Genomic DNA, 114715 nt, shown 5'->3' with positions numbered 1-114715 from the left:
CTCTACGTGCCGGCCTCGCTCGTCGCGGGCATGACCTTCGCCGACTCCTACGCGTTCCTCGACGACTGGGTGCTGCAGGCGCTCCGTTCGCTCGGCATCGACGCCGTCTACCAGCCGCTCAACGACATCGCGAGCCCGACCGGCAAGATCGGCGGCGCCGCGCAGAAGCGCCTCGCGAACGGAGGTGTGCTGCACCACGCCACCCTCTCCTACGACATCGACGGCCAGATGATGACCGAGGTGCTGCGGATCGGCCGCGAGAAGCTCAGCGACAAGGGCACGACCTCGGCCGCCAAGCGCGTCGACCCGCTGCGCAGCCAGACCGGACTGGAACGCGCCGAGATCATCGAGCGCTTCAAGGACACGTTCCGCTCGCTCACCTCCGCCGAGGAGGGCGGCATCACGCCGGACGAGTACGCCGATGCGCAGGCTCTGGTGGAGTCGAAGTTCTCGACCGACGCGTGGCTGCATCGGGTTCCGTGAGCCCTTCGACAGGCTCAGGCCCTTCGACAGGCGCAGGCCCTTCGACAGGCTCAGGCCCTTCGACAGGCTCAGGGACCCAGGAGGACGGCTCAGGGGTCCAGGTCCCGGGGCGGGTGTCGGTGATCGAGGGGGACAACCTCGCCGTCGCGGCGACCCTGCCGTCCCGGTCCTTCACGCTCGTCTACCTCGACCCGCCGTTCAACACCGGAAGAGTGCGGGAGCGGCAGGTGGTCACCGCCCGCCGCACGTTCACAACTCCGGAAGAATCGGCGGATCCCGACGGGGGCAGCCCCCAACCGGCCGAAACCGCGTCGGATCTCCTGAGTTCTGAACACGCGGTCGGCGGGCCGGAGGTGCGGCACGGCTTCCACGGACACCGGTACGAGCGGGTGCGCGGCATGCTGCGCGCGTACGACGACAGCTTCGACGACTACGGCGCCTTCCTCATGCCGCGGCTGGAGGAGGCCTGGCGGCTGCTCGCCGACGACGGCACCCTCTACCTGCACCTCGACTACCGCGAGGCGCACTACGCGAAGGTCATGCTCGACGCGGTGTTCGGCCGGGACTGCTTCCTCAACGAGCTCATCTGGGCGTACGACTACGGCGCGAAATCCCGGCGGCGGTGGCCGACCAAGCACGACACGATCCTGGTGTACGTGAAGGACCCGCGGACGTACGTGTTCAACTCCGACGACGTCGACCGGGAGCCGTACATGGCTCCGGGGCTGGTGACCGCGGAGAAGGCGGCGCGAGGCAAGCTCCCGACCGACGTCTGGTGGCACACGATCGTCCCGACGACCGGACGGGAGAAGACGGGGTATCCGACGCAGAAGCCCGAGGGCATCCTCCGGCGCATCGTGACCGCGTCCAGCCGACCGGGCGATCGGGTGCTCGACCTCTTCGCCGGCAGCGGCACGACCGGAGCGGTGGCCTCCGCACTCGGTCGGGAGGCGGTGCTCGTGGACGACAACCCGGAAGCGGTGCGGGTCATGGCCGCACGCATCCCGCACGCGGAGGTCCGCCGGGCCTGAGTGGGACGCGCTCGGCACGAGCCGTCAGATCCCGATCGAGACCTTCCGCAGGGTCGCGTTCACGGTCCAGACCGTCCGCATGCCGGCCGTGAGCCGCATCACTGACCCTGGGCCGAGTCCCACGGGCGGGAGCGCGGGTGCGGTGAACGCCACGGTCGCGCGACCGGAGAGCACGACGAACACCTCGTCCTCCTCGACGTCCACCGCCGTGCCCGGCGTCATCTCCCAGACGCCGATCTCGATCCCGCCGGCATCGTCGAGCACCGTGTAGGCCGTGGTCGGTGCGCCGTCGCGGACGTCCTCGTCGGGCAGCGGGGCGTGCGTCAGCGCGAGGTTCCCCGCGTCGACGACGGCTCCTGGGGTGAGCGTGGTCACGAGTCGAAGCCCATGCCGAGGGCGTCGAGCGTCTTCAGGAACAGGTTGCGGCGCCCCTCGTTGTGGTCGGCCCTGTCCATCGCGGCGCGGACGAGGTTGATGCCGACGGACGCGGCGGGCTCCGGCGGGAACGGGATCGGCTTCTCGCGCACCATCCGCAGCTGCGTGCGTTCGGTCTCCTCGCCGTCGAGCTTGTCGAGCATGACATCGGCCGCGAACCGGGCGGCCCCGACCCCGAGTCCGGTGAACCCCGTGGCGTAGGCGACCCGACCGCCGCGGGCGGTGCCGAAGAATGCGCAGAATCGGCTGGAGGAGTCGATGGCTCCGGCCCAGCGGTGCGTGAAGCGGAGGCCGGCGAGCTGCGGGAAGGTGGTGAAGAAGTGCGAGGCCAGGTGCCGGTGGCTCTCCATCCGGTCCTCGTACGCGGGGCGCACCTTGCCGCCGAAGTGGTACACCGCGTCGTAGCCGCCGAACAGGATCCGGTCGTCGGCGGTGAGCCGGTAGTAGTGGAACTGGTTGGCGCTGTCGGCGAGCCCCTGACGGTTCCGCCAGCCGATGGACGCGAGCTGCTCGGCCGAGAGCGGCTCCGTCATCAGCACGTAGTCGTACACCGGGACCGTCATGAGGCGGTTGCGCTTCAGGAGCGAGGGGAACACGTTCGTCGCGAGCGCCACCGCGTCGGCGGTCACCCGGCCGTGCTCCGTGACGAGGGTCACCGGACCGGAGTCCGCGCCCTCGATCCGCCGGACGAGGCTGTGCTCGTGGATCTCCACGCCGAGCTCGACGGCCACCCGTGCGAGCTCCAGGCCCAGCTTCGCCGGGTGCACGAGAGCGCTGCCCTCCCGATCCCAGGCGCCGGCGAGGAACGTGGGGGAATGCACTTCCGCCTGCACCGCCTCGCGGTCGAGGAAGCCCTCCTCCTCGCGCAGCCACTCGACCTGATGCGGCTCCACGGCGACCGCGAGCTGGCCCGTCCGCTCGAACTCGGCATCCATGTCGTACCGCCGCACGGTCTCGGCGATGCCGTCGAGGTTCTCGTGGCCCAGCTCCTCGAGGCGGTCGATCTCCTCGGGCCAGCGGTTCACGCCGTTCTCGTGGCCGTGCGTGAGGCTGGACTCGCAGAAGCCGCCGTTGCGCCCGGATGCCGCCCAGGCCACGCGGGATGCCTCCAGGAGGACCACCTTCCGCTCCGGATCCCGCTCCTTCGCGCGCACGGCCGTCCAGAGCCCGGTGTAGCCGCCGCCGACGACCACGAGGTCCGTGTGCACGGTGCCGCGCAGCGGCGGATGCGCGGGCCGCTCGACGTCGTCGAGCCAGAAGACCGACAGGGCCGTGTCGCGCAGGGCGTCGTCGACGACGGACTGCGAAGGACGACGGCGTTCGAAGACCGTGGTGCCCATGTTCACTCCGATGTGAGGGGAGCGCGTCAGCGCGTTCCCCAGTTGTAGAGGTCTTTGTAGAGGCCGGCGTAGAGCAGGCTCTCCGTCTGGATGATGCCGGGGATGGTGCGGATGCGGGTGGCGATGAGGTCGAGCAGATGGTCGTCGTCCTCGCACACCGCCTCGACGAGGATGTCGAACGTCCCGAGGGTGACGACGACGTACGCCAGCTCGGGGATCGCCGTGAGCTCCTCAGCGATCGCGCGGGGGTCGCCGGACACCCGGATCCCGATCATCGACATGCGGTGGAAGCCGAGCTGCAGCGGGTCGGTCACGGCGACGATCTGGATCAGACCCGATTCGGTCAGGCGCTGCACGCGCTGGCGGGCCGCGGCCTCGCTGAGCCCTACTTCGCGGGCGATCTCCGCATAGGGACGCCGCCCGTCCTCCTGCAGCAGCTCGACGATGCGCTTCGAGATGTCGTCGAGGGCGGGGGGAGGCGTCTTCGGACTCATGTACCGATCGTGACATTCTGACCCGCCCTTCGCAACTGATTCCGTCGATCTGTGGACGAAAAGCTACAGATTCCGCGCTCGGATGGCTACCATGGCGCTATGTCCTCACCGTCGACGATGACCGTGCCCCTGCAGAACTTCATCGGCGGTCGCGCCGTCACCGCATCGGGGAGCGGGCGCCTGCCGCTCATCGATCCGGTGACGGAGGAAGCCTACGGCGAGATCCCGATCTCCGACCGCACCGACGCGGATGCCGCGTATGCCGCGGCCGCGGCGGCGTTCCCGACCTGGCGGGACACCCCGCCGTCTGCGCGCCAGCTCGCCCTGTTCCGCATCGCCGAGGACATGGCCGCGCGGGCCGAGGAGTTCGCCGACCTCGAGTCGAAGGACACCGGCAAGCCGCGGGCGACGCTCGTCGCCGACGAGATCCTGCAGTCGGTGGACCAGCTGCGGTTCTTCGCCGGGGCCGCGCGGAGCCTCGAGGGTCGAGCCGCCGCGGAGTACCTCCCCGGGCACACCTCCTTCGTGCGCCGGGAGCCGATCGGCGTGATCGGGCAGGTGACGCCGTGGAACTACCCCCTGAACATGGCGGTGTGGAAGATCGCTCCCGCGCTCGCCGCCGGCAACACCGTCGTGCTGAAGCCGGCCGAGTCCACGCCGCTCACCACGCTGCTGCTCGCGGAGATCGTCGCCGCGCACACCCCCGCGGGCACCCTCAACGTCGTGCTCGGCGACCGCGAGACCGGAGCGGCCCTCGTCGAGCATCCGACACCGCAGATGGTGGCGATCACCGGCTCGGTGCGGGCGGGGATGGCCGTGGCCCGCTCCGCGGCCGACGACGTCAAGCGCGTGCACCTGGAGCTCGGCGGCAAGGCGCCCGCGATCGTCTTCCCGGACGCGTCGATCGAGAAGGCGGTCGAGGGCATCGTCACCGGGGCCTTCTTCAACGCGGGTCAGGACTGCACCGCGGCGACCCGGGTGCTCGTGCACGCGTCGATGCACGACGAGCTCGTCGCCGCACTGGTGGAGCGGACCCGCACGCACGCGCGGACCGGGGTGCCGGACGAAGAGGGCGTGCTGTACGGACCGCTGAGCAGCGCGGCCCAACTCGCTCAGGTGCAGGGCTTCATCGACCGGCTTGCGGCGCACGCGACCATCGCCACCGGTGGGAGGCGGCAGGGCGACCGCGGTTACTTCTGGGAGGCGACCATCGTGACCGGCGTGCAGCAGGACGACGAGGTCGTGCAGGGCGAGATCTTCGGACCCGTGCTCACCGTGCAGCCCTTCGATACCGAGGAGGAGGCGCTCACGATGGCGAACGACGTGCCGTACGCGCTCGCCGCCTCGGTGTGGACGCGGGAGCACACCAGGGCCATGCGCTTCTCCCGGGACATGGACTTCGGCTGCGTCTGGATCAACACCCACATCCCGTTCGTGTCGGACATGCCGCACGGCGGCTTCAAGCACTCCGGATACGGGAAGGACCTGTCGCAGTACGGCTTCGACGACTACACCCGGATCAAGCACGTGATGAGCGCGCTCGACTGACGCGGCGGTCGTTCAGCGCGGGGCGAGGAGCTTGACGCGGCGGTGCTCCCGGAGCGTGAACTGCGGGCGTTGATCGATCTTCGTGGCCCCGTCGAGCTCCCACCCGTGCCGGGCGTAGAAGCCGTCGGCGCGGTCGTTGCCGTCGAGGACCCAGAGGTAGGCGCGGGTGTGGCCGGCATCGATCATGCGCTGCTCGGCCGCGTCGAGGAGGGCATGCCCCGCCCCCGTCGACCACGCGGTCGGGTCGGCGTAGATGCCGTACAACTCGGCGTCGTCCAGGCCGTCGGGGTCGCGACCGGAGCCGAACGAGGCCCAGCCGACGACGGTGCCGTCGCGCTCGGCTACCAGGGTCCCGAGGCTCGTGGGCAGCGGATCGGCGAAGATGCGGCGCCACCCGTCGGCCCGTTCCGAGACGGACAGCCCGTCCAGCACCTCCTGGTCGATGAGGCCCTCGTAGGCCGCCTGCCACGACCGCACGTGCACTCCGGCCACGGCCTCGGCATCGTCGGCGACGGCGTCTCGGATCACCAGGGGCGTCATCCCTCCACCCTATGCGGGCCCGCCGACGTCCTTCCGTCCCCTCCCGGTACTCGGTCACCCGGTCACACCTGCACGACCCGGGTACGTCTGGGGGACCGGAACCCGGGTTCTGTCGTGCGGCCGTGCCCGGGTCGTGCAGGTGTCACGGGCGTGAACGAGACCCCGGTTTCACAACAGTCTCCGGCCCCGTCCCACCGGCCGGTCCCTTCGGCCCGTCCTTCCGGACACCCGGTCACATCTGCACGACACGGATACGTCTAGGGGACCGGAACCGGAGTTCTGTCGTGCGACCGTGCCCGGGTCGTGCAGGCGACGCAGCCGGGAAGGACGGGTCGACGGGTGCGACGCGATGTGGCAGGCTGGCGGGCACCGACTCCGCACGAGAATCGACCCCCCAGAGGTTCCGCCGCATGTCACGACCCCTCGCAGGACCGCAGACCCTGCTCCGCACGCTCAACGGCCGCGCGATCCTCGAGCGTCTCGCCCGGAGCGGACCGCAGACCCGGGCCGAGCTCATGGCGGCGACCGGCCTCTCCCGCACGGCCGTGACCCAGGTACTGCGGATGCTCGACGCCGCGGGAGCCGTCACTGCGGCCGGGGTCGACCGCGACACCCGCGGACCGGCGGCGGGCCGGGTCGCTCTGCACCCCGCCCTCGGGGTCGCGGCGGCCGTGCACGTGGACCATCACGCCGCCCACGTCGTCCTCGTCGACGCGACCGGCACCATCAGAGCCGAACGGCACGGCGCCTTCCCCGCGGGCGAAGACCGGGTCGCGCACATCGCCGCCCTCGTCGCGGCCTGCCGCCGATCCGTGAAGGGCGCACTCCACCTCGCCGTCGTCGGAGTGCCCGGCATCGTCGCGTCGGACGGCGCGATCCGCGACGACCAGGGGCCGGACGGCGGCGCCTTCCGCTCGGCTCTCGCGGCAGCCCTCGACTGCCCGGTCCGCGTCGAGAACGACGTCAACCTCGCCGCGCTCGCCGAGTCGACCACCGGCGTCGGCATCGACCTCGCGAGTTTCGCGCTCCTGCTGCTCGACGACGACCTCGGCGCCGGCATCGTGATCGACGGGGCGCTGCATCGCGGGTTCTCGGGAGTGGCGGGCGAGGTGATGTACCTCCCGCAGACGCCGGTGCCCATCGGCGCCCCGGTCGCGGGCGCCGCGGTGGTGCGCGACCTCGCCCTCGGGCTCGGACTGGATGTCGACGCGCCTTTCCTCGCCCACCTGGAGGCGGCGCAACGCGGAGACGAGGCGGCGCAGGCCCTCGTCGCGGAGATCGGACGACGGCTCTTCCTCGCGGCGGGCAGCGTCGCCCTCGTGCTCGATCCCGAGGCCTTCATCCTCGGCGGGGAGGCGGTGCACCCGGCGCTCCTGGATGCGATCGAGCGGGTCGCGGACGAGTTCGCCGCGCAGCTGCCGCTCCGTTTCCTCGCCTCGGCGTTCGGTCCGGAGGCGCCGCTCGTCGGAGCTGTGGGTGAGGCGGCCTCCGCGCTCCGCGCCGACGTCTTCACCCGGATCCTCACACCCTCCCGCGCACCCGCCACCGGCCGCTGACCGCCCGACAGGACACGCCATGACCGCCTCCTCCGCTCTCGCCGACCGACTCGGGCTGCCGTCCGGTGCCAGGGCGGTCATCCTCAACGCCGACGACTTCGGGATGTGCCATGCCGCGAACGCGGCGATCTCCGGACTCCTGGCGCGTGACCGGATCGACTCGGCGACGGTGATGGTGCCCTGTGCCTGGTCCCCGGAAGCACTCGCCTTCGCCGCCGCGCACCCGGACCTCGACGTGGGCGTGCACCTCGTCCTCACGAGCGAGTGGCGCCGATACCGGTGGCGTCCGCTCACCGCGGGCTCGTCGACCCTCGTCGACGCCGACGGCTTCTTCCCCGCCGACGTCGCGACCGTGGAGCAGCACGCGTCGGAGGAGGATGTCGCCGCCGAGATCGCCGCGCAGTTGCAGGCGGCGCTCGATGCCGGCGTCGACGTGACCCACCTCGACAACCACATGGGCTCCGTCTACGGGCTGCTGACCGGCCGGGACTTCCTGCGCGCCGTCTTCGAGCTCGCCGCCCGGCACGGGCTCCCGTTCCGCCTGCCCCGCGAGATGGAGGGAGCGGACGCCGATCCGATGCTGCAGGCGAAGCTCACCGAGGCGGCGGCGGTGGCGGATGCGTTCGGCGTGGAGATCGTCGATCGGCTCTGGACGCATCCGTTCGAGCTGCGCGGCGAGGGCACCGCCGATGAGGAGTCGTACGAGCAGGTCCGAGACGGGTTCCTCGCGGTGCTGCGCGCCGTCCCGCCCGGGGTCACCGAGATCTACCTGCACCCGATGGCCGACGGTGAGGAGCTGCGCGCCGCGGTGGACTTCGCGGCGGCCAAGCGCGGCTACGAGCTGCGGCTGCTCGACGATCCCCTCGTGCAGCAGACGATCGCCGAGGAGGGCCTGGTCCGCGTCGGCTGGCGCGCGCTGCGGGAGCTGCAGCGCGGAGACGCCCGGTGACGGCGCTCGGCGAACGGCTGCGCGACCGCCGTCTCGACGCCGCTCCCACCCGCTCCCAGACCATCGCCTTCGGGGCCTCGGGGTTCCCGACGCAGCTGATGACGCAGACGTTCTCGGCGTTCGTCGTCTACTTCTACGTCTCGCACCTCGCCGTCCCCGCGGGGTGGGTGGCGGCGGCGATGATCGCCCACGGCATCCTCAACGCGGCGCTCAACCCTGTCGTCGGGGCGCTCTCCGACCGGATCCGCACGCCGTGGGGCCGCCGCATCCCGTGGATCGGGCTCGGCATCGTGCCGCTCGTCGTCGCGTTCGCCCTCGTCTGGATGCCGCCCGCGCTCCCGGCGGCCGGGCTCATCGTGTGGTTCCTCGTGGTCGTCGCGGTCTACGACATCGCCTTCATCGTGGTGGTGCTGAACATCTCGGCGCTGTTCCCGGAGATCTTCCGCACCACGGAGGAGCGCGCCCGCGGGAACGTGCCGCGGCAGATCTTCGCGATCCTCGGCATGGTGCTCGGCACGGCAGGAGCCCCCGCGCTCTACGACGCGATCGGCTGGCCCGGGATGGCGCTCGTGCTGAGCGGTGTCTGTCTCGTGCTGCTCGCCTGGTCGTTCCTCGGCGGGATGATCGAGCGCCGGGTGCCCGAGGCCGCCTCCGAGGCCATGCGCTGGCGGGACCAGCTCGTCTACACGTTCCGCAACCGCGCCTTCGTGCCGTACGTGCTGGGCTCGCTCTGCGTGCAGACCTCGATCGCCGTGATCCTCGCCGCCGTCCCGTTCTACGTCCGCTACTCGCTGGGGGCGGCCGAGGGCGGGGGCAGCCTCCTGCTCGGCGCCATCTTCCTCACGGCCATCCCGTCGATCGTGCTGTGGAGCGCGGTAGTCCGGCGCACCTCCCCGCGCACGGCGCTGCTGTGGAGCGTCGCGGTGTTCGGGGTCGCGGTGCTCGGCTACCTGGTCCCGACGTCGGTGGGGGCGGCGGCTCTCGTCGGGGTGGCGGTCGGCGTCGGCGTCGGCGGGCTGCTGCAGCTCCTCGAGGTCGTGCTCGCCCAGATCATCGACGACGACGCGCATCGCACGGGCCACCGTCGCGAGGGTGCGTACTTCGGCGTGAACGGGTTCGTCGTGCGCGGCTCCGTTGTCCTCCAGGCGATCGTCGCCGCGGCTGTGCTGACCGCGACGGGCTTCGACGCCGGGCTCGGCGACGCGCAGCCGGAGGCCGTCGACGGCGGCATCCGGCTGATGCTGGCGGTTATCCCCCTGGCGTTCACCGCCGTCGGGTGGCTGTGCTTCTGGCTCTACCCCATCCGCACGCGCGACCTCTGAGATCAGCCGGCGGCGCGGCGGGCCTCCCAGCCCGTGCGCACCATCTCGTCGACGGTGTAGCGCATGGTCCAGTCGAGGTCGCGGGCCGCGAGCTCACCGGTCGCCACGATCCGATCCGGGTCGCCGGGGCGGCGAGGGCCGACCTCGGGGGTGAAGTCGATGCCGGTGACGCGGGCGACCGCATCCATGATCTGCTTCACGCTGAGGCCGTCGCCGGAGCCGAGGTTGTACGCGGGCTCGATCGGGGCGCCGGAGGCCAGGCGCTGCGCTGCGGCGACGTGGGCGGCGGCGATGTCGCCGACGTGCACGTAATCGCGCACGTTCGTGCCGTCAGGGGTGTCGTAGTCGTCGCCGAAGATCTTCGGGGTGCGGCCCTCGATCAGCGCCTCGAAGACGATGGGGAAGAGGTTGTGCGGGCTGACGTCGTAGACCGTCGGGTCGGCCGAGCCGACGACGTTGAAGTACCGCAGCGAGGTGTGACGCAGCGGGCGGTCGGCGTGGGCGGTGGCGACGGCCTGGTCGCGGAGCAGCCATTCGCCGATGAGCTTCGACTCGCCGTAGGGGCTCGCGGGCCTCTTGGCGGTGTCTTCGACGACGAGGGAGACGTCCGGCGTGCCGAACACGGCCGCCGAAGAGGAGAAGACGATGTTCGCGACGCCCGCCGCCGCCATCGCCTCGAGGATGATCCGCGTCCCCTCGACGTTCTGGGCGTAGGTGTGCAGCGGGCGCTGGACCGAGACGCCGGCGTACTTGTAGCCCGCGACGTGGATCACGCCCTCCGCCTCGTGCGTGCGCAGGGTCTCCTCGACGAGGGCGCGGTCGAGGATGCTGCCCTGCACGAAGGGCACGCCCTCCGGCACGAAGGAGGCGACGCCGCTGGAGAGGTCGTCCAGGACGAAGGGGGAGAGACCGGCCTCTGCGAGAGCGCGGACGACGTGGGCACCGATGTAGCCGGCGCCGCCGGTGACGATCCAGGACATGCGTTCCTCTCCTGCCGCGGCGGTGGCGGCTCGACCCTTCATTGTGTCAGGCGTCGCGGCGCGGACCTGCGGACGGACTGACCTCGAACAGGTGCGGGGCGACGAAGCCTTCGGCGGCGAACCGCCCCCGCACCGCGTCGGCGAGGTGAGGCATGGCACCGCGGTCGACGAGGGCGATCGCGGCACCGCCGAAGCCGCCGCCGGTCATGCGCGCACCCACCGCCCCCGAGGTGAGGGCGGTCTCCACCGCGGCGTCGAGCTCCGGCGTCGAGATCTCGAAGTCGTCGCGCATCGACGCGTGGGACGCGACGAGGAGGTCGCCGATGCCGCGTGCGCCCGCGGTGCGCAGCGTCGCCACCGTGTCCTGCACGCGCTGGTTCTCCGTGACGATGTGGCGCACGCGGCGGAAGGTCATGTCGTCCATCAGGCTCTCGGCGCGGGCGAGGTCGGCCACGGCGACGTCGCGCAGCGCGGGCACTCCGAGGATCGCGGCTCCGCGTTCGCATGCGGCGCGGCGTTCCCGGTAGCCGCCGGTGGAGTGCGCGTGCGTGACGCGGGTGTCCATCACGAGCACCGCGAGGCCGGCGTCGGCCATGCCCAGCGGCACGACGTCGGCGGCGAGAGAGCGGCAGTCGAGGAAGATCGCGGCGTCGGGCTCCCCGAGCATCGAGGCCATCTGGTCCATGATGCCGGTGGGCGCGCCGACGGCCTCGTTCTCCGCCGTGCGTCCGATCCGGGCGAGGGCGACCGCGTCGAGGCCGGCGTCCCAGAGCTCGTTCAGTGCCGTGGCCGTCGCGCCCTCGATCGCGGCGGACGACGAGAGCCCGGCCCCGACCGGGACGTCGGAGGCGATCGCGATGTCCAGGCCGGAGACCGTGGCCGCGGGGGCGGTCGCGCGGAGCGCCCAGGCGACGCCGAGCGGGTACGCCGCCCACTCCGGCACCGCGGGCGCCGTGCCGGGCGGGGTGGGGAAGAGGCGGTCGAGGTCGTCGAGAGCGATCTCGACCGGCTCGTCCGCGAAGGTCGAGGCGACGCGGAGCCGTCGGTCGGCACGGTGGCGGACGGCGGCGACCGTGCGCTGCGGGATCGCGAACGGCAGCACGAAGCCGTCGTTGTAGTCGGTGTGCTCGCCGATGAGGTTCACGCGCCCCGGGGCGGACCAGACGCCGTCCGGCGTGCGCCCGGCGAGGGCGGCGAAGAGGTCGACGGCGGCGTCGTGTGCGGAGGTCATGCGGAGGCTTCCTGGTCGGCGCGAGCGAGGGCCTCGCGGAGTCGGGCGGCCCCCTGCTCGGGGGCGACCTCGGCGGCCCAGGCCCACATCGCGGCCTCGGAGCCCGCGAGGAACTTGAGCTTGTCGGCGGCGCGGCGGGGGCTCGTGAGCTGCAAGTGCAGGCGCACGCTCTCGCGGCCGACGTGGACCGGAGCCTGGTGCCACGCGGCGATGTACGGGGTGGGGCTGTCGTAGAGCGCGTCGACGCCGCGGAGGAGACGGAGGTAGAGCGGGGCGAGCTCGTCGCGCTCCTCCGCCGTGGTCTCGGCGAGGTCGGGCACGTGCCGATGCGGCATGAGGTGCACCTCGAGCGGCCACCGCGCCGCGAAGGGCACGAACGCGGTCCAGTGCTCGCCGCGGAACACCACCCGCTCGGAGGCCTGCTCCTCGGCGAGGATGCGGGCGAAGAGGTCGGGTGCGGTGCGGTCGACGGCGTCCAGCACCCGGGCGGTGCGCGGGGTCACGTAGGGATACGCGTAGATCTGCCCGTGCGGGTGGGGGAGGGTCACGCCGATCGCCTCGCCGCGGTTCTCGAACGGGAAGACCTGCTGGATCCCGGGCAGGGAGGACAGAGCGGCGGTGCGGTCGGCCCAGGCCTCGATCACGGTGCGGGCGCGGGTCGCGGTCTGGGTGCCGAAGGAGCCGGAGTGCTCGGGGCTGAAGCACACGACCTCGCAGCGGCCGACGGCGGTGCGGGTGCGCCCGAGTCCGAGGGCCGCGAGGTCGTCGAGGCCGCGCGGGGGGTTCGTCGCCCCCGGGACGGTGCCGACGGGCTCGGCGAGAGCGGGGCCGAATGCGGGGGAGCGGTTCTCGAACACGGCCACGTCGTACCGGGACGGCACCTCGGACGGATTCCCCGGCGTCTGCGGCGCGAGCGGGTCGGCGTCGGCTCCCGGCATCATCACGCGGTTCTGGCGGTTGGCGGCGACGGTGATCCAGTCGCCCGTGAGAACGTCGAGCCGCATGGTCGCGGTGTCGGGTCGAGGGGCAAGGGTGCGGGCGTCGACCGACCGTTCCGCGCCGAGGGTCGTCTCCGGGTCGTCGTAGTAGATGAGCTCACGGCCGTCGGCGAGGGTGGTCGGGCGCTTGACGACACCGGCGCCGAGACGCTCCGTGCGCAACTCAGGAGATTCGGGCGTGTTCACGTCAACATGGTAGATCGAGCCGCGTGCTAACGTCAACATGACGGAGTTGTGAACGGAGGATCCCGTGGCCCGGAAGCTGTCGGCGTCGGTGTCCGCTCGCGTGTCCATGGCGACCGTGGCGGCGCGAGCCGGTGTCTCCGGACAGACCGTCTCCCGCGTCGTCAACGGCAGTCCGCGCGTGGACCCGCAGACGCGGGCGCGGGTCGAGGCCGCGATGACCGAACTGGGGTACCGGCCGCATCGGGCCGCGCGTGCCCTGCGCACCGGTCGCAGTCACACCCTCGGTCTCGTCGTGACCACCCTGGCCACGGTCGGCAACTCCCGGATGCTGCAGGCCACGGCCGAGGCGGCGGCGGAACGCGGCTATGCGCTCACGGTCGTCACGGCTGCGGACGGCGTGGACGCGGCGTTCGCCCGGCTCGCCGACCAGGGCGTCGACGGTGCCCTCGTGCTGAACGAGGCTTCGGCGCTGGTCCCTGCCGCCACTCTGCCGCCGGAGCTGCATCTTGTCGTCGTGGACGCTCCCGCAGGAGCCGGAGCGATCGTGGTGCACAGCGATCACGCCGCGGGAGCAGAGGCTGCCACGCGCCACCTGCTCGCCGCGGGGCACGAGACCGTCCACCACCTCGCGGGACCGGCGGACTCGTTCGCCGCCGCCGAGCGCGAGCGCGGGTGGCGCGAGGCTCTGACGGCTGCCGGTCTCACGCCTCCGGCGGTCGTGCACGGGGACTGGAGCGCGGAGTCCGGCTTCGCCGCGGGGGCGGCCCTGGCCCAGGCGACGGCGGTGTTCTGCGCCAACGACCAGATGGCGCTCGGGGTGCTGCGCGCGGTGGCGGAATCCGGACGCACGGTCCCCGGCGACGTCAGCGTGGTCGGCTTCGACGACATCCCGGAAGCGGCGAACTTCCTCCCGCCGCTCACGACGATCCGCCAGGATTTCCCGGCGCTCGCGCAGCGGGCGGTCACAGCGCTCATCGCCGCCGTGGAGGGCGACGCGGCGGCGACCGATCCCGCCGCGCCCGTGGTGGTGCCGACTCGGCTCGTCGAGCGCGCGAGTACGGCACGCCGCTGACGCTCACCCCCGCGGAAGGAACTCCTCGGGGCGGAAGCGCGTCCTGGCACCGTCCGGCCAGGACACCGCCGCGTCGCCTGCCCGCAGGTCGAGCTGCGGCACGCCGGGGGAACTCCCGAGAAGCACGCCGACGGCCATCCAGACGTCCGGCCGCACCGCCGCCGAGAACCACGGGGTGGCGGTCTCCGGGCCGAGCGGGGTCGCGTCCCGCTCCCGTCGGACCCCCGCGGTCGCACCGTCGACTCCGAGGAGTCCGATGACCCGGCTCTGCGTCTCGCCGCCGAGGGCGAGGGCGGCGGTGACAGCCGCGGGGCCGGTCTCGACGACCGTCGGGGAGGACAGCGCCCAGCCGCCGATGCGGAGGACGTCGCCGTCGCGGATCACCCCGTCCGTCCCCGCGCCCTCCCGGACCCGCACGAGCCGCACCTCCCACGGTCCGCGGAGCGCCGACACCACGTCGACCATGGGGCCGACCGTGGTCTCGGCGGCCGCGCCGCCTCCGCCGACATCGAACTCCGCGCGGAAGCCGTCGTGCCAGTGCACGAGGCCGGAGGAGCTGCCGAGCACGGCGTAGTCGACCTTCCGCAGCGGTCCGGTCGCGAAGCCGGAGCGGTGGCTCGCCCGCCCCTCGCGCACCACGGCGACCGTGCCGTCGAGCGGATCACGGACTCCGGGGCCGGCGAGCACGGGCGCGGTCGCGGTCGAGTATCCGAGCTTCGCGTACAACGGCGCATCCGGCTGGTGAGCACCCGGCATCCGGTGGTCGGTGCCGTGGTTGACCACACGCACGATCCCGTCCGCGGTACCCGTCGCGAGCCACCCCGGGGCGATGAGGACGCGGGTGAACGGACCCCGATCGATCGGCAGGGGCTGTTCGACGGCCGTCCAGAACGGATGCGCCGCGGGCAGGGCGAGCGGCAGGAGACCCTTCGCCGCCCAGTACGGAGAGCCGGGGCCGGAGTAGTCCTGGGCGAGCGGATGCCAGGCGCCGTGCCAGCCGAGTGGCAGCACTCCGGTCGCATCCGGCGCACCGCGGTCGGTGAAGTGCCGGACCTGACCGCTCACCGCCCGGCGCAGGAGGCCGGGGTCGTGCCGCGAGGTGCCGGAGAACGCCGCGACCCCGGCCGCGGCGGCCGTCGCGAAACGGTAGGTGAGGCTGCGGCCCTGGATGAGTGGTCCTCCGTCGGCGCCGACGAGGTGCAGCGCGTCGTCGAGGAACGCGTCCAGCCGCCGGCGATACCGGGCGATGCGATCCGCGTGGCGCGGCTCCTCGCCGACCATGTCCGCCCAGAGCAGCGGGTAGAAGGACAGCGCCCAGCCGGCGTAGTGGTCGAACGATCGCGCGGCGCCGTCCGCGCTCCATCCGCCGTCCCGCTCGAAGCCGTCGAGCAGCGCGAAGTCGGCTGCGCGGTCCGCGTCGGAGGACGGCCCGCGGACGCTCTCCAGGAACTGCTCGACGAGCACCCGGAACCAGGCCCAGTTGTTCGGCGGATAGCTCCCACCGACGACGGCCGCCAGGTAGTCCACGGTGCGGGTCCGGGCGCTGTCGTCCAGGCGCGCCCACACCGTGTCGCGGGTGAGGTGCAGACCCAGGGCGAGCGCCGCGGCCTCGACTTTCGCCTGGTCGACCTCGTCGGGGCGCGGCCACCGTTCGGCACCGGCCGGATCGACACCTGCCGCCAGCCCTCTGGCATACCGCTCGGCCAACGGCTCTGTGCCGCGTGGGTCGCCGGCGATGCGGAACGCGGCCAGCAGGAACGTGCGGCTGAAACCCTCGAGCGCGTCGACCGCGGCGCCGAAGCCGCCAGGCGCGCCGGGGTACCGGATGCCCGCGCCCGCCGGGCTCGCATGACGGGCGGCCCCGTCGAGGATGGCATCGGCCACCGTCATCAGGTGCGCGCGCGTCCATCCCGTGTGCGGGGAGAGCGCCCGGTCTTCCGGAGGCAGCGCGAGGATCGTCATGCGCTGTGCGCGAGGTCGGCGCGGTGCACGGGGTGTCGAGGCGGACGGCCGGCCACCCACGCCTCGAGCTCGTCGAGGGCGGCGTCGGCCAGCCGGTGCGCCTCGGTGCCGAGCGAGCCGGCGAGGTGCGGGGTGACCGCGACGTTCGGCAGGTGCAGCAGCGGGTGGTCGGGCGGAAGCGGCTCCGGATCGGTGACGTCGAGGATCGCGTCGAGGCGACCGGAGGCGCACTCCGCGAGCAGCGCGTCGTGATCGAGGAGGGCACCGCGCGCGGTGTTGAGCACGGTGGCGCCGTCGTGCAGGGCCGCGAGCTGCGCGCGGCCGATCATCCCCCGCGTCGCGGGCAGCGCCGGTGCGTGCAGGGAGAGCAGGTCGACGGCGGGGAGCAGGGCGTGGAGTGGGACGAGCCGTGCGCCCGCCGCGGCCACCTCTTCGGCGTCCGCGTACGGGTCGGCGACGAGCACCTGCAGTCCGGGGAAGGGCCGCAGCAGGTCGACGACGCGGCGCCCGATGCGGGAGAACCCGACGATGCCCACCGTGCGGTCGAGGTTGCCGATGCGGCCGGTGACGCGGGGCCCGATGCGCAGGTCGCGCTGTGCGTCGTCCCCGCGGAGCGGGAGGAGGGCGCGTTTGCCGGAGAGCAGGATCATCGCGAGTGTGTACTCGGCGACGGGGGCCGCGTTGGCCTCGGCGGCGGACGTGAGCAGGATGTCGCGCTCCCAGAAGGCGTCGGACACGACGCCGCGCACGCTCCCCGCCGCATGGAACACCGCGCGGAGTCGGGGGAGCCGGTCGAGCAGGGCCGCGTCCAGGAGGGGGGCGCCCCAGCCCGTCACCAGCACCTCGATCCCTGACACGCGGTCGGCCGCGGCCGCCGCGTCGAGCGTGGGCGTGTGCAGCGGGGTGCCGGTGGCCACGAGCGTCCGCAGACGGGCGCGCCGAGCGTCGTCGAACACGAGGTCCCACGCCTCCGTGGAGAGGGCGGCGATGGTGAACGGTCGGTGGGCCATGAGTCTCCGCGGGTCTCGGGTATGCGCTTGCCGAAGCGTGCCGTTCCAGTGAAGACTGTGCGTTCGAGCCCAGGCAACGTGATCGAACAGGAACCATCCAGATCGAACACACTCGTACACGGAAGGCAGCCGGATGCTGATCCCCCGCATCACCCTCGAAGATGTGCGGCACGTCGGGAGGATCGTGTGACCGAAGAGCGTCCCACCCCGCGTTTCGGCCTCTCCCGCCGCGAGCGCATCCTGGACGAGCTGCGCCGTACCGGCGCCGTGCGCGTCGCCGAGCTCGCCCGTGACTTCGGGGTGGCCGAGCTCACCATCCGTCGCGACATCACCGCGCTGGCGGACCGCGGACTGCTGACCAGGGTGCACGGGGGAGCAGTGCTGCGGAGCGCGCTGGACACGACCGTCGCCCGCGCTGCCCTTCCCGGGCCGCAGTTCCGCATCGGCATGGTGGTGCCGTCGCTGAGCTACTACTGGCCGCAGGTCGTCGTCGGCGCCCGGAGCGCCGGGGTGGAGACCGGGGTGCAGCTCGTGCTCCGCGGAGCCAGTTACGCCGCGCAGGACCAGCGTCGCCAGATCGCGGCGCTCCTGGAATCCGGAACCGTGCACGGCCTCATCGTGGCCCCCGAGACGCAGGGCGCCGACGGACACGCGCTGCTCTCGTGGCTGGACACGCTCCCGGTTCCCGTCGTGCTGGTCGAGCGCCGGACCCCGCCCGCGCTCGCCCTCACCCGGATGCAGACCGTGGCGACGGACCACGCGTTCGGGGGTGCGCTCGCCGCCGGGCACCTCGCCGCGCTCGGACACCGGCGGGTCGGGATCCTCACGTCGCCGCAGTCGCCGACCTCCGCCGGGCTCCGGCAGGGCTGGTCGCGGGCAGTCGCGGAGCTCGGTCTCGCGGTGGGCGTGGATCGCGATGCGGCGCTGGACCGGATGGAGGGGCCCGCGCAGGCGGACGTCGTGTCCTCGGTGTTCGCCGAGATCCGTGACACGGGCACGACCGCGCTGCTCGTGCACTCGGACCCGCAGGCGCTCCTGCTCCAGCAACATCTGCAGGATGCGGGCTGGCGGCTGCCCGACGACCTCTCCCTGATCGCCTACGACGACGAGGTCGCGGAGCACGGCTCCCCTCCGCTCACCGCGCTGCGGCCGCCCAAGCAGCACGTCGGACGCCGCGCGGTGGAGCTTCTCCGGGATCGGCTGCGCGAGGGGACCACCCGGCCCGCCGAGCGCGTGGAGGTCGCCCCGGCGCTGCACGTGCGGGCGAGCACGGCCCCTCCGCGTTAGGCGCGGTTGCGAGGTCGAGCGTCTCATGCCATGATCTCGGAAAGCGCTTACCAACATTCTCCTGTCAGCGCCGACAGCTTCCACCGAGAGGAACGGACCGAGATGGCACAGGCCCCCACCCGCGAGATCGGGATCATCATGAACGGCGTCTCCGGGCGCATGGGATACCGGCAGCACCTGGTGCGGTCGATCCTCGCGATCCGTGACGACGGCGGGATCGAGCTCCCCGACGGCAGCCGCGTGACCGTGCGGCCGATCCTCGTCGGACGCAGCGAGGCCAAGCTGGCCGAACTGGCGGCGAAGCACGGCATCGAGGACTGGACGACCGATCTGGACGCGGCCCTCGCCGACCCGCAGTGGGAGATCTACGCCGACTTCCTCGTCACGAAGGCCCGGGCATCCGCGATCCGGAAGGCCATCGCCGCCGGCAAGGCGATCTACACCGAGAAGCCCACGGCCGAGTCGCTCGACGAGGCTCTGGAGCTCGCCCGCCTCGCCCGCGACGCCGGTGTGAAGACCGGCGTCGTCCACGACAAGCTCTACCTCCCGGGGCTGCAGAAGCTCAAGCGCCTCATCGACTCGGGCTTCTTCGGCCGCATCCTCTCCGTCCGGGGCGAGTTCGGCTACTGGGTGTTCGAGGGCGACTGGCAGCCCGCGCAGCGTCCGAGCTGGAACTACCGCACCGAGGACGGCGGCGGCATCATCACCGACATGTTCCCGCACTGGAACTACGTCCTGGAGAACCTGTTCGGCGAGGTCAAGAGCGTCTATGCACAGGCCGCGGTGCACATCGCCGACCGCTGGGACGAGAAGGGCGAGCACTACACGGCCACGGCCGAGGACGCCGCCTACGGCATCTTCGAGCTCGACGGCGGGGCGATCGCCGAGATCAACTCCTCGTGGACCGTGCGGGTGAACCGCGACGAGCTCGTGGAGTTCCAGGTCGACGGCACGCACGGCTCCGCGGTCGTCGGACTGTTCGGTGCGAAGATCCAGCCCCGCAACGCCACGCCCAAGCCCGTGTGGAACCCCGACCTGGAGGACAGCCACGACTACGACGCCGACTGGCAGCAGGTGCCGACGAACGACGTGTTCCAGAACGGCTTCCGGCAGCAGTGGGAGGAGTACCTCACCTCGTTCGCCCTCGGGACGGACTACCCGTTCGACATGCTCGCCGGCGCGCGCGGGGTCCAGTTCGCCGAGGCCGGACTCGCGTCCAGCGCCGAGGGACGCAAGATCGTGCTCGAGCCCCTGACCCTGGACGAGGCATGACCACCCTCCGCCTGCTCGCCGCCGACGGCCGCACCGCCGACACGGAGCTCCGCGAGGTCGCCGGTGTCACGCGGCCGGAGGGCCCGCTCCGCAGCCGGGTGGCCTACGCCGCCGCGCACGTCGTCCCGAAGGTCCACGCGGACAACACCCCGGGACAGCCGGCCGACATCGACTGGGACGCGACCCTCGCCTTCCGCCGCAACGTGTACTCGTGGGGTCTCGGCGTCGCCGACGCGATGGACACCGCGCAGCGCAACATGGGGCTGGATGCGGCGGCGGTGCGCGAGCTCATCGCCCGCAGCGCCGAGGTCGCCCGCGAGGAGGGCGGCACGGTCGTGGTCGGGGTCAACACCGATCATGTCGACGAGGAGCGCATCTCGCTCGATCAGGTGATCGCCGCCTATCTCGAGCAGCTGCACTTCGCCGAGGAGCAGGGGGCGGGGCCGGTGGTCATGGCCTCGCGGCACCTGGCTCGGGTCGCGGAGACCGCCGACGACTATCGCCGCGTCTACCGCGAGGTGCTCTCTCGCGCGTCGGTCCCCGTCGTGCTGCACTGGCTCGGCACCGCGTTCGACCCGGAGCTCGCGGGCTACTTCGCGCCCTCGTCGCCCGCCGGGAGCGGTGGTCCCGCGTGGCAGGAGGCCGCCGGGGTGCTGCTCGACATCATCGGCGAGAACCGCGCCGCTGTCGCCGGGGTGAAGATGAGCCTGCTCGACGCGGACTCCGAGGTGTGGGTACGCGAGCGGCTGCCGGAGGGCGTGCGCATGTTCACCGGCGACGACTTCCACTACGTCGGCCTCATCGGCGGGGACAGCCTGACCGGGGCTGCCGCGCCCGAGGGGTCCGCGTCGCGCGGTCACTCGGATGCGCTGCTCGGCGCGTTCGCCGCGCTCGCCCCGGTGGCCTCCGCCGCGATCCAGGCCCTCGACGCGAACGACCCGGAGCGGTACCTCGACCTCCTCGGCCCGACGGAGGAGCTGAGTCGGCAGGTGTTCGCGGCACCGACTTACTACTACAAGACCGGGGTCGCCTTCCTGTCCTGGCTCAACGGCCATCAGCCCGCGTTCCAGATGGTCGGGGGGCTGCATTCCGCACGGAGCCTGCCGCACCTCAGCCGCATCGTCGAGCTGGCGAACGGGGCGCTCGCCCTGGAGCGGCCGGAGCTCGCCCGGGAGCGATGGCACGGCCTGCTCCGGCTGAACGGGGTGGACGCATGACCGCCCCCCGGAGCCTGGCGGCGGAGCGCGAGTCCCGGACACCCGGCGTCGGGACCGTGCCGCATCCGCGGCTCTCGATCAACCAGGCCACCGTGAAGCACGCGGACCTCGCCACGGCCCTGCGCGTCACGGCGGCGGCGGGGGTCGAGGCCATCGGCCTGTGGCGGGAGCCCGTGCAGGCGGTGGGACTCGATGTCGCCGCCCGCATGCTGACCGACTCCGGCCTGCGCTTCACGACGCACTGCCGCGGGGGCTTCTTCACGCTTCCGCCCGGTCCGGAGCGTGACGCCGCGCTCGACGACAACCGCCGGGCGATCGAGGAGGCGGCCACCCTCGCGGCGGCCGGTGCGGAGGGCTCGACCGCGGTGCTCGTCCTCGTCGCCGGCGGTCTGCCCGAGGGGTCGCGTGACCTCGTCGGGGCGCGTGAGCGTGTCCGCGACGCCATCGGCGCCCTCGCGGACGACGCTCGCGCCGCCGGGGTCACCCTTGCGATCGAGCCGCTGCATCCGATGTACGCCTCCGACCGTGCCGTGGTCTCCACCCTCGGTCAGGCGCTCGACATCGCCGCGGACTTCGACCCTTCCGTGGTCGGTGCCGCGGTCGACACGTTCCACATCTGGTGGGATCCGCAGGTGCTCGACCAGATCGCCAGGGCCGGACGGGAGGGGCGCATCGCCACGTACCAGGTGTGCGACTGGAAGACCCCCCTCGCCGCAGACCCCCTGCTCTCCCGGCACTATCCGGGGGACGGAGTGATCGACTTCGGCACCCTCACGCGGGCGGTGCAGGACACCGGCTACGACCGCGACATCGAGGTGGAGATCTTCCATGCCGACGTCTGGGCCGACGACCCGGCCCGTGTGGTCCGACGCACGGCCGAGGCCTTCGCGACGGCGGTCGCCCCCCACCTGTGAGCCCCGGTGACCCCCATCCCCGGTCCCTCCGTCTCCGGCCCCTCCTTGGTCCCGGTCCCTCGTCTCCGGTCCCTCCTTGGTCCCGGTCCCTCCGTCTCCGGTCCCTCCTTGGTCCCGGCGTGGTTCCGGATGCACGACCCGTTCCCGGATGCACGACCCGTCCCCGGGTGTCGGTCGTCCCGACGTGCCCGGGTCGTGCATCCGTCCCGGTCCCGTCGTCGTGTGTCGGTCGTCGTGTGTCGGCCGACGGGGGGACACCTGCACGACCCGGGTCCGTGGGCACGATCAGACCTAGGTTTCGGTCGTGCAGGCGGGACGGGGTCGTGCAGGTGGGACTCGAGGACGGGGAACGGAACGGGCCGGGACGTCCGACCAAGGAGATCGGGAGGACTGAGAGGATGACGGGATGACGGGGATCCGTGCGGGACTGTGCTCGGTGACGTTCCGTGCCCTGCCGCCGGAGAGGATCGTCGCGCTCGCGGCCGCCGCGGGTCTCGACGTGATCGAGTGGGGCGGGGACGTGCATGTGCCACCGGGGGAGGTCGGCCGCGCGGCGGAGGTCGCGCGGATGACCACGGATGCCGGGCTCGCCGTCGCGTCCTACGGGTCGTACTTCCGCGCCGGATCGGAGGAGTCGCTGACCGCGGTCCTCGACAGTGCCGCGGCCCTCGGAGCCGACCGCGTGCGGGTGTGGGCAGGGAGTCACGGCTCCGCGGAGGTGTCCGCGCAGGAGCGTGCCCGCGTCGTGACGCGGCTCCGCGCGGCGGCGGTCGAGGCGGCTGCCCGCGGTATCGGGCTCGCCCTGGAGTTCCACGGCGGCACGCTCGCCGACACCGCCCCGGCCACCCTCGAGCTCCTGCACGAGGTCGACCACCCGATGCTGTCGACGTACTGGCAGCCCACGGTCGGCGCCGCCGTCCCCGCGGTGCTCGAGGAGTTCCGTCGGCTCAGCCCCCATGTCTCCGCCGCTCATGTCTTCTCCTGGTGGCCGCGCACCGAACGGCACCCGCTGCGCTCGAGGTCCGCGCTCTGGACACGGTTCTTCGCGGAAGCGGCCGCCACCCCGCACCCGCCGCGTGACGCCCTGTTGGAGTTCGTGCCCGACGACGCCCCCGAGCTCCTCGCCGGTGAGGCCGCCGCCCTGCTCGGTTTCCTCGGACGGCGGCCGTGAGCGTCCCTCGAAGCGGATCCGTCCTCGTCGGTAGGCTCAGAGCATGACCCCGTCCGCCACACCGGCAGAGCCGCCGGCCGCGCGTCGCCCCCGTCACGCCCGGGGACCGGCGCCCACGCTGCATGACGTCGCGCTCGAGGCCGGGGTCTCGCTGGCGACCGCCTCTCGCGTGCTGAACGGTTCCGAGCGCAAGGTCGCGGCGCCCTTCCGGGAACGCGTGGAGGCCGCCGCCGAAGCCCTCGGCTACACCGCCAACGTCTCCGCGCAGGCGACCGCCCGCGGACGCTCGCCGGTGATCGCGCTCCTCGTCGCGGACATCGCCGACCCCTACTTCGGACTCATCGCATCGGGGGTCGCGCGGGGTGCCGACGAGCAGGGTCTCGTCGTGACCGTGGCCATCACCGAGCGCGACCCGGCGCGGGAGGCGCGGATCGTCCGTGCGCTGCGCGGACAGCGACCGCAGGGGCTCATCCTCGCCGCCTCGCGCACGCAGGAGGAGGGGCAGGCGGAGACCGCCCGCGAGCTCGCCGAGTTCACCCGCCTCGGGGGCCGTGTCGTCGCGTTCGGCGCGGACGGCGACGGCGACCGCCGGGTGGAGATCGACAACCGGGCCGGGGCCGCCGCGCTCGGCCGTCGGATGGCGGAACTCGGGTATCGCTCGGCAGTGCTCGTCGGGGCGGCGGAGGGCGTGCGCACCTCGGACGACCGGCTGGCGGGCTTCCGCGCCGGGTTCGCGGAGGGCGGCGGCGAGGTCGCGCAGACCGTCCGCGGAGACTTCCGCCGCGAGTCGGCGGCGGCGGCGATGGCCGAGGCCCTGGCAGCCGGGGTCCCCGAGGGTACCGTCGTGTTCGGCATCAGCGACGTGGTGGCCATCGGGGCGATGGCGGCCATCCGCGCGGCGGGCCGGGAGGTCGGCGCGGACATCGCCGTCTGCGGTTTCGACGACGTGCCCTCGAGTCGCGATGTGACACCGGCCCTCACCACGGTCTGCGTGCCGCTGAGCGATGCCGGGTATCAGGCCTTCCGCGCGATCGTCGACGAGGACTGGCAGCAGCCGACGCTCCCGCTCGAGGTGGTCGTGCGCGCGAGCACCCCGGGGCTCCGGGCATGACCCGCGTCGTCATCGCTCCGGACAGTTTCAAGGGCACGATCACGGCGGCGGAGGCCGCGGCAGCGCTCGCCGACGGCTGGCGGGAGGTCGAGCCGGCGGCGGACATCGTCCTCCGCCCGATGGCCGACGGCGGGGAGGGGACCGTCGCGGCGTTCGCGACGGCCGTACCGGATGCACAGCGCATGCCGGTCACCGTCGACGGCCCGGCGGGCGCTCCCGTCGAGACGTCCTGGCTGCTCCTGCCGAGCACGACCGATGCTCCCGGCGGCACGGGCGTCGTCGACATCGCCTCGACCTCGGGCATCGAGCTCCTCGACGGCCTGCGGCCCTGGGATGCCGATACGACCGGCTTCGGGCAGGCGATCGCCGCCGCCCTCGATCACGGCGTCTCGCGACTGATCCTCGGCATCGGCTCCAGCGCCTCGACCGACGGCGGCACCGGCATGCTCGCCGCCCTCGGCGCGCGCTTCCTCGACGGGGACGGTCGGCCGGTCGCGAGGGGAGCCCGGGGTCTGGCGGACATCGCCACGGCGGATCTCGGCGCGCTGCGCACCGCGCCGGATGTCCGCGTGCTGACCGATGTCACGAATCCGCTCACCGGGTCTTGCGGCGCGGCGGCGGTGTTCGGTCCGCAGAAGGGGCTCACGGAGCCCGGCGACATCGCCCGGGTCGACGACGCGCTCGCCGGTCTCGCCGCCCTCCTTCCCGTCGATCCGCAGCTCCCCGGCACGGGTGCCGCCGGCGGTACGGGGGCGGCGCTCGTGCGCTGGGGCGGGATCCTCGCCCCGGGGGCGGCCGAGGTGGCCGCGCTCGTCGAACTGGCCGGGGCCGTCCGTGGCGCCGAGGCCGTGATCACCGGCGAGGGGTCGTACGACGGACAGTCGGGTGACGGGAAGGTGCCGTCCTTCCTCGCCGCGCTCGCCGTCGAGGCGGGGGCGCGTCCTCTGCTCGCCGCGGGTCGGATCGCGGACGATGCCGACGCCGGCCTGTTCACGCGGGCCGTGTCGCTGACCGCGTTGGCGGGGTCGTCCGCCGCCGCCGTGGCCGACCCCGCGCGCTGGCTCCGGGTCGCGGGCGCGGAGCTGGCCCGGTCGCGGTGACCGACCCGGAGGCCGCCCCGACGCGCGAGATCCGCGCGGGTGCGACACGGTGCGTTGACACGGCAGAACGGTCGGCATAGACTCGCAACACCGAACGGGAATGCGCTTTCCCGAATCCTTCACGAAGATGTCGAGGACCCCATGTCGTCTGCCCCCTCCGCGACCATGACCCTGGCGATCGCCGCCGACCGCCCCGAGCCTCCGGGCATCGTCCGCTGGTGGAGCCGTCACTGGCACCCGCTCGTCTTCGTGCTCGCGGTGCTCGCCCTCTGGTGGGTCTCCACGAGCCTCGGGTGGGTGCCCGCGTTCATCATCCCGTCGCCCGCCGACACCTGGGCGGCCTTCACCGACAACGCCGCCTACCTCGCGCAGAACACCTGGGTCACCACCTACGAGACCGTGATCGGTTTCGTCATCGCGGTCGTCGTCGGCGTCCTCGTCGCCGTGCTCATGGTGTACTCGCGGGGTCTGGAGCAGACGCTCTACCCGGTCATCCTCTTCGCCCAGGTCATCCCGAAGATCGCGATCGCTCCGCTGTTCGTGGTCTGGCTCGGGTTCGGCGCGGAGCCGAAGATCCTCGTGGCCGTGCTCATGGCGTTCTTCCCGGTCGTCATCTCGGGCCTCGCGGGCCTGCGCACCGTCGACCCGGAGATCCTCCAGCTCGCGTCGACCATGGGAGCGAGCCGCTTCAAGACCTTCCTCAAGGTGCGGCTGCCCGCGGCGCTGCCCGAGCTCCTCTCCGGTCTCAAGGTCGCCGCGACGCTCGCGGTCACCGGTGCCGTCGTCGGCGAGTTCGTCGGCGCGAACGAGGGCCTCGGCTACGTGATCCTGCAGGCCAACGGCAACCTCGACACCGCCATGCTCTTCGCCGCGCTCATCATCATGTCGCTGCTCGGCGTCATCCTCTTCGGCATCATCCAGATCGCCGAACGCTTCCTCATCCCGTGGCACGCCTCCAAGCGCGACGTCGCCGCGGCCACCGTCCGACTCTGACCCCCCTCGCCCCCACGAAAGAAGGCACTGATGAAGAAGTCAGGCACCATCCTCAGCTCGATCGCCCTCGCGTCCGCCGCGGTGCTCGCCCTCTCCGGCTGCGGAGGATCGACGACCCCGGCGAGCTCCGGCGACGGTGACGGCGGGGAGCTCACGCCCGTCACCCTCATGCTCAACTGGTACCCGTACGGCGAGCACGCGGCGTTCTACTACGGCGTCGACCAGGGCATCTTCGAGGAGCACGGCATCGATCTCACGATCAAGGCCGGCCAGGGCTCGACGAAGACCGCGCAGGCCGTCGGGCAGGGGCAGGTCGACTTCGGCTGGGCGGACACCCCCGCCGTCCTCGCGAACATCGACAAGGGCGTCGGCATCAAGAGCGTCGGCGTCTTCCTGCAGACCACGCCGTCGGCCGTGCAGGTCTTCGCCGACTCCGGCATCTCCAGCCCCGAAGACCTCAAGGGCAAGACCATCGCGGTCTCCGCGGGCGACGCCCCGACCACGACCTTCCCGATGTACCTCGAGGCCGTGGGCCTGGAGGAGGGCGATGTGACGCAGCAGAACCTCGACGCCGCGGGGAAGATCGCCGCCATGCTGTCCGGGAAGGTCGACGGTCTCATCGGCTTCGCACATGACCAGGGTCCGACCATCGCCGACAAGAGCGGCAAGGACGTCGAGTACCTGCGCTACTCCGACGCCGGCCTGAACTTCTTCAGCAACGGCCTCATCGCGCCGACCGACACCATCGAGAACGACCCGGAGCTCGTCGAGGCGCTGGTCGCCGCGACCTCGGAGGCTTTCGACGCCGCGCAGGAGGACCCCGAGGCCGCAGTGGCCGCGATGGAGGGCAAGGACCCGCAGATGCCGTCGCAGGAGGTCCTGCTGCACCAGTGGGAGGAGACCATCGAGCTGCTCCACACCGACGCCACCGAGGGCCAGGCTCCCGGCGCGAACGCCACCGAGGACTGGGAGTCCACGTTGGAGGTGCTGTCCGAGGCCGGGCTCATCTCGGGCGACGGCGATGTGGAGACCTACTTCGACGACGCCTTCACCCCCGGGAAGTGAGACCGATCGTCATGGACACTCACGTTCAGCAGGAACGCGGACCCGCGGCCACGAGCACCGCTCCGGCGCTCGAGGTCTCGGATCTCGCGATCACCTTCGCCTCCAAGCGGCGCCAGGTCACGGCCCTCGAGGGCGTCGACCTGCGCGTCGAGGAGGGGGAGTTCCTCTCCATCGCCGGGCCCTCGGGCTGCGGCAAGTCGACCCTCCTGAAGGCCGTCGCCGGACTCACCGCTCCGAGCCGGGGCAGCATCCGCCTGCGCGGCGACGAGGTCCGGGGTCCGCGGCAGGACATCGGCTACGTGTTCCAGCGGGCGGCGCTCCTGGAATGGCGCAGCGTCCGCGGCAACATCCTCCTGCAGGCCGAGATGCGCGGGATGGACATGCGCAAGGCCCAGGCCCGTGCCGACGAGCTCATCGAGATGACCGGCCTCACCGGCTTCGAGAAGTCGCTGCCGCACGAGCTCTCCGGCGGCATGCAGCAGCGGGTGTCGCTGTGTCGGGCGCTGCTGCACGAGCCGCGGGTGCTGCTCATGGACGAGCCGTTCGGTGCCCTCGACGCCCTTACGCGTGAGCGCATGAACGTCGAGCTCAACCGGATCTGGAGCGCCACCGGCACGACCGTGCTGCTCGTGACCCACTCGGTCGCGGAGGCCGTCTACCTCGCCAGCCGCGTCATCGTGATGGGTCCGCGCCCCGGACGGATCCTGGAGGAGCACCGCGTCGACCTCCCGGCCCGCCGCGGCTACGCCGACGTTCTGGAGACGGAGGAGTTCCACCGCGTCTCCAGCCGCGTCCGCGAGCTCCTCGGCTCCTCCACCGACGCCGACTGACCCCGTCCCGTCCCGTCCCGTCCCGCCCCGTCCCGTCCCGCCCCGTCCCGTCCGGCCCCGTCCGGTCCCGTCCCGTCCCGCCCCGTCCCGTCCGGGATCGTCCGGGATCGAAACCGCCCCTCCGCGAAGGCCCCCAGGGACGTTTTCGATCCCGCGACAGGGGTGGCCGGCGGGACGGGATCGAAACCGCTCCTCCGCGGTCTCTCGCGGGGACGTTTTCGATCCCGCGACCGGGGTGGCCCGCGGGACGGGATCGAAACCGCTCCTTCGCGGTCTCTCGCAGGGACGTTTTGGATCCCGCGACAGGGGTGGCCGGCGGGACGGGATCGAAACCGCTCCTCCGCGATCTCTCGCAGGGACGTTTTCGACCCCGCGACCGGGAGCGGTGGGCGGAAGACGGGCGGCCGACCTGCGACAACGGAAGGACTCGTCGCCACGGCCTTGGGACGTACGCGCGCACTCGGTGGATTCGCTCGACCCGGGTCGCGGGATCGATCACGTCCCACTCCGGCGCGTGCCAGGCGCACTCTCGATCCCGCACGAGGTGTCCACCGGGGTGCGGGATCGAAAACTCCCCTCGGCGGTGGCCGAGGGGAGCGGTTTCGATCCCGCGGCACCCGCGGATCCCGCGGCACCCGCGGATCCCGCGGGGGCGGAGTCAGTCGCCGAGGGCGGCGGACACCACGGCGCGGGCTTCGGCCTGCACCTCGGCGAGGTGCTCGGGGCCGCGCAGGCTCTCGGCGTAGAGCTTGTAGACGTCCTCGGTGCCGGACGGTCGCGCGGCGAACCAGGCGTGCGGAGTCTGCACCTTCAGGCCGCCGATCGCCGCACCGTTGCCGGGAGCGTGCGAGAGCTTCGCGACGATGTCCTCGCCGGCGAGGGTGGTCGCCGTCACCGATTCCGGAGTCAGCTTGCCCAGCGTCGCCTTCTGCTCAGGGGTGGCCGGGGCGTCGACGCGCTGGTAGGCGGACGAACCGAAGGCGTCCTCGAGCTCCGCGTAGCGCTGCGACGGGGTCTTGCCGGTCACCGCGAGGATCTCCGCCGCGAGCAGGCAGAGGAGGATGCCGTCCTTGTCGGTCGACCATACGGAGCCGTCGTGCCGCAGGAACGAGGCCCCCGCCGACTCCTCGCCGCCGAACGCCACGGAACCGTCGAGCAGCCCGGGCACGAACCACTTGAAGCCGACCGGGACCTCCAGCAGACGCCTCCCGAGCGACTCGGCCACGCGGTCGATGATCATCGACGACACCAGCGTCTTGCCGACCGCCGACTCGCGCGGCCAGTGCTCCCGGTGCGAGAAGAGGTAGTCGATGGCGACGGCGAGGAAGTGGTTCGGGTTCATGAGCCCGGCGTCGGGGGTGACGATGCCGTGCCGGTCCGCGTCCGCGTCGTTCCCGGTGAGGATGTCGTAGTCGCCCTTCTTCGCGACGAGCGACGCCATGGCCGACGGAGACGACGGGTCCATCCGGATCTTCTCGTCCCAGTCGAGGGTCATGAAGCGCCACGTGGGGTCGACCTCGGGATTGACGACCGTGAGGTCGATGTCGTGCATCTCGGCGATCAGCGACCAGTACTCCACCGAGGCGCCGCCCAGCGGGTCCGCGCCGATACGTACGCCGGCGCGGCGGATCGCCTCGATGTCGATGATCGACGGGAGGTCGCGCACGTAGGCGTCGCGGAAGTCGTATCCGGTGATGGCGTCCCAGTCCACGTCGGCGAAGCGCTCGCGGCGCACCTCGGCCAGGCCGCCCGCGATGAGCTGGTTGGCGCGGTCGGCGATCCAGCCGGTCGCATCGGTGTCGGCGGGACCGCCGTGGGGCGGGTTGTACTTGAAGCCGCCGTCGCGGGGCGGGTTGTGCGAGGGGGTCACGACGATGCCGTCCGCGCGCCCCGGGTCGTCGGCGGCGCGGTCGCGGTTGTACGTGAGGATCGCGTGACTCAGCGCCGGGGTCGGCACCCAGGAGTCCCGGGCGTCGACGCGCACGTCCACTCCGTTCGCGAGCAGGACCTCGATGGCGCTCCGCTCTGCGGGGAGGGAGAGGGCGTGGGTGTCGCGCCCCAGGAAGAGGGGGCCGGTGATGCCCTGCGCCGCACGGTAGTCGACGATCGCCTGGGTCGTGGCGAGGATGTGGTTCTCGTTGAAGCTCTTGGTGAGCGACGAGCCGCGGTGGCCGCTGGTGCCGAACACGACCCGTTCGCTCGGGACGTCCGGGTTCGGCACGCGGTCGTAGTAGGCGGCGATCAGCTCGTCGACGTCGATCAGGTCACTTTCCTCCGCGGGGAGGCCGGCACGGCTGCTCATGCACTCAGTCTGCCCCGTGCGGCGGATGCTCGCATCCGGCTTGACATGCGGGATTGCGATGAGTCACCGAGGGATAGGCTGAACGCCGTGACTGCACGCCGCACCTACAGCTATCTCGGACCAGCCGGAACCTTCACGGAGGCGGCGCTCGACCAGGTGGCCGAGGCCAGGGGGCAGGACTGGCGGCCGGTGCACAACGTGGGTGAGGCGCTCGCGGATGTGCTCGAAGGACGCAGCGACGCGGCCATGATCGCGATCGAGAACTCCATCGAGGGCGGTGTGTCCACCACGCAGGATGCGCTGGCGACTCTGCCGGGGCTCCGGATCATCGGCGAGTACCTCGTGCGGGTGAACTTCGTCCTCGTCGCACCGCGCGGCACCACTCTCGACCAGGTCGAGGTCATCGCCGCGCACCCTGTCGCCTACGCGCAGTGCCACGGCTGGCTCGGCGAACACCTTCCGACCCACTCGCACGTGCCGGCGGCGAGCAACGTCGCCTCGGCCATCGGTGTCCTCGACGGCAGCTCGCCCGCGCAGGCCGCGATCGCCGCCCCGGGTATCGTGCAGCACTACGACGTGGACGTCCTCGCCGAGGGCATCGGCGACAACGCGGCGGCCGTGACCCGGTTCGTCCTCGTCACGCGGACCACGCGTTCGCCCGCGCCGACCGGTGCCGACAAGACCTCGTTGATCGTGGAGCTCCCGCACGACCACCCTGGTTCGCTCCTCGAGATGCTGGAGCAGTTCTCGACGCGCGGCATCAACCTCTCGCTCATCGAGTCCCGGCCGATCGGCGACGAGCTCGGCCGGTACCGGTTCGTGATCGACGCGGACGGTCACATCGAGCACGAGCGGATGGCCGACGCCCTGCTCGGGATCCGCCGCTTCAGCCCCCGCGTGGTGTTCCTCGGGTCCTATCCCCGTGCCGATCGGCAGATCGTGCAGTACCCCGACCGCTACTCGGACGAGGTCTTCATCGAGGCCCGCGACTGGCTCCGCGGCATCCTCTCCGGCGAACCCGAGGCCTGAGTCTCGCCGCGGCCCGTGCGTCGCGCGCCCCCGTGTGCCGTGCGCATGCGGGATCCATCTCGCGCCTCCCCGACGCGGTCAACGCGCGGATTCCGTCCCGCAGTCCCGCCGGCCCGCAGCCCCGGAGTCCCGGAGTCCTGGAGTCCCGCAGGGATGCCGGGTGCGGGATCGAAAACGCACGTCCCCGACCCGACTCGCGCACGTTCTCCATCCCGCATCGCGCCGCATCATCTACGTGGGTTCGAGAATGCGCGTCTCCGGGCGCGGCGAGGAACCCTTTTGATCCCGGCGCCTGAGGCTGTGCGGGACGAGCGCGTCTGATCCCCGTACTCGTGGCCTTGCGGGGCAGCGTCCGGACACACCCACGCGGAGATACCGCCTCGCTCCCGCGGTAGCGATCACTGCGGGATCAGATTCGCGCCTCTCCCCGTCGCAGGAGGCGCCTTTCCGATCCCGCACGCGTGGTGGGGTGCTCAGTGCTCCTGGAACCGCGGCCAGGCGCTGCCGGGCAGCATGCGGGCGTGCAGCGCGCCCTTCGCGGAGGCGAGGCTGGGATAGGTGCCGGCCGCCGCGTCCGCTCCCGCCATGGTCACCACATAGCCGTCCTCATCGTGGCGGATGCTCCCCACCACACCGTTCGTCCCGTAGGCGACCCACAGTGCGAGTGTCTTGGTGCTCATCGTCGAACCCCTCTCTCTGCGGCCGAGGCTACGCCTCAGTGCGGCCCGGGGCCAGCCCCTTCCCGGGGAGAAGCCTTCCCGTTCGGCCCGTGACACGGACCTCAACCCCAGAGGTGGCGTCGAAGGTCGAGCGCACGACGGACGCGCGCGGCGAGAACCGTTCCGCCATCGCGCAGATCGAGCTCGGTCATCCGGATCACGAGCCACCCGTGGTCTTCGAGGTCGCGTTGGCGCCGGATATCGGCCCGCCACTGATCGCGGTCCGTCCGGTGGCCGTCGCCTTCGTACTCGATGGCGATGCGGTATTCCGGATAAGCGAGGTCGACCCTGGCGAGGAAGCGTCCGCCCGGGGAGACGACGTGCTGGACGGCGGGCTCCGGCAGTCCGAGGCTCACGAGCAGCAGGCGGGTCTCCGTCTCCTTCGGGGACTCGACACCCGGGCGCGCGAGCGGCAGCGCCTCTCGGATGCGGCCGCACCCGGGGAAGCGTCCCCATCGCACCAAGTGCCGTTCGATGCTGTCCGCGGTTGCCACAGGCCGGCCCGTCCTCAGCCCCGGATAGACATCGGACGCCGTTAGGAGGGCATCAAGCGCGACGACCATCGGCGTCGACGCGAACTCCCGTGCACACAGGAACAGTGTGCTGACCGGGTCGACCATCGGCACTCCGTTGACGTCCCACGCATCTGCCCGTCCGGGCGCGATACGGCGCCCCCGGACACCGGCCGTCCGGGGCGGTGATGTCCCGGTGGGCACAGCGACATCGAGGGGCTCGCTGGGTGACCAGCGGACGGGTGTGGGAAGGCCCCACAGTCGCAGGGCCGTACGGCCGGCGAAGGCCTGGCCCTGGCGGAGGCGCGGCAGGTAGGAGGCGACTCGATCGTCGAAGGTGGCGGGCTCCACCGTCGACCGCACGCCGGCGAACGGCCGCGAGAGGTCTCGGCTGGAGTACCTCTTCCGCCCGACCCCGATGGCAGCGGCGTCACGGACGGCGAAGTGAGGGCCGAGGTCAGGTGGAAGAGGGATCCGGTGTCGCATGCGTCCATGCTGTCCGTGGCGTGCCCGCCCTCCGACGGTCTCCTCTCGCTCCGTCCGGCTCCTGTGGAAAACCCGAACCTACACGGACCTGTGGCGAAGACGTCCCCGTCGAGCGGGATCAGAGATGCCCCTCCGATGGCGGTCCGAGGCACGTTTCTGGTCCCGCGTGCCGAGGCGCTCGGCGCACATGGCGTGAGCGAGGGGGCGGCGGGTGTCAAGGGTGCGGGATCAAAAAGGTGCCGCACGGGGCAGGCGGGGGACCGTTATCGATCCCGCACCTCGGAAGGGGCCGGACCCGGGATCAAAAGAGTGCCGGCCGGACCGCTCCGGGGACCGCTATCGATCCCGCGACGCGAGACGCGACGACTCACGCGCCCGAGACGCGACTCACGCGCCCGCGACGAGCTCCAGCGTCTTGGCGCGCCCCGCAGCCGAGTCCTTCGGCTCCGCGTCGTAGGCTCCGGCGACCGGGGAGAGCATGACCTCGTCCACCCCGTAGGTCGTCGCGAAGGAGCGGACCTCCGCGGCGACGGACTCCCCGGTGCCGACGAACCACCGTGACCGCGCGGCCTCGACCACCTGGTCCGTTGCGGCGTCGTGCTCTGCGGCGAGGGCCTGTTCGACGGTCTCCAGCGCGACGAGCGGCTGGTTGAGCCGGAGTCGCGCCATCATCCGCAGCTGCGGGAGGGCGCGGGCCTCCGCCTCCTCCGCGGTCGGTGCCGCGACGGCGTTCACGGTGAGGAAGGTCCGCGGCTCCGGATGCTCCTCGCTCGGACGGTAGTTCGTGCGGTAGAGGTCGAGGGCGCGTTCCAGGCCCTGTCCGGAGAAGTGGTTCGCGAACACGTACGGCAGGCCGAGGGAGGCGGCGAGCTGTGCGGAGTAGTCGCTCGACCCCAGCAGCCACACCTCGGGCACTCCTGTCGCGGCGGGGGTCGCCCGCACGGTGTACTCCCCGCCGGAGGTGAAGCGCACGGTGGCGCCGTCGGCGGTGAAGAGCGCCGCGATGTCCTGCACGTGCCGGGGAAACTGCTCCACGTCGCTGGTGGTCCCGGACCCCCGGAGGAGCTGGGTGATCACGGGGTCGCTGCCGGGGGCGCGGCCGAGGCCCAGGTCGATGCGTCCGGGCGCGATGGCTTCGAGGGCGGCGAACTGCTCGGCCACGATGAGGGGCGCGTGGTTCGGGAGCATGACGCCGCCGGAGCCGAGACGGATGCGGGAGGTGCGCGTGGCGGCGGCCGCGATGAGGACCGGCGGCGTGGTCGAGGCGACCGCGGGCATGTTGTGGTGCTCGGCGAACCAGTACCGGCGGTAGTCGAGCCGGTCGGCGGTCGCGGCGAGGGAGAGGGAGGCGGAGATGGCCTCGGCGCTGGTCTGGCCGGAGCGGACCGGCACGAGGTCGAGGACGGAGAGGGCGACGTCGTTCATCTCCGGATGCAACCTCGGCGGCCGCTCCGGCATTCCCTAGGCGGCGAGTCGCGAGGCGGGGGTGAGCGCGTCGGCGAGAGCGGTGCGGGCGAGGCGGTAGCGGATGAGCCAGGCGGCGCTGTAGCTCTGTTCGGGCAGGTCGCGCAGCACCGCGCGATCTTCCGCCGGCAGTCCGTCCCGCGCCGCTTCGCGCAGGAGATCGTCGCGGGTCGCCGGGTACTCCATGTCGGCGAGGAAACGGTCGAGGGTCGGGGAGAGTGCCATGATTCGTCCTTTCCGTGAGAAGAGGAGAAGAGCGGGGGCGGCGCGAGTGCACCGCCCCCAGGATGATCAGGCGTCGATCGCCTGGCGCTGTTCGCCGGACTCGACGACGATCTTGCGCGGCTTCGCCCGCTCGCTGACGGGGATGACGACCGACAGGACACCGCTCTCATACGAGGCGCTGATGTTGTCGAGGTCCACACCGTCGCCGAGCGAGAACTGGCGCAGGAACGACCCGGCCCCGCGCTCGCGGGCGAGCCAGCGCACGCCCTCACGGGTGTCGGCCGTGCGCTGGGCGCGGATCGTGAGCTGACCGCCGTCGAGGTCGACGTCGATGGAGCCCGGGTCGGCGCCGGGGAGGTCGGCGTGCAGGATGTAGCGGTCCCCGTCGCGGTACAGGTCCACCGGCATCGACCGGGGCGCGCGCACGGAGTCCAAGACGCTCGCGGCGAAGCGGTCGAGCTGGCTGAAGGGATCGAAGGTCAGTGCCATGAGGTTTCTCCTTTCGTGCGGCCCTGCAAGGGCTGAGGTGGTGTGCAGATTATCTGCACGTCAGGTATAGATTTGTTATAAAACACTTGCAGGATTCTTCGCAACCCCGACCTGAGGACACCCGGATGACCGCACGCGACTCGCGCACCCCGCTCTACGGCATCGCCGTCGCCGCCCAGCTCGTCGATCTGCCGGAGGCGACGATCCGACTCTTCGAGAGCAAGGGGCTTCTCGCGCCCGCTCGCAGTGACGGCGGCACGCGTCGGTACAGCGACGACGACATCACCCGCCTGCGTCGCGCGGCCGAGCTCCGCGGGGACGGCATCAACATCGCCGGGATCGCGCGGGTCCTCGACCTGCAAGACGAGAACGCGGGCCTCCGCGAAGCCCTCGATGCGGACGGGCCGGGACGGGAGCGCCCCGTCCGCGACTGACACCCCGCCCATGCTCCGCGGACCGGGGAGCGCGGACGACGCCGCTACGCTTTCCGCATGGAAGCCGGGATCTTCTACGTCCTCGTCGGAGCCGTCGCCGTGGCCGCCGTCGCGCGGTGGCGCGGGTGGCCCGCACCGCTGCTCGTGACCGTCGTCGCGCTGGCCGCGTCGTTCCTGCCGTTCGTGCCGGAGCTGGAGATCGACGGGCACCTGCTGCTCGGCCTCGTGCTGCCGCCGTTGCTGTACTCCGCCGCCCTCGACGTGTCGTTCGTCGGGTTCAAGCGCAGCCTCCCGCAGATCCGCCGTCTCGGGATCTGGCTGGTGCTGCTCACCGCGTTCGCCGTCGGACTCGTGGCCTGGTGGATCCTGCCGTCGCTCACGCTGCCGGGCGCGCTGCTGCTCGGGGCCATCGTCGCTCCGCCGGACGCGGTGTCGGCGGCGGCGATCGGTCGTCGTCTCGGTCTGCCCCGCCGCATCATGACGGTGCTGTCGGGGGAGAGCCTCATCAACGACGCGACCTCGCTCACGCTCTACCGGGTGTTCGCCGCGATCCTCGCCGGAGCGACCGTGTCGATCGGGGGCGGCGTCGGGCAGTTCCTCCTTGCTGTCGGCGTAGGGGTGGGGATCGGGCTCGTCTTCGGAATCGTGCTGCACCAGCTCCGGATGCGCATCGGCGACCCCGTCGTGATCGGCACCTTCGGTCTTCTCGCCCCGTTCGGTGCGTACAACATCGCGGAGCATCTGCTCGGCTCCGGCGTCCTCGCGGTCGTGGCCATGGGCCTCTTCGTCGGCTTCAACGCCCCGCGCACCGACTACACGACCCGGCAGCAGGAGGCGCCGCTGTGGCTGTCGGCCGACCTGCTGCTGGAGAGCTTCGTGTTCGCCTACATCGGCCTCCAGTTCCCGCGGGTGCTCAACGACCTCGGCAGCGAGTCGGTGGGGCACATCCTCCTGCTCTCCGGCGCCGTGCTGCTCGTGGTGCTCGTCGTCCGGCCGCTCTACATCTACCCGATCAGCGCCTGGTCGAACTTCCAGGACCGCCGCCGGCTCGCACGCATGGACCGTGGCATCGCGTCTGGGGAGTTCGACGAGCGTCGCCGGCGGTCCCGGCGGTGGCGCGATCAGAGCACGGACGAGCTGCGGACGCAGATCGTGCGCGAGCGCATGGCGGGTCTGCGGCTCACGTGGAAGGACAACGCGGTCATCTCCTGGGCGGGCATGCGCGGCGTGGTGACCCTGGCGATCGCGGTGGCCGCCGCCGATCTGGCCGGGCTCGACACCGAGGCCGCGCACGCCATCGTCGTGGTCGCCTTCATCGTCACCGTCGGCACGCTCCTGCTGCAGGGGCTCACGCTGCCGCTGCTCATCCGGCGCTTGGAGATCGCCGGGGATGAGGAGCACGAGGAGGACGTCGCGGCGTTGGAGACGGTCAAGGCCAAGAGCCGCGAGGCGGGCAAGGCCTATCTCGCCGAGAAGCGTCGGGAGTGGGAGCAGAAGCACGGCGAGGTCGACCTCGGCATGTTCGACGCGTTCACGAAGCGCATGACCCGGGTGGAGAAGGACACCGACGATGCGCAGCAGGTCGAGGACACCGTGGCCCGCCCGTCCTACGACGACCTCGTCGCGCTGACCAAGGGATGGCTGCAGGTGCGACGGGAGATCCTCGTCGCTGAGCGCGATGCCGGGGAGCTCGACGAGGAGGTCATGCGGGAGCTGCTGGCCGCGATGGACGCCGAGGAGCTCGCGCTCGACACCCGCGGCGCGACCCGCCCCCTGAGCCGCAGCTGACCCCTCCTTCCCCTCGACCCACCCCCTTCCGGTCGCCCCACCCCTCTGTGACCGCCCGCAACGGGCCGGGACGCACGCAAAGGGGTGGGTCGACGGGGGTGGGGAGGGGGAGACAAGAGCGCCCCACCTCCGGAAGGAAGTGGGGCGCTCGTGAGGAGACCGGGTCAGCGCGCGCCGGCGGGCTCCGGGGTGGAAGCGGCGTCGGCCTCGGGGGCGTCGTCGCCGGAGTCGTCGGCGAAGGGCAGGCCCTCGCGGGGTGCGTTGTAGAGCTCCTCGTCGAGGATGCCCTCGCGCTTCGCGACGATCGCGGGGACGAGTGCCTGACCCGCGACATTCACGGCCGTACGGCCCATGTCGAGGATCGGGTCGATCGCGAGCAGCAGACCGACACCCTCGAGCGGCAGTCCCAGGGTGGACAGCGTCAGCGTGAGCATGACGACCGCGCCCGTGGTGCCGGCGGTGGCGGCGGAACCGACGACCGAGACGATCACGATCAGCAGGTACTGCACGAAGTTCAGCTCGATGCCGAAGAACTGCGCCACGAAGATCGCGGCGATGGCCGGGTAGATCGCGGCGCAGCCGTCCATCTTCGTCGTCGCGCCCAGCGGCACCGCGAACGAGGCGTAGGAGCGGGGGACGCCGAGGTTGCGCTCGGTCACGCGCTCCGTGAGGGGGAGCGTGCCGATCGAGGAGCGGCTCACGAAAGCGAGCTGCACTGCGGGCCACACACCCGAGAAGTACTGCTTGATGGACAGGCCGTGCGTGCGCACCAGGATCGGATACACGACGAACAGCACGAGCGCGAGGCCGATGTAGACCGCGCCCGCGAACCAGCCGAGGGAGGCGAGCTTCTCCCAGCCGTACTTGATGACGGCGGAGCCGATGAGGCCGAACGTGCCCAGGGGCGCGATGCGGATGATCCACCACAGCACGCGCTGGATGACCTTGAGCAGCGACTCGGTGAAGACGAGGAACGGCTCGGCCTTCTTGCCGGCCTTGAGCGCCGCGATGCCGACGACGGCCGCGACCACGATCACCTGGAGGATGTTGAAGCCGACGCTCGAGGTGAACGCACCCTCGGTGGCGCCGGGGGAGGTGCTGACGGTCAGGCCGAGGAAGTTCTGCGGGATGAGACCGAGCAGGAAGTTCCACCAGGTGCCGACCGTGTACGGCTCGCCGGGCTCCAGGCCGTCGCCGGCGTGGCTGCCCGGCTGGATCACGAGACCGAGGACGATGCCGATGATGACCGCGATGAAAGCGGTGATCGCGAACCACAGGATCGTCTGGCCGGCGAGGCGGGCGGCGTTCTGCACGCGACGGAGGTTCGAGATGCTGGCGACGATCGCGGTGAAGATCAGCGGGACGACGGCCGCGCGGAGCAGCGTCACATAGGAGCTGCCGATCGTGTCGAGGGTGCCCGACAGGGCGGTCGGGTTCTCGGCCGTGGCGCCGAGCTGGCGGCCGATCAGACCGGCGGCGATGCCGAGGACGAGGGCGGCGATGATCTGGAAGCCGAACGAGGTCAGCAGCTTCCGGACCGGCCCGCGGGTGTCTGGCGCCTTCTGGGCGCGTGCGGTGGTGCTCATTGAGGTGGGGACTCCAGAATCGCGGCGCGCCGGGTGCACGCCATGAGGCTCAACGCTAGGAGAGCCTGAGAATTCCCTGGGCGGATATGACGAAGGATGACGGCCGCCCTCCCGAGGCCGTCATCCCTCGCTGCGATCCCGCCCTCAGGGCGTGACGCAGTCTTGGAGGTTGTCCTGGATGATCTGGGTCGTCAGGGCCTTGTCTGCCTCGTCCCGCTGCTTGTCCTCGCCGTCGGCGATGTAGCCGAGCGTCTCATCACTGAGGTCGGAGTCGACCAGGGCCTCGGCCAGGCAGGTGGCGGCATCGTCGGTCATGGCCTCTTCCTGCGGGGTGCCCTCGAAGACCTTCTGGATGCCGTCGGCGACATCGTCGACCGAAGGGCGGCTCTCTCCGGCGCAGGCGGTGAGGGAGAAGGCGAGGGCAGCGGCCGGGACGATCGCCAGGAGGCGGAGGCCGCGACGCGAGGGGGTGCGGGTGCTGATCATGGGACGACCGTATCCACTCACAGCCGACTCATAGAAGGGGCTTGCAATCCACTGTGTGACCGTGCTCGCCCTTCCGCCGACCCACCCCTCTTCGTGCGTCGCGGCCCCCTGCGTGCGTCCGCAAGAGGCCGGGGCGCGCTCAAGGGGGCGGGTCGACGGGAGTCAGCGATCGGCGAGGACGAGGAGGTCGCCGACCTCGCAGTCGAGCGCCTCGCAGATGGCCCGCAACGTGGAGTAGCGGATCGCGCGGGCGCGGTCGTTCTTCAGCACGGACAGGTTCACGATGCTGACACCCACGGCGGCGCTCAGCTCCGTCAGCGTCATCCCGCGAGCCGCCAGCAGCTCGTCCAGACGGCAGTGAATGCCCGTGAACTCGTCGTCGCTCTCCGCCGGGCTCACACCAGCCCCTCCGTCTCGCGCTCCAGGGCGGCCCGCTCCTGCTCCACGCGCATGCCCTGACGGAACACCGCGGCGAGGGCGAGGAGGCCGAGCGCCGCGGCGAACGGCAGCGGTGTCACGGTGAGCCAGTAGGTCTGCGGATACCAGGTGCTGTCCGCCGGCAGGGCCTCCCGCAGTCCGGTGGTGGCGGCGATGCCGTTGAGGAGGTCCGAGAGAACGCCCAGCACCCCGAACGCGATCGCACCCCCGACGAGGGCGCGGGTCACGGTGCGGGAGAACGCGCGGCCGCGGAGGGGGTGGAAGCAGATGAGCGCGAGGACCACGGCGGGGATCGTGGTCAGGGCGAGGGTGCTGAGCTGTGCGGCCGCAGCGAGGAGGCGCAGCCCGAGCGAGGCGTTGCCCACCGTGAAGTCCGACAGCTCCGTGCCGCCGCAGGTGAGCATGGTCGTCGTGCTGTCGCCGTATTCCGAGCACGGGAGGCTCGAGGGCCAGTCGAGGAAGACCGTCGTCGCACCGTGCAGCTCCGCCCAGTCCACGGTGAAGGCCTTGACGACGATGACCACCGCGCCTAGCGCGGAGAGCGTGATCCACCACCCGGACAGCGTGAGCGCCGCGTCGAGGGCGACCGTGCGACTGCCACGGCGACGGCTGTTCCAGACCACGAGGGCGACGACGGCCGCGCAGACCGCGAGCGCGATCCCGATGTTGAGCAGAGACGGCCAGACGGCCTCCGAACCGAACGAGATCATCAGACCAGTCCCTCCGTCTCCTTCTCCAGCACGACCTTCTCCTGTTGCAGCCGGATGCCGCGACGGAACGCGACGGCGATGAGGCCGACGGTGACCCCGGTGGCGAAGATCGGCGCGATCGCCCAGAACTCGATCGGGTGCACGGGTTCCCCGTCGCCGAGGCCGAGCGCCGCGGTCACGCCGTTGCGTCCCATCGTCTCGAGCATCACGATCGCCATCGGTGCGAGCACCAGCGTCCAGCCGATCACGTCGAAGGCGCGCGCATTGCCCGGCACGAAGAACCGTCCGCGGAGGAAGTTCCAGGCGACGAGCGTGACCGCGCCGATCACGGCGACGGCGGCCAGGGCCCACAGCGCGATGGCGGCGACGATGGCGGCGATCGACACGCTGTTCACCCCCGTCGCGAAGACCATCGCCTCCTGCGCGATGCCCTCGATCGAGATCTGCCCGGAATCGGTGGTCGCCGAGATCGGCTGCTCGTCGATGGGGAGCGTCCATGCGATCCCGTCGTCGCGGAAGGTGCCGCCCACGCGGAGCACCGTCGCGATGCCGACGGTCACGAGGGCCGCCGCCGCATAGAGGATGACGGTGATCGCATCGGCCCGCTCGGAGCGGGTGGCGGTGGTGGCCATCAGACCAGTCCCTCCGTGTCGCGCTGCAGGCGGCGGCCGATGGTGAAGACGCCGGCCACGAGAGCCAGCGCGAACGCCCACCCGACGGGTGCGAGATCGAACTCCATGAGCAGCGTCCACAGGACGTCCTCGACCGCGGGGTCGGTCGCGGCGAGGTCCTTCACGATCTCGGCCCGGCCGATGCCGCCGGCGAGCTGGCCGAACAGCGTGCCCGCCATCAGCAGACAGGCGGCGACGGCGAACATCCACCCGAGGGAGGCGCGGAACGGGCGGGAGCGGATGAGGGAGACGCCCAGCCACCAGACCACCGCGCACAGGGCCACGGTGGCGAGCGCGGGCAGCGCCGTCTCCAGGAGCAGCAGCCAGCGGGCGCCCGTGGGCGGCGCGGTGAGGGTGACGAGGGCGGAGTCGACGGCGGCGCCCTCGATCCCGGCCACCCCGTCGAGCGCGGAGAGGTCGACGTCGTGCACCGGCATCGCGACCGTGGGCGACGGGGAGAACAGGGCGCCGGCGGCCTGGGCGACCGCGACGATCGCGCCGATCCCGACGCTGACGGCACCGGTGGCGATGAGCCCGAGCGCGATGCCGTCGGCGAGCGAAGGGCGTCTTTCCGTGGCGAGCATGTGCTCCTCCTGTGGGTCGGTGTTTATCGACTTTCGTTAAGATAACGACTGTCGATAAACCCGTCAAGGCCTCGCTATGCCCACGGCGAACACGGGCATACCCGCCATTTCTGGTCGTTACTCTCGATGTACAAGCGCTTCATGCGTCTTCGCCCCGTGCGAATAAGGAGTCAACATGTTCGAGAGATTCACGGACCGAGCCCGTCGAGTGGTCGTCCTCGCCCAAGAAGAGGCGAAGATGCTCAACCACAACTACATCGGCACCGAGCACATCCTGCTCGGCCTCATCCACGAGGGCGAGGGCGTCGCAGCCAAGGCGCTGGAGTCGCTCGGCATCTCCCTCGACGCCGTGCGCGAGCAGGTGCAGGACATCATCGGCCAGGGTCAGCAGCAGCCGACCGGCCACATCCCGTTCACGCCGCGCGCCAAGAAGGTGCTCGAGCTGAGCCTCCGCGAGGCCCTGCAGCTCGGTCACAACTACATCGGCACCGAGCACATCCTCCTCGGCCTCATCCGCGAGGGTGAGGGCGTGGCCGCTCAGGTGCTCGTCAAGCTGGGCGCCGACCTCAACAAGGTGCGGCAGCAGGTCATCCAGTTGCTCTCCGGCGCTCCGGGCCGCGAGCCCGCGTCCGTCGGCGCGCAGTCCAACGACACCCCGTCGGGTGCGCAGGGGGGCTCGCAGGTGCTCGACCAGTTCGGTCGCAACCTCACGCAGGCCGCGCGCGACAACAAGCTCGACCCGGTCATCGGGCGCGAGAAGGAGGCGGAGCGGGTCATGCAGATCCTCTCCCGCCGCTCCAAGAACAACCCCGTCCTGATCGGCGAGCCCGGCGTCGGCAAGACCGCCGTCGTCGAGGGCCTCGCCCAGGCGATCGTCAAGGGCGATGTGCCCGAGACGCTGAAGGACAAGCAGCTCTACTCGCTCGACCTCGGCTCGCTCATCGCCGGGTCCCGCTACCGCGGTGACTTCGAGGAGCGGCTGAAGAAGGTCACCAAGGAGATCCGCACGCGCGGCGACATCATCGTCTTCATCGACGAGATCCACACCCTCGTGGGTGCGGGCGCCGCCGAGGGCGCGATCGACGCGGCCAGCATCCTCAAGCCGCTGCTCGCGCGCGGTGAGCTCCAGACCATCGGCGCCACTACGCTCGACGAGTACCGCAAGCACTTCGAGAAGGACGCCGCGCTCGAGCGCCGCTTCCAGCCGGTGCAGGTGAACGAGCCGACGCTGCCGCACGCGATCAACATCCTCAAGGGGCTGCGCGACCGGTACGAGGCGCACCACAAGGTGCAGATCACCGACGGTGCGATCGTGGCCGCGGCGAACCTCGCCGACCGCTACGTCTCGGACCGGTTCCTCCCGGACAAGGCCATCGACCTGATCGACGAGGCCGGCGCCCGCCTGCGTCTGTCGATCCTGTCGAGCCCGCCCGAGCTGCGCGAGTTCGACGAGAAGATCGCCGCCGTGCGCGAGCAGAAGGAGATCGCCTCCGAGGAGCAGGACTTCGAGAAGGCCGCCTCCCTGCGCGATGAGGAGAAGAGCCTCCTCGCCGAGCGCCTGCGTCTGGAGAAGCAGTGGCGTGCGGGCGACGTCGCGACCCAGGCGGTCGTCGACGAGGGTCTGATCGCCGAGGTGCTCGCCCAGGCGACCGGCATCCCCGTGTTCAAGCTGACCGAGGAGGAGTCCAGCCGACTCGTCTTCATGGAGAAGGCGCTGCACCAGCGCGTCATCGGCCAGGAGGAGGCCATCGCGGCCCTCTCCAAGACCATCCGTCGTCAGCGTGCCGGCCTCAAGGACCCGAAGCGTCCCTCCGGCTCGTTCATCTTCGCCGGCCCCACGGGCGTCGGAAAGACCGAGCTGGCCAAGGCGCTCGCGGAGTTCCTCTTCGACGACGAGGCCGCGCTCATCTCGCTCGACATGAGCGAGTTCGGCGAGAAGCACACCGTCTCGCGGCTGTTCGGTGCCCCTCCCGGGTTCGTCGGCTTCGAAGAGGGCGGTCAGCTCACGGAGAAGGTGCGGCGCAAGCCGTTCAGCGTGGTCCTCTTCGATGAGATCGAGAAGGCCCACCCGGACATCTTCAACTCGCTGCTGCAGATCCTGGAAGAGGGTCGCCTCACCGACGGTCAGGGTCGGATCGTGGACTTCAAGAACACGGTCATCATCATGACCACGAACCTCGGTGCGCGTGACATCGCCGGAGGCCCCGTGGGCTTCCAGATCGAGGGCAACAACGCCACGAGCTACGAGCGGATGAAGGGCAAGGTCAACGAGGAGCTCAAGCGGCACTTCAAGCCCGAGTTCCTCAACCGCGTCGACGACATCATCGTCTTCCCGCAGCTGAGCAAGAGCGAGCTGGTGCAGATCGTGGACCTGTTCACGAAGCGCCTCGGCGAGCGTCTGCTCGACCGCGACATGACGATCGAGCTGTCGCAGTCGGCCAAGGAGCGCCTGATCGAGATCGGCTTCGACCCGGCTCTGGGTGCTCGTCCGCTGCGTCGCGCGATGCAGCACGAGATCGAGGACCGTCTGTCGGAGAAGATCCTGCACGGCGAGCTCGACTCGGGCGACCACGTGAAGGTCGACGCGAAGGACGGGGAGTTCCTGTTCGAGCACGGCCCGCGCGGCGAGAAGGTCGCGGTCGGTGTCAACACCGGCGGCGGCGCGATCTCCGGCACGCCCGACCTGGCGATCACCGGCAACGACTGATCCTCGACACGGTCACCCGAAGGGGCGGATGCGACAGCATCCGCCCCTTCGTCGTCCCCGCTCCGCCGCCCTCCTGGACACAACTTCGGAGATGACAGACGACACGCGGGGGCGCAGCCTCTGGGCGGCGGGGTGTCGGTCGGGATCTCCGAAGCTGTGCCCCGTCTGAGAGCCGACGGGAGGAGCGGGTCCTAGGCTGGTCGGGTGAGCGCGTACATCGTCCGGCCGGCCCGCAGCGCCGACATCGTCAGCATCCGGAACCTGCTCCAGCCGATGGTGGAGCAGCGCATCCTGCTCGGCAAGGACCTCGCCGTGCTCTACGGCGCCGTGCAGGAGTTCGTCGTCGCCGAGGCCGACGGCGAGCTGATCGGCTGCGGCGCGCTGCACGTGATCTGGGAGGACCTCGGCGAGGTGCGCACCCTGCTCGTCCGCGACGACTGGCTCCATCACGGCGTCGGTCGGGCGATCGTCGAGCAGCTCGAGGAGAACGCGCGGGCGCTCGGGCTCACACGCCTGTTCTGTCTCACGTTCGAGGTCGACTTCTTCGGCCGTCGCGGCTTCACCCCCATCGGGGAGCAGGTCGTCGATCCGGACGTGTACTCGCAGCTCCTCCGCAGCGGCGACGCCGGCGTCGAGGAGTTCCTCGATCTCGCGCACGTGAAGCCGAACACGCTCGGCAACACCCGGATGCTCAAGGTGCTCTGAGCCCCGGACGACAACTCGCGCCTCCCAGGCTCGTGGAGGGGGATCGCTTAACCTGGAGGCATGCCCCGTCACTCCGCCGCCGTCTATCGTCGTCGGCGGTTGGCGGTGCTGTTGGGACTGCTCCTCGTCCTCGCGCTCGTCGGAGCCTCCGTCTGGCTCCTCGTCGCTCGACCGTGGGCGGCCGCCGACGGCCAAGGGACCGCACCCGCGCCGACCTCCTCCGCCACCGCCGGTCCGACGCCGTCCGGGTCAGCCTCGCCGTCGCCCTCACCCTCGCCCTCTGCGGACGCCACTCCGGCCGTCGTCGCGTGCGAGGCGAAGGACGTCGAGGTGAAGGCCGTGACGGATGCCGAGTCGTACGCCGACGGCGCCTCGCCGAAGCTCTCCATCTCACTGACCAACAAGGGCACCAGGGACTGCACGATCGACGTCGGCTCCACGACCCAGGTCTTCACGGTCTCCAGCGGCTCGGACGTGTGGTGGCGGTCGACCGACTGCCAGGAGAACCCCAGCAGCATGATCGCCACACTCACCGCGGGATCCACCGTGGTGAGCAAGGAGCCGGTCGTCTGGGATCGCACGCGCTCCAGCGTCGAGACCTGCGCGCAGGAGAACCGGCAACGGGCTCCCGGCGGTGGGGCCTCGTATCACGTGGGCGTCTCGATCGGCGGTTTCCCCAGCGCCACGACCACCCAGATCCTCTTGTTCTGAGAGCGTGACCGGCACCTGCGCTGACAGGGCTCACTCTTTGGGATACCATAGAGGTGACTCTCCCGATATGCGGCAACATGCCATCCCCAGTGGCGTCGAATCACAGCGTCCCCAGCGCTTCGACACCGCCGCTCGAGAGTCCGAGGGCCCTCTCGAGTACCCCAGTCCCCAATGGAGGACTCGAGAGGGCCCCAATCTTTCCCCGGCGCCGCCGCGTCGCCCCGATGCCTAAGCTGGATGCATGGCAGCGAAGAAGGCGAAGTCCGGGAAGAGCGCGAAGAAGAAGCCCGCCCCGGAGGACTTCCGGTCCGAAGCACTCGCGCTCGCGCTCGAGAAGCAGGACGTCGCCGCAGTCGCGCTCGCCCTGCGGCACGGCACCACCGTCGTCCCGCTCATCAAGCCGGGCGCCCGCGACAACCCGCTCGACAGCGGCGAGGTCTGGACCTACCGCGACCCGAACTCGGGTGACCTCGCCCTCCTGCTGTTCAGCGACGCGAAGAACAAGCCGGCGAACCTGCCGCCCGGCGTTGGCATCTACGACGCGACCTGGCTGCGGGCGTTCCTCTCCGCGCACCCGATCACGACCGTGTTCCTCGACATCGCAGGACCGCACCCGATGCAGGCCGACCCGGTGGAACTGCTCAAGGCCCTCGACGCCTGACCTCAGCCGCGCTCCGGCTCAGAACGGCGGGATGTCCCGGTCGGGCCGACGGGTGCTGTTCCGTGCCCTGACGTCTCCCAGCGCGGCACGCAGCGTCTTCGAACGGTCGTCCACGACCTGCTCGTAGCCGAGTCGCGCGGCTTCGGACCGCCGCTGCGCCGCCTGCGTCACCGGCCGCACCTCACCCGCGAGACTGAGCTCGCCGACGGCGGCGACCGTACGCGGGACCGAGATCATCTGGATGGATCCGGCGACGGCGATCGCGATGGCGAGGTCGGCCGCGGGCTCCGTGAACCGCACGCCGCCGACCGTGGACACGTACACGTCGAGGCTGCCGGTGGGCACGCCCGCCCGGCGCTCGAGGATCGCCAGCACCATGGCCACCCGCGAGGAGTCGAGGCCGTGCACGATGCGGCGGGGGTTCGGGGCGTTGCTCGGCACGGTGAGCGCCTGCACCTCGACCGGGAGAGCGCGACGGCCTTCGAGGGAGATGGCCACACAGGTCCCGGGTTCGGAGGCGCCCTGCGACAGGAACAGACCGGACGGGTCGGGGACCTCGGCGATGCCGTCTCCGGTCATCTCGAAGCAGCCGACCTCGTCGGTGGGGCCGAAGCGGTTCTTCAGCGCCCGGATGAAGCGCAGCGAGGTCTGCCGGTCGCCCTCGAAGTGACACACGACGTCGACGAGGTGCTCCAGCACCCGGGGCCCCGCGACCTGGCCGTCCTTGGTCACGTGCCCGACGATGATGATCGGCAGGTCGCGCTCCTTCGCCACCCGGATCAGGGTCGCGGCGACCTCCCGCACCTGGCTGGGCTGACCGGCCGCGCCGTCGGTGAGGGACGACGACACGGTCTGCACGGAGTCGACGATGACGAGCTGCGGCTGCACCTCGTCGATGTGTCCGAGGATGGTGGCGAGGTCGGTCTCGCTCGCGAGGTAGAGCTCGTCGTGCAGCGCGCCCGTCCGCTCCGCCCGCAGCCGCACCTGGGCCGGCGACTCCTCCGCGCTCGCGTACAGCACCCGTCGCCCGCTCCGCGCTGCCTGCGCGGCGACCTCGAGCAGCAGGGTCGACTTGCCCACGCCGGGCTCACCGCTGAGGAGGATCGCGGCTCCCGGCACGATGCCGCCGCCGAGCACGCGGTCGAACTCGCCGACGCCGCTCGTGCGCCGCGGGGCGTCCTGGGTCGTGATCTGCGTGATCGGTCGTGCGGCGCGATCGGCGGTCGGGGCGAGCGCGTTCACGCGACGGAGGATCCCGGTCTGCGCGGCCTGCTCCTGGACCGTGCCCCACTGCTGGCACTCGCCGCATCGGCCGACCCACTTGGCCGTCGTCCACCCGCACTCGGTGCAGACGTACGCGGGGGGAGCGGGTTTCCGGGTGGCCATGCCCCCAGGCTATCGGCGGGATCAGACATCCCTATCGACCAGGCGATTATTCACGGCCCGGTTCCCCCGGCGGCCACCGGTCCCGGCCGATAATTGAGACATGTCCAACGGCGGGTCCGTCTGCGGGCCGATCTCCAGCTACTCCCGGGTGCGCATCCTGCACCTCCTCTTCGAGGCCGGGCACTCCGGTGCCTCCGGAGAACTCGCGATCGGCGACCTGTGCGAGGCCACCGGCCTGCACCCGAACACGGTGCGCGAGCACCTCCAGCGGCTCATCGAGGGCGGCTACGTGATCCCGACCGTGGAGCACCGCACCACCCGGGGCCGTCCTCGTACGCTGTACCGTGCCGCCACCGGCGCCCCCGACGCCTCCAGCCCGGTCGCGCGGAACAAGGCCAAGGCCGCCGCCCGTCGCGGCGACCTCCTCCGCAGCGTCCTTCCCGGCACCGGAAGCGCCCTCGGGAGGGACGCCACCTACCAGCTCGACGCCCTCGTCGAGCACCTGGAGGAGAGCGGTTTCGAGCCGGTCGTGGATGACCGCGGGCTGACCGTCGACCTGAGCCCGTGCCCGCACGCGGCCGGCCGGCCGGAGGACCGCCCGATGCTGTGCCAGGTGCATCTCGGCCTGATGCAGGGCATCCTGGCAGAAGCGGGGGGTCCGCTCGAAGCCGAGTGCGTGCGCGAGGCCGCGTTGCCCTCCGAATGCACCGTGCAGCTGCGCGACACCGCCGCGCAGGCGTCGAACAGAACGGGAGTCGCTCATGGAATGGCTTGATCCGCTCGCCCTGGCCCGATGGCAGTTCGGGCTGACGACCGTCTACCACTACCTCTTCGTCCCGCTGACGATCGGCATGGCGCTCGTCGCCGCCATCTTCCAGACGGCGTGGGTGCGCACGGCCAAGGTCCAGTACCTGCACCTCACCCGCTTCTTCGGCAAGATCTTCCTCATCAACTTCGCGATGGGGGTCGTCACCGGCATCGTGCAGGAGTTCCAGTTCGGGATGAACTGGTCGGACTACTCCCGCTTCGTCGGTGACGTCTTCGGCGCCCCGCTCGCCTTCGAGGGCCTGCTGGCGTTCTTCTTCGAGGCGACCTTCATCGGCCTCTGGATCTTCGGCTGGGACAAGCTCCCGCAGAAGATCCACCTCGCCACCATCTGGTGCGTCTCCATCGGCAGCATCCTGTCGGCGTACTTCATCATCGCCGCCAACGCATTCATGCAGAACCCGGTCGGCTACACGTACAACGAGGTGACCAACCGCGCCGAGCTCACCGACTTCTGGGCGCTGCTGACCAACCCCGTCGCCCTCGCCGCGTTCCCGCACACCATCTTCGGCGCGCTCATGTTCGCCGCCGGTGTCGTGATCTCGGTGTCCGCCTGGCACCTGGCCCGCGGGCAGCACTTCGACACCATGCGCGTCTCGCTGAAGTTCGGCCTCTGGGCGATGATCTTCTCCACCGCGGGCGTCGTGCTCACCGGTGACCAGCTGGGCCTGGCGATGTACGCCGCGCAGCCGATGAAGATGGCCGCCGCGGAGGCGACGTTCAACACGGTCTGCGGCGCCGACGCCTCCTTCAGCATCTTCACGCTGGGCACGCCGGACGGCAGCTCCGAGCTGTTCTCGATCCGGGTGCCGTACCTGCTGTCGCTGCTGTCGACCCACACGCTCGACGCCTGCGTGCACGGCATCAACGACCTGAACGCCGAGTACGCCCAGACCTACGCGAGCACCGGCCTCACCGACTTCGCCCCCGTCCTGTGGATCACGTACTGGTCGTTCCGCTGGATGATCGGCCTCGGCATGGCCGCCGCCCTCGTCGCCGTCGCCGGCCTCTGGGTCACGCGCAAGAAGGCCACGAAGCCGGTCGCGCCGTGGATGTGGAAGGTCGCGATCTGGTCGTTCCCGCTCGCGCTCGCCGCCAACATCATGGGCTGGGTGTTCACCGAGATGGGCCGACAGCCGTGGATCGTGTTCGGTCTGATGTCCACCCGCGACGGCGTCTCGCCGGGGGTGAGCGGACTCGAGGTCCTGATCTCGCTGATCGCCTTCACCGCGATCTACGCCGCGCTGGCCGTCGTCGAGGTCAAGCTGATCGTCAAGGCCGCCCAGAAGGGGCCGGACACCGACGAACAGCCCCATGAGGAGACGGCTCAGCTGCCGTCGGTCGTGTACTGAGAGGAACGAGCATCATGGATCTCGCAACGATCTGGTTCTGGGTGGTCGCCTTCCTGTTCGTCGGCTACTTCGTCCTCGACGGGTTCGACTTCGGTGTGGGCATGTCGCTGCCGTTCCTCGGCAAGGACGACGTCTCCCGCCGACAGGTCATCAACACGATCGGTCCCGTGTGGGACCTCAACGAGACGTGGGTCATCGTGGCCGGGGCCTCGCTGTTCGCCTCGTTCCCCGAGTGGTACGCCACCCTGTTCAGCGGGTTCTACCTGCCGTTGCTGCTCATCCTGCTCGCGCTCATCCTCCGCGGCGTCTCGTTCGAGTACCGCCATCAGCGCGAGAGCCGGAAGTGGAAGCAGGGCTTCGACCGGATGATCGTCATCGGCTCGATCGTCCCGGCGCTGCTCTGGGGTGTCGCCTTCGGCAACATCGTGCAGGGCGTGGCGATCGACGAGAACCACATCTACGTCGGCGGCTTCTTCTCGCTGCTGAACCCGTATGCGCTGCTGGTCGGCGTGACGACCCTGCTGCTCTTCTTCCTGCACGGCGTGCTGTTCGTCGCGCTGAAGACGGACGGCCAGGTGCACGAGGATGCCCGGAAGCTCGCGAAGAAGGCCGCCATCCCGACGATCCTCGTCGCAGCCGCGACGGTGGTCTGGACGGTCGCGATCGCGATGGGCCGTGAGGCGCCGCTGCTCTGGCTGGTCATCGGAGCCGGTGCGCTCGCGGCGGTCAGCCTGATCGGGGCGGTCGGCTTCTCGCTCGTCCGCCGCGACGGGTGGGCGTTCTTCGCCGGCATGCTCACGGTCATGTTCGCCGTCGTCATGCTGTTCTCCGCCCTCTTCCCGTTCGTGATGCCCTCGACGATCGACCCGGCGTTCAGCCTCACGATCGCCAACGCGTCCAGCACTCCGTATACGCTGCAGATCATGAGCTGGACCGCGCTGATCGCCCTCCCGCTGGTCATCGCGTACCAGACCTGGACCTACTGGGTGTTCCGCAAGCGCGTCACCCGCCGGTCGATCGAGGGGGCTCCGGCGCACGCGTGAAACCCGTCGATCCGAGGCTGCTCCGATACGCGGCCGCCGCCCGGGGCTTCCTCCTGGCGTCGGCCGCGATCGGCGTCTTCCAGACCGCGGTGACGATCGCCTTCGCGTGGCTGCTCACCGAGGCGGTGGTCGGTGCCATCGCGGGTCGCGACGTCACGGTGACCCTGCTCTGGCTGCTGGCGACGGCGCTGCTGCGGGGCCTGCTCATCGCCGCGTCCGATGCGGCGGGCACGCAGGCCGCGGCCCGCACCGGGATGCAGCTGCGCGCGGCGCTCGTCGCAGCGGTCGGGCGACTCGGGCCGGGCTGGCTCGCTCAGCGGAACCAGACGCAGATCGCCGTCACCGCCGGTCACGGCCTGGAAGCCCTGGACGCGTACTTCGCGCGGTACATCCCGCAGCTCGTCCTCACCGTCATCGCGACGCCCGTGCTCGTCGCGGTCATGTGGTGGCAGGACTGGCCGAGCGGGCTCACCGCCGTCATCACCCTGCCGCTCATCCCGCTGTTCCTCATCCTCATCGGCATCGCGACCCGCACGGTGCAGAAGAAGCAGTGGCAGACGCTGCAGCACCTCGCCGCCCGCTTCGCCGATACGGTGCAGGGGCTGTCGACGCTGCGGCTGTTCGGCCGGGACCGTCGGGCGGCCGACCGCATCGAGGTGACCGCCGACGAGTACCGCCGCGAGACCATGAAGGTGCTCCGGTTCTCGTTCCTCTCGGGGTTCGCGATGGAGCTGCTGTCGTCGCTCGCGGTCGCGCTCATCGCGGTCGCGGTCGGCTTCCGGCTGCTGTCAGGAGACCTGAGCCTGGGGGTCGGGCTCTTCGTGCTGCTGCTCGCCCCGGAGGCCTTCCTCCCCATCCGTCAGGTCGGCGTGCAGTTCCACGCCGCGGCCGAGGGCGTCGCGGCCACGGAAGACGTGTTCGATGTGCTCGATGCGGCGCGCGACCGGGACCGCGGCGGGGTGCGCAGGCACGATCCGGACACGGATGCACGACCGAACCCCGTGGACTCGTCCGGCAGCCGCGCCGGAGTCGTGCAGGTGGCACACGGACTCGTGGTCGAGGGGCTCCGGGTGAGGGACCTGCCGCCGGTGTCGTTCGTCGCGGAGCCGGGGACGGTGACCCTGATCGAGGGACCGAGTGGCTCCGGGAAGTCGAGTCTGCTCGCCGCCCTCCGCGGAGCGGTGGACTACACGGGGACCGCGACCTGGGACGGACGGGACGTCGTCGAGCTCGCGCCGTCGGAATGGCTCGCCTGGGCCGGCCAGACGCCGGGGCTGATGCGCGGCACGGTCGCGGAGAACGTGGCTCTGGGCGACGCGGCTCCCGACCTCGCCCGCGTGCGCCGGGCCCTCGACGCCGCGTGCGCGGAGGGGATCGAGGCCGACCGCGTGCTGGGCGTGCAGGGCGCAGGGCTGTCGGGAGGGCAGGCGCAGCGCGTCGCGGTGGCCAGGGCGCTGTATCGCCACGACGGTGCCCCGGAGCGGATGCTCGCGCTCGATGAGCCCTCCAGCGCCCTCGACGCCGACACCGAGGAGCGGCTGTGGCGGTCGCTGCGCGCGCGGGCGGATGCCGGCGCGACCATCCTCCTCGTCTCGCACCGCCGCTCGGCCAGGGACATCGCCGACCGGATCGTGGCGCTGGGGGTGAGCGCATGACCGAGACGACGCGCAGCGAGCGGGTCCGGGACATCCTCCGGCTCGCGCAGCCGCCGTTCCGCCGCTTCCTCCCCGGGCTGATCTGGGGGGTGCTGTCGGCGGCCGCCGCAGTGAGCCTTCTCGCGGTGAGCGGCTGGCTGATCGTGAGCGCATCGATCGTCGACTCCCTCGTGCCGCTGTCCATCGCGGTCGTCGGGGTGCGGTTCTTCGCCGTGACCCGGGCTGTCACGCGGTACCTGGAGCGGCTGAGCGGTCACGACGCCGCGCTCCGGCAGCTCGCCACGACCCGCTCCGACATGGTGCGCCGCCTCATCCCGCTCTCGCCGGCGGGGCTCGGCGCGACCGACCGCGGGCAGGTGCTCGCGGCGCTCGTCGACGACGTGGAGAACCTGCAGAACCTCCCGCTCCGGGTCGTGCAGCCGCTTGCCGTCTCGGGCGTCGTCGCCCTCGGAGCGGTGGGCTTCCTCGCCTTCGTCTCGCCACCCGCCGCGCTGACCCTCGCGGTCTGCCTCCTCGTCGCCGCGTTCGCGGCGGTCGGGCTCGGCTGGATCTTCGGCTCCCGCGCGGAGGCCGCGGTGTCGGCGCGTCGGGCCGAGGTGTCCGCGGCCCTCGTCGACTACTTCGGCAGTCTCGACGTGCTCCTCGCGTTCGGTGCGGAGGCGCAGGCGCGGGAGCGGATCCGCGTCGCGGACGCCGCGCTGCGTCGCGTGGTCAGTCGGGCGTCGCTCGCGCAGGCCGTCGCGGCCGGAGTGGTGTCGCTGATGGCCGGGGCCGCATCCGTGTGGGCGCTCGCCGTGGCGGCTCCGGGCCTCGACACGGGGGCGATCGATGCGCCGTGGCTCGCGGTCGCGGTGCTCGTGCCGATGGTCGTGTTCGAGGTGTTCGGCGCCGTGCCGATCGCCGCGGCCTCGTGGCGGAGCGTGCGCGCGAGTGCGGAGCGCATCGTGGACGTGCTGCCCGAACGGATGCCGCCGGAGCTGCGGCCCGACGCGGGGCAGGATGCCGAGGTCGCGGGTGTGCCCGCCCTCGTCCTGCGCGGTGCCACGGCGCACTGGCCCGGAGGCGCGGCGGCGTTGACCGGCGTGGACCTCGACCTCGCACCCGGGGAGCGGGTGCTCGTCTCCGGAGCGAGCGGGGCGGGCAAGAGCTCGCTGGCGGCCGCACTGGTCGGTTTCCTCCGCGTGGACGGCGAGTACCGGATCGGCGACCTCGACGCGGCGGCCCTGTCCGGACCGGCACTGCGGCGCATCGTCGGTCTGTGCGAGCAGCAGCCGCAGCTGTTCGACGAGGACGTGCGGCAGAACCTGCTCTTCGCGAGGGATACCGCCACCGATGACGAGCTCCTCGCCGTGCTCGACCGTGTGGGCCTCGCGGCGTGGGTCCGCGAGCGCGGGGGTCTCGACGCCCGGGTGGGCGACCGCGGTGCGCTGGTGTCCGGCGGTCAGGCGCAGCGGATCGCCCTGGCTCGCGCGCTGCTGCGCGGCTTCCCGGTGCTCGTGCTGGACGAGCCGACGGCGGGCGTCGACCCCGAGGCCTCGGACGCCCTGCTGCGCGACCTGCTGCGGGCGACGGGGGAGCAGTCGGTGCTGCTCATCTCGCACGTGGCGCCGCCCGCGGGGACGGTCGACCGGGTCGTGCGGATCGAGGGCGGCCGGACGGTCTGAGCCTCAGCCGACGAGGTTCATGTCGGCGGGCGGCTCCATCACGATGCCCTGCGCTTCGAACGCGCGACGGCGCTCCTCGATCCGTCGGTGCATCTCGACCTGGGCCTCGTCGATGAGACGCGGGTCGAGGTCGACCGTCGCCGGATGCGGGTCGCCGTGGTGGGCGGCGATGTACGCGTCGAGCTCGGGGCCGCTGGTCCAGGAGGTGATGAGCGCGTACCGCGGGCCCGTGCCGCGGTGCCACACGGCGTGCCAGAAGCGCTGCGTGTCGACGATGATCCGCGAACCGGCGCGCAGCGGCAGCCGGACCTCGGTGGCCGGGTCGAACCGGTCGGAGCGGAGGATGAGCATCGAGTCGGTGTCGTCGGTGAGGTTGTAATACCCGCGGACCACCCAGCCCGTGCCCGGCTCATTGAGGCGGTTGTTGTCGTCCTGGTGCAGGTTGTAGATCGCGTCGGCGTAGTCGTTGGGCTGGAGCTCGATGACCCGGCAGCGACCGACGCCGGCGCCCGGGGCCAGGGCACGGCGCTGCAGGGTCGGGGCGATCGTGACCTGCGCCGGGATCCAGACGCCGTCCTTGTCGGTGCGCGGGGGTGTGTGGTTCCAGAAGCCGTTGCAGTCGATGTCGCCGGCGTAGCTCGTCAGGGGTGCGAAGCGGGTGATGCCGGAGGAGCGCCAGCCGACGTACTCGAGGTCACGCCACTCGGACGGGTCCACCGGGGTGGTCTCGTCGTCGAGGACCACGTATCCGGTCTCGGCGAGCGCCGCAGACGTGATGAATCCCATGCTGCTTGCATCCTTCCCGTCGTTCTGCCCCCGGAGGCGGCGGGTTCTTAGGCAATCCTAATCCCGACCTCCCCTCGCCGACCCACCCCCTTGCGTGTGTCCCACCCCCTTCCGGCCGCACGCAGAGGGGTGGCCCGGCCGGAAGGGGGTGGGTCGGCGAGGGATATTCTGAGGGCATGACGCAGCCCCAGGGTGCCCTTCTCGTGGGCAGTGTGAACTTCGACGACGCTGAGACCACAATGCGTACCGCTGCGGAGCTGCTGGGCGACCGGTTGCGCCGCATCCCGGACGGCGAGGTCGGCAAGCGGTTCCACTGGATCATGTTCCAGCCCGACGTCATCGGCCAGGCGGACGGCATCGAGCGGATCGGCGACGAGCCCATCCCGTTCCCCGCCGGCATCGACGCCCGCGGCCTCCGCATCGCCGAGGGCGTGGACCCGGCGACCATCGCACTGCCTCCGCTCGGGTACGCCTCCGCGGCGATCGAGTCGTACGGGCTCTTCGCCCGGCTGCGTGAGGAGGGAGCAGTCGCGGCGGGCACCCGGTTCCAGGTGTCGCTGCCCACCCCGCTCGCCGTCATCTCCTCCTTCTTCCATGGCGACGACCGGGCCGCGATCGAGCCCGTGTACACCGCCGCGATGCTCCGCGAGCTCCACGAGATCCTCGCCGCGATCCCGCACGGGGACCTCGCCGTGCAGTGGGACGTCGCGAGCGAGATGGGCATCATCGAGGGGGCCTCCGGCTACGGCGCCGTCATGGAGGCGTGGTGGCCCGGTGACCCGTTCGACGGACTCGTCTCGCGTCTGGCCGCCCTCGTCGACGCCGTCCCGGACGACGTCGAGGTGGGCGTGCACCTCTGTTACGGCGACGCGGGGGAGAAGCATTTCTTCGAGCCGACCGACGCCGGCGCGCTCGTTCGCTACGCCAACGCCGTCATCGCCGCGGCCCACCGTCCGCTCACCTGGCTGCACCTTCCCGTGCCGATCGGTCACGACGACGAGGCCTACTTCGCTCCGCTCGCCGAGCTCACCCCGGTCGAGGAGCTCTACCTCGGCCTCGTGCACCGGGAGGACGGCGCGGAGGGTGCGCGCCGCCGGATCGCCGCCGCTGTCCCGTTCGCCCCGGAGTTCGGCGTCGCCACGGAGTGCGGCATCGGCCGCGCCCCCGCCGGCTCCACGGAGGGCATCCTCCGCGCCCACGCCGAGGTCGCCACCGCCTGGTGACCCGCCGATTCGCGCGCTCGGCCCCGGTGTCGTAAACTGATCCGCGGTGACGTGTCCGAGCGGCCGAAGGTGCAACTCTCGAAAAGTTGTGTAGGGTAACCCCCTACCGTGGGTTCAAATCCCACCGTCACCGCCACCACGAAGGCCCCGAATCCCGTTCACACGACGGGGATGCGGGGCCTTCGTCCTGTCGGCTATCCCGAGCGTGATAACGTAGATGTCGTTCACGGGCCTATGGCGCAGTTGGTAGCGCGCCTCGTTCGCATCGAGGAGGTCAGGGGTTCGAATCCCCTTAGGTCCACCCCACGCACAAGGCTCGAACCCTTGCCAACGGAAACGCTGGCCGAGGTTCGGGCCTTGTTGGCGTCTGCGGCCCAGGTCAGGGCATTCGCGTTGACTTGCGGATCAAGGAGCATCTCGAAGGGCCGGTTGTGCTCGACCCGCAGCTCGTTGTCCTCGTCGATGAAGACCTTCGTGAAGAACGCCTGGTTGCACAGCCGCCGGTTGGTGTCGTCGCAGCGGGTGTAGATGTCGGCGCAGTTGGCGAGCAGGCCGAGGGCGTCGTCGAGGTGGGCGCGGGCCTCGGCGTAGTCGCCGAAGTGGGCGTCGATGCGGCGGGTCACCTGGTCGAGTTCGGCGACGATGCGCTCTTGTTCGCGCTTGAGCACTGAGAGCGGGATCGCGTCGGCGTAGTGCGCCTGCATGAGCCGGTCCTGCTCGCTTTCGAGCCGGTCGCGGTTGGTGGTGAGGCGTTCCAGCTCCTCGGTCTCGGCAGCCATGAGCCGATCGAACTCGTGGTGGAGCATGCCCGCGAGCGCATCCTGCTGGGCGGGCGTGATCTGGACGCGGGTGTAGTAGTCCTCGACGAGCTTCTCGACGTCTTCGATGAGCATCGCCTGGCGTGTGCAGTCGGTGCGCTTGGAGTGCCGACCGGAGCATACGAAGTAGCAGTAGACGTTGCCGTGGCGGTTCTTCGCGTTGGAGACGATGAGTCGGGAGCCGCACTGACCGCAGTGGATGGTGCCTTTGAGGTAGTGGCCGTGGACTTGGGTTGCCTCGACGGCGCACTGGTGCGCGGTGAGCACGGACTGGACCTGGTACCAGACCTCGGCTGGCACGAGTGCCGGGTGGTTTCCCTTGTAGCGGGTACCCCTGTAGATGACATCGCCCTTGTAGTACGGGTTGGTCAGGAGCCGGTGGATGGTGGATACCGCCAGAGGCTTCGCCGGCCTCTTCGGCGTGGGCAGGCTGCGCAGCCCGCGCGAGGTGAGTTCGTCGTGGAGTTGGCTGACGCTCCAGTTGCCCGAGGCGTACGCCTTGAACGCCCACTCGATCATCGGTGCTCGCTCGGGATCGAGCTCGATGGTGCGGACTTCGCGCCCGAGTTCGTCGCGCTTGCGGACGTTCAAGTAGCCGATGGGCGCGCGCCCGTTCGTGCCGCCGCCGATGGCCTTTTGGTTCATGCCCTTGGCGACCTCGGTGGCGAGGTTGCGGGAGTAGAACTCGGCGATGGTGGACATGATGCCGTGCAGCAGCATCCCGGAGGGGGTCTCGTCGATGTTCTCGGACGCGGACACGAGCATGACCCCGCACTGTTGGAGTGCGAGGTGGATGCTCACGTCGTCGGCGCGGTTGCGGGCGAGCCGGTCGACCTTGTGAACGATGCAGTACGCGACCTTGTTGGCCTTGACGTACTGGATCATCCGCATCAGCTCGGGCCGGTCGGACGACTTGGCTGAGGCTCCCGCGTCGACGAACTCCTCGACGATGGCGGCGCCGAGCTGTTCGGCCTTACGCCGGGTCGCTTCGCGCTGGGCAGGGATCGAGAAGCCTTCGTCGGTCCCGCCCTTCTCGGCCTGCTCGCGGGTGGAGACCCGCAGGTACGACACGGCGGCAGCCGCAGTCTTGGGCGGGTCGATGAGGCTGGCTGCCGGATCGTCGGCAATGGTGGTCATCGGGGGCTCACTCTCACGCGGTTCGACCCTCGCGCTCCCACTGTTGGTGGGAGGGGTGTTGATCGTGAGAGCAGCCGTTGAAGGCTGTAGGGCGAGACCCGATGGTCTCGGTGCGTGTTGCCCGCCGAGCGGCGAGGTTTAGGCGACAACACCCCGCATCGCGAGGCTTGCACGGTCCATTCTACCGGGCGGCTTCAATGGCGGCCAGGGTCATCCGGTGCCGCCCGGTAGGTGTCGGGCACCCGCGCGGCCTCGCGGGCTGCGCGGCTCTCGCCGGTCTTCTGCAATGTCAGCCGGATGAGAACCTCGGCGAGTTTGTGCAGGTCGGCGCGTTCGCGGTGGACGGCCCGGACGGAGAACGACCGCTCCTCGTAGGGGCGACGGTCGGTCTTCTTGGCGTAGCGGCTCATCGGTCTACTGCGCTTCGTCGTCGTCCAGGCCGGCGTAGAACTCGTCTTCGGCCTCCTGGCGCTTGCGGACTTGGGCGATGACGAACTCGACGAACTCGGCGTCCCGGTCGGTGAAGGTGAAGTCCTGGATCGTGGATGCCGGGTCCTCACCGGGCCACGCAGCTTGCCGGGTCGGGCGGTCGCGGTCCCCACGAGTACCGCAGGCCGTGACCCAGTAGCGAAGCCGCTCTCGAGCGTCGGCGAAGTCGCGGTGCCAACCGAGCGGCGCGGATGCGTTCTGCTCGGGGTCGTAGGCCGCGAGCCAATGCAGGTGCAGCGCCGACAGCTCCCAGACCATCTCCGGGTGGTGGTGCCAGAACGGCGGCACCACCGCGACCGGGAGGCCATAGGTGCGCCGCAGCCAGTCAACCCACCGGTTCAGCGCGAGCCATTCCTGCTCCAGCTCGTGCGCCGTCAGCAGGTTCCAGTTCACGGGGTGCGGCGGTTCGGGCATGTCCGCGTTCGTGACGCGGGGCGGTCCGTCGAAGACGTCCGGCTCATCCATCTCATGCTGATCGTTCATGGTGCTTCGACTCCCGAACTCACATGCTGACCGGGGCGTGCGCCGCGGTCGCTGCTCGCTGCGTCGGCTCGTACGTTGCTGCGTCCCGGCCCACTCCATTGCGCGGCGTCCGGTCGACCTCGTAGCGGGTTCGCGCGGCGTCGTGGCCGATCTTCTTGGCGACGAACTCTTCGCCCTCGATTGCCTGACCGTTGCGCTCGTAGTTGACCGGCCGCGTGTAGCCCTCGGCGACGAAGTTGTCGCCCTGGGCGAAGCTCGCGTGCGCGTGCTCAGCGGAACGCCCGAACATCACCAAGTGGTGGTAGGTCGTCTCGGTCTGCGTGAACGAGCCGTCGTCCTCGCGGCGGAAGTGCTCCTTGCCGATACGGGCGAAGAACCTGGCGTCTCCCTTTGCCGTCTCGGTGAGCAACGGCTCCGAAGCGATGAAGCCTGACAGCGATTCCTGGGTGTGAATGGCCATGATGGCCTCCTCCTGACTCGGGCGACCAACTGCGTGTGGGTCGCTCTGTCAGGCAGGTGCACTGGAGCTTCCAAGCGTCGTCAGGAGGCGGGACGGTGGCGCAGAAGCGCTTCGAGTTCGTCGCGGTCAGTGCGGAGCTGTGCGGCTTCGGGCCGGGTCGGCCAGGCGCGGAGGTCGGTGACGATGGGCGGCGCTGAGCGCAGCATGGTGATGCCGGTGCCGAACGGCAGTGTTCGGATGCGGTCTGGCGGCAGGATCGGGACGCGGCGGATCGAGCGCTGGTTGGAGCGGGTGCCGTGGTCGCCGAGGGTCACGCTGTCGGTGTACTCGTCGCGCTCTCCGATGAGCGTGGAGAGGTCTTGGAGGTCGCGGCTGTTGGATGCGCCGCCGAGGATGATCTTGACGATGCTGGCGTCCCAGATCGCGCTGGCCTGGTGCTCGCTCCACCGGTCGCGGGCTTGGGCGAGGGACTGCAAGACCGGCATGGTCGTGATCCCGGTGCCGCCGCCTTCGGCCATGAGCGTCGGCAGGGACGGCAGTGGGGCGAGGTTGCCGATCTCGTCGAGTGCGAGCAGCAGTGGCGGGTCGAGCCGGGCTCCGGGTGAGCGGGAGGCGAGTCGTCGGGCGGTTTCGATGAGGTCTTCGACGAACGCTGCTACCAGCGATGCGGAGGCTCCTGCTCCGGCGCCGGTGGCGAGCAGGTAAAGGGTGCCTTGTTCGGTGAGGAAGGTTTCGGGGTCGAAGTGTTCGTTCGGGCCTGGTGTGACGGCATCGAGCACGCGCGGGTCGGCGAGGGCGGCGAGGGCGAGGGAGACACCTTGCCAGATGCTGTCGCGGGTCTTGGGGTCGGCATCGATCATCGCGGCTAGCGAGTCGTCCCAGCCCATCGCGGCGTTCGGGTGGGAGTTGAGGATCGCGACGGCCTCGGATGCGGCGCTGGGGTCAAGGGTCCACCTGAACAGCTCGGCGGGCGGGCGTCCGTCGAGCGCTGCGGCGTGCAGCAGGCTCTGGAGTGCGGTGCGGGTCTTGCCTTCCCAGAACCCGCCGGACTCGACCCCTCCTGCGCTGAGTCCGGTGGCGGCGGCGAGCCCGTTGGCGCGGATCATCGCGGTCAGCGGGTCGTCGCACCCGCGAATGGGTGACCAGCGCAGCCCGGCGGGGATGCCTTCGGCGAGGTGTTGGGGGTCGAACACGGCGACTGGCCCGCCCTTGCGGCGTCGGGCGCGGAGGGTCGCGGTGAGGTTGTCGGGCCTGGTGCTGGTGGTGACGACTGCGCCGGGTGCGTCGAGGATCGCGTTGATGACGACGTGCAGGCCTTTGCCGGAGCGGGGTGGGCCGATCAGCAGGATCGAGTCTTCGACCGATGCCCAGACCTTCGTTCCACGGCTGGCGCCGAGCAGGTAGCCGACATCCTGCGGTGCTGGCGACGCCAAGGAGGGCCGCAGCGTGGCCGCGCGGTGAAGCAGTGCTTTCGCGGATGCGGCGGTCTTGACCTCGTGGCTGGTCGCGATCCCCGCCAGTCGGTGCGGGTCGGTCTCTGTCTTCCGCGTGTGGCGGCGCAGCACGATCCACACCCAGACGATCCCGGCAGCGAGTCCGCCGAGCAGTGCCGTGCTGACAAGCCAGTAGACGACTGGATTGAGCCCGTCGGCACCGAGCGCGGTCGCTGGATCGCCGGGGTTGAACAGTACGGCGAGCCCCGCCGCTGCGCCGGCGTCGGGCTGGGCTGTGCCGGTGAGGAACGCGGCGACGCTGCCGGCTGCGCGGAGGGCGAGAGCGATGCCGAACATGCCGATCAGGCCGATGAGGGCGGCGTTGGTGAGTTCGTCGCCCATGCCCGCGGCTTGCCGCTGGTTCATGTCAGCCGCCGCACCGTGAGCGTGCCCGAGATACGTCCGAACAGGATCACCTCGTGTGTGCCGTCGGGTAGGTCGTCGAGGTCGATGAGCGTCCGGGTTTCGCCGGTTCCGGTGGCGTCGGTGTGGGAGACGATCGTCGCGACGGCGACATCCTCGCCGGGGACGAACCCGCCCGCGGTGACCTCGGCCAAGCGCGGCATCCGTCGGGCGTGGCGACTCCGACGAGTTTCCGGCATCGGGGTCTCGGTCGGTGCCGCTGCGCGTCGGGGCTTGCGGGTGCGGAGGATGTCGGTGAAGACGCTGCCGTCGTTCTCGCGGACCTCGACTCGGACGGCGATGGTGCGGTCCTTGGTGATGGCATCCATGAGCGGCCCGAACGTCGCCCGCGTCCAAGCGCTCCCGTCCGGCGACGCGAACGGTGTCCCATCGACCATCGCGGCGAGGGTGCCGTCTTCGGCGACGGTCACGAGGACATGCGGCAGCTCGACGGGAGCCGTGTTCTCGTCGTCGGTCGTGGTGGATCGGCGTGGGCCATTGAGGTTCATCGGTGGCCTCCGGCTGCACGGCTGCTGGTGTCGAATAGTGCGAGTTCGTCGGGGTGGAGTTGGTGTTGGCAGACGAAGCTTCTGGCCTTGATCCGCCATAGGCCTTGTCCGACGCCGAGGTTTGGCAAGAGCTGCTGCTCGGTGCCGGTCAGGCCGAGAGCGGTAGCGGTCGGTCCGAGTTGGTCGGACTCCTGCCGGTACACGATCCGCGTCTCGGCGTTCGCAAGCAGTGAGTTGGCCAGCGAGCGCATGGCGGAGCCCTGGTCGCCCACGTTGTCGAGGTCGGTGAGCTTGTGGAAGATCAGCATGTTCGCGATCCCGTAGTGCCTGGCGAGTCGCCAGTGCGCATCCATCCGCCGCAACAGAGCCGGGTGGGACATGAGCCGCCAGGCCTCGTCGTAGATCACCCACCGCTGCCCACCGTTCGGGTCGAGCAGCGCAGACTCCATCCACGCCGACGAGCACGTCATCAACACCGAAGTGAGCGTCGAGTTCTCGGTGACCCGCGAGAGATCGAGCGAGATCATCGGCAACGACGGATCGAACGCGACCGTCGAAGGCCCATCGAACAGCCCGGCCAGGTCACCGGCCACGAGGCGGCGCAGCGCATGGCCGACAAGCCTGCCGTCCTCGGCCAACCTGCCGTCGGCATCCGCACTCGGGGCGAGGATGCGATCAACGACCATCGGCAGGATCGGCACGTCGTTCTCCCGCACCGTCTGGGTCAGGGCGATGTCGATCGCGGTGTGCTCCAACGGCGACAGTCCTCGGGCGAGCACGGTCTCGGCGAGTGCGCCGATCAGGTCACGACGCCGGGCCGCGACCGTGTTCGTCCATTGCTCATCCGAGAGCCCTGCTGGTCGGTGGCCCTCGTCGAGCGGGTTCAGGCGGGTGTTGAGTCCGTGGCCGAGCACGATGGCCCGTCCGCCGACGGCGTTGGCGACCGCTGTGTGCTCGCCCTTCGGGTCGCCGGGAACGTACACGCGCCGCCCGAACGGCAACGACCGCGCGTAGAGCGATTTGGCGAGGCTCGACTTCCCCGAGCCGACGATCCCGGCCAGCACCACGTTCGGGGCGGTGATGATGCCGCGCGCGTACAGCACCCACGGGTCGTAGACGAAGCTCCCACCCGAGTACAGGTCCTGCCCCACGAACACCCCATCGGCACCGAGGCCGCCCTCGGCGACGAACGGATACGCCCCCGCCAGCGTTGCCGACGTGTCTTGATGGCGCGTCAGCTGGAACCGGCCTGGCGTTCGCAACCGCGCGGCACCTGGCTCACCGGCCTTCGGGAGGTAGATCGTTGCGCGCCGCTCGGCCCGCTCCTGCTCAGCCTTCGCCTTCGCGGCAGCGAGCGCGGCCTTGCGCTGCTCGGCATGCAATCGGGCCTCTGCCCGGCGGCGCTGCTTGCGGAGCCTTCGCCGTTCCTTCGACGGCGCCACCAGAACAGCGGTGTGCAGCCGCTCCCGATCCTGGATCACAGCCCCAGCCCCCGCGCCTGCTTCACCGCGGCGATCTTCGCGGGCTCGAACCACGACCCATCCGATTTCGAGGCCGGAAGGTCGGTCCGCTTCGGCGCGCCCGGAGAGGAGTACGACACCAGTAACTCCGGGCCGTCGCGCATCGGGGGCGGTGCGGTCTGTTCGGCTTCCTGAGCCTCGGTGTCGGGTTCGGTGTAGCGGCGCAGCAGCGAGACGTAGCCGATGTGCGGGTTGACGACCAGCGCGTAGTCGCCGGAGATCGCCACCTGGTCGTTGGTGCCCTCGCCGGGCTCGTCGTAGACGTATCCGTTCTCCAGCGCGGCCTGGGTGGTCTCGTCGCCGTAGTCCCACTGCGCGAGGTAGTCCACCGTATCGACATGCCCCAGCTCGCCGCGGATGCGCAACGGCCGGTCGGCCTCCTCTCCCTGGAGGAACACCACGCTGACCCACCGCGACGGCGCGGCCTCCTCGACGGCGGGCTCGGGATGCCAAGCGATCCGCCCCGCAGCGATGAACCCCTCCGCGAGCCGGTCATACGCCCGGTCGACGAGACTCGCGGCCTGACGCAACTCCTCCGCAGTGGCGAGCGCGTCCCGCACTCCTGCCTCGTGGCTGCCGGCGTCGTTGAAGGCGTGCGCGGCCTTGCGCTCGTGAACATCAGCGATCTGGTCGAGCGCCTGCCGCAGCGACCGCATCCCGGAGGACAGGTCACCGATCACCCCGTACATCTCGGCGGGCTGATCGAAGCCCCGGCTCGCGTGGGCTAGGCCGCGCAAGGCTTCGGACGCCTCAGCGGCATCGGCAGTCGAATCGAAGAACGTGGGCATGGTCGGCCTCCTCGCAAGTCGTGTGACCAGGAGGTGTGCTGCGATGACCCAGGCGCTGTCGAAGGCGGCTGACATACTTGATGGAGGCGTCGGAGGGAGGCACGAGGCAGTCACCGGCGAGAAGGAGAGCCACATGGACGACCCGCGCGACGAGTCCGGTAATGATGACGCCGTTGGCAGGCAGACCGCAGAGGATGGTCAGGTCAGGTCCGACGCGCTTGAGCTCGCAGCGTCCACGACCCTCGTCGAGGTGACGCCAGGCGTCGCAGTCGTATTCGGCGAAGTCCCCGACGGTCTTGAACTCATCAGCCTTGACATGGTGCCGTCCTTCGACCGCGCTCAGCTCTCCACCGCTCTCGGCTCCTTCGGCAACGCAGGCACGATCGTCGGGAACGTCGCAGAGGCTGTATCGAGCGCGCAAGGCCTCTTCCGCGTCAACGATGCGACGCTGTCTCTGTTGAAGAGCGGCGGGGAGATGGCAGCAAAGGACGGCGCCAAGCTCGGGGCGATCTTCAAGAACGGTGAACTGGTCGCCCAGGCGCGATTCATCCCAGCCTCCATGACGGCCGCCACGGCGATCGCAGCTATCGGCCCGGCCGTCGCCATGATCGCGCTCCAAATGCAGCTCGGCGAGATTTCCGGCCTCGTCCGCTCCAACATCCAGCTCACGACGCAGACGCTCAAGGCCATCCGAAACGAGCAATGGGCAGAGCTTGAAGGGCTGGCGGAGTCCGTCGATGAGGCAGTCAAGGAGACCCGCGAACTCGACGCCATCACAGACTCTGTCTGGGAGCCCATCGCTCCCAGCGGTCCCAACATCCGCAAGCAATTGAAGCTATACCGCAAGAACGTGGCAGGCCATGTCCAGGAACTCGGGAAGTTGGACGGTCGCGCTCGCCGCCAGTACCTCGAATCCAACGCCGAAGCAATCGTCTTCGATACCTACGCGCTTCTCAGCTCACTCAAGACCCACGCGGAGTACCAGGCTGTCCGGGCCGCCCTCGCCAGAACACGAAGCACCAACGACGAGAGCGAAGCGCAGCTCTTCGACCGGATCGCCCGGAACACTCCCGTCGAGATCGACGAGTCGCTCTCCGAAATCCGATCGCTGACCGAGTCGCTCGTCCGCGAGTTGCGGATCATCGCCGAACTCCCCGGCCGCGCCACCGCGCCTCTCACGAAGAAGCGAAAAGACGCCAAGGCTTCTCAACTCACTTGCAGGCAGCTTCTCGAAGCGATCGACCCTTTGGCCAACATGCTCCAGCCAGCAGTCGAGATGCCAGCAGTACCAGCGGCGGTATGCGCACCCGAAGGGCTTGAACTCGATCCGTATCTGCATATCCTTCGGTGGTTCCTTGAGGATGGCGAGACGCTTCGCAGCGTGGCCTTCCCATACGAAATGGGAACTCACAACTTCGCTGGCGTCGTGCCGGCCATTCTCGCCAGAAGGGTTGATGCGACCTGGGATGCGCTCGCGCCAGGAAGAGCCAGTGCCATCGTTGAGAAGTTCGCGTCGAGCACGTTCGTAGCGGTGACTGACCGACGGATCGTCACCGCTAACCCAGGGAACCTCCTAAAGCGAGGCGAACTCGGCCCGATCTACTCCCTGGATGACGTGCGGAATGTACGCGGTCGCTCGCACCGCGGAGCGGGCGTCCGACCCACTATCGACGTGGCCACAGAGGAGCGCGACCTGCATTGGATGTTCCCCGACGCCGCGGAGCACGAGGACATCGACAGCCTGGCGGCGGCTCTCTCCGAAAGAACGCCCCACGCTGTTTCGGCCCCGACAGCGATTGAAGGACTTGCCACAGCAGACTCCGCCATCGACGCCTAGAGATTGCGCGAGTGCAGGCATGAGTGAGCAGGAAGGCTTCCGGCCGACGGGTGGGCGGGCAAAGAGCGGCAAGTGCGCGCTGTGCGGGGCCCGGGCAAGACTCACCAAGGCACACGTGCCACCGAGAGCTGCATTCAACAATGGGAGCTTCTCTTGGGGCGGCACGACAGCAGACAACCGACTTGCCCACGGGCGTCCACGACTCGGTGGCGCCAGCCTGTATGCGCATTGCGAACCTTGCCGGGCAGCCACATCCCCTTGGGATGACGAGTACATTCGGTGGGCCTACACCTTCGCAGGCAACCTGCTCCACTCCCAATGGAAGGGCGAGCGGACTCATATTGAAGGAAAGCTCAACGAGGTTCGCCCGGGCCGATTCATCCGCTCCGCGCTCGCGGGCATGACAGCGCTGACTCCGAAACTCATCGATTCACACCCTGACCTGGTCGGGGCCGTGCGGCATGGAGTCGCAGCCCCAGCGCCAAAGGGCATCCGGCTCTTGGCGGCGATCGCGCCGGACGGAGCGGCGGCGGTCCTTGAGGGAGCACACGAGGGCTTGGCCGTAAAGCTGTCGCGGGATGGTGGAAGGGACGATGAATGGACGACAACCACCACACCGACAATCTCTGCCGTGATTCACTTCCCTCCGTTCAGCTTGCTGCTCGCGGATCGCCAGCTGGTGAGCGCTTTGCCACATGCCGACTGCACGGACTGGCTAGAACTCGGGGTCGACGACCTCGCAGACGTGTCCCTGGTGCTTCCCGTGGTCGATCTGCCACGAACCCCAGACGCGCCGGTTCCTGTTTCGATGCTTCGGTTCATCGAGGCGCGAGCCTGATCCACTGCCGGAGCAAGGGTCGGGTCAAGCCGCGGCGGTGGCGGTTGACTTAGACCCGGCGGCAGAGCGGGAGCGCGGCGGCGGTGAACGCGGCGGCTTGCTGTCCGACGAGGAGCCGGGTCTCACAGGATGCCTGGATCGCGGCTTGCTCGATGGCGGCAACGGCTGCGTCGAGTTCTTCGACGGTGGGTGCGGAGACGGCGATGAGGCCGGTGTAGCGAAGGATGCCGTGTCCGGCGGTGAGGTCGGCTTCTTGTTGGAGCACGTCGTGGTACTCGGCTGTCTGGGAGGCATCTTCGATCTGGCCGATCTTCGCGCGCTGGGCCTGGTCGGAGATGTGCTCGACCTTCTTCTTGCGGATGTCGCGAGCGGCAGCATCGGAGCGCATCGGGGTGCAGATCAGCGAGAACGATCGCTGGATGCCAGTGGACAGCAACACCGGCGACAGGAACCCCGGATACACCAGCGACCGCGGCCACTCGCTGACCCAGAGCACCGCATGGTGAGCGGAGTCGGTGCGCAACCTGCCCCAGGTCTCGGTGACGGCAACCGGCCCCGCAGTCGCAAGCGACTGGCCGAGCCTCCCGTGGCGTTCCAGGGTGGCCGCGATCGCCGGGTCGTAGGCAGAGCGCAGCATCACCGCGATCTGCCCCGGTGTCATCCATCCCGACGGTGAGAGGTCGGCGGAGCGGAGCGCGGCGACGAGGGTGTTCATCTCTTGCCGCAGCACGGCGGCGGCCCCGCGTATCCCGCCTCCGGCGGTCCTGATCTGCCGTGCGCTGGTTTTCATGTCCAGTGACAGCGAGAGCGTGGTGGCGTGGCGTTCGCCGGCGGGTCCGGCGCGGTCGATGAGTTCGGCGTAGGTGTCGGCTGCCCATGAGTCGTCCGGGGTGCCGTGGGTGGCCCACCATTCGGCGAGTCCGGTTCCGGAGTCGGGGAGGGTGCGTTCGAGAACCTGTAGCGCCGCGATTCGCCCGGATCGGCAGACGGTGGCCAGGACTCGGCCCCAGGAGCTGACGCGGCGTTCCTGTTCGCCGGGATCGAGGAGCACGAACGCGGGATGGGTGACCTCACACACGACGGTCAACGTGGCGGCGTGGGGGTCGTGGATCATCCCGGCGTTGGTGTCGGGATCGGTGTACTCGCGCAGCCGCGCCATGTCGCCGGGCAGGGCGAGGGTGCCGACGGGACGCGGGACGACGATCCTGCGCCGGAACAGCAGCTGCCCGCCGGTGGTGCGCCACAGCCACCAGCAGGCGATGGGCAGCCACTCCACGATGGGCCGGCCCGCGATGGGTATCCATGTCAGCGCGGCGGCGAGTACCCAGATGGGGGCGGTGTAGGCGAGCAGCATCCCGCCGCCGGCGTAGAACGCGCCGATGAGCGTGGCTCCGCCGATGGCGAGCGTGATGAGCTGGGTCAGCGACAGGCCGAGGAGGACACCGCGGCGGGTGAGGCGGGAGAACTTCACCGGCACGAGTTCGCCCGCGGTGGGCCGGTCGTTGTTCGTGCTGCTCATCGTCTACTCCTTCGGTGGGCGGGGCGCTGGCGGCGGGGGCTGCTTCGGCGGCGGTGACGGGTCGCTGCTCGGCGGTCGTGGTGCCGGACTCGACGGCGGTGCCGCAGGCGATGCGGCGGGCGGAGGCGGTGTCTGCGCGGCCGCGTCGGCGGCATGCTCGCCCTGGGCTCCCAACGCGGTTCCGGCCTTCGGCCCGGCGGTCGCGGCACCCTTGGCGACACTCGCCCCGACCACGACCCCTGCTGCGACGGGACCGGCTGCGGCTGCGCCGCCTCCACCTGCTGCGGCCCCTCCACCGGCGGCACCTGCGCCACTGGCGGCGGGTGCCGGTGCCGGGGTCTTCGGCGGTGGCGGGGCGCTGCTCCCACCGCCAGAGCCTCCACCCGCGTTCCCGCCGCCACCGCTGGTTCCGTCGAGCACCTTCTTCGGATCGCCGCCGCCTTGCGGCTTGGCCGGGACCGGGATCGGACGGTTGAGTGCGCTCTTGGCGTCCTGCTCCGAGCCGATCGCGTGGTACATGTCGAACCCGACGAACGCGATGAACTTGTACGTCAGGTACGGGGCGAACGCGGCCATCGCCATCAGCACGATCCCCGCGATGGGGTCGCTGACCGAGGCGAGGTCCGCATCGATGGGTGCCGAGACCTGGGTGATCGCGACGAGGAACATTACGACGAGCACGAGCTTGGAGCAGATCAGCGCGACGACGAACATCGCCCACTTCCCGATCCACCCCCGCGAGGCATCCCACGAGGCACCAGAGAAGGCGAGCGGCGCGAACACGACCGCGACCAGCAGGAGCGCTTTCCTGACGAGGAGGGACAGCCACACGATCGCGGCGGCGGTGATCGCGAGTCCTGCCATGAAGATCGTAATGATCGCTCCGACACCGGGGGCGGCGATGTTGATGCCGACCAGCCCTGCGGCGAGGAGCGCGATCTTGTCGCCCATCGACTCGGTGGTCTCCCCGGCGGCCTGCACGATCCCGATGCACAGCTGGTCGACGACCTCCAACAGCAACGCAGTGAGCGTGATGACCACGAACGACCCGAGGACGGACTTCGCCAGGCCAAGGGCGGCGCGGGTGAGGGCGGTGGGGTCGCGGCGGATCAGACCGGTGATGAGTTGGAGGCAGAAGAAGATCAGCATCACGAAGACCGCGATGCCGAACAGCAGGTTGTAGACGGCGATGTAGCCGGGCTTGGTGACATCCACCAGCGTCGTGGTGTCGAAGACCGACCAGACCGCCTCGAACAGCCACCCGGCGGCGGCACCCATCGCCTGGGCGAGCCAGTCGAACGGGGCCGCAACCAGAGACGCGGCTCCTTCGCCGACGGCATCGCAGACCGAGGAGATCACGGGAACGTCGCACACGCCCATCACGAACACCAGCTCTCGACGAAAGGCGGGGTCAGACGGACTGGCCGACGTTCCAGAAGAAGTTGATGAGCGTCACGCTCGCGCCGCAGATCACCGCAGCGCCGCAGGAAACGAGGACGCCGATCTTCCCGCGCGAGGCGAGGTGCGGGTTCGAGGAGTTCGCGCCGAAGCCCCACACGATCGCGGACACGATCAACGCGAGCACGCTGAGGATCAGGCCGATGGTCATCACCGCGCCGACGATGGTGCGCAGCTGGTTGATCCCTGGCAGGCCGTTGGTGTTGGGGTCGATGTTGATGTCCATCGGCACCAGCAGCGGCGCGGACATGACGTTAGCGAGCAGATCGAACACAGTAGGTCTCCTTGGCGACGGGCGACCCGCCCACGAACTCGCGGACGGGGTACACGCCACAGGTGCACCCGCAGCCCCTCGACAGCAGACACAGCGATGCCCACGTCGGCGAGGACGTGGGCATCGAGCTCAGAGAGGTTCAGAGTCAGAGTTGCTGGCCGAGGTTGAGCAGCCAGTTCATCCAGGCCACGCCGCCTCCGGCGAGGACGGCCGCGCCGACCGCGACGAGCACTCCGATTCGGCCTTTGCTGGCGGTGGCGTAGTTGCCGTGGGCCGTGGCGATCGCCCACACGATCGCGGAGACGATCAGCATGAGGACGGCGACGATCAGGACGAACGTCAGCAGCGCGCCAACCACGGCGCGGAGGTCGCCGATGCCGCCGAGCCCGTCGAAGTCTGGGAAGACACCCATCGCCGATCACCCTGCTTTGACGGTGGCGTGGAGGTGGTCGTAGTGGCTCCCGGTGATGGAGGCGGGGTCGTGCATGCCGCCGCCGTTGTAGGGTCGCCAGCCCTGGGCGTCGCGGGCGACTGACCAGATTTGGCCTTGCCAGATCAGGTACTCGACGCCGAGCACGTCGGCGTTGTCCTTCATCCAGTTGGTGACCTTCCAGCCGGCGTCGAGCTGTGTCGGGGTGGGTCGCTGGCCGATGCGGTTGCCGAAGGTGATGTCGCACGCCCTGCCGAGGGGATGCTCGGACTTTGTGCCGGGGCGCGGTGAGTAGCAGCCCCAGCCGGTGTCGGGGAACGCGGCGAGGGTCTGCTGGTAGAGGTGGAGCATGCGGGCGGTGATCTTGCCCGAGCTGGTGGGATCGTCGACGAGCCGGTCGGGGCCCCCGTCGACACCGGTCGGCGTGCCCGCAGTGGCGTTGTTGCAGGCGGCGGGTGAACCGCTGGTTGCCGTCGGCAGGTTCGCGGCCCCGTGCTCGTTGAGCCAGGCGGCGGCATCGGTGGCCTCACCGTTCGTGCCGCCGGGCCGGACCTCGAAGTGCAGATGTGCGCCGGTGCTCATACCCGAGGAGCCGACATCGCCGATGTGCTGCCCGGCGTTCACCCGGTCTCCGCGGCGGACGTGGATGCCGCTCTGCCACATATGCGCGTACGCGGTCGCGACGGTGTGGCCGTCGATGGTGTGCTCGATGACGATGAGGCCGCCGTACCCGCCGGAGAACTCCGCGACGGTGACGGTGCCGTCGGCGGCGGCGAGGATCGGGGTGCCGTCGGGCGCGGCGAAGTCGGTGCCGGTGTGCATCTTCCGTTCGCCCGTGATCGGGTGCACCCGCATCCCGAACGGCGAGGTCAGCACCCATGTGCCCTCGGGTAGCGGGAACACCACCCGCGACGACGACACGGCCGGGCCAGTCGCGCTGCCAGCGGTACTGCCGCTGCCGGTGAGGGTGGCGAGGATGCTGTCGGCGACGGACGCGTAGTTGCGGTAGCGGTCGGGATAAGCGGACACCTCGACCGCTTGGGCGGCTTCGCCGGGGTCCATCTGTTGCCAGCCCGGGATGTCGAGCAGGCCACGCGGCGAGGGGTAGTTCGGCCCGGTCGGCCCGCCGAAGAACGCTCGCGCCTGATACTGCGGGTCCATGAGCTCGGCGACCGACCCCCACCCCGATTGCGGGCGCATCTGGAACATGCCGAGGGAGTCGTGGTCGCCGCCGTCCCCATCGTTCGGGTAGTTCGCCGACTCGGGGTAGGTGCCGGTGTTGGTGAGCATCCGCAGCGTGGACTCGGTGAGCGCGGCCATCAGCGCGATCTTGATTCCCGGCCGACCCACGTCGGTGATGCCGTTGCCGACAGAGATGATCGTTGCCGCATGCGTGAGCTGCTGACGATTCAGGGTGAAGGTCTCGCCGTTCGCGGTGGTCACGGCGAGCGAGTCCGGCATCGGGCCAAGGTTCACGCTCCCGGCAGGGGCGGCGCAGTAGGCGGCAGCGGGGTTGATCAGCACCCCGATCCCGAGGAGGGCTGCGGCGGGTGCGAAGAACAGCAGCGCCAGGGCTGCGATGGCGGCTTTGCGGAACACGACGCCAACCCCTTCAGCGCAGCGGATTGTCGAGCTGCGACAGCCGCAGCAAGTGGCAGGTCGGATAGGTCGGTGCGCAGACGACGAACACGGTGAACGCGACCGGATGCTCGCTGGTGACCGGTTGGCCGTTCCAGACCCCGGCACGATGTCGAGTACCCTCGATCGTGACGGCCGTCGTGCCTGCTGTGAGCTGCCCCGGCTGGGCCTGCGCGACAGCGTCGGCCCAGGCGTTGGGGACGTACGCGGTGTCGATGGTGAGGTGCTGACGGGTGGCGTACTGCCGCAGCTCGATCCAGGCGTCACGGGTCGGCAGGTACGCGGCCACATCGGAGGCCAGCCCGGCCTGCTCGTCCCCGCTGGGGTCTCCGACTGCGAGGATCGCCGAGGTGTAGTCCAGCGGCCACAGCCCCGACGCCGTATCCCATGCGAACAGCGTGGACGCGACACCTTGCGCGAAAGTCTCAGGATCGGCCGAACGCGGAACCACTGGAACCCGCGGCGGTCGCGGCGTGCTCGGTGCCACCGTCGGCGGTGCCGTCGTGACCGGGCCGGGCTCCGGGTCGGGATCGGTGCCGGTCCTGTTACGGGGGCCGGTGAGGAGTCCGTAGACACCGACCCCGGCCAGGAGCAGCAAGACGATGCCGGCGGCGATGAGGGCGACGAGTCGGCGGCGGTTCCGAGGATCAGTAGGTGCAGGGCTCATGCCGAGCAGGTGCGCACCCGGCACCTGTGCCCGTGGTCAGAGCGCGCGGAGGCGTGGCGGCTCCGCCGACCCCTCGCGGGCGGCTCGGAGTGCGTCGGCGAACCGGACGGTGCCGTCGGCGGTGGAGAGGAAGTTCTCGAACTGCTCGTCGGTCAACTCGCCTGCGAGTGTGTCGGCGTCGTAGTGGGTCCACCAGTTCGTCAGTTCACCCCACGTCTGGACGAATGCCCGGACTGGGTAGCGGACGGGCTGCCCGTCGTCGGTGACGAGCGGCAACCGACGCGGTGGGGTGCGCTTGCCCTTCTTGATCGACTTCGCCTGGGCCACGGCTGCCTCGGCACGGGCATGCAGTTCGGCCTCGCGCCGCTCCCGCGCGCTGGCATCGGCGTCGCGGATCGCTTGGTAGATCGGATGCACCGGTTCGCCGGCCTCGATCCGTTCCAACCCGGCGGCAGCCTCCGCGCGCAACGTCTCGGGCTGAGCGGGGTTGTTGGCGATGTCTTCGAGGTAGCCGATCTTCTCCAACGTCGTGTGCGACGCACCGCCCGGAATCATCGCCGCAGCCTGCTCGCGGGCCTTCCCGAGCGGCCCGCTCGACGGTGGTGCAAAGTTTGCACCACCGTCGTTTCCCGGCTGGTTCTCGCTGCTGAACTGCGTGGCGGACTTCCGTCGGGCGGCGTCTTCGGCCATGACCTGCTTGATCTCGCGGTAGAGGCCGGCGGCTTCGAGCTGGGTGTAGGGCTTGTGCAGCATGTTGTCGTCCTGCTCGGCGAGGAGCTGCCCGAGCCGGTCGGACAGACCGCTGCGAACCCAGACGTTGACGGTGCGCCAGCCGAGCTTCTTGATCGCGGCCAGGCGTCGTGCCCCACACACAAGCACACCATCGATGGTGATCGTGACGGGTTGCAGCAGTCCGTCGCGGTCGATGGATGCCGCGAGGGCGTCAATGTCGCCGAGGTCGGCGCGGTGCCGGGTGCCGACGAGGATCGAATCGACGGCGCGGTCGAGCTGGATGCTGCCGAGTTGTTGCTCGTTCACGACGACTCACCGCCTCCACCGCTCGGAGCGGCAAGCGCGAGCGCGAGGATGAGATCGTCGTCGCGGAGCAGCAGGTCGAGAGTCTCGCCCAGCAGGAGCCGGAGCAGGATGCCGCGACCGCTGCTGGTGGCCACGTAGGCCGGGTGCGGGCTCCCGAGCAGCGCCTTCAAGAGAGCGGCCCAGGAGCGGCGCGGCAGGTCGAGCAGTGCCCGCGCGTGCCGATCGCGGCGCAGCGCCTCGTAGGCGGACTGGCGGGTGCCGGCCTTCATCAACGCCCCGCAGACGTGCTCGACCGCGGCCCGTGCGATGTCGGTGGGCCAGTCGAGCAGGCACAGCATCGCGATGGCGTCCTCGGCCGCCGATCCAGCGGACATGCACGCCTGCGCAGACCCGAGACTGTCGCGTGGTTCCGGTTCGAGGTCGCTGGGACGCAGGTCGGTGGTGTGGAACGCGGGATGGTAGTCGGCCAGCGCGGTGTCGCGTTCGGAGAACCGTTCGGGGTCGTGGAACGCCGAGACGTGGGCGCGGCGGGCCTGGTGCACCGAGCAGAGCAGCCCTTGGGCGCGTTCCTCGTAAACGCAGGTGATCCGCACGGCGTGGGTGATGATCGCCCACGGATCATTGGCCTCGCGGGTCGAGCGGTACTGCATCGCGTCGAACGCCGCCGTGACCGCTTCCCAGGTGTCGAGCTTGTGCTTCCTCGCGAGAGCGCGGTACTTGTCGGCGGCGAACTCCATCAGGTCGCGGGCCACCGGGTCGTGAACCCAGGCATCCTCGCCGCCCTCGGCGAGACGGTTGAGCAGGGCGCGCAGGCCCTCGCCGGTGGTGAAGTCCTCAGCCTGGTCGGCCGTCGGAGCGGTACTGGTGTGGGTTGGTGTGGTCATGGTGTCGGCACCTCCTGGCAGGCAGGTGCGCGCTCGCTCCCACGAGCGCGTCCTGCATGCCGGTGCCGTCGCAGCCATGACCTCTCACCACCGTCAACTCATCGAGACCCCGGAGCGGGACATCTGCGACGCAGGTGCGGTGCTGCGCCCGAACGCCGAGATCGGCGGCAGCCGCCGGGCACGGTCCCCGAGACGACGAACACCAGCGCCAATCGGGGTGCGGGTGCGGCGTGCGAGCTCGGCCTGGAAGTCGAGGCCACGGCCGGCTGCGTGCGCCGAGTGCCGGGCGATCAGGTCGGTGGGGCGTACCCACTCCACGCCGCGGCCGGGAACGAGGGCGTGCTGCTTGTCGTCGCGGGCGACCTGCGCGGCCCGCACCGCCTCCGGCGTGCTCGTTGCCTCGACGTGCTCGGGGCGTTCCCTCGGCTCATCGGGCACCAGCCGTGCTGGATCGGGCCTTGCGGGATCGTTGCGCTGCGGGTTCTCAGTGGTGTTCATGGGGTCGTCTCCTCTCGCTCATCGACGGTGTCGGTTGTGTCAGTGAGGTGCGCGACGGCGAACCAGCGGCCCACGGTCGAGGGATGCACCCCGAGTTCGCGGGCGATCCGCTTGTTCGACCAGCCCGCCTCCCGAAGCTCCCAACCCAGCGCCCGCCGATCCGCCACAACGTCGCCCCGACGGGTCGGCTCCGCCTCGCCAGATGACAGCGCGGGCATCGACTCCGCAGTGACCGTCGGACGCGAGGCGACAGGCTGCACGCCGGGGTCGGCGGTCCGGGTGAGGATCACGGTCAGGTGCGTGATCGCAAGCAGCACGACGGGCGGAACCGCGGCGACCGAGGCCGCGAGCATCCGTGGCACGTCGGCGTCTGCGGCGACGACGGCGTGAATGGCGTTCGCTGTCACTGAGACGAGCGCGCCGCCGACCAGCAGCGCCCACGGATACCAGGCCGAGCGCTGCCCGGCGAGGGCGACGACGGCGACCGTGGCGACGACGATGATGCCGTCCACGATCAGCGGCCACGCCCACGCTTGCCCCGATCCGATCCCGGAGCGAGCGGCCAGATCGGCCAACGACGTGAACGACAGCCAGAACGCCCCGGCGGCGATGAACACCGTCCCCGCGACCGCCGTCATAGCGGCCCAGCGCCGCCCCTCCGATTCACGCCTCACAGCCCCGCCCTCCCCAGCGCTGCGGATGGTGGGCTCGCCGAACGACCGAACCAGCGACCCGCGTTCCGGCTCCGGCCGTCTGACGCGGTCTCGGATGCGGGCTGAATGGCTCGGTAGGCAGAGCGCACGGTCGTGGTGATCTCGCGATCACCCAGACCCGCCGACTGTGCCGCAGCACCCAAGGCATCGAGCGCGTCGGCGGGCGAGACGCCGTTCTCGGCGAGGCGACAGGCAGCCCAGAACAGGCCCCGGTTCCGCTCGCCCTCACCCCGCCCGGCGACCCACGCCGCCAACCGCTCAGCATCCACCTCCATCGAGCCGCTGCTGGCGCGTGGTGGTGCGACGGGGCGCGGGTCGAGAAAGTCCCGCAGCCGGGCCGCGTCCACCGTGCCGACCGAGTGCGCGGCGATGTCCGCGACCTCGTAGAGCTTCACATTGCCGTCGATGATTCGCCGGGAAGGAGGAGCGATGATGTAGCCGCCGTCGCCCCGGAAATCGACACCCGCCGTGGCTGCCTGCCACGAACGCTGCTCGCTGCCTGGTGTCGCCGGGAAGTACACGTGCGCGCCACCGGTGGGGGTGCGCACCAGCAGCCCCGCGCCATCGACGAGCCCTGCGTCGGTGGCGCGCTGGTACGCCGCGCGGCCATCGTGGGGGCCGTGGACATCGACATCCACGACGACAACGCCCGATGCCGCTCCCGTCGGGATGCCGATGTTCGCATTCGGTGTGCGCGACCACCACGCGGCAACCTGTTCCGGGTCGTTGCTCGCGTCGAGGAACCCACGGCGGGTCAGCGGACGTTTCCCCTCCACGAGGCACGGGAACACGGGCACCCCCGCCGCCGCGAGACTCCGCGCAGCCAAGGCCAGGTTTGGTGAGCGATCCACGCGAATGAGCGCCGCAAGGACATCGAATGGCTCGGGCATCACAGCCTCCGCCCCGCCAGCGCCGACGCAGCACGCGGACGATCGGTCTCTACCGCAGGCGCAGCCGTGCGGGAAGTGCGCGGACTGGGGGTGTCACGGTCGAGGCCGGGCGGGGTGCCGTCGCCGACCTGGAGCGTGTCGAGCTGGTCGAGGATCGCCAGCGCGGTCTTCCGCACCCTCTCGCCGGTGGCCTGCACCACCTGGACGGGCTCGTGGCCGTCCACTCGGGCGGCCCAGGTCGAGACGTACGGGATCGTGTACCCGGCGGTGTCCATGCCGTGCGCGGCACCGATCATCAGCGCGACGGACTCGGCTTCGACCTCGCGGATGCCGCGATGCTGCCGCGCCTCCTCGTCGTCGGGATCGTGCATCAGCACATGCGCCAACTCGTGCGCGAGGGTCTTGACCTGCGCGGCAGGGTCCATGTTCTCTCGCACCGCGACCGTGCGCGCCTCGTAGTCCGTGAGGCCGTTCGCGCCGGAGATCATCCCCTCGTGCGGCACCCGCAGCACCTCAAACCCCGCGCCGCGAATCTGCCCGGCCAGCCCCTCCCACAACCCTGACGGTGCTTCGCCTTCCAGCAGCGTCGGAGCGGGCGGCACCGGCAGCGGTTCGCCGTCGGTCTGCGAGGCGTCCCACACGTAGGCCGGGCGCGCTCCGACCATCCGCGAGCGCACCACCTCGTTGACCTTGTGCTTCTCTCGCGGCCCCAAGCGACGCCAGGAGTTCGGATCGGCAGGATTGGACGACGCGAACCGGCCCGTCACCGGCGCGAAGATCATGTACCCGGTCTGCCCTTTCATCACCTGCCGCCCGAGCCCCTGCCACTTCCGGTACCCGGCAACCAAAGTGGGGAAGGGCTCGGGCACGCGGCCCGCCTCGAACGCGGCCTCGTGCTGCACCCAGATCAGCATCGTGTTGTTGAATGACCGCGACCTGAACCGTGCGGCGAAGGCGAGCGCCTGCCGCCAGTCGTCACCCGAGACCAGCGACTCGACCGCGCCGGTCAGTTTCTCGTGCAGCTCGTCGAGCTTCGCCTCTCGCGCCGCGCGGGCGTCCTCGTTCGATGCCATGCTCCGGCCTCCTCTTCGGCGGGCCGCGCCAAGGTTGCGCGCGGCGGTACACCTGGCAGGTAGGCGCGAACACCCGCGCCCGGACCGTGAGCTGGACATCGTTCACCTCCTTGAGGCAGCCCGAGCCGAGACCGGGACGCGACATTGAGCATGCTCAAAATGTCCCGGAGTCCTGTTCTAACACCGACCGTTGAGCATGCGCAAGCCTTGATTTGTGCATGCTCAACGAGTACGGTTGAGCATGCACAACCATCCTCCGGGTGGACTACATCGATGCCTTGCCCGTCGCGAAGGGAAGGGGGTCACCGTCATGACCGAAGACGAGAGCCAGGCTGCGGCCGAAGACCTCGCCAAGCGTCTGCGGCTCCTGATGGATGTCGCTGTTGCCGAGTCCGGCACTGAGCCGACCTACTCGCAGATCGCCGACTACCTCCGCGAACGAGGCACGAACCTGTCGCGGTCGCGCTGGACGTACATGGTCAACGGCCACCGCTACGTACAGGACCCCGCCGTGTTCGAGGGGCTCGCGGAGTTCTTCGACGTGGATGCCGCGTTCCTGCTCGGCGAGGACGGTGCGGCCACTCCCGAGAAGGTCTCGGCGCAGCTCGATCTGGTTCGGTCCATGCGCGCGGCGAAGGTGAAGTCCTATGCTGCCCGCACCCTCGGCGACATCTCGCCGAAAGCACTTCATGCCATCACCAAGTTCCTGGATGAGGAAATGACACACATGCCCGAGCACTGACCGGCACCGCACGACACGGAGCCGACGCCCGTCTCTGCTCCCCACAGATAAGGGGCAAACCGTGAATATCGAACAGACCGTATCGGCGGCTCTCGCGGGCCTTCAGCTCGGCAACACCTTCACCTTCGACAACCTCCGCCACACCGTCCAAGACCGACGGCACCGGCGGCTCCGCATCGTCGAACTCGCAGACCTCGACGCCCACGACGGCCTCTGCGCGGCATTGCTCTCCACCGACGCCGGAGACTACGTGCTCCACGCCCGCAGCGACTCCGCACTCCACCGCCAGCAGTTCGTGCTCCACGAACTTGCTCACATGATCCTCGGGCACCTCGACGGCGACGACTGCGCCGTCGAGGAAGCACTACTGCCCAGCATCCCGCCGCACACCCGCGCACGCCTGCTCACTCGGCAAGACCTCGACAGCGAAACCGAGATCGCCGCCGAGTCCCTCGCCGACCGGCTCGCCGCAGGCATCCGAGGATCGGTCTTCGCCGAATCGGCCTACTCGGAGGTCTTCGGATGATCCAGACGCTCGTCGCGACGCTCATGTGGGCGCTCGTGGCGAGCCTGCTCATCTTCCGCCGCAAACGCACCGACCGCAGCATCACCTACGCCGCCCTCACCATCGCCATCGCCATGACGCTGAACGTCGATGACATCTACACGGTCGTCGATCCGCTCCTCGGCGGCACGAACATCGCGACACTGATCGCGGACGCGCTCCTGATGACAGGGCTCTTCTTCCTCGGGCGCGGCGTCATGAAGTCTGGCGAGTACCGGCCCAGGCTCGTCCGCGCCGCCGTCAGCGCACCCGTCCTGCTCGTCGCGCTGCTCGCGATCACCGCATCGTTCCTGTTCATCGACCGCGGCACCACCACGACACGATTCATGAACGACCTCGGCGCGCAACCAGCGGCAGCGGTCTATTCGATCATCAACTTCAGCTACGGAGCACTCGTCATCGCGACGATGCTCGTCCTCGCAGCCCGGCAGTATCGGCACAGCGCCGGCATCCAGCGCCTCCCCGCCGCACTGCTCAGCCTGGGATCGGCGTTCGGTGTCACGCTCTGCCTCGCCGTGATCGTCATGGACATCGCCCACGCCGCCGACCACCTCGACCTCATGCACGCCATCCAGGCCGCCTACGATCCGCTTTCTGTCCTCACTTTCGTGTTCCTCTGCGCTGGGTTCGCGGTCCAGCCCGCCGTCCGCCGCGCCCAGCACCGCTCCCGGCGTCGGCACACGATCTCGTTCACCGCGCAGTTGGAGCCGCTCTGGCTCCGAGCGACACATGCACGGCCCGGGCTGAGCCAAGCCGACCCCCTCGCCGCCAACCGCGAAGACCCCGAAGGGCACCTCCACCGAGTGATCGTCGAAATCCGCGACGCGATGATCGACCCGCGCATCACCTTCGACATCAGCACCGACGACCGCGACCTACTCGAACGCGCCGAGACCCACCTCGTCGGAAGCGATAGCGCCCTCGCAGCGACCTTGCACGTTCCCAACGTTGAGGAGCGTGGAGCGTGATCGGCCGCATCGTGCTTGGCGGCGGGATCGCGGCGGCAGCGGCTGCCGGGCTCGGGTGGACCATCGCGCGGCGACTCACGGCACCCGTCGGCCCACGCACGTTCGACCTCACCATCCGCAGCGTTGAGCACGACGACAATGGCGACCTGATCGTGCTCGACCGAACCGAGCAGACCACCGCGCACGGCATCTACAACCTCTGGTTCGAGCACGGTGGGTGGGCGCAACTCTCCACCGAGGTCATCGGTCGCGGACCCACCCGGGTCGCCCGCAGAATCACGGGCCTCACATCGGGCTCCACTCCAAAGGCCGGCGACCGGACCTCCTGGAGCGGCATCTACTACGCCACCCCAGCCGACGCCGGACTCCACGCCCGTGACATCACCATCACGACCCCCGCCGGACGATGCCCGGCCTGGCGCATCGAGGGAGACCCCTCGGTCTGGGCGATACACATCCACGGCCTCGGCAGCACCCGCGCCGGCACCCTGCGCGGCGTCCTCGCCGCAACCGAACTCGGCTACACCTCCCTCGTCGTCAGCCACCGCAACACCACAGAAGGGCCACGAGTCGGCACCGGCCGAACAACCCTCGGCCACACCGAGACGAGCGACGTTGACGAAGCCATCGGATACGCCGTTCGACGCGGAGCGCAGCAAGTCGTGCTCTTTGGCTGGTCAATGGGGGCCGCCATCGCCCTCCAACTCGCCGACCACCCGCGACACGATGGACTGATCGCCGCGCTCGTACTCGACTCACCAGTCCTCAACTGGACCGAAGTCATCAAGACCAACTGCGTTCGCAGTGGACTGCCCGCAGCAGCCGGGCACCTTGCGATCCCGTGGCTCACCGTCGGCCCGCTGGCTTGCGCAGTTGGCTCGCCGGGCAGCATCCCGCTCCGCTCCTTCAACTGGACCGCACGAACCGCAGACCTCGCGACGCCGACCCTGATCCTCCACGGCACCCGAGACGACTCCGTACCGATCCGGCTCTCACAAGCACTCAGAGACGCCCGCCCGGACCTCGTCGAGCTGGAGACCTTCGACGCCGACCACACCCTCTGCTGGAACACCGACCCCGACCCGTGGCGGGAAGCAGTGACCGCGTGGCTCAAGGCGCGTGTCCCACGCTGATCGGCAGAAGGGAGCGATCACTCTCGGCACCCACCTCGTTCGGCCACGCCCGGAGAAACCCAACTCAAGCCGTACCTCCGCCGGTATCATCGTGAGTGTTGGCCTGCCTGGGCCATTGAGCGAGGGAGGACCAACGTGGCTGAGCCGTGGCTGTCCGCAGACGACATCGCCGCCCACCTCGGGGTCACCAAAGACACTGTCTACACCTGGATCGCCGAGAAGGCCATGCCCGCCCACAAGGTCGGACGCCTCTGGAAGTTCCAAGCCAGCGAGATCGACGACTGGGTGCGTGCGGGTGCGGCGGCCAGCGACGACGAGACCGCTCAGCAGCCCCCGCGAATGTCAGCGGTCGCTCCTACGATCGTGACAACGAGTACGGGAAGGGGAGCCGATGACGCTGAGTGAAGCCCAGCGGTTGGTGAAGTCCAAGCAGCGCGTTGCCGATCACGGCGAGGTGTTCACGCCGGGGTGGATGGTCGAGGACATGCTTGATCTCGTCAAGCACGAGTCCGAGCGGATCGACGCTCGCGTGCTTGAGCCCGCTTGTGGCTCGGGAAACTTCCTTGTCCCGGTCCTGGCCCGCAAGCTCGTCACTGTCCAGCTCCGTCACGGCAAGAGCGAGTTTGAGAAGCGCCACTACGCCCTGTTTGCGCTGATGTGCACGTACGGCATCGAACTCCTCGCAGACAACGCCGAAGAGTGCCGCGACAATCTAGCCGAGGTGTTCAACACGTTTATGGGCATCAGCAGCGATGACCAGTGGGCGCAAGCGGCGCGCGCGGTCCTAGCCGTGAACATCGTCCAGGGGGATGCCTTGACCATGACCTTGGTGAGTGGCCAGCCGATCACCTTCCCTGAGTGGGGCTACCTCGGCAAAGGGAAGTTCCAGAGGCGCGACTTCCGCTACGACGATCTCACCCAGCGAGCCTCGTACGAGGGCACACTGTTCGGCGAACTGGACGACGACGACCTGTTCGTTCCCGCGCAGACCTACCCGACCATGACCGTCAATCAGATCGCCGAGGCCGCCGCGTGACCCTTGCACCCTTTACCCTCAGAGGGCACAACCCGGATGTCTTGACCTGCATCGCGAATCTCTCCAACGATGAGGTCTTCACTCCGCCGGAGTTCGCAAGCCAGATGCTCGACACGCTTGCCGCCGCCTGGGCAGACGCCAACGACGGTGCGAACATCTGGGCCAATCCTGACATCACGTTCCTCGATCCGTTCACAAAGTCCGGTGTGTTCCTCCGCGAGATCGTCCGTCGACTCACCGACGGGTTGATCTTGGTGATCCCCGACTTGGCCGAACGCGTCGATCACATCCTCACCCGCCAGGTGTTCGGCATCGGGATCACTCAACTCACCGCACTGCTGGCACGCCGCAGCGTCTACTGCTCGAAACTAGCCAACGGCCCGCACTCGATCGCCAAGTCATTCACGACTGAGGACGGCAACATCTGGTTCGGGCGCACCGAGCACACATGGGGCGGCGGCAAACGCGAGTTTCGAGCCGATCCTCTGACGAGCGAAGAGGTCGCGTTCTACACCAGTCGCAAGTGCGTCTACTGCGGGGCAGCCGAGGACGACTACGCACGTGGCGACGACCTTGAGACTCACGCCTACGCCTTCATCCATACTGACGACATCGAAGCTCGGATCGCCGAGCTGTTCGGAGACAACATGCAGTTCGACGTCATCATCGGCAACCCGCCCTACCAGCTCAGCGACGGCGGACACGGAACCAGTGCTGCGCCGATCTATCAACTGTTCGTGGAGCAAGCCAAGAAGCTTGATCCCCGCTTCCTCACGATGGTCATTCCCTCCAGATGGTTTGCCGGTGGCAAGGGATTGGAGGATTTCCGCGAGTCGATGCTCAAAGACGGACGACTTCGCTCGATAGACGACTTCCTCAGTGCGGCCGATGTCTTTCCGGGCGTTGGCCTCAAGGGCGGCGTGAACTACTTCCTCTGGGATCGCGACCATCCTGGAGAGTGCGTGGTCACGACCCACTTCAAAGGATGGGATGACTCGACCGACACCCGGCCGCTACTCGAAGAAGGCGCCGATGTCTTCATACGCTTCAATGAGGGTGTTTCCATCCTGAAGAAGATCATGAAGGTCGAGCTCGCAGGGCAGCCGAGCGTTTCCCTCCCGGCCGAGAAGAGCTTCAGCGAACTTGTAAGTTCGGCCCGTGCGTTCGGGTTGCGGACCTTCTTCAAAGCGAAGTCCGTCGCCGGCCCCGAGGATGTGAAGGTCTACCAGAACGGTGGCATCGGCTATATAGCGAGGAGCGAAGTGGCTTCTGGCAAAGCGTTGATCGACAAGTGGAAGATCTTCGTCAGTTACGCGGCTCCGGGTACCGGCAACAAGGACTCGTATCCCCACCGCGTCATCAGCACGCCATTCCTCGGCGAACCCGGGAGTATCTCCACGGAGACATACCTGGCCATCGGCCCCTTCAATTCGAAGGAGGAAGCAGAGAGTGCGCTCTCGTACCTGTCCTGCCGGTTGACGCGCTTGTTGATTCAGCTCCGAAAGGCCTCCCAGCATGTTACGAGCAGGGTCTACGGCTTCGTGCCTGTTCAAGAATGGACCAAGCAGTGGACCGACTCTGACTTGTATGCGAAGTACCGTTTGACCGATGAGGAGATCGCGTTCGTCGAGAAAGTAGTCCGTCCGATGGAGTTGGGAATCGATGAGTAGAAGTCTCGACGAGCTTCTCCCGGAGAGGCCGAAGGCGCGTCTACGCATATACGCGTGGTCGCCGAATGATCCACCCGCGGGATATACGGGACTGCTGAAGGTGGGACAGACGACCAAGACGGACGTGAACGCCCGCATCCGCGAGTCGCAGGGCCAGATGCAGCAGGCCTACACGCTCCACGTGGATGAGCTAGCCGAACGCGGCGATGGGTCGATCTTCCGCGACTCAGATGTGCGTCAACGGTTGGTCGACAAGGGCTTCGAGAACCCGATCTTCGGCTCAGCGCGAGAGTGGATGCGCTGCACCCCGGACGATGTGCGCACGGCGATCACTGAGCTTCGCACGGGCGTGAAACTTAGCGGCACCCATCATGAGACTTTCCCAATGCGCCCGGAGCAGGTCAGCGCCGTCGAGAAGGCGCAGGGCTACTTCGAGTCGATTTGGGCCGAGAATTACCACGCGGTGCCACGCTTCCTGTGGAACGCCAAGATGCGCTTCGGAAAGACCTTCGCCTCCTACCAACTCGCTAAGCGGCTCGGCGCCAAGCGCATCCTCGTGGTCACCTTCAAACCTGCGGTGGAGGACGCCTGGCAGACCGACCTGGAATCTCACGCCGACTTCGACGGCTGGCAGTACCTCTCCTCAGCGACTGGGGGTAGCCCGGACGACGCCGACAAGACTCGGCCGCTGGTCTACTTCGGATCGTTCCAGGACCTGCTCGGGCGCGACCGGAAGACCGGTCTCATCAAGGCAAAGAACGAATGGGTCCACACCACCAACTGGGACCTCGTCATCTTCGACGAGTACCACTTCGGTGCCTGGCGTGAATCCGCCAAGGAGCTGTTCGAGGGCGAGGACGAGAAGGTCAAGCAGAAGGAGTTGGCCGCCGAGTACAACGACGGCCTAGTCGCCTTCGATGAAGAGCTTGACGAGCTCGGCAACGACGAGGACGACTTCCTGCCGATCACCACCCGCGCCTACCTGTACCTGTCGGGCACGCCGTTCAAGGCGCTGGCGACTGGTGAGTTCATCGAGGAGCAAATCTTCAACTGGACCTATACCGACGAGCAGCGGGCCAAGGATGAGTACGCGGTCGCGCACCCGAACGACTGGAACCCGTACGGGGCACTCCCGGAGATGCGCCTGTTCACCTACCAGATGCCCGACGAGCTCATCGCCGTCGCGAACCAGGGCGAGTTCGACGAGTTCGACCTCAACGAGTTCTTCGAGGCAAAGGGCATCGGCGCGGACGCCGAGTTTACGCACAAGACCGACGTTCAGAAGTGGCTCGACCTCATCCGTGGAGCTCACCTGCCCACGCAGGTCGACGCCATGCGAATGGGCACCCGCCCGCCGTTCCCGTACTCCGATGTCCGGCTCCTGCCCTACCTGCAGCACTCGTTCTGGTTCCTACCCAATGTGGCTGCCTGCCAGGCGATGGCCAACCTGCTCGCGGAGAAGCAGAACGTGTTCTGGCACGACTATAAGGTCCTCGTCGTCGCAGGCACTGGCGCGGGCATTGGCCTGGATGCCCTCCCACCGGTGCGAGCGGCGATCGGCGACGGCCACGACACGAAGACGATCACCCTGTCCTGCGGCAAGCTCACCACGGGCGTCACCGTCAAGCAGTGGTCCTCGATCCTGATGCTGCGAAACCTCAACTCGCCCGAGACCTACTTCCAGGCCGCGTTCCGTGTGCAGTCCCCATGGTCGATCAAGAACCCCGACGGGGACAATCCGAGCGCCGAAGCTGTCCTCAAGCCGGTGTGCTTCGTGTTCGACTTCGCGCCCACCCGGGCGCTGCGTCAGATCGCCGACTACGGGGCTGGTCTCTCGCCGGAGACGCCGAACCCGGAGCAGGCCGTCGAGGAGCTCGTGAAGTTCCTGCCCGTGTTGGCCTACGACGGGTCGAACATGACCCAGGTCGATGCTGGCGGCATCCTCGACATCGCCATGTCGGGCACGTCCGCGACCCTCCTGGCCCGCAAGTGGGAGTCCGCGATACTCGTCAACGTCGACAACGACACCCTGCGCAAGATCATGAACAACCCTGACGCCCTCAACGCCGTCATGAACATCGAAGGCTTCCGCGCGCTCGGCAACGACATCTTCGAGACCGTCGTGAACAAGAGCGACGCCGTGAAGAAGGCGAAGAAGGAGAAGGGCGAAGAGATCACTCCGGCGGAGAAGAAGGAACTCACGGCGGAAGAGAAGGAGTACAAATCCAAGCGGAAGCAGATTCAAGAGAAGCTGGTCAAGTTCGCCACCCGCATCCCGGCGTTCATGTATCTAACCGACTTCCGCGAGAACACCCTCCAGGACGTCATCACCAAGCTCGAACCGGGCCTGTTCCGCACCGTCACTGGACTGACCGTTGAGGACTTCCATCTGCTCGTGAACCTCGGCGTCTTCAACGCCACCCACATGAACCAGGCCGTCTTCGCCTTCCGGCGCTACGAGGACTCGTCCCTGTCCTACACCGGCATCGAGTCCCACAAGGGGCTGCGGCACTATGGCCTCTACGACACTGTCGTGGCCGTCGATGACGACGCCATCGCCTGACCATCTGCCAGCCCGACCGAGAGAATCCGCATGTCGTTCCAGACCCCGCGCAGCATCGAGGAGATGCTGACCGCTATCCACAAGCGCGAGTACCTGATGCCGGCGATCCAGCGAGAGTTCGTGTGGGGTGCCGATCAGATCACCAAGCTCGTCGATAGCCTCATGCGTGGGTACCCCGTCGGGTCGTTCCTGCTCTGGGACGTCAAGCCTGAAACTGTGCAGTCGTACACGTTCTACGAGTTCCTGACCAACTACCACGAGCGCGACAACCCCTACGCCGACAAGGCAACGGTTCCCTCCGGGAGTGGCACGACGGCGGTGCTCGATGGACAGCAGCGGCTCACCTCGTTGAACATCGCGCTGTACGGCAGCTTCGCGGAGAAGAAGAAGTACGCGTGGTGGAACAGCGCGGACGCGTTCCCCGTCAAGCGCCTGACTATGTCAACTTGAAGTGGCCCGGGGCGTCGTCTTGATTTGGCCCAGGGGTAGGTCGTCGTGGCGCGGTGCGTTGGTTCGGTGGGAATCGCCGCACCTAGTGTGACGCTCCAGGTTGGCGAGTTTGTGCGTGAGTGTTGCGTGGCCGCCCTCATCATGATCGCCATGGCCACCTTTATCGCGATTGTGCTCTACCAGCGACGTGTCGCCGCGACGGCAACACCGCACCCGGCTTCCAGCACCACGCTCCCAGCCTCGACTTCAGAGTCTGATATTCATCAGACATGCCCCTAGGAGCCGCAGGCGCGCAACTGGGTAGTTCGACCAGGTCCACCGGCTGCTCATGCGTCGGTCCGCTGTGTGGTTACGGGGTTCAAGGAATTCATCCTTCGAGGGAATGTCATCGATTTGGCGGTCGCGGTCGTGATCGGCGCGGCGTTCACCGCGATCGTCAACGTCCTCGTCTCGGCACTCATCAATCCGCTGATCGGCTTGTTCTTCGCGGCCGATAGCCTCGACACTGCACTGCAGGTCATGGTTCCGACGCTGGCTGGCGGTACGTCCACGTTCTCGTTCGGCGCAATCCTCGGCGCGATCATAAGCTTCCTGGCGGTCGCGCTGGTCGTGTACTTCGTGTTCGTGGTGCCGATGAACAAGATGCGGGATCGCGCTGCCGTGAAGGCCGGCGTCGTCGAGGAGCCCGAAGACCTGCCGAGCGAGGCTGAACTGCTCATCCAGATCCGCGATCTGCTCCAGAACCAGGCGTCGACGCAGCCCGCCGCGACGCGATCGACTCGGCTGCCCCGGGACTGATCCGGCGCCGCCCCGCGTTGGATGCGGTCAACGCGGGGCGGCAGGGAGCGGGAGACGCGATAGTCGACAGGAGCCTGGAGCAGGTCCGCGACATAGTAGTACCGCGCGGATTCCGAGCGATCCTCTAGAGTTGTGTAGCCGGTGGGAACGTCGGCGTCACCGGTGGTGCCGTGAACTGGCAGGGGGAGTTGAGGATGGTTGGTGGGTGGGGTTTCGGGCGCGCCCGGAGTTCTGAGGGCAAGGGTTCGAGGTTGGTCGCGGCGGCAGTGGTCGCCGTCCTTGTGGCGGCCGTTTCTGCGGTCAGTGTGGTGGTCGACCAGCGGTCCGCGGCGGCCGCCGGCGGGTTGTCGTGCGGTGACGTGTTCACTCAGCAGGGCGCGAATCCGAGGAACATCTGGCAGATCGACCGGACAACGGGCGGGCAGACGTCCGTCGGGACATTCTCCATCCCGGGCACATCCGGGAATCTCAACGGTGTCGGCATCTACGATGCCGACACCGATGGCTACGGTGAGGTCATGACCGGTGTTCAGCCCGCCAACACCGGTACGGCACGCTCGATCTACCAGTACTCCAGCATCACGGGGCAGACGACGCTGCTCGGTGCGGGTGTGGCGGACGCCGCGGTCACGCACGGGGCGATCAACCAGGCGAACGGGCACTACTACTACGGCGGTGTGACCGGCGGCACGCTGAACGTCTACGGCTTCAACACGACCACCAACCAGTCGATGGGGCTCGTCGCCAGCGGCGCCATCCCGAACGGGGGCGGCAACGGGGACTGGGCCTTCGACAGCCAGGGCAACCTCTACGTCGTTGCGGGCGGAAGCGGCGCGGGCACGGTCAACGTCGTCAGCGTCATCGATCAGAAGATCCCGACCAGCGCGGGCACCCCCGTGGCGATCACGGGCACGGAGCTCGTCCGCATCGACGCGGGTGGTACGGCGCTGAACGCCATCGCGTTCGCGGGCGACGGGTACCTGTACGTGGCGGGCGGGCCCCGGATGTACAAGGTCAACCCCATAACCGGGACGGTCATCAGCAACGTCCCCTTCGCCACCGCCGGCACGGTCGACATGGCCTCCTGCGCCTCGCCGAACACGGTCTCCATCGTCAAGGACTTCCCGGCGGGGCGTCACACCGCCTCCGACCAGGTCACGATGACGATCTCGGGCGACGGCATCACCAAGGGCAACACGGCGACCACCGCCGGCACGGCCTCCGGCGTCCAGCCGCAGGAAGCCGGTCCCGTCCTCGTGCTCTCCGGCCAGCAGATCACCGTGACCGAGACCGGCACCGGAACCGGCAGGCCCAAGTACGACTCGAGCTGGACCTGCGTCGACCGCAACTCCGGCAACGTCCTGGCCTCCGGCACGGGAAGCACGGGATCGTTCATCGTGCCGGACGGCGGGCCGAAGGGCGTCGCCGCGGTCTGCACGTTCACGAACGGCGCCCGGCTGCCGCACGTCTCGCTGGAGAAGACGGCGAGCACCTCGACGCTCGTCGCCGGCGAGACGGTGACCTACTCGTTCAAGGTCACCAACGACGGCAACGTGCCGCTGCACGACATCTCGGTGTCGGAGACCGCGTTCACCGGCGCCGGTGCGGTGTCGGCGATCAGCTGCCCGGCGCTGCCCCAGCCGCTGGCGACCGGAGCCTCGACCACCTGCACCGCGTCGTACGTGGTGCGCCAGGCCGATGTCAACGCGGGCGCCGTGGACAACACCGCGACCGCGCGAGCCGTCTCTCCCGACGACATCGCCGTGACCTCGACCCCCTCCAGCGTCCGCCTCACCGCGACGCAGACCCCGGGCATCTCGATCAAGAAGTCCTCGGACACCGCCGTGCTCGTCGTCGGCGAGACCGTGAAGTTCAGCTTCGTCGTGACGAACACCGGAAACGTGACGCTGAACAACGTCGGCGTCAACGAGACCGCCTTCACCGGCGCCGGCACGATGTCGGCGGTGAGCTGTCCCGCTGATCGGACTCTCGCCCCCGGTGCGCAGCTCGTCTGCACGGCCACGTACGTGGTGCAGCAGGCGGATGTCGATGCCGGCTCCATGGACAACACCGCGACCGCGACGGGCACCCCGCCCTCTGGCATCCCGGTGACCTCCGACCCGTCGACGACGCGCACGCCGTCCGTCCCGGAGCCGTCCGTGTCGATCGTCAAGACGGCCGACCGTGCCACCCTGGTCGCAGGTCAGACCGTGACGTACTCCTTCCGGGTGACGAACACAGGCAACGTGACGCTGACGAACGCGTCGGTCGTGGAGGGGACGTTCTCCGGAGCGGGATCGCTCTCGGCCGTGACGTGTCCGTCCGACCGCACGCTCTCCCCGAACGAGTTCATGGACTGCACGGCCATGTACGTGGTGCAGCAGGCTGACGTGGATGCCGGTGCGGTCGACAACACGGCCACGGCGACCGGTACCCCGCCCTCGGGCGGGCCCGTGACGTCCGACCCCTCGGCGGCGCACCTCACCGCGGCGCAGACGCCGTCCGTGTCGCTGGTGAAGACCGCGGACCGGACGAACCTCGTCGTCGGTCAGAAGATCACGTACACCTTCACGATCGCGAACACGGGCAACGTGACGTTGACCGACGCCGCTGTGGTGGAGGGGGCGTTCTCCGGAGCCGGAACCCTGTCGGACGTGTCGTGCCCCGCCGATCGGACCCTTGCTCCCGGCGGGGAGCTGGAGTGCACGGCGACGTACGTGGTGCAGCAGGCGGATGTGGACGCCGGTGCGATCGACAACACGGCGACCGCCACGGGCACCCCGCCCACCGGTGAGCCGGTGGTCTCCGCTCCGTCCGAGGCGAAGATCACGGGTGCGCAGGCTCCCGCGATCACCATCGCCAAGACCGCGAACCGGACGAACCTGCTCGCGGGCGACACGGTGACCTACTCGTTCCGGGTGACGAACACGGGCAACGTGACGCTGACGGACGCCTCCGTGGCGGAGGGCGAGTTCACGGGCGCGGGCTCGCTGTCCGCTGTGACGTGTCCGGCCGACCGCACCCTCTCGCCGGATGAGTTCATGGACTGCACGGCGACGTACGTGGTGCAGCAGGCGGATGTGGATGCCGGCTCTGTCGACAACTCCGCCACCGCGACGGGCACCCCGCCCACCGGCGACCCGGTGACCTCGGAGCCCTCCGCGGCGAACATCACCGGTACGCAGACTCCGGCGATCTCGATCAAGAAGTCCTCCGACACCGCTGTGCTCGTCGTCGGCGAGACCGTCACGTTCTCGTTCGTCGTGACGAACACCGGCAACGTCACGCTGACGGATGCCGCTGTGCAGGATGTCTCCTTCACGGGCGCCGGCACGATCTCGGCCGTGGACTGCCCGGCAGAGCGGACGCTGACGCCCGGCGCGCAGATGGTCTGCACGGCGACGTACGTGGTTCAGCAGGCGGATGTCGATGCGGGTTCCATGGAGAACACCGCGACGGCGACGGGCACACCGCCCTCCGGTACTCCGGTGACCTCCGACCCGTCGACGACGCGCACGCCGTCCGTCCCGGAACCGTCGGTGTCGATCGTCAAGACCGCCGACAAGCGCACGCTGGTCGCTGGTGAGACGGTGACGTACTCGTTCCGTGTGACGAACACGGGCAACGTGACGCTGACGAACGCCTCGGTCGTCGAGGGGACGTTCTCCGGCGCGGGGGCGCTCTCGGCCGTCGACTGCCCGGCGGATCGGACGCTCTCGCCGAACGAGTTCATGGAGTGCACGGCGACCTATGTCGTACAGCAGGCGGACGTGGATGCCGGACGCATCAGGAACTCCGCGACGTCGACGGGCACTCCTCCGACGGGTGATCCCGTCGTGTCGGGTCCGTCCGAGGTGAGCATCACGGCGACGCAGTCCCCGGCGATCACGATCGTGAAGTCGGCGGACAAGACGCAGCTGGTCGCAGGCGAGACCGTGACGTACACGTTCCTCGTGACGAACACCGGCAACGTGACCCTGACCGACGCAGCCGTGGTGGAGGGCGGGTTCACTGGTGCGGGTGCGCTGTCAGCGTTGGACTGCCCGGCGGATCGGACGCTGGCTCCCGGTGGGGAGCTGGAGTGCACGGCGACCTACGCGGTGCAGCAGGCGGATGTCGATGCCGGTGCGGTGGACAACTCCGCGACCGCCACGGGCAACCCCCCGACCGGTGACCCGGTGGTCTCGGAGCCCTCTGAGGTGAACATCGCGGCGACCCAGTCCCCGGCGATCACGATCGTGAAGTCGGCCGACAAGACGCAGCTCGTGCTCGGCGAGACCGTGACGTACACGTTCCTCGTGACGAACACGGGCAACGTCACTCTGACCGATGCCTCTGTGGTGGAGGGCGAGTTCACTGGTGCGGGTGCGCTGTCGGCGCTGGACTGCCCGGCGGCGCGGACCCTGGCTCCCGGTGGGGAGCTGGAGTGCACGGCGACCTACGTGGTGCAGCAGGCCGATGTCGATGCGGGAGCGGTGGACAACTCCGCGACCGCCACGGGCAACCCGCCCACCGGTGAGCCGGTGGTCTCGGAGCCCTCTGAGGTGAACATCGCGGCGACGCAGTCTCCGGCGATCACGATCGTGAAGTCGGCGGACAAGACGCAGCTGGTCGCGGGGGAGACGGTGACGTACACGTTCCTCGTGACGAACACGGGCAACGTGACCCTGACCGACGCCTCCGTCGTGGAGGGGCCGTTCACCGGTGCGGGTGCGCTGTCGGCGCTGGACTGCCCGGCGAACCGGACCCTGGCTCCCGGTGGGGAGCTGGAGTGCACGGCGACCTACGTGGTGCAGCAGGCCGATGTCGATGCGGGAGCGGTGGACAACTCCGCGACCGCCACGGGCAACCCCCCGACGGGTGAGCCGGTGGTCTCGGCGCCGTCCGCGGTGAACATCACGGCGACGCAGTCCCCGGCGATCACGATCGTGAAGTCCTCCGACAAGACGCAGCTCGTGCTCGGCGAGACGATCACGTACTCGTTCGTCGTCACCAACGCCGGCAACGTCACCCTGAGCGACGTGGCGATCGAGGAGGGCGAGTTCACGGGCGCCGGAGACATCTCCGCGGTCGAGTGCCCGGCCGACCGCACGCTCGCACCCGGTGCGCAGCTGATCTGCACGGCGACGTACGTCGTGCAGCAGGCCGATGTGGACGCGGGGCGCGTGGCGAACACCGCCACCGCGACGGGTACGCCTCCTGGCGGCGACCCGATCGAGTCGGACCCGTCGACCACGACGAGCGACGCGACCCCTGCTCCGGCGCTCGCGATCGTGAAGACCGCGGACAAGACCGACCTCGTCGTCGGCGAGACCGTGACCTACACGTTCACCGTGACCAACACCGGCAACGTGACGATGTCCGACGTGGCCGTCGCCGAGGGCGACTTCAGCGGCGCCGGTGAGCTCTCGGCTCTCGACTGCCCTGACGCGCGCACGCTCATCCCCGGGCAGCAGCTCGTCTGCACGGCGACCTACACGGTGCAGCAGGCCGATGTGGACGCCGGGACGCTCGAGAACAGCGCGACGGCATCCGGCACTCCGCCCACGGGTGAACCGGTCGTGACGGACCCGTCCCGTGTCGTGATCGAGGGGACCCAGAGCCCCGCGCTGTCGCTCGTGAAGGTCGCCGACAAGCAGATCGCACGGGAAGGCGACACCGTCACCTACACGTTCACGGTGACGAACACCGGTAACGTGACGATCGCCGACGTCGCCATCGCCGAGGGGGCCTTCACCGGCGCCGGCGCGCTGTCGACGCCCGTGTGCGCCGATGGTGCACGCAGCCTGGCGCCCGGCGAGAAGGTCGTCTGCACGGCGACGTACGTCGTGCAGAAGGCTGACGAGAAGAAGGGCTCCCTGGAGAACACGGCGACGGTGACCGGAACGCCTCCGAGCGGACCGAAGGTCGTCTCCGACCCCTCCACCGCGAAGACCGGGGTGCTCGCGGTCGCGCTGCCGCCCACGGGCGGTGAGCTCGCCGTCGGCGCGCTCACGTTCTCGGTGCTGCTGATGCTGGCGGGGGCCGGGCTCATCGCCCGGCGCCGTCGCAGCGCCCCATAACGACCAGGGGGCGCCGCAGCACTTCTCCCCGTGCCGGCGTCTCCTGGTTTCCCCTCCGTACGCGTCCGACTACTGGTAGTCAGCCGCTCACGGGCCGCCGATGCGAACCGAAGGTGCCCAGGATTATCTCGTCGCGGTGCGGGTGTGCTGAAGCCGGTAGGAGCTTGTTCCGGTCTCGATGATGGTGCCGTTGAAGGTGAGTCGGTCGATGATTGCGGCGCAGAGTCTGGGGTCGGTGAATGTGTCGGTCCAGCCGGAGAACGACTGGTTAGAGGCGATCGCGACGGAGTTCTTCTCTTCTCTCTCGGTGAGGACTTGGAAGAGGAGTTCAGCGCCGCGGCGGTCGAGTTCCATGTAGCCGAGCTCGTCGATGCAGAGCAGGTCGACTCTTCCGTAGCGGGCGATGGTGCGGGCAAGCTGCTTCTCGTCGGCGGCTTCAACGAGCTCGTTCACGAGCTTCGTCGCGAGCGTGTACTTGACCCGGTATCCCTTCTCCGCAGCGGCGGTGCCGAGCCCGATCAGAAGGTGGCTCTTCCCAGTGCCGGAGTCGCCGATGAGGCAGAGCGGGTCACTGCGGCGAACCCAATCGCCGGTCGCGAGGGTGTGGATAGTGGCGGGGTTGATGTTCGGGTTCGCGTCGTAGTCGAAGTCCCCGAGCCATTTCTGGCGGGGGAAGCCGGCGCCCGCGACCCGGCGGACGGTGGACCGGCGGTCGCGGTCGTCGCATTCGGCGAGGAGAAGCTCGGCGAGGAACCCTTGGTAGGAGAGCTGCTCGTGTTCGGCGACACGGATCGCTTCATCCATGACCGCGCGGATCGTCGGCAAGCGAAGCCGTCTGCAGGCTTGGTCGACGGCGGCCGCGGCGGCTTCCTCGGTGATCCCGCGTTGCCGGCGCAGGGTTGTAGTCACGGTGGTTCTGGTGGTCATGTATCTGTCGTTCCTTCTCTTTCATTGGTGGCTTGAACCCGGCGTCGCAGGAGCTCGTCGTATTGCGTGACGGTCGGCAATGGTCGCCGGTCTGGTGGGAGCCCGGCGATCACCGCGGCGGGGTCGCGGAGGCGGCGTTGGGTGAGACTGACAACTCGTTGCTCACCGGTGTTTTCGTGAGCAACGGGATGTCGGTGCAAAGTGGACCCGCCCGCGTGCAGGCGGGCCTCGACCGCGACGACATCGGCGGTGACCGCGCCGACCAAGACCGCGGCTCTGATTCCAGCGAGAACGTCGGCGGTCCGCATGCTCCGATGCAGCAGCAGCACTTCGATGAGCTCACGGGTGCCGGCGGAGTCGCCGTTGACTTTCCGTGTCTCCTGCCAGAACGCCTCGTGCGCCGCGGTGAAGACTCCGGCCTGTCGGGCGGCGGCCAACGCCGTCGATCCGGGCAGCGCGCCCGGCTTGTGTCGGAGGACCTCGAGGTAGTGATCCAGGACGATGGATTCCCCGCCGCGGGCGACGACCCGCTCATGACGGGCTGCTTCTTCGCGTCCGTCGAAGATCACGACTTCTGAGGCACGGAGCGAAACCCGGAGCTGCCGTCCGATCAGTCGGGCAGGGACGGAGTACTTCGCCATCCGAACTGTCACCAGCCCCGACCGGTCGACCCGTGGGTGCAGCACCAGGCCTGGATCGAACCGCTCCGCGGGCAGCGGGCCCAGTAATGGCTGTTCGACGGCGAAGTCGTCACCAACGGTCGTGCGTCGTTGGCTGACACGACGGCGATCGTCGCGGGCGTCCCAGCGGCGGATCTGCGCGTTCAGCTCGGCGAGGGAATCGACCTCGGGCATCGGAGACAACCAGGTGCGGCGGAATCGTCCGACCTCGCCCTCGACGCCGCCCTTCTCATGCGCGCCGTCGATTCCGGGTAGGCAGTAGAACGCGTCAAACCCGTAATGCGAGCGGAACAACACCCAACGGTCGTTCTCCACCCGCCGCCGGTCGGACCCGTAGATCACCGTCTTCACCGCGGCGGTGAGGTTGTCGTATTTGATGTGGAGGTTCGGGACCCCACCGATCTCCTCGAACGCGTCAATATGGCCTTCCAGGAATGCTTCCTGCGACTGCGTCGAGTAGACCCGGTGGATCGCTTTCCCGGAATGGGAGAGCCGGAACGTGAACATGTGGCACTTCGTCTTCACCCCGGCGAGGATCACCCAGACCTCACCGAAGTCGACCTCGGCCTCCGCGCCCGGCGCGTGCAGTTGCGGGACGAACACCTCCGGGACCCGACCCACCTCGACCAAGATCTCCCGCCGTCGTTTGGCGACATAGTCACGGACTGCGGCATACGACACATCCGCAGCGTGCTCGTCAAGAAGGCGGGCGTGCATCCGGGTCGCGGTCATCCGCTGCTTCTTCGGCGCGGCCAGATTCTCCCGCAACCAGTCATCGATCAGCAGGCGAAACGCGCCGAGCTTCGGAGCCCGCCGCTCGGGGACCTTCCGCTCCGGAGGGACCGGCGATGCCAACGCCTGCCGAACAGTACGACGATGCACCCGGAACCGTTTCGCCAACGCGTTCACCGACAGGCCCTCGACCCGCGCCGCGCGCCGGATCTCCGAATACAACTCCACCTTGGACCCCAACTGGCCCTCCTCACTCGAAAACAACGACTGAAGACCACCCTGACGGGGTTGGGCCAAATCAAACCGACATGAACACCCCGGCGCGTCGCAACATGGGCCAAATCGGACCAACACCCCTGGGCCAAATCAGAGTGACAGAGTCAAGCGCCTCTACCTCAACCTCGTCGACGAGCCCGACGACGAGGAGCTCGGCACGAAGTACGACCTGCGGTTCCTCACCGACCGGGAGGCCTCCCCGGCGGACGGCGAGGCCGACAAGTGGTTCCGGGTCGGCGCAGTCCTCGATCTCGCCAACGCTGGCCCCGCGATCATGCGCGAGCTGGAGCAACGCGGCATCGCTGGATCGGCTGACGCGTTCCAGCGGCTCTACGACCTGTACGAGGCGGTGCGGGTTCTCAAGCCGATGAACTACTTCCTGGTCACCGATCAGGACGCCGACAAGGTGCTCGAAATCTTCGTCCGCGTCAACAGCGGCGGCACCACGCTCTCGTACTCCGACCTGCTGCTGTCGATGGCGACGAACCAGTGGCAAGAGCTGGACGCGCGCGAGGAGGTCCGCTCGCTGGTCTCCGAGATCAACAGCAACGCCGGGCGACAGTTCTCGTTCTCCAAGGATGTGGTGCTGAAGACCGCGTTGACGATCGCGGACGTGGATGTGCGGTTCAAGGTCACCAACTTCACCCAGGGGAACATGGCCAAGGTGGAGGCCGCGTGGCCGCAGATCAAGGGAGCCTTGCTGCGTGCTGCGACTTTGCTTCAGCAGTTCGGGTACAACGAACGTAACCTCACCGCGAACAGCGTGATCGTCCCGGTCGCGCACTACCTGCACCTCCGGGGCGCAGGTGACTCCTACCTCGACTCCACCGCGGACGCGGCCGACAGGCTCGCCCTTCAACGGTGGGTGACCCGCTCGCTGGTCAAGCGCGGCATCTGGGGGTCGGGACTCGACACGCTCCTCACCCGCATCCGCGATGTCCTCCGCACTAACTCGACGAACGGCTTCCCGGTCGCTGCGGTCGAGGAGGCAATGGCGGCCGTCGGCAAGAGCCTCACGTTCGACAACGCCGAGATCGACGAACTGCTCAACCTCAAGTACGCCGGCCAGCGGACGTTCTCCGTCCTCTCGGTTCTGTATCCGGGGCTGGACCTGAGCAAGAAGTTCCACGAAGACCACATCTTCCCCAAGTCCCGGTTCACCAAGAAGAAGCTCCTCGACGCCGGAGTCCCGCTCGACAGCATCGACGACTACCTGGCGGCCGTGAATCTCCTGCCGAACCTCCAGTTGCTCGCTGGCACCGCCAACATCGAGAAGCAGGACAGCCTGCCCGCGGAGTGGATTGAGACTGCCTTCCCGAGCGAGGACAAGCGAGCCACCTACCTCGCCGAGAACGACCTCGACGGCCTTCCTCTCGACCTGGCCGACTTCACGTCGTTCTTCGAGCAGCGCAAGCAGCGAATCCGGACCCGCCTACTCGCCGCTCTGGGAACAGCACCGGGCGCACCGGAGGACGCGGCTCTGCAGTAACCCACGTTCACGCGGCGAGCAGCGACAGTGCGGACACGGCCCGGAGAGGTAGCACTCCGTTGCCCAGCGCGGTGATCTGCTGGTTCTGCGTCAGGTCATCGCTGTCCGTAACCCATCCGTTCGGTAAGCCCATGAGCCATTCGACGAATGCTGGTGCTGGGCGGGGGCCGTCGGCGTCGTTCAGGAGGGCTGGCGCTGGCGCGGGGCGTCCGGTGATGTGTTCCCAGCGGGTGATGGCGTCGGCGTAGCGTCCCCAGCGTTGAAGAGTCCGTCTATCAGGGACCACAGGGTCTCCGATTCGGCTCTCCTGGTCGGTGAGCCAGCCGGTCCGTGGAGCGCGAAGTCGATGATCTGGTGCGACAGTGCGATCGTCCCGCGCCTCGCTCGCACCTGGTCGAGAGTCTCCCCGCCGCGCGATGAGTCGGTCGCCAGCGGGGTGCGGAACAGTGCGCCGGGCGAGGGCGAAGATGCGGAAACGTTGGTGAGGAGCGCCGACAAGGGAAGCCGGTAGGCCGATCCATCGTGCATCCAGCCGCAGGTCGGCCAGATCGCCGAGAACGGCGCCGAGAGCCCGTAGAGGTCGAGCTGCGTTGTCTCCCAGATGCCACGGGTCGGATTCCAGGCCGCAAAAGGTTGCGCTGCCGGGGGTTGCATCGCCTGGGTTGCGTCGTTCATGGTCGTCTCCTTCTGCGGGTGGCCGTGTCGCGGGTGAGGACAGCAGCCCGCGGACGTTCTCGATGACGACCCACTCGGGCTGGAGCGCGTCGATGGCTGCGGCCATGTGCGCCCAGAGCCCCGAGCGCGTACCTGGCGCGAGGCCGGCGCGCTTGCCGACGGTGGACACGTCTTGGCATGGGAAGCCGCCGCTGGCGTCGAGGTCGTGCATGAAGTCTGCTCCGGCGACGGACGTCCCCGGCATCCGTGCCTCATCGAGAACTGATGCCGAGCTGGTCACCTGTCAGGTGCACGACTCCGACACGCGCCCGCTGCTCAACCGAGCCCCCGCTTGCCGCCGCCCGATGCCTCCATCTCCGGCCTCGGCTCCGACCGCCATCCGAGGTCACACGCCTCTTGCAGGTCGAGGTTGAGTCGGGCATTGCCGCTTCAGAAGTCACCGGGTGCGGGTGCTCACCTGCCCGGCAGGAGCGGAGGTGGGCATGACGGTTTCGATGCGCGTGATGTCGGCAGGTGACGGCTACAAGTACCTGCTCAAGACCGTCGTGGCAGCCGACGGAGACCGACCGCTCTCGACGCCGCTTACCCGCTACTACATGGAGGACGGCACCCCGCCTGGTCGCTGGCTCGGCGCGGGCGTAGCGGCCCTCGGCAAGGGCGAGATTCAGGTGGGCGACCGAGTATCGGAACACCAACTCCAGCTCCTGATGGGCACAGGCTGTGATCCGATCACCGGCGACAAGCTCGGCCTGGGCTTCGCGGCATACAAGAGCCAGGAGCAGCGAATCGAAGCGCGGATCGCTGACCTCGAACCGACGATGACCCCCGGCGCCAAGGGAGAGGCCGTCGCGCAGATCGTTGCCGAGGAGACAGCCCGAAGTACACGGCGTGCTGTGGCGGGCTTCGACTTCACCTTCTCGATCCCGAAGTCCGCGAGCGTGTTGTGGGCAGTCGCCGACGCCGGGGTCCAGGCACTCATCGCCGAGGCGCATCATCGCGCGGTTGCGGAGGTGGTTGCGTTCATGGAACGCGAGGTTGCAGCCACGCGCACGGGCGCAACCGCCGGAGACGGCGCGGTTGCGCAGGTCGATGTCACCGGGCTCATCGCGACCGCCTTCGATCACTTCGACTCCCGCGCCGGCGACCCCCACCTCCACACGCACGTCGTCATCAGCAACAAGGCCAAGACCGTCCTCGATGGGAAGTGGCGCTCGCTCGACGGCAGACCCATGCACACCGCCGTCGTCGCGCTCTCCGAACTCCACGAAGCCGTGTTCGCCGACCACATGACGCGCACCTTCGGCGTCTCATGGGAGGCCCGAGAGATGGGCCGCGACCACAACCCTGCATGGGCGATCACTGGAGTGCCCGATGAACTGATCGCCGAGTTCTCTACCCGCGCGCGTCACATCAACGCCGAGACCGATCGCCTCATCGCCAAGTACGTTGCAGCGCACGGACGACGCCCGACACCAGCGGCGATCATGAAATTGCGAGCTCAAGCCACACTCGCGACTCGGCCCGAGAAGCAGGTTCGGTCCTTGGCTGACCTCACCGTCGAATGGCGGGAGCGCGCCACGAAGTCGTTGGGGCGGGATGCGACGACGTGGGCGCGCGAGGTGACCGACAACGACAAGCCGCTCCTGCTGCGTGCCGACGACGTACCGCTCGTTGTCATTGGCGAGATTGGGCGTTCGGTCGTCGAGGTGGTCGGTGAGAAGCGCTCGACCTGGCGACGCTGGAATCTCATGGCCGAGGCATCCCGGCAGACGATGGGCTGGCGCTTCGCCACCATGCACGACCGGGAAGCCATCGTCGCCATGGTTGCCGATGCCGCCGAGTTCGCTTCGCTTCGCTTGACCCCGCCCGAACTCGGCGCCTCGCCCGTCGTGTTCCGTCGGACCGACGGCACCTCGGTGTTCCGACCGAAGAGCTCGACCGTGTTCACCTCCGAGTCCCAGCTCGCGGCCGAGGACAGACTTCTCGAACGAGCAGCCAACCTCGGCGGGTCGACGGTGACGCTTGCCACGGTCGAGAAGATCACGCGCAGTCCCGATGCGGACGGTCGGATGCTCGGCGACGACCAAGCCGACGCCCTGACCCGGATCGCGGTGTCGGGTCGGATGCTCGACGTGCTGGTCGGTCCTGCCGGTGCGGGCAAGACCACCGCAATGAACGCGCTCCGCCGCGCCTGGGAAGCCCAGCACGGCTCCGGTTCCGTCGTCGGGCTCGCGCCGTCAGCGGTCGCCGCACAGGTCCTCGCCGACGACCTCGGAATCGCGACGGAGAACACTGCGAAGTGGTGGCAGAACCACCTGATCCACGGCACCGCGTTCGAGGCAGGCCAGCTCGTCATCATCGACGAAGCCTCCCTCGCCGGCACCCTGTCACTGGACCGCATCACCCACCTCGCCCAAGACGCTGGCGCGAAGGTGCTGCTTGTCGGCGACTACGCCCAACTGCAATCCGTAGATGCCGGCGGCGCGTTCGCGATGATCGCTAGAGACCGGGCCGACACTCCCGAACTGGTCGACGTTCACCGCTTCACCCATGCCTGGGAGAAGACCGCCTCACTCGAGCTGCGTCACGGGCGCACAGCGGCTATCGACACTTACCTCGCCCACCAGCGCATCGCCGATGGCGACGCCGAGGCCATGACCGACGCGGCTTACAACGCATGGCGCGCCGACCGCGACGCGGGACTCGTTTCTGTGCTGATCGCTGAAACCCACGACGACGTGACCGCGCTGAACGGTCGCGCCCGCGCCGACCTGATCCTCAACAAGACTCTGAATCCCGACCGCGAAGTCGAGCTGCGCGACGGCACCGCCGCTGGCGTCGGCGACACCATCATCACGCGACTCAACAAGCGCGAACTGCGCACCCTGGTCGGGCGGGACTGGGTACGCAACGGCGACATCTGGACCGTCACCGCCGTCGGCGACGACGGGACCATCACCATCGCACGCGACTACGGAACCGGCACCACCGTCGGCGACGACGGAACCATCAAGGCTCGCAGGCGTGGGCGCAGGTTCGGCGGCAGCATCGTCCTCCCGGCCTCGTATGTGGCCGAGCATGTCGATCTCGGTTACGCAGTCACCGCCTACCGCGCCCAAGGCATCACGACCGACAGTGCGCACGTGTTGGTCGAACCGACCTCGACGAGGGAGACCTTCTACGTCGCTATGACCCGAGGGCGGCACGCGAACCACGCCTACGTGACTCTCGACCGCGCCGACGACCATGCCCAGCTGCACCCTGGCGACGACCCGCATGCCACCGCGCGAAGCGTGCTGTACGGCGTTCTCCAGCACAGCGGGGCCGAACTCTCGGCGCACGAGACCATCGTCGCCGAGCAGGAACAGTGGGGCTCGATCGCCCAGCTCGCCGCCGAGTACGAGACCATCGCCGCCGCAGCCCAGCATGACCGCTGGGCTGCCCTCATCCGCTGCTCCGGGCTCTCCGACGAACAGGCCGAGAGCGCCATCGAGTCCGAGGCGTTCGGCCCCCTTGCCGCTGAACTTCGCCGCGCCGAGGCCAACCATCACAACCTTGATGCGCTCTTGCCGCGCCTCGTGGCCGCGCGAGGATTCGATGACGCCGACGACATCGCCGCCGTCCTGCACTACCGGGTCGAGCGGGCGACCGGCCGCCCCGCAGGCTCGGGCCGGACCCGCAAGCCAACGCGACTTATCGCCGGCCTCATCCCACAGGCGCACGGCGTCATCGATGTTGAGATGCGAGCGGCTCTCGACGAGCGAGAGGAGCTCATCGCGGCACGCGCCGACGCCGTACTCGACGGCGCGCTGGCCGAGAGCGTGCCGTGGACGAAGGCACTCGGCACGCGGCCCACCGAACCGCGACGGGCTGCGGCCTGGCGCAAGTCCGCGCGCGTGATCGCCGCCTACCGCGATCGTTACCGCGTCACCGACGACACGCCCCTCGGCGCGCCACCCGAGTCGGCGGTCCAGAAGATCGACGCTGCGCGGGCGCGGGCAGCCCTCGACCGCGTGCGAGTGGCCGCTGAAACCGTGGATGATGCTCACGCAGCTCGAAGCCCGTCGAGAGGTGGGCCGTCGCGGGCAATGTAGTGCCAGTGTCGACCCCAGGGGTGCGGACCCGCGAATGTCGGCGCGGCCAAGTAGCCTCAGAGCCACACGACAGTAGACTTAAACCCACATGACGACACACGGCTGAAGGAGGCGGGGCGATGGCGCGCGCTGATCTACTCCTAGACCTCGTCGAGGCCGAACGCCGCGGCGATCGGGAACGCTTCAAGGTGCTGGTTGAGTCCGTCATCGCCGAAGAACGCGCCAACCAGCATCATCTTCTCGCCGATCGGCTCTCGCAACTCATCACGACGACGGGACAGGGACCCGTCCGCGACGACCGAGCAGCAGCGATCCGCGATCTCGTGCATGAGGTCGTACCGAACCGTCGGCTGCATGAACTCGAACTTGCGCCGGTCCCGCAACGAGTCGTGACCGAACTGATCGAGGAGCAGAAGCGCGCCGAGCTTCTGCGTAGTTACGGTATTGAGCCGCGCAACCGACTTCTGCTGTCTGGCCCGCCTGGAAACGGCAAGACGAGCGTGGCGGAAGCGATCGCGGCAGAACTGATGCTTCCCTTCTACGTGATCCGCTACGAGGGAGTCATGTCGAGTTTCCTCGGCGAAACGGCCGCACGGCTGGACAACGCGTTTGAGTTCGCGCGGACCCGCCGTTGCGTGTTGTTCTTCGACGAACTGGACACCATCGCCAAGGAACGAGCAGACGAGCACGAGACCGGCGAGATCAAGCGGGTGGTTTCGACACTGCTGCTCCAAATCGACAGACTGCCACCCCACGTGATCTTCGTTGGCGCAACCAACCACGGCGAGCTGCTGGATCGGGCGGCATGGCGACGGTTCCAGATTCGGACGGAGTTGGGACCTCCTAGCCGCGCACAGGCGACGAGATTCCTCGAACGTCTTGCTGAACGCCTCGGAGGCGACCTCGGTTTCGCTCCTCGTACCCTCGCCGACAAGTTGGCCGGGGCGAGCTTCGCCGAGTTGGAAGAGTTCGCACTTGATGTGCGCCGCCGCGCGGTGCTGGAACTCCCGGATGACAACATCCGCCGGATAGTGCTAGAACGGCTTGAACACCGCCGAGGTCAGGCGGCAGGGTGACGGTTGAGCGCAAACCGCTCCTTGCGTTCGGGCCGGCGGAGGTTGTGGCGCGGCCAACCCAGACGCCGCGTGATCTTCCACGTCTGGCAAAGCCGGGCGCTGGGCGACAAGGTGAACGACTGACTCCTCAGTTCAAGGACTTGGCCGCAGCTTTCGAAGCCGAACGTGCCCGTCTGAGCGCCGACACCCCAGAGGAGATTGACCCCGCACTCGTGGTCGTATTTGATCTGGCGGGAAGCGTCAAGGACTTCCGCAACGCAATCAACCGGATCGATGGCCTGGAGTTTCTGTCGGAGCTTCTCGGGGATCAATCTGACCCCGACGACGATTTCCACATGACGGAGCGTGAAGCTGGACGGACAGACAAGCGCGTCACGCACTCGCTGTACTTGGTCATGTCCAACACCAAGGCGATCGACGAACTACTCCGGCTCTTCGCTCAATGGCAGGCCGACCCGTCCGCGTCGTTCGAGCACGGGCTAGGCAAGTTCAAGACGGCCTTCCAGCAACTGACAGCGATACGTCGGTGGGGCGCTGAGGACCGCATCCGTGAGACTGGTCTACGAGAGCGCTGGGAAGAGACTCTCAGCATGGTCGGTCAGTCAGTCAGCACCGTCCTCGTCGAAGTCGAGCTCTGGCACAGGCGTGATGCCGCCCAGCGTGCGGCTGCCGAGGCGCACGTCGAGGAAGTCATCACTTCCAGCGCCGGTCGAGTCTTGGATCGCTCGCAGATCGGAGAGATCGAGTACCACGCGCTCCTGGCTGAACTCCCGATCCAGCAGGTCCAGTCCGTGTTGACCAACGGAGCTTCGGCCATTCGGCTTCTCACGACTGATGACGTCATGTTCGTCAGCCCCTTCACCCCGATGAGCGTTGCACCAGGGACTCTTGAGCCAGTTACTCAAACCAACCTTGCTCGCAGCGACAGAGTCGAAGGCAAGCCTCGGATCGCGCTGCTCGACGGGCTGCCGTTCACCAACCACGACACGCTCCAAGGCCGGCTCTCGATCGATGACCCTGATGGGCTTGGTGAGAACTACCCCGTCGCGGCTCGCCACCACGGAACCGCCATGGCGTCACTCATCATTCACGGCGACCTCACTGATGGCGGTCCCGCGCTTGATCGTCCTCTCTACGTGCGCCCGATCCTGCAGCCCCATGAGTTCATGCCTGGGCACGAGCAGGTAGTCCCGAATCGTCTGCTCCCCGACGTCCTTCATCGTGCGATCAGACGGATTGTGAAGGGCGAGGGGAACCAGCCTGCCGCAGCGCCGAGCGTCCGGGTTGTGAACCTCTCCATAGGCGCACAGACACGAGCACTCACGCGTCGAATGAGCCCCGTTGGGCGCCTGCTGGACTGGCTCGCCCACTCGTACAATCTGCTGTTCGTCGTCAGTGCGGGTAACCACACCGACGAGTTCACGATCCCCGCCGATGCCGCGCACGACACTGACGCCGCTCGCCTGGCTGCAATGCGGGTCGGCTTCGAGACGGCGCTGCTACGCGGCATCCTTCCGCCTGGCGATGCACTGAACGCCCTCACCGTCGGTGCCACGCACTCAGACGGCCTCGGCGAGATCGCAGTTCCAGATACGGTGTGGGATATCACCAACCCGGACGCTCCCGCACACTACGGGTCGGTTGGGCCCGGTGTCGATCGGTCGGTCAAGCCGGACCTTCATCACTCCGGAGGCCGCGCCCTCTACACGCGCCCCATCGTGCTGCCCGGTCAGACTGACGTTGCCGTCGGCCTGGCTCGCACCGCCGCGACGGGACCCGGCTTGCAGGTGGCCGCTCCGGGACGCGGGGGTGCTACCAACAGCACGGTGTTCACGAACGGCACCAGTAACGCGACGGCGCTCGTCACCCGTGAAGCCAGCAGGCTGTTTGACCTCCTTGAGTCTGATAACCGCGATCCCGAAGACGCACCGCTTCCTGATCCGCAATACCACCCGCTGCTCGTGCGCGCTCTCCTTGCCCATGCAAGCAGTTGGGGCGCTTGGGAGAACAGCCTGCGCAACGATCTTGGTCTCAATGGCCAGGATGCTCGGCGGCAGTTGACGGCTCTGCTCGGCTACGGTCGCCTCGACCTCAGCAGACTCGGCGAAGCCGCGTCCAACCGAGCCGTCCTCGTCGCGGGCGGTCAAATCGCACGGAACGAGCGCCATACTTACGGATTCCCACTGCCTCCCTCGCTTCGAGCGAAAGCGGAATGGCACCGCTTCACCATCACGCTGGCATTCATGGCTCCGACGGTCGGCCAGCTCACTCGGTACCGCAGCGCGAAGGTCTACTTCAGTACACCCGACACGAGCCTCGCAGGCGGCGAGCGTTCCGATGCAGAGCACAACGCGGTTCGGAGGGGAAGCCTTCAGCACGAGATTGTGCAGGGCTCTCGCGCCATGTCTTTCGTTGATGGAGACAGCTTCCCGATTCATGTCGAGTGCATGGACGACGCCCAGCGACTCCGTGCAGGCAACACGATCCGATATGCGCTGGTTGTCTCCGCCGAGACCGCGGAGCAGACCTCCAACACCATCCATGAAGAGGTCCGTGACAGGCTACGCGCACGCGCGCGCGTCCAGGGCCGCATTCGACCGTAGACCCCGTTTTCTACCACCGTCTGGCTCGACCACTGGTGCTGGCCACAGGGCAGTGCGCGTCAAGCAGTCTCCTGCGCATCGCGGTCAGGCGGCTGGATCATCAGCACGTTCGAGATGCCGCCTTGGTTCACGCAGTCCTGGGCGAGGTCATGGACGTGCCAGTAGAAGTCCAAGTCTGCCTCGGACGCGTTAACCGTGAACTCGACTGGCGTGTACAGGTGAAGTGGGACTGAGGCTCCGTCGTAGTGATAGCCGAAGTTGTCGATCGTTGAGATGGTCAGCGGATGATCGCCAGTGAAGTCGATCCCGACGCGGATGTCGTACTCACCGCCGCCTGTCGCTTCCGCTGTCTTGCGCACCAGCGCCATGAGGTCCGCCATCGCGCATTCGATGGCTGCGGACTGGACCTGCCAGCCATCGAAGTAGCCGTCGCTGCTCATGCGGTGGCCCCCAACGGCCGCTGCGATCGTGACTGATCCATCGTGGTGAATGCTCGCCCAGGCCTCCTTCCACGCCGAGCCTTCACCTGCCGCACTGTTCACGGCCACCCATCGACGAAGGCCTGGTCGCGGGTTGTGACGGTCGACGCTCTCCAGTGGGTGAATGCCACCGCGGCCCGCGTAAAAGAGCGCAAGGCTCTCAGCCTTTGCGAGGATCTCACGGGCTTCATCGCGCGTGAGCCGACTTCCGACGCGTGGGAGGCGTGGGTGGGCAACTGCTACCAGCCAGGCGCGCGTCTCTGAATCTCGCCCGGCTGCTGCTTCCGCATACAACGTGTCCAGAACTTCGGTGGCGTGGCGGCGCTCGTCGAAGCGCGCACGGTACATCGCCTCGATCTGACGCTCCTTCATCCACACCGTGTCCGCATCGTTCCGAACGGGTGCACCGAAGTAGTCGCCCCTATAGATCAGATGCGGACCATCGACGCTGGCTGGCACCTCAACGATGACGGCACGCTCGCCTTCCGCCGAGCCCAGCCGAAACACGTTCAGGCCGAACACAGGCGGCGTGATCGCGGTGATCGCCGCGCTGCGAAGGGAGCGCTCGTACCCCTCGTCAAAGTCGCCAACGTCGGTACGCTCGGTCGCCGCCTTCTGTGACTCGTGCACGCCGAAGACGATGACGCCACCCCCACTGTTCGCCATGGCCGCAACGTCTTTCGGGAAGTCGGTCTGCGGCAATCCCTTCTGAGGTGGAAGCTCCGACTTCCAGTCCAGGTCGTCGGACTCCGTCGCACCAGCCGCGACAGCCGAATCGAGCAGTTCGTCCGTCAACGGACCGGGGCCGCGACCGAGAACGCGGTGGAGGGCAGTGAAGCTCATATGACAAGCGTAGGGATGGCCACCGACAACGCGGGGAGGGAGCAGCCCAGGTTTAGAGCTTTGCTGTCACATCTCAACGACGCTTCGCGCATCACGCGAGGCGCTGGGAGCAGGTCGGCTTCGCACCGCCGCAACGGAACCCCTGCTGCCTACCGGCTGCCTGATCATCTGTTCGAGGTCGGTCGAGCCGGCCACCAACCGGGCCTCCCCACTGTGCAGAAGCCGGTGCGGCCCGACACTCGTCGCGCTGGTGACGGGGCCGGGGACGGCACCGAGGGAGCGACCGAGTTGGTGCGCTTCCTGCGCGACCTTCATCGATCCCGATCGCGCGCCGGCCTCAACCACGACCGTTGCTGTGGACAGTGCGGCCATCAACCGTGCACGGGCGATGAACCGATGGCGGGTCGGCGTTGCGCCGGGTGCGACTTCGCTGACCAGCAGACCGTCATCAGCGACACGACCGAGCAGCTCGCTGTGGCCCGCCGGATACGCGCGATCAACTCCGTTCGCAAGGACTGCGATGGTATCGCCACCGGCCGCGAGCGCCGCGCGATGGGCAGCACCTTCGATGCCGTAGGCACCTCCGGCCACGATGATCCGCTCAGCGCAGGCGAGGTCGGAGGCAAGCTGCCCGGCCACCTGCTCGCCGTAGGATGTCGAGGCCCTCGCGCCGGTGATCGTGACGAGATCGTTGAGCGGTCGCGCGAGAAACGAGGTCATGCCACGAGTCCAGAGGACGTACGGCCGCCGGTCGCCAAGATCGTCGAGCGCGGAAGGCCAGTCTTTCTCTCCGGGAATCAGCGTGCCGGTACCGGCGCGCTCGGCTTCGACGAGGTTCTCTTCAAGTGTCCGAGTGTCTGGGCGCTGGAACTGGGCGCGCCACACTTGAGCGTCAACGGTGCTGAGCCCCGGCACCGCGTCATCACCCTCGGCGAGCCGAAACAGCTCCTGTGCACCGAGCTCGCCCAGGAGGCGACCGGTGACGGCATCGTCCGGTTCGACGAGCATCGACAGCACCATCCGTGCTGTGCGCTCGTCCTGGACTATCTGGCTCAAGATCGTCATCGCCGGCTCCTCTCACTCCTACAGAGAGGTGCGCGCGGCGACGCGGGAGTCGGAGGGTTCCGTGAACGGCGACCCCGGCGTACAGTGGATGGTGAGGCAGGTTCTCCTCATATTGCGGGTCCTCCGGGACGGCCTTCGGGCACTCACACACGTTCTGCCTCCTCGACGGAGTAACACGTGTGACGAGAGGCCCGTCATGTTCCGCCTTATCTGGACGCTCAGCGTTCACACCCGCGACTATCTGCACCGCTACATGCCGAGCAACCGACTGCTCGCTGCCATCCGCACCCGCCGCGGACTCAAGTGGGGGATACCAGCGATGCTGGTCGCGCTTCCGTACATCCTGATCGGCAGCATCTGCTCTGGCGCGGCAGCCGACGGCGGCCCAGGCTGGCTCCACCTGATTGTCCTCTGGGCATGCTGGAACGCACTCAAGTTCATCATCATGGGACCCGTGAGCGTCGCTCTGCTTATCCGCGCGCGCCTGCGCGAGGCTGCGGTCCGTCGTCACCAGCGCCACGACTCGCGCGTCGAAGCGAGCCTGCGTGAGCCAGCTCTTCGTGTCTAGGCTCAACCGCCCACGGCAGTGGATGCCGTGATGCGAGAACCACAGCGCCCGCCAGGCCGGATCACGACGCCGTGGGAAGCGAGCGCTCGCCGGACAGCCTGAGGCCCCGCCCCGACCTTGATGCCGACCTCTACCAGCGTCAACCCGCTGAGGTAGAGGTCGGCTGCTTCGTGGATGCGGGAGGGATCGAACCGTCCACGGCGGATCGTCACCTCTCGCCGGGTGAGGTGGGTGGCGACCGTGCGGCGGTTCACGCCGAACACGGATGCCAGCTCCACGAGCGTTGCGCCCTCGCGGTACTGCGCTACCAGATCGTCGACCTGCTCCGGGCGAAGGAGGGTTTGAGCCATCCCAAGTGATCGCACCACTCGCCCCCTTGAGTCGGAAACGGTAGGCTCAGAGGAGCGCTGGTCGTGGTCGTAGAATCCCCGTGACCTGCGCAAAGACAAGGTTTTCAGGTGTGGGCAGGGGTTCTCAAACTCTCTACGGAGGTCCACAGGAACAGAACGCAAGAGCCTCGCCCCGCATCTCGCAGGGCGAGGTTCTTTCGTTGAAGCGCTGGGCCGGACCGACCGCTGCGACGAGACCGCTCGGCAGCGGCGGGGGTTCGATTCCGTGCCCCTAGGCTGAGGACATGGACGCGACGCCCAGCGAATCCGGCTCGACCCTGCACACGCATGCCGTCGACAGCCAGCGCCGCGCCGCAGCCCTCGGCGAGGGGGATCGCGTGCTGTCGCGCACGCAGAAGGTGTACGTGGCGCTCAGGGACGACATCGTCCGCACCCGGCTCGCCCCGGGCGAGGTCGTCATCGAACCGGAGCTGGCCGCACGCTTCGGGGTATCGAAGACGCCCGTGCGCGAGGCCCTGCAGATCCTTGTCGTCGAGGGGCTCGTCGTCGCCCTTCCCCGGCGCGGATACGTCGTCCGCCCGCTGGGCATCAACGAGGTGCGCGAGGTGCTCGATCTGCGCCTGATCATCGAACCGCCGATGGCGGCGGGTGCGACGCGCTACGGCAACGAGGCTTTCATCGAGGAGCTCAGCTCGATCCTGGACGCGCAGCGCAGCGGCTCAGGCACGGCGGAGCTGACCGATGCGGCGCGCGCTTTCCACGAGTGCATCCTCGGCGCGGCGCGCAACGCTCGGGCCAAGACGCTCATGAGCGGCCTGTTCGACGAGACGACACGGAGTCATCACCTGATCCCGGCGATCGATGCGCGAATCCACTCGGACGTCGAGAACAACGGGCACCAGCAGGTGCTCGAGGCGATCCGCACCGGCGATCCGCAGGCTGCCGAGGAGGCCATGCGCGGCCACCTCGTGGAGCTGCGGGAGTTCGTCCTCCAGGCATTCCTCGAAGCCTGACCCGCGCTCGTCACGAAGGAGCGACCCTCTGGTCGTGTCAGATATATCTGACGCATATCGCTATTGTGCCCGAGATATTTGGTGGCTATGGTGGTGCCGACACCGCGGTCGGCTCTCCGGCCGCCCCGGGGCTGCCGAGAGGAATCAGGACTTTTGCGACGCCGCATCCGCACCTTCACCGAGCTGCTGAGCTTCGCTCCGCCGGCGCTTCCCACCGAGGCGAAGCGCGTGGCGGAGGCACGTAGCCTCGGCGACCTCCGCCGGCTCGCGAAGCGTCGCGTGCCCGGATTCGTCTTCGACTACGTCGAGGGTGCCGCGGTGACCGAGCAAGCCGCCCGAGACAACGAGTCGGCCTTCGCCCGCCGGAGGTTCGTGCCCTCCGTCACGGAGAGCGCAGCCGGAGCGTCGCTCACCACCCGCCTGCTGGGACGCGAGCATGCGATGCCGATCGGCATCGCCCCCATCGGCCTCACCGCCCTCATGCGCGCGGCCGGCGAGACCGACGGGGTCCGCGCGGCTGCGAACCGCGATGTGCCGTTCGTGCTCTCCACTATGGGCACGCGGAGCATCGAGGACGTCGCCGATGCCGCGCCCGCTGCGCGCCGATGGTTCCAGCTCTACCTGCGGCGGGATCGTGCCGCGTCGCTCGCCCTCATCGAGCGGGCTGCTGCGGCGGGCTTCGACACCCTCGTGCTGACCGTCGACACCCGGGTGCCGGGGCAGCGCTACCGCGACGACCGCAACCGACTCTCGATGCCGCCGCGTCTGACGCTGCGCACCGCCATGCAGTCGGCGCTGCATCCCGCGTGGTCGCTCGATCTGCTGGCACACGATGCACCGGCCATGGCGAACTTCGGGCCCCGATCCGGAAGCGTCACCGACGTGGTCAGCAGCATGTTCGATCCCGCGCTGTCCTTGGACGACGTGCGCTGGCTGCGGGGGAACTGGGACGGGCCGATCGTCGTGAAGGGCGTGCTCTCCGCCATCGACGCCGAGCGCTTCATCGACGCCGGAGCGGACGCCATCTGGGTCTCCAACCACGGCGGTCGCCAACTCGACCGTGCGATCGCGCCCATCGAGGTCGTCGGTGCGGTGCGCGCCGCCGTCGGCGACGACGTCCCGATCCTCCTCGACTCCGGCATCCGCAGCGGCCTCGACGTCGTGGCCGCGATCGCGTGCGGAGCCGACTTCGTCTTCCTCGGCCGGGGGTACATGTACGGCCTCATGGCAGGCGGACGGATCGGGGTGGAGCGAGCACTCGACCTCGTGGCGAACGAGACCCTGTCGACGATGCAGCTTCTCGGCGTGCGCACGACCGCCGAACTGCGCGGCCGCGGGAGCGCCGTCCTCGCGCCGACCGGATGACCACGACCACGCCAGCACTTTTCAATGACGAAAGGACACCCCATGGCCAATGAACAGCAGCGCACCATGACTCCGCAGGCGAGGCGGGCGATCGCCGCAGCCTATTTCGGCACGCTCATCGAGTGGTACGACTACGCGCTCTACGGCGCCGCCGCCGGCCTCGTGATCGGCCCGCTCTTCTTCCCGGACGTCATCCCCGCCTCCGCCTCGATGCTCGCCTTCGCGACCTTCGCCGTCGGGTTCGTGGTGCGGCCGCTCGGCGGCCTCATCATCTCCCACCTCGGCGACCGGGTCGGCCGGAAGCCCGCGATGATCCTGACCATCGTGCTCATGGGGATCGCGACCGTGGGCATCGGGCTCCTCCCGACTGCCGAGGCGATCGGGGTGGCGGCGCCGATCCTGCTGATCCTGTTCCGCTTCATCCAGGGCTTCGGCGCCGGTGCGGAACTCGCCGGTGCGCTCACGCTCGTCGCCGAGTACGCGCCAGAGCGCCGCCGAGGGCGGGTCATCGGACTGGTCACCTCAGGCGCCCCTGGTGGAGCGTTCCTCGCGACTCTGGCCTTCACCTTCGCCTCGATGCTGCCCGGCGACGTGCTCCTCGGCGGGGCCTGGCGCATTCCGTTCCTGATCTCCGCCGTCCTGTTCGTCCTGGCGCTCTGGATCCGTCGTCGCCTCGAGGAGACGCCCGAGTACCGGGACGCGGTGACGAACGCGGAGCAGTCCGCGACGAAGGTGCCCTTGGCGGAGCTGTTCCGCCGCAGCCCCCGCGAGCTCGTCATCGGCTTCTTCAGCGTCTGCGGGCACAACGTGACGAACTACGTGCTGAGCGCCTTCGCGCTGAGCTACCTCACGCTGACGGTCGGGATGCCCCGGGTCGAGGCGCTGATCGCGGTCCTGGTGTCCTCACTGCTCACCGCCTTCGCTCCTGTCCTCGGCGGCGTCGCGGTCGACCGGTTCGGGGCCAAGCGCGTGGTGATGTTCGGCTCGGTCGCCGGGATCGTCCTCACGTACCCGGTCTTCCTCTCCCTGCAGTCCGGCGACCCGGTGCTGGCTGCTCTCGGGATGACGGCGCTCGGCGTCATCGCCGTGGGTGCGACCGCGGCGTCCACCGGGACCTTCCTCACGAACCTCTTCCCGACCCGGTACCGCTTCACCGGAGTCGCGACGGCCCGGGAGCTCAACGGCGCGCTGGTCGCCGGCCCGACTCCGCTCATCGCCACCGCGCTCGTCGCGGCCGCCGAGGGAGGGCTCTGGCTCGTGGTGCTGTTCGTCATCGCCGCCTGCCTCGTGTCGCTCCTGGCCGTCGTCGCGACGCCGAAGCGCATCGGCGACCTGCAGCCCGAGGAGGCGTCCGGTCCGTCGGTGATCGCATCGGCCGAGAGGGTGTCGGACGGAGCGGGAGGAGGCGACACGCCCGGGAATCGGCGGTGATTTGCTCGATGCCTGGAACCCACGTAAGTTATTACCTGTTCGCCCCAAACGGTTGAGCGGAGGTCCTCGGACCGGCTCCCGTCAAGCAGCTAACACCTCCCGAATCCCACACACTCACTGAGTGAACAGGATGAAGGATGCTGATCCGTTCCCACGGTCGGGCCGAAGAAACTCGGACTTGACAACGGAAACGAGATCGGTAAGATAGAGAAGTTGCCCTGCGGGCCTGGTCGTGATGGCTGGGTCGTGGGAGCATCCGATCCTTGAGAACTCAACAGCGTGCACTTGTCAAATGCCAAATTATCCTCGTCTAGCTTCGGCTGGGTGAGAATTCCTTTGGATCAAAGACCAACCTCCTTGTGGGGTTGGCAACGGATAGTCAGCAATGATTTATCTCTTTGGTCAGCATCAAACTCGCTGCGTTCCGGTTTTTCCCCGGTTCGTATGCAATTTCTTTTTACGGAGAGT

Annotated in this window: 100 protein-coding genes, 2 tRNA genes and 2 pseudogenes (1 of these 104 cut by a window edge); 54 read left to right on the top strand and 50 right to left on the bottom strand. The window is 69.2% G+C overall.

What is annotated here, in order from left to right; all coding sequences use genetic code 11:
• Window positions 1-483, top strand: partial view of a lipoate-protein ligase LplAB gene (lplAB, locus tag AB0310_RS07980; RefSeq protein ID WP_366236973.1) — the 3' end only. Its footprint begins 567 nt before the window's first position; 483 of the gene's 1050 nt are visible here — the last part of the coding sequence; the start codon falls outside the window, past its left edge; its stop codon occupies window positions 481-483.
• Between the two features lie 113 nt (window positions 484-596).
• On the top strand, window positions 597-1514 hold the full coding sequence (locus tag AB0310_RS07975; protein ID WP_366237442.1) for a DNA-methyltransferase: 918 nt from the start codon (window positions 597-599) through the stop codon (window positions 1512-1514).
• Between the two features lie 24 nt (window positions 1515-1538).
• Here the strand turns inward: AB0310_RS07975 and AB0310_RS07970 are convergent, their stop codons facing one another.
• From AB0310_RS07970 to AB0310_RS07960, 3 genes are read right to left on the bottom strand one after another with little or no spacing between them, the layout of a single operon-like run.
• Entirely contained in the window at window positions 1539-1889 is a 351-nt protein-coding gene (locus AB0310_RS07970; protein ID WP_259953361.1) for a cupin domain-containing protein, read from the bottom strand.
• The gene (locus AB0310_RS07965; RefSeq protein WP_366236972.1) at window positions 1886-3289 is read right to left on the bottom strand and encodes an NAD(P)/FAD-dependent oxidoreductase; all 1404 of its coding nucleotides are present in this window, start codon (window positions 3287-3289) and stop codon (window positions 1886-1888) included. The genes AB0310_RS07970 and AB0310_RS07965 overlap by 4 nt, the downstream gene beginning before the upstream one ends.
• A 26-nt stretch (window positions 3290-3315) precedes the next feature.
• Window positions 3316-3783: an Lrp/AsnC family transcriptional regulator gene (locus AB0310_RS07960; protein ID WP_025105441.1), complete on the bottom strand. Its 468-nt coding sequence runs from the start codon at window positions 3781-3783 to the stop codon at window positions 3316-3318.
• Window positions 3784-3882: 99 nt separating this feature from the next.
• Here AB0310_RS07960 and AB0310_RS07955 point away from each other — a divergent pair, with 99 nt between their 5' ends.
• Entirely contained in the window at window positions 3883-5331 is a 1449-nt protein-coding gene (locus AB0310_RS07955) for a gamma-aminobutyraldehyde dehydrogenase (RefSeq protein WP_366236971.1), read from the top strand.
• 12 nt (window positions 5332-5343) lie between these two features.
• Here AB0310_RS07955 and AB0310_RS07950 read toward each other — a convergent pair whose 3' ends face one another.
• Window positions 5344-5871, bottom strand: coding sequence for a GNAT family N-acetyltransferase (locus AB0310_RS07950; RefSeq protein WP_187662466.1), 528 nt, complete (start codon window positions 5869-5871; stop codon window positions 5344-5346).
• 410 nt (window positions 5872-6281) lie between these two features.
• Between AB0310_RS07950 and AB0310_RS07945 the strand changes: the two genes are divergently transcribed.
• Genes AB0310_RS07945 through AB0310_RS07935 form a run of 3 tightly spaced genes read left to right on the top strand, consistent with a single transcriptional unit; the run spans window position 6282 to window position 9698 of the window.
• Window positions 6282-7427 (top strand): ROK family protein, encoded by a 1146-nt coding sequence (locus tag AB0310_RS07945; protein ID WP_187662465.1) that lies wholly within the window; start codon window positions 6282-6284, stop codon window positions 7425-7427.
• A 19-nt stretch (window positions 7428-7446) separates the two neighbouring features.
• Window positions 7447-8376 carry a polysaccharide deacetylase family protein gene (locus tag AB0310_RS07940; RefSeq protein ID WP_280567283.1) on the top strand — a complete coding sequence of 310 codons (930 nt, stop codon included), beginning with the start codon at window positions 7447-7449 and terminating at the stop codon, window positions 8374-8376.
• A complete protein-coding gene (locus tag AB0310_RS07935) occupies window positions 8373-9698 on the top strand; it encodes an MFS transporter (RefSeq protein WP_366236970.1) in 1326 nt (441 codons plus the stop codon). The genes AB0310_RS07940 and AB0310_RS07935 overlap by 4 nt, the downstream gene beginning before the upstream one ends.
• A 2-nt stretch (window positions 9699-9700) precedes the next feature.
• Here AB0310_RS07935 and galE read toward each other — a convergent pair whose 3' ends face one another.
• The 3 genes from galE to galT are packed head-to-tail and all read right to left on the bottom strand — an operon-like array spanning window position 9701 to window position 13132.
• On the bottom strand, window positions 9701-10678 hold the full coding sequence (gene galE / locus AB0310_RS07930) for a UDP-glucose 4-epimerase GalE (protein WP_366236969.1): 978 nt from the start codon (window positions 10676-10678) through the stop codon (window positions 9701-9703).
• Window positions 10679-10724: 46 nt separating this feature from the next.
• Window positions 10725-11909, bottom strand: a complete 1185-nt coding sequence (gene galK, locus AB0310_RS07925) for a galactokinase (RefSeq protein WP_366236968.1) — start codon at window positions 11907-11909, stop codon at window positions 10725-10727.
• Window positions 11906-13132: a galactose-1-phosphate uridylyltransferase gene (galT, locus tag AB0310_RS07920; RefSeq protein WP_522727335.1), complete on the bottom strand. Its 1227-nt coding sequence runs from the start codon at window positions 13130-13132 to the stop codon at window positions 11906-11908. The genes galK and galT overlap by 4 nt, the downstream gene beginning before the upstream one ends.
• Before the next feature lie 67 nt (window positions 13133-13199).
• Here galT and AB0310_RS07915 point away from each other — a divergent pair, with 67 nt between their 5' ends.
• Window positions 13200-14165: a LacI family DNA-binding transcriptional regulator gene (locus AB0310_RS07915; protein WP_366237441.1), complete on the top strand. Its 966-nt coding sequence runs from the start codon at window positions 13200-13202 to the stop codon at window positions 14163-14165.
• Window positions 14166-14168: 3 nt separating this feature from the next.
• On the opposite strand, the gene AB0310_RS07910 is transcribed toward AB0310_RS07915, so the two are convergent.
• Window positions 14169-16127, bottom strand: coding sequence for a DUF2264 domain-containing protein (locus AB0310_RS07910; protein WP_366236967.1), 1959 nt, complete (start codon window positions 16125-16127; stop codon window positions 14169-14171).
• Entirely contained in the window at window positions 16124-17137 is a 1014-nt protein-coding gene (locus AB0310_RS07905) for a hydroxyacid dehydrogenase (protein WP_366236966.1), read from the bottom strand. The genes AB0310_RS07910 and AB0310_RS07905 overlap by 4 nt, the downstream gene beginning before the upstream one ends.
• A 186-nt stretch (window positions 17138-17323) precedes the next feature.
• Here AB0310_RS07905 and AB0310_RS07900 point away from each other — a divergent pair, with 186 nt between their 5' ends.
• The 10 genes from AB0310_RS07900 (at window position 17324) to AB0310_RS07855 (ending at window position 28097) form a co-directional block, all read left to right on the top strand.
• Window positions 17324-18424: a substrate-binding domain-containing protein gene (locus tag AB0310_RS07900; RefSeq protein WP_259953381.1), complete on the top strand. Its 1101-nt coding sequence runs from the start codon at window positions 17324-17326 to the stop codon at window positions 18422-18424.
• Between the two features lie 102 nt (window positions 18425-18526).
• Entirely contained in the window at window positions 18527-19696 is a 1170-nt protein-coding gene (locus tag AB0310_RS07895; RefSeq protein ID WP_366236965.1) for a Gfo/Idh/MocA family protein, read from the top strand.
• Window positions 19693-20913 carry a DUF993 family protein gene (locus tag AB0310_RS07890; RefSeq protein WP_292794945.1) on the top strand — a complete coding sequence of 407 codons (1221 nt, stop codon included), beginning with the start codon at window positions 19693-19695 and terminating at the stop codon, window positions 20911-20913. Before AB0310_RS07895 ends, AB0310_RS07890 begins: the two co-directional genes overlap by 4 nt.
• On the top strand, window positions 20910-21827 hold the full coding sequence (locus tag AB0310_RS07885; RefSeq protein WP_292794943.1) for a sugar phosphate isomerase/epimerase family protein: 918 nt from the start codon (window positions 20910-20912) through the stop codon (window positions 21825-21827). The genes AB0310_RS07890 and AB0310_RS07885 overlap by 4 nt, the downstream gene beginning before the upstream one ends.
• Before the next feature lie 406 nt (window positions 21828-22233).
• Window positions 22234-22998 carry a sugar phosphate isomerase/epimerase family protein gene (locus AB0310_RS07880; RefSeq protein WP_366236964.1) on the top strand — a complete coding sequence of 255 codons (765 nt, stop codon included), beginning with the start codon at window positions 22234-22236 and terminating at the stop codon, window positions 22996-22998.
• 43 nt (window positions 22999-23041) lie between these two features.
• Window positions 23042-24109, top strand: a complete 1068-nt coding sequence (locus AB0310_RS07875) for a LacI family DNA-binding transcriptional regulator (RefSeq protein ID WP_366236963.1) — start codon at window positions 23042-23044, stop codon at window positions 24107-24109.
• Window positions 24106-25209, top strand: a complete 1104-nt coding sequence (locus AB0310_RS07870; protein ID WP_366236962.1) for a glycerate kinase — start codon at window positions 24106-24108, stop codon at window positions 25207-25209. The genes AB0310_RS07875 and AB0310_RS07870 overlap by 4 nt, the downstream gene beginning before the upstream one ends.
• Window positions 25210-25350: 141 nt before the next feature.
• The gene (locus AB0310_RS07865; protein ID WP_085605959.1) at window positions 25351-26202 is read left to right on the top strand and encodes an ABC transporter permease; all 852 of its coding nucleotides are present in this window, start codon (window positions 25351-25353) and stop codon (window positions 26200-26202) included.
• Window positions 26203-26232: 30 nt separating this feature from the next.
• Complete coding sequence (locus tag AB0310_RS07860) at window positions 26233-27267, top strand: ABC transporter substrate-binding protein (RefSeq protein ID WP_366236961.1); 1035 nt, start codon at window positions 26233-26235, stop codon at window positions 27265-27267.
• An 11-nt stretch (window positions 27268-27278) separates the two neighbouring features.
• Window positions 27279-28097: an ABC transporter ATP-binding protein gene (locus AB0310_RS07855; RefSeq protein ID WP_060922883.1), complete on the top strand. Its 819-nt coding sequence runs from the start codon at window positions 27279-27281 to the stop codon at window positions 28095-28097.
• A 658-nt stretch (window positions 28098-28755) separates the two neighbouring features.
• On the opposite strand, the gene pgm is transcribed toward AB0310_RS07855, so the two are convergent.
• Window positions 28756-30399, bottom strand: a complete 1644-nt coding sequence (gene pgm, locus AB0310_RS07850) for a phosphoglucomutase (alpha-D-glucose-1,6-bisphosphate-dependent) (RefSeq protein WP_366236960.1) — start codon at window positions 30397-30399, stop codon at window positions 28756-28758.
• 45 nt (window positions 30400-30444) lie between these two features.
• Here pgm and pheA point away from each other — a divergent pair, with 45 nt between their 5' ends.
• A complete protein-coding gene (gene pheA, locus AB0310_RS07845; RefSeq protein WP_259953402.1) occupies window positions 30445-31428 on the top strand; it encodes a prephenate dehydratase in 984 nt (327 codons plus the stop codon).
• A gap of 473 nt (window positions 31429-31901) precedes the next feature.
• Here pheA and AB0310_RS07840 read toward each other — a convergent pair whose 3' ends face one another.
• The 5 genes from AB0310_RS07840 to AB0310_RS07820 all read right to left on the bottom strand — a co-directional run bounded on the left by AB0310_RS07840 (window position 31902) and on the right by AB0310_RS07820 (window position 35323).
• Window positions 31902-32108 carry a methyltransferase gene (locus tag AB0310_RS07840; RefSeq protein ID WP_101848254.1) on the bottom strand — a complete coding sequence of 69 codons (207 nt, stop codon included), beginning with the start codon at window positions 32106-32108 and terminating at the stop codon, window positions 31902-31904.
• Window positions 32109-32209: 101 nt separating this feature from the next.
• On the bottom strand, window positions 32210-32641 hold the full coding sequence (locus AB0310_RS07835) for an endonuclease domain-containing protein (RefSeq protein WP_366236959.1): 432 nt from the start codon (window positions 32639-32641) through the stop codon (window positions 32210-32212).
• 891 nt (window positions 32642-33532) lie between these two features.
• The gene (locus tag AB0310_RS07830; RefSeq protein ID WP_366236958.1) at window positions 33533-34570 is read right to left on the bottom strand and encodes an LLM class flavin-dependent oxidoreductase; all 1038 of its coding nucleotides are present in this window, start codon (window positions 34568-34570) and stop codon (window positions 33533-33535) included.
• A gap of 36 nt (window positions 34571-34606) precedes the next feature.
• Window positions 34607-34834 carry a DUF2795 domain-containing protein gene (locus tag AB0310_RS07825; RefSeq protein WP_259953410.1) on the bottom strand — a complete coding sequence of 76 codons (228 nt, stop codon included), beginning with the start codon at window positions 34832-34834 and terminating at the stop codon, window positions 34607-34609.
• A gap of 66 nt (window positions 34835-34900) precedes the next feature.
• Window positions 34901-35323, bottom strand: coding sequence for an Hsp20/alpha crystallin family protein (locus AB0310_RS07820; RefSeq protein WP_025105470.1), 423 nt, complete (start codon window positions 35321-35323; stop codon window positions 34901-34903).
• A gap of 125 nt (window positions 35324-35448) precedes the next feature.
• On the opposite strand from AB0310_RS07820, the gene AB0310_RS07815 reads away from it, so the two are divergent.
• Together AB0310_RS07815 and AB0310_RS07810 are read left to right on the top strand one after the other, a co-directional pair.
• Entirely contained in the window at window positions 35449-35757 is a 309-nt protein-coding gene (locus AB0310_RS07815) for a MerR family transcriptional regulator (RefSeq protein ID WP_187662444.1), read from the top strand.
• A 57-nt stretch (window positions 35758-35814) separates the two neighbouring features.
• Window positions 35815-37545, top strand: a complete 1731-nt coding sequence (locus AB0310_RS07810) for a cation:proton antiporter (protein WP_187662443.1) — start codon at window positions 35815-35817, stop codon at window positions 37543-37545.
• A gap of 164 nt (window positions 37546-37709) precedes the next feature.
• On the opposite strand, the gene AB0310_RS07805 is transcribed toward AB0310_RS07810, so the two are convergent.
• The 6 genes from AB0310_RS07805 to AB0310_RS07780 all read right to left on the bottom strand — a co-directional run bounded on the left by AB0310_RS07805 (window position 37710) and on the right by AB0310_RS07780 (window position 42020).
• Complete coding sequence (locus AB0310_RS07805; RefSeq protein WP_187662442.1) at window positions 37710-39131, bottom strand: dicarboxylate/amino acid:cation symporter; 1422 nt, start codon at window positions 39129-39131, stop codon at window positions 37710-37712.
• Window positions 39132-39275: 144 nt separating this feature from the next.
• Window positions 39276-39617 carry a hypothetical protein gene (locus AB0310_RS07800; protein ID WP_366236957.1) on the bottom strand — a complete coding sequence of 114 codons (342 nt, stop codon included), beginning with the start codon at window positions 39615-39617 and terminating at the stop codon, window positions 39276-39278.
• A gap of 162 nt (window positions 39618-39779) precedes the next feature.
• On the bottom strand, window positions 39780-40016 hold the full coding sequence (locus AB0310_RS07795) for a helix-turn-helix domain-containing protein (RefSeq protein ID WP_060922489.1): 237 nt from the start codon (window positions 40014-40016) through the stop codon (window positions 39780-39782).
• Complete coding sequence (locus AB0310_RS07790; RefSeq protein ID WP_366236956.1) at window positions 40013-40765, bottom strand: hypothetical protein; 753 nt, start codon at window positions 40763-40765, stop codon at window positions 40013-40015. Before AB0310_RS07790 ends, AB0310_RS07795 begins: the two co-directional genes overlap by 4 nt.
• Complete coding sequence (locus AB0310_RS07785; protein ID WP_187662439.1) at window positions 40765-41397, bottom strand: hypothetical protein; 633 nt, start codon at window positions 41395-41397, stop codon at window positions 40765-40767. Before AB0310_RS07785 ends, AB0310_RS07790 begins: the two co-directional genes overlap by 1 nt.
• On the bottom strand, window positions 41397-42020 hold the full coding sequence (locus tag AB0310_RS07780; RefSeq protein ID WP_363446514.1) for a hypothetical protein: 624 nt from the start codon (window positions 42018-42020) through the stop codon (window positions 41397-41399). The genes AB0310_RS07785 and AB0310_RS07780 overlap by 1 nt, the downstream gene beginning before the upstream one ends.
• 175 nt (window positions 42021-42195) lie before the next feature.
• On the opposite strand from AB0310_RS07780, the gene AB0310_RS07775 reads away from it, so the two are divergent.
• The 4 genes from AB0310_RS07775 to AB0310_RS07760 all read left to right on the top strand — a co-directional run bounded on the left by AB0310_RS07775 (window position 42196) and on the right by AB0310_RS07760 (window position 46804).
• Window positions 42196-44727: an ATP-dependent Clp protease ATP-binding subunit gene (locus AB0310_RS07775; protein WP_071329948.1), complete on the top strand. Its 2532-nt coding sequence runs from the start codon at window positions 42196-42198 to the stop codon at window positions 44725-44727.
• A gap of 204 nt (window positions 44728-44931) precedes the next feature.
• The gene (locus AB0310_RS07770; RefSeq protein WP_259955273.1) at window positions 44932-45432 is read left to right on the top strand and encodes an amino-acid N-acetyltransferase; all 501 of its coding nucleotides are present in this window, start codon (window positions 44932-44934) and stop codon (window positions 45430-45432) included.
• A gap of 60 nt (window positions 45433-45492) precedes the next feature.
• Window positions 45493-46143 carry a hypothetical protein gene (locus AB0310_RS07765; RefSeq protein ID WP_187662437.1) on the top strand — a complete coding sequence of 217 codons (651 nt, stop codon included), beginning with the start codon at window positions 45493-45495 and terminating at the stop codon, window positions 46141-46143.
• Between the two features lie 241 nt (window positions 46144-46384).
• Window positions 46385-46804 carry a dehydrogenase gene (locus AB0310_RS07760; RefSeq protein ID WP_187662436.1) on the top strand — a complete coding sequence of 140 codons (420 nt, stop codon included), beginning with the start codon at window positions 46385-46387 and terminating at the stop codon, window positions 46802-46804.
• An 18-nt stretch (window positions 46805-46822) separates the two neighbouring features.
• Here AB0310_RS07760 and radA read toward each other — a convergent pair whose 3' ends face one another.
• Window positions 46823-48190, bottom strand: a complete 1368-nt coding sequence (gene radA, locus AB0310_RS07755) for a DNA repair protein RadA (protein ID WP_187662435.1) — start codon at window positions 48188-48190, stop codon at window positions 46823-46825.
• Between the two features lie 100 nt (window positions 48191-48290).
• On the opposite strand from radA, the gene AB0310_RS07750 reads away from it, so the two are divergent.
• Genes AB0310_RS07750 through cydC form a run of 5 tightly spaced genes read left to right on the top strand, consistent with a single transcriptional unit; the run spans window position 48291 to window position 54729 of the window.
• Window positions 48291-48965 (top strand): helix-turn-helix transcriptional regulator, encoded by a 675-nt coding sequence (locus AB0310_RS07750; RefSeq protein ID WP_187662434.1) that lies wholly within the window; start codon window positions 48291-48293, stop codon window positions 48963-48965.
• Window positions 48952-50367 carry a cytochrome ubiquinol oxidase subunit I gene (locus AB0310_RS07745; protein WP_187662433.1) on the top strand — a complete coding sequence of 472 codons (1416 nt, stop codon included), beginning with the start codon at window positions 48952-48954 and terminating at the stop codon, window positions 50365-50367. Before AB0310_RS07750 ends, AB0310_RS07745 begins: the two co-directional genes overlap by 14 nt.
• Window positions 50368-50381: 14 nt before the next feature.
• On the top strand, window positions 50382-51410 hold the full coding sequence (cydB, locus tag AB0310_RS07740) for a cytochrome d ubiquinol oxidase subunit II (RefSeq protein ID WP_280566135.1): 1029 nt from the start codon (window positions 50382-50384) through the stop codon (window positions 51408-51410).
• Window positions 51407-53065 (top strand): thiol reductant ABC exporter subunit CydD, encoded by a 1659-nt coding sequence (gene cydD / locus AB0310_RS07735; RefSeq protein WP_366236955.1) that lies wholly within the window; start codon window positions 51407-51409, stop codon window positions 53063-53065. The genes cydB and cydD overlap by 4 nt, the downstream gene beginning before the upstream one ends.
• On the top strand, window positions 53062-54729 hold the full coding sequence (gene cydC, locus AB0310_RS07730) for a thiol reductant ABC exporter subunit CydC (protein ID WP_366236954.1): 1668 nt from the start codon (window positions 53062-53064) through the stop codon (window positions 54727-54729). Before cydD ends, cydC begins: the two co-directional genes overlap by 4 nt.
• Before the next feature lie 3 nt (window positions 54730-54732).
• On the opposite strand, the gene AB0310_RS07725 is transcribed toward cydC, so the two are convergent.
• Window positions 54733-55515 carry a hypothetical protein gene (locus AB0310_RS07725; protein WP_292795451.1) on the bottom strand — a complete coding sequence of 261 codons (783 nt, stop codon included), beginning with the start codon at window positions 55513-55515 and terminating at the stop codon, window positions 54733-54735.
• Between the two features lie 176 nt (window positions 55516-55691).
• On the opposite strand from AB0310_RS07725, the gene AB0310_RS07720 reads away from it, so the two are divergent.
• The 4 genes from AB0310_RS07720 to AB0310_RS07705 all read left to right on the top strand — a co-directional run bounded on the left by AB0310_RS07720 (window position 55692) and on the right by AB0310_RS07705 (window position 57409).
• Window positions 55692-56738 carry a hypothetical protein gene (locus AB0310_RS07720; protein WP_366236953.1) on the top strand — a complete coding sequence of 349 codons (1047 nt, stop codon included), beginning with the start codon at window positions 55692-55694 and terminating at the stop codon, window positions 56736-56738.
• Window positions 56739-56783: 45 nt separating this feature from the next.
• Window positions 56784-56874: transfer RNA gene (locus AB0310_RS07715), tRNA-Ser, on the top strand.
• 92 nt (window positions 56875-56966) lie between these two features.
• A tRNA-Ala gene (locus AB0310_RS07710) sits at window positions 56967-57039 on the top strand.
• 97 nt (window positions 57040-57136) lie between these two features.
• Window positions 57137-57409 (top strand): hypothetical protein, encoded by a 273-nt coding sequence (locus AB0310_RS07705; protein ID WP_231637074.1) that lies wholly within the window; start codon window positions 57137-57139, stop codon window positions 57407-57409.
• 243 nt (window positions 57410-57652) lie between these two features.
• Here the strand turns inward: AB0310_RS07705 and AB0310_RS07700 are convergent.
• The 8 genes and pseudogenes from AB0310_RS07700 to AB0310_RS07665 form a co-directional block, all read right to left on the bottom strand.
• A pseudogene (locus tag AB0310_RS07700) lies at window positions 57653-58693 on the bottom strand (recombinase family protein); the annotation flags it as partial.
• Between the two features lie 194 nt (window positions 58694-58887).
• A complete protein-coding gene (locus tag AB0310_RS07695) occupies window positions 58888-59103 on the bottom strand; it encodes a hypothetical protein (protein ID WP_366236952.1) in 216 nt (71 codons plus the stop codon).
• A 4-nt stretch (window positions 59104-59107) separates the two neighbouring features.
• Complete coding sequence (locus AB0310_RS07690; RefSeq protein WP_054683054.1) at window positions 59108-59665, bottom strand: hypothetical protein; 558 nt, start codon at window positions 59663-59665, stop codon at window positions 59108-59110.
• A 19-nt stretch (window positions 59666-59684) separates the two neighbouring features.
• The gene (locus tag AB0310_RS07685) at window positions 59685-60125 is read right to left on the bottom strand and encodes a single-stranded DNA-binding protein (RefSeq protein ID WP_034224863.1); all 441 of its coding nucleotides are present in this window, start codon (window positions 60123-60125) and stop codon (window positions 59685-59687) included.
• 80 nt (window positions 60126-60205) lie between these two features.
• Window positions 60206-61984: a TraM recognition domain-containing protein gene (locus AB0310_RS07680; RefSeq protein WP_366236951.1), complete on the bottom strand. Its 1779-nt coding sequence runs from the start codon at window positions 61982-61984 to the stop codon at window positions 60206-60208.
• Window positions 61981-62529: a hypothetical protein gene (locus tag AB0310_RS07675; RefSeq protein ID WP_366236950.1), complete on the bottom strand. Its 549-nt coding sequence runs from the start codon at window positions 62527-62529 to the stop codon at window positions 61981-61983. Before AB0310_RS07675 ends, AB0310_RS07680 begins: the two co-directional genes overlap by 4 nt.
• Window positions 62526-64010 carry a putative type IV secretion/conjugal transfer ATPase gene (locus tag AB0310_RS07670; protein ID WP_366236949.1) on the bottom strand — a complete coding sequence of 495 codons (1485 nt, stop codon included), beginning with the start codon at window positions 64008-64010 and terminating at the stop codon, window positions 62526-62528. The genes AB0310_RS07675 and AB0310_RS07670 overlap by 4 nt, the downstream gene beginning before the upstream one ends.
• The gene (locus AB0310_RS07665; protein ID WP_054683040.1) at window positions 64007-64837 is read right to left on the bottom strand and encodes a hypothetical protein; all 831 of its coding nucleotides are present in this window, start codon (window positions 64835-64837) and stop codon (window positions 64007-64009) included. The genes AB0310_RS07670 and AB0310_RS07665 overlap by 4 nt, the downstream gene beginning before the upstream one ends.
• A 43-nt stretch (window positions 64838-64880) precedes the next feature.
• Here AB0310_RS07665 and AB0310_RS07660 point away from each other — a divergent pair, with 43 nt between their 5' ends.
• On the top strand, window positions 64881-66674 hold the full coding sequence (locus AB0310_RS07660) for a hypothetical protein (protein ID WP_197280914.1): 1794 nt from the start codon (window positions 64881-64883) through the stop codon (window positions 66672-66674).
• Window positions 66675-66693: 19 nt separating this feature from the next.
• On the top strand, window positions 66694-67512 hold the full coding sequence (locus tag AB0310_RS07655) for a hypothetical protein (protein WP_156366489.1): 819 nt from the start codon (window positions 66694-66696) through the stop codon (window positions 67510-67512).
• Window positions 67513-67561: 49 nt separating this feature from the next.
• Here AB0310_RS07655 and AB0310_RS07650 read toward each other — a convergent pair whose 3' ends face one another.
• The 12 genes from AB0310_RS07650 to AB0310_RS07595 form a co-directional block, all read right to left on the bottom strand.
• Window positions 67562-69031: a PrgI family protein gene (locus tag AB0310_RS07650; RefSeq protein ID WP_366236948.1), complete on the bottom strand. Its 1470-nt coding sequence runs from the start codon at window positions 69029-69031 to the stop codon at window positions 67562-67564.
• 3 nt (window positions 69032-69034) lie between these two features.
• The gene (locus AB0310_RS07645; RefSeq protein WP_366237440.1) at window positions 69035-70411 is read right to left on the bottom strand and encodes a conjugal transfer protein TrbL; all 1377 of its coding nucleotides are present in this window, start codon (window positions 70409-70411) and stop codon (window positions 69035-69037) included.
• Between the two features lie 31 nt (window positions 70412-70442).
• The gene (locus tag AB0310_RS07640) at window positions 70443-70739 is read right to left on the bottom strand and encodes a DUF6112 family protein (RefSeq protein WP_227007205.1); all 297 of its coding nucleotides are present in this window, start codon (window positions 70737-70739) and stop codon (window positions 70443-70445) included.
• Window positions 70740-70908: 169 nt separating this feature from the next.
• On the bottom strand, window positions 70909-71175 hold the full coding sequence (locus AB0310_RS07635) for a DUF6112 family protein (RefSeq protein WP_013601305.1): 267 nt from the start codon (window positions 71173-71175) through the stop codon (window positions 70909-70911).
• 6 nt (window positions 71176-71181) lie between these two features.
• On the bottom strand, window positions 71182-72792 hold the full coding sequence (locus tag AB0310_RS07630; protein ID WP_054683034.1) for a M23 family metallopeptidase: 1611 nt from the start codon (window positions 72790-72792) through the stop codon (window positions 71182-71184).
• A gap of 13 nt (window positions 72793-72805) precedes the next feature.
• Window positions 72806-73498: a hypothetical protein gene (locus tag AB0310_RS07625; protein ID WP_054683032.1), complete on the bottom strand. Its 693-nt coding sequence runs from the start codon at window positions 73496-73498 to the stop codon at window positions 72806-72808.
• A gap of 36 nt (window positions 73499-73534) precedes the next feature.
• A complete protein-coding gene (locus AB0310_RS07620) occupies window positions 73535-74536 on the bottom strand; it encodes a ParB N-terminal domain-containing protein (RefSeq protein WP_366236947.1) in 1002 nt (333 codons plus the stop codon).
• Window positions 74533-75420, bottom strand: a complete 888-nt coding sequence (locus AB0310_RS07615) for a hypothetical protein (protein ID WP_366236946.1) — start codon at window positions 75418-75420, stop codon at window positions 74533-74535. The genes AB0310_RS07620 and AB0310_RS07615 overlap by 4 nt, the downstream gene beginning before the upstream one ends.
• Before the next feature lie 93 nt (window positions 75421-75513).
• A complete protein-coding gene (locus AB0310_RS07610) occupies window positions 75514-75918 on the bottom strand; it encodes a hypothetical protein (protein ID WP_054683026.1) in 405 nt (134 codons plus the stop codon).
• Complete coding sequence (locus AB0310_RS07605) at window positions 75915-76556, bottom strand: DUF2637 domain-containing protein (protein ID WP_054683024.1); 642 nt, start codon at window positions 76554-76556, stop codon at window positions 75915-75917. Before AB0310_RS07605 ends, AB0310_RS07610 begins: the two co-directional genes overlap by 4 nt.
• Window positions 76557-76588: 32 nt before the next feature.
• Window positions 76589-77521, bottom strand: a complete 933-nt coding sequence (locus tag AB0310_RS07600) for a bifunctional DNA primase/polymerase (protein WP_054683022.1) — start codon at window positions 77519-77521, stop codon at window positions 76589-76591.
• Window positions 77521-78594: an ImmA/IrrE family metallo-endopeptidase gene (locus tag AB0310_RS07595; protein WP_366237439.1), complete on the bottom strand. Its 1074-nt coding sequence runs from the start codon at window positions 78592-78594 to the stop codon at window positions 77521-77523. The genes AB0310_RS07600 and AB0310_RS07595 overlap by 1 nt, the downstream gene beginning before the upstream one ends.
• A 310-nt stretch (window positions 78595-78904) precedes the next feature.
• Between AB0310_RS07595 and AB0310_RS07590 the strand changes: the two genes are divergently transcribed.
• From AB0310_RS07590 to AB0310_RS07540, 11 genes are all read left to right on the top strand, one after another.
• On the top strand, window positions 78905-79336 hold the full coding sequence (locus tag AB0310_RS07590; protein ID WP_054683018.1) for a hypothetical protein: 432 nt from the start codon (window positions 78905-78907) through the stop codon (window positions 79334-79336).
• A gap of 61 nt (window positions 79337-79397) precedes the next feature.
• Complete coding sequence (locus AB0310_RS07585; protein ID WP_366236945.1) at window positions 79398-79862, top strand: hypothetical protein; 465 nt, start codon at window positions 79398-79400, stop codon at window positions 79860-79862.
• A complete protein-coding gene (locus tag AB0310_RS07580; protein ID WP_054683014.1) occupies window positions 79859-80869 on the top strand; it encodes an MAB_1171c family putative transporter in 1011 nt (336 codons plus the stop codon). Before AB0310_RS07585 ends, AB0310_RS07580 begins: the two co-directional genes overlap by 4 nt.
• The gene (locus tag AB0310_RS07575) at window positions 80866-82002 is read left to right on the top strand and encodes an alpha/beta hydrolase (RefSeq protein ID WP_366236944.1); all 1137 of its coding nucleotides are present in this window, start codon (window positions 80866-80868) and stop codon (window positions 82000-82002) included. Before AB0310_RS07580 ends, AB0310_RS07575 begins: the two co-directional genes overlap by 4 nt.
• Before the next feature lie 135 nt (window positions 82003-82137).
• A complete protein-coding gene (locus tag AB0310_RS07570) occupies window positions 82138-82407 on the top strand; it encodes a helix-turn-helix domain-containing protein (protein WP_522727334.1) in 270 nt (89 codons plus the stop codon).
• Entirely contained in the window at window positions 82394-83038 is a 645-nt protein-coding gene (locus AB0310_RS07565) for an N-6 DNA methylase (protein ID WP_366236943.1), read from the top strand. Before AB0310_RS07570 ends, AB0310_RS07565 begins: the two co-directional genes overlap by 14 nt.
• Window positions 83035-84708, top strand: coding sequence for an Eco57I restriction-modification methylase domain-containing protein (locus AB0310_RS07560; protein WP_366236942.1), 1674 nt, complete (start codon window positions 83035-83037; stop codon window positions 84706-84708). The genes AB0310_RS07565 and AB0310_RS07560 overlap by 4 nt, the downstream gene beginning before the upstream one ends.
• 100 nt (window positions 84709-84808) lie before the next feature.
• Window positions 84809-87271 (top strand): DEAD/DEAH box helicase family protein, encoded by a 2463-nt coding sequence (locus AB0310_RS07555; RefSeq protein WP_366236941.1) that lies wholly within the window; start codon window positions 84809-84811, stop codon window positions 87269-87271.
• Window positions 87272-87301: 30 nt separating this feature from the next.
• Entirely contained in the window at window positions 87302-87721 is a 420-nt protein-coding gene (locus tag AB0310_RS07550) for a DUF262 domain-containing protein (RefSeq protein ID WP_366236940.1), read from the top strand.
• Between the two features lie 345 nt (window positions 87722-88066).
• Window positions 88067-88519 carry a large conductance mechanosensitive channel protein MscL gene (mscL, locus tag AB0310_RS07545; RefSeq protein ID WP_141388142.1) on the top strand — a complete coding sequence of 151 codons (453 nt, stop codon included), beginning with the start codon at window positions 88067-88069 and terminating at the stop codon, window positions 88517-88519.
• Between the two features lie 518 nt (window positions 88520-89037).
• Complete coding sequence (locus tag AB0310_RS07540; protein ID WP_366236939.1) at window positions 89038-94581, top strand: CLIPPER-2 domain-containing protein; 5544 nt, start codon at window positions 89038-89040, stop codon at window positions 94579-94581.
• A gap of 123 nt (window positions 94582-94704) precedes the next feature.
• Here the strand turns inward: AB0310_RS07540 and istB are convergent, their stop codons facing one another.
• Both istB and istA read right to left on the bottom strand, forming a co-directional pair.
• Window positions 94705-95508 carry an IS21-like element helper ATPase IstB gene (gene istB / locus AB0310_RS07535; RefSeq protein ID WP_141388138.1) on the bottom strand — a complete coding sequence of 268 codons (804 nt, stop codon included), beginning with the start codon at window positions 95506-95508 and terminating at the stop codon, window positions 94705-94707.
• Window positions 95505-97160 carry an IS21 family transposase gene (istA, locus tag AB0310_RS07530; protein ID WP_366236938.1) on the bottom strand — a complete coding sequence of 552 codons (1656 nt, stop codon included), beginning with the start codon at window positions 97158-97160 and terminating at the stop codon, window positions 95505-95507. The genes istB and istA overlap by 4 nt, the downstream gene beginning before the upstream one ends.
• 310 nt (window positions 97161-97470) lie before the next feature.
• On the opposite strand from istA, the gene AB0310_RS07525 reads away from it, so the two are divergent.
• Complete coding sequence (locus tag AB0310_RS07525; RefSeq protein ID WP_366236937.1) at window positions 97471-98685, top strand: hypothetical protein; 1215 nt, start codon at window positions 97471-97473, stop codon at window positions 98683-98685.
• A gap of 180 nt (window positions 98686-98865) precedes the next feature.
• Here the strand turns inward: AB0310_RS07525 and AB0310_RS07520 are convergent, their stop codons facing one another.
• On the bottom strand, window positions 98866-99360 hold the full coding sequence (locus AB0310_RS07520; RefSeq protein WP_366237451.1) for a hypothetical protein: 495 nt from the start codon (window positions 99358-99360) through the stop codon (window positions 98866-98868).
• Between the two features lie 43 nt (window positions 99361-99403).
• A pseudogene (locus AB0310_RS07515) lies at window positions 99404-99571 on the bottom strand (DNA cytosine methyltransferase); the annotation flags it as partial.
• A 271-nt stretch (window positions 99572-99842) separates the two neighbouring features.
• Here AB0310_RS07515 and mobF point away from each other — a divergent pair.
• The 3 genes from mobF to AB0310_RS07500 all read left to right on the top strand — a co-directional run bounded on the left by mobF (window position 99843) and on the right by AB0310_RS07500 (window position 107133).
• Window positions 99843-103454 carry a MobF family relaxase gene (gene mobF, locus AB0310_RS07510; RefSeq protein ID WP_082406190.1) on the top strand — a complete coding sequence of 1204 codons (3612 nt, stop codon included), beginning with the start codon at window positions 99843-99845 and terminating at the stop codon, window positions 103452-103454.
• 119 nt (window positions 103455-103573) lie between these two features.
• Window positions 103574-104530, top strand: a complete 957-nt coding sequence (locus tag AB0310_RS07505) for an AAA family ATPase (RefSeq protein WP_054682932.1) — start codon at window positions 103574-103576, stop codon at window positions 104528-104530.
• Window positions 104527-107133, top strand: coding sequence for a S8 family peptidase (locus tag AB0310_RS07500; RefSeq protein WP_054682930.1), 2607 nt, complete (start codon window positions 104527-104529; stop codon window positions 107131-107133). Before AB0310_RS07505 ends, AB0310_RS07500 begins: the two co-directional genes overlap by 4 nt.
• Before the next feature lie 59 nt (window positions 107134-107192).
• Here the strand turns inward: AB0310_RS07500 and AB0310_RS07495 are convergent, their stop codons facing one another.
• Window positions 107193-108455 (bottom strand): AlbA family DNA-binding domain-containing protein, encoded by a 1263-nt coding sequence (locus tag AB0310_RS07495; RefSeq protein ID WP_366236936.1) that lies wholly within the window; start codon window positions 108453-108455, stop codon window positions 107193-107195.
• Window positions 108456-108521: 66 nt separating this feature from the next.
• A complete protein-coding gene (locus AB0310_RS07490; protein ID WP_366236935.1) occupies window positions 108522-109520 on the bottom strand; it encodes a DNA-processing protein DprA in 999 nt (332 codons plus the stop codon).
• A gap of 196 nt (window positions 109521-109716) precedes the next feature.
• Here AB0310_RS07490 and AB0310_RS07485 point away from each other — a divergent pair, with 196 nt between their 5' ends.
• On the top strand, window positions 109717-110088 hold the full coding sequence (locus AB0310_RS07485; RefSeq protein ID WP_054682923.1) for a hypothetical protein: 372 nt from the start codon (window positions 109717-109719) through the stop codon (window positions 110086-110088).
• Window positions 110089-110090: 2 nt separating this feature from the next.
• Here AB0310_RS07485 and AB0310_RS07480 read toward each other — a convergent pair whose 3' ends face one another.
• Entirely contained in the window at window positions 110091-110438 is a 348-nt protein-coding gene (locus tag AB0310_RS07480) for a hypothetical protein (protein ID WP_228176932.1), read from the bottom strand.
• 284 nt (window positions 110439-110722) lie between these two features.
• On the opposite strand from AB0310_RS07480, the gene AB0310_RS07475 reads away from it, so the two are divergent.
• From AB0310_RS07475 to AB0310_RS07465, 3 genes are all read left to right on the top strand, one after another.
• Entirely contained in the window at window positions 110723-111451 is a 729-nt protein-coding gene (locus tag AB0310_RS07475) for a GntR family transcriptional regulator (RefSeq protein ID WP_259955266.1), read from the top strand.
• A 153-nt stretch (window positions 111452-111604) separates the two neighbouring features.
• A complete protein-coding gene (locus AB0310_RS07470) occupies window positions 111605-112816 on the top strand; it encodes an alpha-hydroxy acid oxidase (RefSeq protein ID WP_366236934.1) in 1212 nt (403 codons plus the stop codon).
• A 42-nt stretch (window positions 112817-112858) separates the two neighbouring features.
• Entirely contained in the window at window positions 112859-114247 is a 1389-nt protein-coding gene (locus AB0310_RS07465) for an MFS transporter (RefSeq protein ID WP_366236933.1), read from the top strand.
• The last annotated feature ends 468 nt before the right edge of the window (window positions 114248-114715 follow it).

It is taken from the genome of Microbacterium meiriae (genome assembly GCF_040702565.1).
GTDB lineage: Bacteria > Actinomycetota > Actinomycetes > Actinomycetales > Microbacteriaceae > Microbacterium > Microbacterium meiriae.
This window is presented reverse-complemented; position numbering and strand designations above follow the sequence as displayed.

Coding starts and splice junctions, on each gene's coding strand:
- AB0310_RS07965 (WP_366236972.1), bottom strand. CDS start 3,289: ATGGGCACCACGGTCTTCGAACGCCGTCGTCCTTCGCAGTCCGTCGTC.
- AB0310_RS07960 (WP_025105441.1), bottom strand. CDS start 3,783: ATGAGTCCGAAGACGCCTCCCCCCGCCCTCGACGACATCTCGAAGCGC.
- AB0310_RS07955 (WP_366236971.1), top strand. CDS start 3,883: ATGTCCTCACCGTCGACGATGACCGTGCCCCTGCAGAACTTCATCGGC.
- AB0310_RS07950 (WP_187662466.1), bottom strand. CDS start 5,871: ATGACGCCCCTGGTGATCCGAGACGCCGTCGCCGACGATGCCGAGGCC.
- AB0310_RS07945 (WP_187662465.1), top strand. CDS start 6,282: ATGTCACGACCCCTCGCAGGACCGCAGACCCTGCTCCGCACGCTCAAC.
- AB0310_RS07940 (WP_280567283.1), top strand. CDS start 7,447: ATGACCGCCTCCTCCGCTCTCGCCGACCGACTCGGGCTGCCGTCCGGT.
- galE (WP_366236969.1), bottom strand. CDS start 10,678: ATGTCCTGGATCGTCACCGGCGGCGCCGGCTACATCGGTGCCCACGTC.
- galK (WP_366236968.1), bottom strand. CDS start 11,909: ATGACCTCCGCACACGACGCCGCCGTCGACCTCTTCGCCGCCCTCGCC.
- galT (WP_522727335.1), bottom strand. CDS start 13,132: ATGTTGACGTTAGCACGCGGCTCGATCTACCATGTTGACGTGAACACG.
- AB0310_RS07915 (WP_366237441.1), top strand. CDS start 13,200: ATGGCGACCGTGGCGGCGCGAGCCGGTGTCTCCGGACAGACCGTCTCC.
- AB0310_RS07910 (WP_366236967.1), bottom strand. CDS start 16,127: ATGACGATCCTCGCGCTGCCTCCGGAAGACCGGGCGCTCTCCCCGCAC.
- AB0310_RS07905 (WP_366236966.1), bottom strand. CDS start 17,137: ATGGCCCACCGACCGTTCACCATCGCCGCCCTCTCCACGGAGGCGTGG.
- AB0310_RS07895 (WP_366236965.1), top strand. CDS start 18,527: ATGGCACAGGCCCCCACCCGCGAGATCGGGATCATCATGAACGGCGTC.
- AB0310_RS07890 (WP_292794945.1), top strand. CDS start 19,693: ATGACCACCCTCCGCCTGCTCGCCGCCGACGGCCGCACCGCCGACACG.
- AB0310_RS07885 (WP_292794943.1), top strand. CDS start 20,910: ATGACCGCCCCCCGGAGCCTGGCGGCGGAGCGCGAGTCCCGGACACCC.
- AB0310_RS07880 (WP_366236964.1), top strand. CDS start 22,234: ATGACGGGGATCCGTGCGGGACTGTGCTCGGTGACGTTCCGTGCCCTG.
- AB0310_RS07875 (WP_366236963.1), top strand. CDS start 23,042: ATGACCCCGTCCGCCACACCGGCAGAGCCGCCGGCCGCGCGTCGCCCC.
- AB0310_RS07870 (WP_366236962.1), top strand. CDS start 24,106: ATGACCCGCGTCGTCATCGCTCCGGACAGTTTCAAGGGCACGATCACG.
- AB0310_RS07865 (WP_085605959.1), top strand. CDS start 25,351: ATGTCGTCTGCCCCCTCCGCGACCATGACCCTGGCGATCGCCGCCGAC.
- AB0310_RS07860 (WP_366236961.1), top strand. CDS start 26,233: ATGAAGAAGTCAGGCACCATCCTCAGCTCGATCGCCCTCGCGTCCGCC.
- AB0310_RS07855 (WP_060922883.1), top strand. CDS start 27,279: ATGGACACTCACGTTCAGCAGGAACGCGGACCCGCGGCCACGAGCACC.
- pgm (WP_366236960.1), bottom strand. CDS start 30,399: ATGAGCAGCCGTGCCGGCCTCCCCGCGGAGGAAAGTGACCTGATCGAC.
- pheA (WP_259953402.1), top strand. CDS start 30,445: ATGCGGGATTGCGATGAGTCACCGAGGGATAGGCTGAACGCCGTGACT.
- AB0310_RS07840 (WP_101848254.1), bottom strand. CDS start 32,108: ATGAGCACCAAGACACTCGCACTGTGGGTCGCCTACGGGACGAACGGT.
- AB0310_RS07830 (WP_366236958.1), bottom strand. CDS start 34,570: ATGAACGACGTCGCCCTCTCCGTCCTCGACCTCGTGCCGGTCCGCTCC.
- AB0310_RS07825 (WP_259953410.1), bottom strand. CDS start 34,834: ATGGCACTCTCCCCGACCCTCGACCGTTTCCTCGCCGACATGGAGTAC.
- AB0310_RS07820 (WP_025105470.1), bottom strand. CDS start 35,323: ATGGCACTGACCTTCGATCCCTTCAGCCAGCTCGACCGCTTCGCCGCG.
- AB0310_RS07815 (WP_187662444.1), top strand. CDS start 35,449: ATGACCGCACGCGACTCGCGCACCCCGCTCTACGGCATCGCCGTCGCC.
- AB0310_RS07810 (WP_187662443.1), top strand. CDS start 35,815: ATGGAAGCCGGGATCTTCTACGTCCTCGTCGGAGCCGTCGCCGTGGCC.
- AB0310_RS07805 (WP_187662442.1), bottom strand. CDS start 39,131: ATGAGCACCACCGCACGCGCCCAGAAGGCGCCAGACACCCGCGGGCCG.
- AB0310_RS07800 (WP_366236957.1), bottom strand. CDS start 39,617: ATGATCAGCACCCGCACCCCCTCGCGTCGCGGCCTCCGCCTCCTGGCG.
- AB0310_RS07790 (WP_366236956.1), bottom strand. CDS start 40,765: ATGATCTCGTTCGGTTCGGAGGCCGTCTGGCCGTCTCTGCTCAACATC.
- AB0310_RS07785 (WP_187662439.1), bottom strand. CDS start 41,397: ATGGCCACCACCGCCACCCGCTCCGAGCGGGCCGATGCGATCACCGTC.
- AB0310_RS07780 (WP_363446514.1), bottom strand. CDS start 42,020: ATGCTCGCCACGGAAAGACGCCCTTCGCTCGCCGACGGCATCGCGCTC.
- AB0310_RS07775 (WP_071329948.1), top strand. CDS start 42,196: ATGTTCGAGAGATTCACGGACCGAGCCCGTCGAGTGGTCGTCCTCGCC.
- AB0310_RS07765 (WP_187662437.1), top strand. CDS start 45,493: ATGCCCCGTCACTCCGCCGCCGTCTATCGTCGTCGGCGGTTGGCGGTG.
- AB0310_RS07760 (WP_187662436.1), top strand. CDS start 46,385: ATGGCAGCGAAGAAGGCGAAGTCCGGGAAGAGCGCGAAGAAGAAGCCC.
- radA (WP_187662435.1), bottom strand. CDS start 48,190: ATGGCCACCCGGAAACCCGCTCCCCCCGCGTACGTCTGCACCGAGTGC.
- AB0310_RS07750 (WP_187662434.1), top strand. CDS start 48,291: ATGTCCAACGGCGGGTCCGTCTGCGGGCCGATCTCCAGCTACTCCCGG.
- AB0310_RS07745 (WP_187662433.1), top strand. CDS start 48,952: ATGGAATGGCTTGATCCGCTCGCCCTGGCCCGATGGCAGTTCGGGCTG.
- cydB (WP_280566135.1), top strand. CDS start 50,382: ATGGATCTCGCAACGATCTGGTTCTGGGTGGTCGCCTTCCTGTTCGTC.
- cydC (WP_366236954.1), top strand. CDS start 53,062: ATGACCGAGACGACGCGCAGCGAGCGGGTCCGGGACATCCTCCGGCTC.
- AB0310_RS07725 (WP_292795451.1), bottom strand. CDS start 55,515: ATGGGATTCATCACGTCTGCGGCGCTCGCCGAGACCGGATACGTGGTC.
- AB0310_RS07720 (WP_366236953.1), top strand. CDS start 55,692: ATGACGCAGCCCCAGGGTGCCCTTCTCGTGGGCAGTGTGAACTTCGAC.
- AB0310_RS07695 (WP_366236952.1), bottom strand. CDS start 59,103: ATGAGCCGCTACGCCAAGAAGACCGACCGTCGCCCCTACGAGGAGCGG.
- AB0310_RS07690 (WP_054683054.1), bottom strand. CDS start 59,665: ATGAACGATCAGCATGAGATGGATGAGCCGGACGTCTTCGACGGACCG.
- AB0310_RS07685 (WP_034224863.1), bottom strand. CDS start 60,125: ATGGCCATTCACACCCAGGAATCGCTGTCAGGCTTCATCGCTTCGGAG.
- AB0310_RS07680 (WP_366236951.1), bottom strand. CDS start 61,984: ATGAACCAGCGGCAAGCCGCGGGCATGGGCGACGAACTCACCAACGCC.
- AB0310_RS07675 (WP_366236950.1), bottom strand. CDS start 62,529: ATGAACCTCAATGGCCCACGCCGATCCACCACGACCGACGACGAGAAC.
- AB0310_RS07665 (WP_054683040.1), bottom strand. CDS start 64,837: ATGCCCACGTTCTTCGATTCGACTGCCGATGCCGCTGAGGCGTCCGAA.
- AB0310_RS07660 (WP_197280914.1), top strand. CDS start 64,881: ATGACCCAGGCGCTGTCGAAGGCGGCTGACATACTTGATGGAGGCGTC.
- AB0310_RS07655 (WP_156366489.1), top strand. CDS start 66,694: ATGAGTGAGCAGGAAGGCTTCCGGCCGACGGGTGGGCGGGCAAAGAGC.
- AB0310_RS07650 (WP_366236948.1), bottom strand. CDS start 69,031: ATGAGCAGCACGAACAACGACCGGCCCACCGCGGGCGAACTCGTGCCG.
- AB0310_RS07645 (WP_366237440.1), bottom strand. CDS start 70,411: ATGGGCGTGTGCGACGTTCCCGTGATCTCCTCGGTCTGCGATGCCGTC.
- AB0310_RS07640 (WP_227007205.1), bottom strand. CDS start 70,739: ATGTCCGCGCCGCTGCTGGTGCCGATGGACATCAACATCGACCCCAAC.
- AB0310_RS07635 (WP_013601305.1), bottom strand. CDS start 71,175: ATGGGTGTCTTCCCAGACTTCGACGGGCTCGGCGGCATCGGCGACCTC.
- AB0310_RS07625 (WP_054683032.1), bottom strand. CDS start 73,498: ATGAGCCCTGCACCTACTGATCCTCGGAACCGCCGCCGACTCGTCGCC.
- AB0310_RS07615 (WP_366236946.1), bottom strand. CDS start 75,420: ATGACCACACCAACCCACACCAGTACCGCTCCGACGGCCGACCAGGCT.
- AB0310_RS07610 (WP_054683026.1), bottom strand. CDS start 75,918: ATGAACACCACTGAGAACCCGCAGCGCAACGATCCCGCAAGGCCCGAT.
- AB0310_RS07605 (WP_054683024.1), bottom strand. CDS start 76,556: ATGACGGCGGTCGCGGGGACGGTGTTCATCGCCGCCGGGGCGTTCTGG.
- AB0310_RS07600 (WP_054683022.1), bottom strand. CDS start 77,521: ATGCCCGAGCCATTCGATGTCCTTGCGGCGCTCATTCGCGTGGATCGC.
- AB0310_RS07595 (WP_366237439.1), bottom strand. CDS start 78,594: ATGGCATCGAACGAGGACGCCCGCGCGGCGCGAGAGGCGAAGCTCGAC.
- AB0310_RS07590 (WP_054683018.1), top strand. CDS start 78,905: ATGACCGAAGACGAGAGCCAGGCTGCGGCCGAAGACCTCGCCAAGCGT.
- AB0310_RS07580 (WP_054683014.1), top strand. CDS start 79,859: ATGATCCAGACGCTCGTCGCGACGCTCATGTGGGCGCTCGTGGCGAGC.
- AB0310_RS07565 (WP_366236943.1), top strand. CDS start 82,394: ATGACGCTGAGTGAAGCCCAGCGGTTGGTGAAGTCCAAGCAGCGCGTT.
- AB0310_RS07550 (WP_366236940.1), top strand. CDS start 87,302: ATGTCGTTCCAGACCCCGCGCAGCATCGAGGAGATGCTGACCGCTATC.
- AB0310_RS07540 (WP_366236939.1), top strand. CDS start 89,038: ATGACCGGTGTTCAGCCCGCCAACACCGGTACGGCACGCTCGATCTAC.
- istB (WP_141388138.1), bottom strand. CDS start 95,508: ATGACCACCAGAACCACCGTGACTACAACCCTGCGCCGGCAACGCGGG.
- AB0310_RS07525 (WP_366236937.1), top strand. CDS start 97,471: ATGCGCGAGCTGGAGCAACGCGGCATCGCTGGATCGGCTGACGCGTTC.
- AB0310_RS07520 (WP_366237451.1), bottom strand. CDS start 99,360: ATGAACGACGCAACCCAGGCGATGCAACCCCCGGCAGCGCAACCTTTT.
- mobF (WP_082406190.1), top strand. CDS start 99,843: ATGACGGTTTCGATGCGCGTGATGTCGGCAGGTGACGGCTACAAGTAC.
- AB0310_RS07505 (WP_054682932.1), top strand. CDS start 103,574: ATGGCGCGCGCTGATCTACTCCTAGACCTCGTCGAGGCCGAACGCCGC.
- AB0310_RS07495 (WP_366236936.1), bottom strand. CDS start 108,455: ATGAGCTTCACTGCCCTCCACCGCGTTCTCGGTCGCGGCCCCGGTCCG.
- AB0310_RS07490 (WP_366236935.1), bottom strand. CDS start 109,520: ATGACGATCTTGAGCCAGATAGTCCAGGACGAGCGCACAGCACGGATG.
- AB0310_RS07485 (WP_054682923.1), top strand. CDS start 109,717: ATGTTCCGCCTTATCTGGACGCTCAGCGTTCACACCCGCGACTATCTG.
- AB0310_RS07480 (WP_228176932.1), bottom strand. CDS start 110,438: ATGGCTCAAACCCTCCTTCGCCCGGAGCAGGTCGACGATCTGGTAGCG.
- AB0310_RS07475 (WP_259955266.1), top strand. CDS start 110,723: ATGGACGCGACGCCCAGCGAATCCGGCTCGACCCTGCACACGCATGCC.
- AB0310_RS07465 (WP_366236933.1), top strand. CDS start 112,859: ATGGCCAATGAACAGCAGCGCACCATGACTCCGCAGGCGAGGCGGGCG.